Source organism: Bacillus sp. AY3-1, assembly GCF_008368785.1.
Taxonomy (GTDB): Bacteria; Bacillota; Bacilli; order Bacillales; family Bacillaceae_G; genus Bacillus_A; species Bacillus_A wiedmannii.
On the sequence record NZ_QORZ01000019.1, the window covers coordinates 1 to 115,343 of the forward strand.

At 35.3% G+C, this 115,343-nt stretch carries 103 protein-coding genes and 10 pseudogenes (1 of these 113 running past the window's edge); 84 read left to right on the top strand and 29 right to left on the bottom strand.

Features of this window, described 5'->3' with window-relative positions; genetic code table 11:
• Window positions 1–407: 407 nt before the first annotated feature.
• The 13 genes and pseudogenes from DN389_RS28495 (at window position 408) to DN389_RS20090 (ending at window position 13,903) form a co-directional block, all read left to right on the top strand.
• Window positions 408–1,538: pseudogene (locus tag DN389_RS28495) on the top strand (RNA-guided endonuclease InsQ/TnpB family protein).
• Between the two features lie 141 nt (window positions 1,539–1,679).
• Window positions 1,680–2,366 (top strand): annotated as a pseudogene (gene phnE / locus DN389_RS20035) (phosphonate ABC transporter, permease protein PhnE); the annotation flags it as partial.
• 74 nt (window positions 2,367–2,440) lie between these two features.
• Window positions 2,441–2,923, top strand: coding sequence for a hypothetical protein (locus DN389_RS20040; RefSeq protein ID WP_060487430.1), 483 nt, complete (start codon window positions 2,441–2,443; stop codon window positions 2,921–2,923).
• A gap of 223 nt (window positions 2,924–3,146) precedes the next feature.
• Window positions 3,147–5,147, top strand: coding sequence for a transketolase (gene tkt / locus DN389_RS20045; protein ID WP_000019750.1), 2,001 nt, complete (start codon window positions 3,147–3,149; stop codon window positions 5,145–5,147).
• 156 nt (window positions 5,148–5,303) lie between these two features.
• Entirely contained in the window at window positions 5,304–5,744 is a 441-nt protein-coding gene (gene sirA / locus DN389_RS20050; RefSeq protein ID WP_000860645.1) for a sporulation inhibitor of replication protein SirA, read from the top strand.
• Window positions 5,745–5,822: 78 nt separating this feature from the next.
• On the top strand, window positions 5,823–6,044 hold the full coding sequence (locus DN389_RS20055) for a YneF family protein (RefSeq protein WP_001123315.1): 222 nt from the start codon (window positions 5,823–5,825) through the stop codon (window positions 6,042–6,044).
• Window positions 6,045–6,167: 123 nt separating this feature from the next.
• Complete coding sequence (locus tag DN389_RS20060; protein WP_149237509.1) at window positions 6,168–7,919, top strand: ABC transporter ATP-binding protein; 1,752 nt, start codon at window positions 6,168–6,170, stop codon at window positions 7,917–7,919.
• The gene (locus DN389_RS20065; protein WP_046957700.1) at window positions 7,919–9,682 is read left to right on the top strand and encodes an ABC transporter ATP-binding protein; all 1,764 of its coding nucleotides are present in this window, start codon (window positions 7,919–7,921) and stop codon (window positions 9,680–9,682) included. Before DN389_RS20060 ends, DN389_RS20065 begins: the two co-directional genes overlap by 1 nt.
• Before the next feature lie 132 nt (window positions 9,683–9,814).
• A pseudogene (locus DN389_RS20070) lies at window positions 9,815–10,859 on the top strand (GH25 family lysozyme).
• 209 nt (window positions 10,860–11,068) lie between these two features.
• On the top strand, window positions 11,069–12,088 hold the full coding sequence (locus DN389_RS20075; RefSeq protein WP_088122904.1) for a nuclease-related domain-containing protein: 1,020 nt from the start codon (window positions 11,069–11,071) through the stop codon (window positions 12,086–12,088).
• Between the two features lie 6 nt (window positions 12,089–12,094).
• A complete protein-coding gene (locus tag DN389_RS20080) occupies window positions 12,095–12,661 on the top strand; it encodes a hypothetical protein (RefSeq protein ID WP_080345009.1) in 567 nt (188 codons plus the stop codon).
• A 241-nt stretch (window positions 12,662–12,902) separates the two neighbouring features.
• Window positions 12,903–13,049, top strand: a complete 147-nt coding sequence (locus DN389_RS20085) for a BC1881 family protein (protein WP_000644411.1) — start codon at window positions 12,903–12,905, stop codon at window positions 13,047–13,049.
• A gap of 98 nt (window positions 13,050–13,147) precedes the next feature.
• Window positions 13,148–13,903 (top strand): sulfite exporter TauE/SafE family protein, encoded by a 756-nt coding sequence (locus DN389_RS20090; protein WP_000974679.1) that lies wholly within the window; start codon window positions 13,148–13,150, stop codon window positions 13,901–13,903.
• A 309-nt stretch (window positions 13,904–14,212) separates the two neighbouring features.
• Here DN389_RS20090 and DN389_RS20095 read toward each other — a convergent pair whose 3' ends face one another.
• The gene (locus DN389_RS20095) at window positions 14,213–14,419 is read right to left on the bottom strand and encodes a DUF3903 domain-containing protein (RefSeq protein ID WP_000624203.1); all 207 of its coding nucleotides are present in this window, start codon (window positions 14,417–14,419) and stop codon (window positions 14,213–14,215) included.
• Between the two features lie 142 nt (window positions 14,420–14,561).
• Between DN389_RS20095 and DN389_RS20100 the strand changes: the two genes are divergently transcribed.
• Complete coding sequence (locus tag DN389_RS20100; RefSeq protein ID WP_000442959.1) at window positions 14,562–14,975, top strand: NUDIX hydrolase; 414 nt, start codon at window positions 14,562–14,564, stop codon at window positions 14,973–14,975.
• A 12-nt stretch (window positions 14,976–14,987) separates the two neighbouring features.
• Here DN389_RS20100 and DN389_RS20105 read toward each other — a convergent pair whose 3' ends face one another.
• On the bottom strand, window positions 14,988–15,665 hold the full coding sequence (locus DN389_RS20105; RefSeq protein ID WP_098189478.1) for an LrgB family protein: 678 nt from the start codon (window positions 15,663–15,665) through the stop codon (window positions 14,988–14,990).
• A complete protein-coding gene (locus DN389_RS20110) occupies window positions 15,662–16,027 on the bottom strand; it encodes a CidA/LrgA family holin-like protein (RefSeq protein WP_000872362.1) in 366 nt (121 codons plus the stop codon). The genes DN389_RS20105 and DN389_RS20110 overlap by 4 nt, the downstream gene beginning before the upstream one ends.
• A 152-nt stretch (window positions 16,028–16,179) precedes the next feature.
• On the opposite strand from DN389_RS20110, the gene alsR reads away from it, so the two are divergent.
• A complete protein-coding gene (gene alsR / locus DN389_RS20115) occupies window positions 16,180–17,085 on the top strand; it encodes an acetoin biosynthesis transcriptional regulator AlsR (RefSeq protein WP_149237510.1) in 906 nt (301 codons plus the stop codon).
• Window positions 17,086–17,224: 139 nt separating this feature from the next.
• Here the strand turns inward: alsR and DN389_RS20120 are convergent, their stop codons facing one another.
• Window positions 17,225–17,824, bottom strand: coding sequence for a histidine kinase (locus tag DN389_RS20120; protein WP_149237511.1), 600 nt, complete (start codon window positions 17,822–17,824; stop codon window positions 17,225–17,227).
• 174 nt (window positions 17,825–17,998) lie between these two features.
• Between DN389_RS20120 and DN389_RS20125 the strand changes: the two genes are divergently transcribed.
• The 3 genes from DN389_RS20125 (at window position 17,999) to DN389_RS20135 (ending at window position 20,513) form a co-directional block, all read left to right on the top strand.
• Entirely contained in the window at window positions 17,999–18,556 is a 558-nt protein-coding gene (locus DN389_RS20125; RefSeq protein ID WP_149237512.1) for an ABC transporter permease, read from the top strand.
• Between the two features lie 108 nt (window positions 18,557–18,664).
• A complete protein-coding gene (locus DN389_RS20130) occupies window positions 18,665–19,576 on the top strand; it encodes an ABC transporter ATP-binding protein (RefSeq protein ID WP_046954535.1) in 912 nt (303 codons plus the stop codon).
• On the top strand, window positions 19,569–20,513 hold the full coding sequence (locus DN389_RS20135; RefSeq protein WP_149237513.1) for an ABC transporter permease: 945 nt from the start codon (window positions 19,569–19,571) through the stop codon (window positions 20,511–20,513). The genes DN389_RS20130 and DN389_RS20135 overlap by 8 nt, the downstream gene beginning before the upstream one ends.
• A 37-nt stretch (window positions 20,514–20,550) precedes the next feature.
• Here the strand turns inward: DN389_RS20135 and DN389_RS20140 are convergent, their stop codons facing one another.
• Together DN389_RS20140 and DN389_RS20145 are read right to left on the bottom strand one after the other, a co-directional pair.
• On the bottom strand, window positions 20,551–21,696 hold the full coding sequence (locus DN389_RS20140; RefSeq protein ID WP_149237514.1) for a M20 peptidase aminoacylase family protein: 1,146 nt from the start codon (window positions 21,694–21,696) through the stop codon (window positions 20,551–20,553).
• A gap of 88 nt (window positions 21,697–21,784) precedes the next feature.
• A complete protein-coding gene (locus DN389_RS20145) occupies window positions 21,785–22,693 on the bottom strand; it encodes an EamA family transporter (protein ID WP_088122899.1) in 909 nt (302 codons plus the stop codon).
• Window positions 22,694–23,018: 325 nt separating this feature from the next.
• Here DN389_RS20145 and DN389_RS29200 point away from each other — a divergent pair.
• The 3 genes and pseudogenes from DN389_RS29200 to DN389_RS20160 all read left to right on the top strand — a co-directional run bounded on the left by DN389_RS29200 (window position 23,019) and on the right by DN389_RS20160 (window position 24,483).
• Window positions 23,019–23,162, top strand: a pseudogene (locus tag DN389_RS29200) (peptidase T).
• 16 nt (window positions 23,163–23,178) lie between these two features.
• Complete coding sequence (gene ccdA / locus DN389_RS20155; protein WP_001152685.1) at window positions 23,179–23,886, top strand: cytochrome c-type biogenesis protein CcdA; 708 nt, start codon at window positions 23,179–23,181, stop codon at window positions 23,884–23,886.
• Window positions 23,887–23,976: 90 nt separating this feature from the next.
• Window positions 23,977–24,483, top strand: a complete 507-nt coding sequence (locus tag DN389_RS20160) for a CcdC family protein (protein ID WP_001028637.1) — start codon at window positions 23,977–23,979, stop codon at window positions 24,481–24,483.
• A gap of 70 nt (window positions 24,484–24,553) precedes the next feature.
• Here the strand turns inward: DN389_RS20160 and DN389_RS20165 are convergent, their stop codons facing one another.
• Window positions 24,554–24,985, bottom strand: coding sequence for a DUF2621 domain-containing protein (locus tag DN389_RS20165; protein WP_000889390.1), 432 nt, complete (start codon window positions 24,983–24,985; stop codon window positions 24,554–24,556).
• A 103-nt stretch (window positions 24,986–25,088) separates the two neighbouring features.
• Window positions 25,089–25,385 carry a hypothetical protein gene (locus DN389_RS20170; protein WP_000262405.1) on the bottom strand — a complete coding sequence of 99 codons (297 nt, stop codon included), beginning with the start codon at window positions 25,383–25,385 and terminating at the stop codon, window positions 25,089–25,091.
• Window positions 25,386–25,629: 244 nt separating this feature from the next.
• Here DN389_RS20170 and DN389_RS20180 point away from each other — a divergent pair, with 244 nt between their 5' ends.
• Together DN389_RS20180 and DN389_RS20185 are read left to right on the top strand one after the other, a co-directional pair.
• Window positions 25,630–26,217, top strand: a complete 588-nt coding sequence (locus tag DN389_RS20180; RefSeq protein ID WP_098189474.1) for an AAA family ATPase — start codon at window positions 25,630–25,632, stop codon at window positions 26,215–26,217.
• A complete protein-coding gene (locus DN389_RS20185; protein ID WP_088122896.1) occupies window positions 26,214–26,786 on the top strand; it encodes a DJ-1/PfpI family protein in 573 nt (190 codons plus the stop codon). The genes DN389_RS20180 and DN389_RS20185 overlap by 4 nt, the downstream gene beginning before the upstream one ends.
• A 13-nt stretch (window positions 26,787–26,799) precedes the next feature.
• Here DN389_RS20185 and DN389_RS20190 read toward each other — a convergent pair whose 3' ends face one another.
• Complete coding sequence (locus tag DN389_RS20190) at window positions 26,800–27,747, bottom strand: class I SAM-dependent methyltransferase (RefSeq protein WP_060487412.1); 948 nt, start codon at window positions 27,745–27,747, stop codon at window positions 26,800–26,802.
• A 194-nt stretch (window positions 27,748–27,941) separates the two neighbouring features.
• Between DN389_RS20190 and hutP the strand changes: the two genes are divergently transcribed.
• From hutP to DN389_RS20245, 11 genes are all read left to right on the top strand, one after another.
• Complete coding sequence (hutP, locus tag DN389_RS20195) at window positions 27,942–28,382, top strand: hut operon transcriptional regulator HutP (RefSeq protein ID WP_000926520.1); 441 nt, start codon at window positions 27,942–27,944, stop codon at window positions 28,380–28,382.
• A gap of 103 nt (window positions 28,383–28,485) precedes the next feature.
• Window positions 28,486–30,003, top strand: a complete 1,518-nt coding sequence (gene hutH / locus DN389_RS20200) for a histidine ammonia-lyase (protein WP_000631835.1) — start codon at window positions 28,486–28,488, stop codon at window positions 30,001–30,003.
• Between the two features lie 23 nt (window positions 30,004–30,026).
• Complete coding sequence (hutU, locus tag DN389_RS20205) at window positions 30,027–31,685, top strand: urocanate hydratase (protein WP_000416702.1); 1,659 nt, start codon at window positions 30,027–30,029, stop codon at window positions 31,683–31,685.
• A 12-nt stretch (window positions 31,686–31,697) separates the two neighbouring features.
• Window positions 31,698–32,969, top strand: a complete 1,272-nt coding sequence (gene hutI / locus DN389_RS20210; RefSeq protein ID WP_098189471.1) for an imidazolonepropionase — start codon at window positions 31,698–31,700, stop codon at window positions 32,967–32,969.
• A complete protein-coding gene (gene hutG, locus DN389_RS20215; RefSeq protein WP_149237515.1) occupies window positions 32,948–33,919 on the top strand; it encodes a formimidoylglutamase in 972 nt (323 codons plus the stop codon). Before hutI ends, hutG begins: the two co-directional genes overlap by 22 nt.
• Window positions 33,920–34,200: 281 nt before the next feature.
• Window positions 34,201–34,662, top strand: a complete 462-nt coding sequence (locus DN389_RS20220; protein ID WP_170771247.1) for a CarD family transcriptional regulator — start codon at window positions 34,201–34,203, stop codon at window positions 34,660–34,662.
• Between the two features lie 918 nt (window positions 34,663–35,580).
• Window positions 35,581–36,708 carry an alkene reductase gene (locus tag DN389_RS20225; RefSeq protein ID WP_149237516.1) on the top strand — a complete coding sequence of 376 codons (1,128 nt, stop codon included), beginning with the start codon at window positions 35,581–35,583 and terminating at the stop codon, window positions 36,706–36,708.
• Between the two features lie 67 nt (window positions 36,709–36,775).
• Window positions 36,776–38,344, top strand: a complete 1,569-nt coding sequence (locus DN389_RS20230) for an FMN-binding glutamate synthase family protein (RefSeq protein ID WP_149237517.1) — start codon at window positions 36,776–36,778, stop codon at window positions 38,342–38,344.
• A gap of 325 nt (window positions 38,345–38,669) precedes the next feature.
• Window positions 38,670–40,148, top strand: coding sequence for a sodium/proline symporter PutP (gene putP / locus DN389_RS20235; RefSeq protein ID WP_142343676.1), 1,479 nt, complete (start codon window positions 38,670–38,672; stop codon window positions 40,146–40,148).
• A gap of 341 nt (window positions 40,149–40,489) precedes the next feature.
• The gene (locus DN389_RS20240) at window positions 40,490–41,434 is read left to right on the top strand and encodes a ring-cleaving dioxygenase (RefSeq protein ID WP_149237518.1); all 945 of its coding nucleotides are present in this window, start codon (window positions 40,490–40,492) and stop codon (window positions 41,432–41,434) included.
• Window positions 41,435–41,453: 19 nt separating this feature from the next.
• Window positions 41,454–42,065: an alpha/beta hydrolase gene (locus tag DN389_RS20245; protein ID WP_098189464.1), complete on the top strand. Its 612-nt coding sequence runs from the start codon at window positions 41,454–41,456 to the stop codon at window positions 42,063–42,065.
• A gap of 143 nt (window positions 42,066–42,208) precedes the next feature.
• On the opposite strand, the gene DN389_RS20250 is transcribed toward DN389_RS20245, so the two are convergent.
• Window positions 42,209–43,741 (bottom strand): BA3702 family sensor histidine kinase, encoded by a 1,533-nt coding sequence (locus DN389_RS20250; protein ID WP_098189463.1) that lies wholly within the window; start codon window positions 43,739–43,741, stop codon window positions 42,209–42,211.
• 235 nt (window positions 43,742–43,976) lie between these two features.
• On the opposite strand from DN389_RS20250, the gene DN389_RS20255 reads away from it, so the two are divergent.
• Entirely contained in the window at window positions 43,977–44,348 is a 372-nt protein-coding gene (locus DN389_RS20255) for a VOC family protein (protein ID WP_000800762.1), read from the top strand.
• Between the two features lie 20 nt (window positions 44,349–44,368).
• On the opposite strand, the gene DN389_RS20260 is transcribed toward DN389_RS20255, so the two are convergent.
• A complete protein-coding gene (locus DN389_RS20260; protein ID WP_000251342.1) occupies window positions 44,369–45,178 on the bottom strand; it encodes a YitT family protein in 810 nt (269 codons plus the stop codon).
• Window positions 45,179–45,322: 144 nt separating this feature from the next.
• Between DN389_RS20260 and DN389_RS20265 the strand changes: the two genes are divergently transcribed.
• Genes DN389_RS20265 through DN389_RS20275 form a run of 3 tightly spaced genes read left to right on the top strand, consistent with a single transcriptional unit; the run spans window position 45,323 to window position 46,863 of the window.
• Window positions 45,323–46,126, top strand: a complete 804-nt coding sequence (locus tag DN389_RS20265) for a protein phosphatase 2C domain-containing protein (protein WP_098189462.1) — start codon at window positions 45,323–45,325, stop codon at window positions 46,124–46,126.
• A 15-nt stretch (window positions 46,127–46,141) separates the two neighbouring features.
• Entirely contained in the window at window positions 46,142–46,594 is a 453-nt protein-coding gene (locus DN389_RS20270; protein WP_098189461.1) for a peptidoglycan recognition protein family protein, read from the top strand.
• Between the two features lie 17 nt (window positions 46,595–46,611).
• Entirely contained in the window at window positions 46,612–46,863 is a 252-nt protein-coding gene (locus tag DN389_RS20275) for a DUF2164 domain-containing protein (protein WP_001994665.1), read from the top strand.
• A 130-nt stretch (window positions 46,864–46,993) separates the two neighbouring features.
• Here the strand turns inward: DN389_RS20275 and DN389_RS20280 are convergent, their stop codons facing one another.
• Entirely contained in the window at window positions 46,994–47,422 is a 429-nt protein-coding gene (locus tag DN389_RS20280; RefSeq protein WP_001019669.1) for a cytidine deaminase, read from the bottom strand.
• 212 nt (window positions 47,423–47,634) lie between these two features.
• Between DN389_RS20280 and DN389_RS20285 the strand changes: the two are divergent.
• Window positions 47,635–48,777 (top strand): annotated as a pseudogene (locus DN389_RS20285) (DUF4822 domain-containing protein); the annotation flags it as partial.
• A gap of 150 nt (window positions 48,778–48,927) precedes the next feature.
• Here DN389_RS20285 and DN389_RS20290 read toward each other — a convergent pair.
• The gene (locus DN389_RS20290) at window positions 48,928–49,140 is read right to left on the bottom strand and encodes a CsbD family protein (RefSeq protein ID WP_016077378.1); all 213 of its coding nucleotides are present in this window, start codon (window positions 49,138–49,140) and stop codon (window positions 48,928–48,930) included.
• A 171-nt stretch (window positions 49,141–49,311) separates the two neighbouring features.
• Window positions 49,312–50,124 (bottom strand): GNAT family N-acetyltransferase, encoded by an 813-nt coding sequence (locus DN389_RS20295; protein WP_087982102.1) that lies wholly within the window; start codon window positions 50,122–50,124, stop codon window positions 49,312–49,314.
• Window positions 50,125–50,225: 101 nt separating this feature from the next.
• On the opposite strand from DN389_RS20295, the gene DN389_RS20300 reads away from it, so the two are divergent.
• From DN389_RS20300 to DN389_RS20325, 6 genes and pseudogenes are all read left to right on the top strand, one after another.
• Complete coding sequence (locus DN389_RS20300) at window positions 50,226–50,480, top strand: hypothetical protein (RefSeq protein ID WP_370512819.1); 255 nt, start codon at window positions 50,226–50,228, stop codon at window positions 50,478–50,480.
• Window positions 50,481–50,940: 460 nt separating this feature from the next.
• Window positions 50,941–51,490, top strand: a pseudogene (locus DN389_RS20305) (helix-turn-helix domain-containing protein).
• Window positions 51,491–51,656: 166 nt separating this feature from the next.
• On the top strand, window positions 51,657–53,270 hold the full coding sequence (locus DN389_RS20310; protein ID WP_098189460.1) for a long-chain fatty acid--CoA ligase: 1,614 nt from the start codon (window positions 51,657–51,659) through the stop codon (window positions 53,268–53,270).
• 123 nt (window positions 53,271–53,393) lie between these two features.
• Entirely contained in the window at window positions 53,394–53,969 is a 576-nt protein-coding gene (locus tag DN389_RS20315; RefSeq protein ID WP_098189459.1) for a biotin transporter BioY, read from the top strand.
• Window positions 53,970–54,034: 65 nt separating this feature from the next.
• Window positions 54,035–55,498, top strand: a complete 1,464-nt coding sequence (locus DN389_RS20320; RefSeq protein WP_149237519.1) for an acyl-CoA synthetase — start codon at window positions 54,035–54,037, stop codon at window positions 55,496–55,498.
• Complete coding sequence (locus DN389_RS20325) at window positions 55,491–56,582, top strand: acetyl-CoA C-acyltransferase (RefSeq protein ID WP_149237520.1); 1,092 nt, start codon at window positions 55,491–55,493, stop codon at window positions 56,580–56,582. The genes DN389_RS20320 and DN389_RS20325 overlap by 8 nt, the downstream gene beginning before the upstream one ends.
• 7 nt (window positions 56,583–56,589) lie before the next feature.
• On the opposite strand, the gene DN389_RS20330 is transcribed toward DN389_RS20325, so the two are convergent.
• Entirely contained in the window at window positions 56,590–57,171 is a 582-nt protein-coding gene (locus tag DN389_RS20330) for a DUF6434 domain-containing protein (RefSeq protein WP_149237521.1), read from the bottom strand.
• A gap of 366 nt (window positions 57,172–57,537) precedes the next feature.
• Between DN389_RS20330 and DN389_RS20340 the strand changes: the two are divergent.
• Window positions 57,538–57,870 (top strand): annotated as a pseudogene (locus tag DN389_RS20340) (NUDIX domain-containing protein); the annotation flags it as partial.
• 44 nt (window positions 57,871–57,914) lie between these two features.
• On the opposite strand, the gene DN389_RS20345 reads toward DN389_RS20340, so the two are convergent.
• Window positions 57,915–59,117, bottom strand: coding sequence for an alanyl-tRNA editing protein (locus DN389_RS20345; RefSeq protein WP_149237522.1), 1,203 nt, complete (start codon window positions 59,115–59,117; stop codon window positions 57,915–57,917).
• Between the two features lie 134 nt (window positions 59,118–59,251).
• Here DN389_RS20345 and DN389_RS20350 point away from each other — a divergent pair, with 134 nt between their 5' ends.
• Window positions 59,252–59,659 carry a hypothetical protein gene (locus DN389_RS20350; protein ID WP_149237523.1) on the top strand — a complete coding sequence of 136 codons (408 nt, stop codon included), beginning with the start codon at window positions 59,252–59,254 and terminating at the stop codon, window positions 59,657–59,659.
• Window positions 59,660–59,727: 68 nt separating this feature from the next.
• On the top strand, window positions 59,728–60,966 hold the full coding sequence (locus DN389_RS20355) for an MDR family MFS transporter (RefSeq protein ID WP_098189455.1): 1,239 nt from the start codon (window positions 59,728–59,730) through the stop codon (window positions 60,964–60,966).
• A 311-nt stretch (window positions 60,967–61,277) separates the two neighbouring features.
• Here the strand turns inward: DN389_RS20355 and DN389_RS20360 are convergent, their stop codons facing one another.
• The gene (locus DN389_RS20360) at window positions 61,278–61,664 is read right to left on the bottom strand and encodes an Hsp20/alpha crystallin family protein (protein ID WP_140160325.1); all 387 of its coding nucleotides are present in this window, start codon (window positions 61,662–61,664) and stop codon (window positions 61,278–61,280) included.
• Window positions 61,665–61,788: 124 nt separating this feature from the next.
• The gene (locus DN389_RS20365) at window positions 61,789–61,911 is read right to left on the bottom strand and encodes a small acid-soluble spore protein P (RefSeq protein WP_000517650.1); all 123 of its coding nucleotides are present in this window, start codon (window positions 61,909–61,911) and stop codon (window positions 61,789–61,791) included.
• Between the two features lie 121 nt (window positions 61,912–62,032).
• Here DN389_RS20365 and DN389_RS20370 point away from each other — a divergent pair, with 121 nt between their 5' ends.
• Window positions 62,033–62,296 (top strand): hypothetical protein, encoded by a 264-nt coding sequence (locus DN389_RS20370; RefSeq protein ID WP_097858285.1) that lies wholly within the window; start codon window positions 62,033–62,035, stop codon window positions 62,294–62,296.
• Window positions 62,297–62,341: 45 nt separating this feature from the next.
• Window positions 62,342–63,067, top strand: coding sequence for a polysaccharide deacetylase family sporulation protein PdaB (gene pdaB, locus DN389_RS20375; protein WP_074650989.1), 726 nt, complete (start codon window positions 62,342–62,344; stop codon window positions 63,065–63,067).
• Window positions 63,068–63,108: 41 nt separating this feature from the next.
• Here the strand turns inward: pdaB and sspO are convergent, their stop codons facing one another.
• Window positions 63,109–63,258, bottom strand: a complete 150-nt coding sequence (gene sspO / locus DN389_RS20380; RefSeq protein WP_098189454.1) for a small acid-soluble spore protein O — start codon at window positions 63,256–63,258, stop codon at window positions 63,109–63,111.
• Between the two features lie 291 nt (window positions 63,259–63,549).
• Between sspO and acnA the strand changes: the two genes are divergently transcribed.
• The gene (gene acnA / locus DN389_RS20385; RefSeq protein WP_097994583.1) at window positions 63,550–66,273 is read left to right on the top strand and encodes an aconitate hydratase AcnA; all 2,724 of its coding nucleotides are present in this window, start codon (window positions 63,550–63,552) and stop codon (window positions 66,271–66,273) included.
• 116 nt (window positions 66,274–66,389) lie between these two features.
• Window positions 66,390–68,039 (top strand): ABC transporter ATP-binding protein, encoded by a 1,650-nt coding sequence (locus DN389_RS20390; protein ID WP_147786377.1) that lies wholly within the window; start codon window positions 66,390–66,392, stop codon window positions 68,037–68,039.
• Between the two features lie 23 nt (window positions 68,040–68,062).
• On the opposite strand, the gene DN389_RS20395 is transcribed toward DN389_RS20390, so the two are convergent.
• Window positions 68,063–68,320: a hypothetical protein gene (locus tag DN389_RS20395; protein WP_046954569.1), complete on the bottom strand. Its 258-nt coding sequence runs from the start codon at window positions 68,318–68,320 to the stop codon at window positions 68,063–68,065.
• 251 nt (window positions 68,321–68,571) lie between these two features.
• On the opposite strand from DN389_RS20395, the gene DN389_RS20400 reads away from it, so the two are divergent.
• The 4 genes from DN389_RS20400 to sspN all read left to right on the top strand — a co-directional run bounded on the left by DN389_RS20400 (window position 68,572) and on the right by sspN (window position 70,673).
• Window positions 68,572–69,147 (top strand): TlpA family protein disulfide reductase, encoded by a 576-nt coding sequence (locus tag DN389_RS20400; RefSeq protein ID WP_000269060.1) that lies wholly within the window; start codon window positions 68,572–68,574, stop codon window positions 69,145–69,147.
• A gap of 115 nt (window positions 69,148–69,262) precedes the next feature.
• Window positions 69,263–70,210, top strand: coding sequence for a 3'-5' exonuclease (locus DN389_RS20405; RefSeq protein ID WP_088122827.1), 948 nt, complete (start codon window positions 69,263–69,265; stop codon window positions 70,208–70,210).
• A gap of 141 nt (window positions 70,211–70,351) precedes the next feature.
• Entirely contained in the window at window positions 70,352–70,495 is a 144-nt protein-coding gene (locus DN389_RS20410) for an FbpB family small basic protein (protein WP_001254698.1), read from the top strand.
• A gap of 43 nt (window positions 70,496–70,538) precedes the next feature.
• A complete protein-coding gene (gene sspN, locus DN389_RS20415) occupies window positions 70,539–70,673 on the top strand; it encodes an acid-soluble spore protein SspN (protein ID WP_000527987.1) in 135 nt (44 codons plus the stop codon).
• A gap of 68 nt (window positions 70,674–70,741) precedes the next feature.
• On the opposite strand, the gene DN389_RS20420 is transcribed toward sspN, so the two are convergent.
• A complete protein-coding gene (locus DN389_RS20420; protein WP_046957740.1) occupies window positions 70,742–72,034 on the bottom strand; it encodes a glycoside hydrolase family 18 protein in 1,293 nt (430 codons plus the stop codon).
• A 109-nt stretch (window positions 72,035–72,143) separates the two neighbouring features.
• Between DN389_RS20420 and DN389_RS20425 the strand changes: the two genes are divergently transcribed.
• The gene (locus DN389_RS20425; protein WP_000495804.1) at window positions 72,144–72,563 is read left to right on the top strand and encodes an acyl-CoA thioesterase; all 420 of its coding nucleotides are present in this window, start codon (window positions 72,144–72,146) and stop codon (window positions 72,561–72,563) included.
• Between the two features lie 26 nt (window positions 72,564–72,589).
• Here the strand turns inward: DN389_RS20425 and DN389_RS20430 are convergent, their stop codons facing one another.
• The gene (locus DN389_RS20430) at window positions 72,590–72,880 is read right to left on the bottom strand and encodes a HesB/YadR/YfhF family protein (protein ID WP_001054448.1); all 291 of its coding nucleotides are present in this window, start codon (window positions 72,878–72,880) and stop codon (window positions 72,590–72,592) included.
• A gap of 108 nt (window positions 72,881–72,988) precedes the next feature.
• Entirely contained in the window at window positions 72,989–73,585 is a 597-nt protein-coding gene (gene plsY / locus DN389_RS20435) for a glycerol-3-phosphate 1-O-acyltransferase PlsY (protein WP_000237189.1), read from the bottom strand.
• A 225-nt stretch (window positions 73,586–73,810) separates the two neighbouring features.
• Between plsY and DN389_RS20440 the strand changes: the two genes are divergently transcribed.
• From DN389_RS20440 to DN389_RS20475, 8 genes are all read left to right on the top strand, one after another.
• Window positions 73,811–75,667 (top strand): anaerobic ribonucleoside triphosphate reductase, encoded by a 1,857-nt coding sequence (locus DN389_RS20440; protein WP_149237524.1) that lies wholly within the window; start codon window positions 73,811–73,813, stop codon window positions 75,665–75,667.
• Complete coding sequence (gene nrdG / locus DN389_RS20445) at window positions 75,664–76,116, top strand: anaerobic ribonucleoside-triphosphate reductase activating protein (RefSeq protein ID WP_000867068.1); 453 nt, start codon at window positions 75,664–75,666, stop codon at window positions 76,114–76,116. The genes DN389_RS20440 and nrdG overlap by 4 nt, the downstream gene beginning before the upstream one ends.
• A gap of 18 nt (window positions 76,117–76,134) precedes the next feature.
• Window positions 76,135–76,812, top strand: a complete 678-nt coding sequence (locus DN389_RS20450) for a response regulator transcription factor (protein ID WP_001044675.1) — start codon at window positions 76,135–76,137, stop codon at window positions 76,810–76,812.
• A gap of 202 nt (window positions 76,813–77,014) precedes the next feature.
• On the top strand, window positions 77,015–78,256 hold the full coding sequence (locus tag DN389_RS20455; RefSeq protein ID WP_046957742.1) for a S1C family serine protease: 1,242 nt from the start codon (window positions 77,015–77,017) through the stop codon (window positions 78,254–78,256).
• 79 nt (window positions 78,257–78,335) lie between these two features.
• A complete protein-coding gene (locus tag DN389_RS20460) occupies window positions 78,336–78,749 on the top strand; it encodes a CoA-binding protein (RefSeq protein ID WP_048565897.1) in 414 nt (137 codons plus the stop codon).
• A gap of 374 nt (window positions 78,750–79,123) precedes the next feature.
• Window positions 79,124–81,088, top strand: coding sequence for a DNA topoisomerase IV subunit B (gene parE / locus DN389_RS20465; protein ID WP_001062189.1), 1,965 nt, complete (start codon window positions 79,124–79,126; stop codon window positions 81,086–81,088).
• 1 nt (window position 81,089) lies between these two features.
• The gene (parC, locus tag DN389_RS20470; RefSeq protein ID WP_060487386.1) at window positions 81,090–83,513 is read left to right on the top strand and encodes a DNA topoisomerase IV subunit A; all 2,424 of its coding nucleotides are present in this window, start codon (window positions 81,090–81,092) and stop codon (window positions 83,511–83,513) included.
• Window positions 83,514–83,741: 228 nt separating this feature from the next.
• Window positions 83,742–84,773 (top strand): oxidoreductase, encoded by a 1,032-nt coding sequence (locus DN389_RS20475; protein WP_097908437.1) that lies wholly within the window; start codon window positions 83,742–83,744, stop codon window positions 84,771–84,773.
• Window positions 84,774–84,829: 56 nt separating this feature from the next.
• Here the strand turns inward: DN389_RS20475 and DN389_RS20480 are convergent, their stop codons facing one another.
• Window positions 84,830–85,273: a VOC family protein gene (locus tag DN389_RS20480; RefSeq protein WP_097889910.1), complete on the bottom strand. Its 444-nt coding sequence runs from the start codon at window positions 85,271–85,273 to the stop codon at window positions 84,830–84,832.
• 59 nt (window positions 85,274–85,332) lie between these two features.
• Between DN389_RS20480 and DN389_RS20485 the strand changes: the two genes are divergently transcribed.
• Window positions 85,333–86,301, top strand: a complete 969-nt coding sequence (locus tag DN389_RS20485) for a helix-turn-helix transcriptional regulator (RefSeq protein ID WP_098189451.1) — start codon at window positions 85,333–85,335, stop codon at window positions 86,299–86,301.
• Between the two features lie 94 nt (window positions 86,302–86,395).
• Here DN389_RS20485 and DN389_RS20490 read toward each other — a convergent pair whose 3' ends face one another.
• Window positions 86,396–87,016: a TetR/AcrR family transcriptional regulator gene (locus DN389_RS20490; protein ID WP_116300162.1), complete on the bottom strand. Its 621-nt coding sequence runs from the start codon at window positions 87,014–87,016 to the stop codon at window positions 86,396–86,398.
• 137 nt (window positions 87,017–87,153) lie between these two features.
• Between DN389_RS20490 and DN389_RS20495 the strand changes: the two genes are divergently transcribed.
• From DN389_RS20495 to DN389_RS20545, 11 genes and pseudogenes are all read left to right on the top strand, one after another.
• Complete coding sequence (locus DN389_RS20495) at window positions 87,154–88,047, top strand: ABC transporter ATP-binding protein (protein ID WP_060487381.1); 894 nt, start codon at window positions 87,154–87,156, stop codon at window positions 88,045–88,047.
• Window positions 88,040–88,846, top strand: a complete 807-nt coding sequence (locus DN389_RS20500) for an ABC transporter permease subunit (RefSeq protein WP_060487380.1) — start codon at window positions 88,040–88,042, stop codon at window positions 88,844–88,846. Before DN389_RS20495 ends, DN389_RS20500 begins: the two co-directional genes overlap by 8 nt.
• A 50-nt stretch (window positions 88,847–88,896) precedes the next feature.
• Entirely contained in the window at window positions 88,897–89,268 is a 372-nt protein-coding gene (locus tag DN389_RS20505) for a VOC family protein (RefSeq protein ID WP_048544029.1), read from the top strand.
• A 126-nt stretch (window positions 89,269–89,394) separates the two neighbouring features.
• Window positions 89,395–89,928 (top strand): RNA polymerase sigma factor, encoded by a 534-nt coding sequence (locus DN389_RS20510; RefSeq protein WP_098189449.1) that lies wholly within the window; start codon window positions 89,395–89,397, stop codon window positions 89,926–89,928.
• A gap of 12 nt (window positions 89,929–89,940) precedes the next feature.
• Window positions 89,941–90,939 (top strand): anti-sigma factor, encoded by a 999-nt coding sequence (locus tag DN389_RS20515; protein ID WP_088122820.1) that lies wholly within the window; start codon window positions 89,941–89,943, stop codon window positions 90,937–90,939.
• Between the two features lie 17 nt (window positions 90,940–90,956).
• Window positions 90,957–91,994: an LCP family protein gene (locus DN389_RS20520; RefSeq protein WP_098189448.1), complete on the top strand. Its 1,038-nt coding sequence runs from the start codon at window positions 90,957–90,959 to the stop codon at window positions 91,992–91,994.
• A 205-nt stretch (window positions 91,995–92,199) separates the two neighbouring features.
• Window positions 92,200–93,450, top strand: a pseudogene (locus DN389_RS20525) (dicarboxylate/amino acid:cation symporter); the annotation flags it as partial.
• A 324-nt stretch (window positions 93,451–93,774) separates the two neighbouring features.
• Entirely contained in the window at window positions 93,775–95,487 is a 1,713-nt protein-coding gene (locus DN389_RS20530) for a peptide ABC transporter substrate-binding protein (protein WP_098189447.1), read from the top strand.
• Window positions 95,488–95,826: 339 nt separating this feature from the next.
• A complete protein-coding gene (locus DN389_RS20535; protein WP_088122817.1) occupies window positions 95,827–97,533 on the top strand; it encodes a peptide ABC transporter substrate-binding protein in 1,707 nt (568 codons plus the stop codon).
• A gap of 305 nt (window positions 97,534–97,838) precedes the next feature.
• Window positions 97,839–99,545 (top strand): peptide ABC transporter substrate-binding protein, encoded by a 1,707-nt coding sequence (locus DN389_RS20540; protein ID WP_048565906.1) that lies wholly within the window; start codon window positions 97,839–97,841, stop codon window positions 99,543–99,545.
• A 113-nt stretch (window positions 99,546–99,658) separates the two neighbouring features.
• Window positions 99,659–100,378 carry a class I SAM-dependent methyltransferase gene (locus DN389_RS20545; RefSeq protein ID WP_048565907.1) on the top strand — a complete coding sequence of 240 codons (720 nt, stop codon included), beginning with the start codon at window positions 99,659–99,661 and terminating at the stop codon, window positions 100,376–100,378.
• A 40-nt stretch (window positions 100,379–100,418) separates the two neighbouring features.
• Here the strand turns inward: DN389_RS20545 and DN389_RS20550 are convergent, their stop codons facing one another.
• Complete coding sequence (locus DN389_RS20550; RefSeq protein ID WP_048544012.1) at window positions 100,419–100,802, bottom strand: hypothetical protein; 384 nt, start codon at window positions 100,800–100,802, stop codon at window positions 100,419–100,421.
• Window positions 100,803–100,937: 135 nt separating this feature from the next.
• On the opposite strand from DN389_RS20550, the gene DN389_RS20555 reads away from it, so the two are divergent.
• The 6 genes from DN389_RS20555 to DN389_RS20580 all read left to right on the top strand — a co-directional run bounded on the left by DN389_RS20555 (window position 100,938) and on the right by DN389_RS20580 (window position 109,553).
• Window positions 100,938–101,273 (top strand): hypothetical protein, encoded by a 336-nt coding sequence (locus DN389_RS20555; RefSeq protein WP_048565908.1) that lies wholly within the window; start codon window positions 100,938–100,940, stop codon window positions 101,271–101,273.
• Between the two features lie 71 nt (window positions 101,274–101,344).
• Window positions 101,345–101,683, top strand: a complete 339-nt coding sequence (locus DN389_RS20560; protein ID WP_048565909.1) for a VOC family protein — start codon at window positions 101,345–101,347, stop codon at window positions 101,681–101,683.
• A gap of 256 nt (window positions 101,684–101,939) precedes the next feature.
• Window positions 101,940–104,039 (top strand): vWA domain-containing protein, encoded by a 2,100-nt coding sequence (locus DN389_RS20565; RefSeq protein WP_149237525.1) that lies wholly within the window; start codon window positions 101,940–101,942, stop codon window positions 104,037–104,039.
• A gap of 73 nt (window positions 104,040–104,112) precedes the next feature.
• Window positions 104,113–107,475, top strand: coding sequence for a tubulin-like doman-containing protein (locus DN389_RS20570; RefSeq protein WP_149237526.1), 3,363 nt, complete (start codon window positions 104,113–104,115; stop codon window positions 107,473–107,475).
• Window positions 107,476–107,532: 57 nt separating this feature from the next.
• Window positions 107,533–107,673, top strand: coding sequence for a phosphonate ABC transporter permease (locus DN389_RS20575; protein WP_098189443.1), 141 nt, complete (start codon window positions 107,533–107,535; stop codon window positions 107,671–107,673).
• A gap of 497 nt (window positions 107,674–108,170) precedes the next feature.
• Entirely contained in the window at window positions 108,171–109,553 is a 1,383-nt protein-coding gene (locus tag DN389_RS20580; RefSeq protein ID WP_098189442.1) for an APC family permease, read from the top strand.
• A 183-nt stretch (window positions 109,554–109,736) separates the two neighbouring features.
• On the opposite strand, the gene DN389_RS20585 is transcribed toward DN389_RS20580, so the two are convergent.
• The 3 genes and pseudogenes from DN389_RS20585 to DN389_RS20595 form a co-directional block, all read right to left on the bottom strand.
• The gene (locus DN389_RS20585; RefSeq protein ID WP_149237527.1) at window positions 109,737–110,873 is read right to left on the bottom strand and encodes a Ger(x)C family spore germination protein; all 1,137 of its coding nucleotides are present in this window, start codon (window positions 110,871–110,873) and stop codon (window positions 109,737–109,739) included.
• Window positions 110,874–111,972: pseudogene (locus DN389_RS20590) on the bottom strand (endospore germination permease).
• Window positions 111,969–113,528 (bottom strand): annotated as a pseudogene (locus tag DN389_RS20595) (spore germination protein). Before DN389_RS20595 ends, DN389_RS20590 begins: the two co-directional pseudogenes overlap by 4 nt.
• Before the next feature lie 296 nt (window positions 113,529–113,824).
• On the opposite strand from DN389_RS20595, the gene fdhF reads away from it, so the two are divergent.
• On the top strand, window positions 113,825–115,343 hold the 5' portion of the coding sequence (gene fdhF, locus DN389_RS20600; RefSeq protein ID WP_098191196.1) for a formate dehydrogenase subunit alpha. The gene runs 1,421 nt beyond the window's last position; the window shows 1,519 of its 2,940 coding nt (coding positions 1–1,519); the start codon lies at window positions 113,825–113,827; the stop codon falls past the right edge of the window.

A 115,343-nucleotide genomic window follows, 5' to 3' on the forward strand; every position in this document is an offset into this window, starting at 1 on the left:
TCGAATCATCTAAGTCAAAATGGATAAGATGAACGTTCAACGACTATCTCGTATAACTGACGAGAGTACATCACAAGCCTATGGTGATGGAAAAATCCTCTATCTCTAAAGAGATAAACATATAGTCTGCGCTCATGTGAAAACATGAGAAGTTCATAAGAGAACTGGCTAAGGAATTGCGCCCCTAGTTGAACGAGATAAATTTAATTAAATCTATCAAGTCTCATTGAATCTACCGAATCTATGCATTATGGTAAATTCAATGAGGTGAGAATAATAATGAAATTTTCACGAGTTAGTCAAGTATCGGAATTAACAGGTTTGTATCCTAGTAGTCTTAGGAGAATGCTGGTGGAACACGCTACGATTCAGAAGAACAAATCTTCCATTAAAGGAGTTACATTCTGATGATATTGGCGAAGAAAGTCAGACTGATTCCAACGCCTGAACAAGAAAAAATGCTTAGAAACCATGCTGGTGCTGCAAGATTCGCTTATAACTATTGTAAAAGAATGAGTGATAGATACTATAAGCTATTTGGAAAACCTGTTTCACAGTTAGCTTTACAGAAACGATTTACAAAGATCAAGAAGCGAAAGAGATATGAGTGGTTAAATGACATTAATGCACAAGTTCCCAAACAGGCTTCAAAAGATTTTGACAAGGCGAGGAAAAATTCGTTTGAAAAGTACCAAAATGGTTATCACACTTCTTATAAATCCAAAAAAGATTTAATCCAAGGATTTTATGCCAATTATGAAAGACTGATTATAAGAGAGAAAGTAGTTCATATTCAGTCCATTGGAGAAGCGAAAACAAGCCAATAACTACCAAGAAACAAAAAAACATCAAATCCAAGAGTTACCTTTGATGGTCGTCACTGGTGGATTAGTGTAGGGTTCAAAGAATCCTTTGAAGCACAAGAATTAACCGATGAGTCGATTGGTGTGGATGTTGGTTTAAAAGAGCTGTTTGTGGCTTCTAATGGTACGAAAGAACGAAATATAAACAAAGATGCCAAGGTTAAAAAACTTTTGAAAAGGAAAAAGTCAGCACAAAGAGATATGTCTAGAAGATTTAAAAAAGGTGTAAAAATTCAATCTGCCGGATATGAAAAAGCTAAAACTGAGCACCTGCGGTTATCTAGGAAAATTATGAATATCCGAAATAACCATATCCATCAAGCAACAGCTAAATTAGTGAAAACCAAACCAATGAGGATTGTTGTGGAAGACTTATCTATCTCAAACCTGTTAAAAAACAAAAAACTATCGAAAGCATTTTCATTTCAAAAATTAAACTTCTTCTTTCAATGTTTATCATACAAGTGCGAGAAGTATGGCATTGCGTATGTAAAAGCTGATAAATGGTTCGCCTCAAGCCAGATTTGCTCATGTTGCGGAGTTAAATACGACCATTCAGTTCAACCAGAAGGACAGTGGAGTTTAAAAATACGTGAGTGGCGTTGTGTTCCATGCAATAGCCATCACGATAGGGATGTAAATGCTGCGATAAATTTATCAAGATGGGTAAAATAAAAGCTTGATAATAGGAGGTAACGATACTGCCTCGTGTGGAGTGTTATACCCCTCGTCCCTTCGGGGTTGCGAGAACACGATGAAGCACTAACTTGTGTAAATTTGATTGAATTGTATAGATTTAGTTAAGTTTATCGTATCGGAATAAAGGATACGGCAGGAGAAATTACAAAAGCAATTATGACAGGTGTATTGAATCCAGATTGGTCGTATGTATCTTTGTCAGATGGTGAAGATTTATTACATGGCTTAATTGATACGTTGGCAATTGCGATATTAGGTACATTTATTTCTGCCTTTTTATCTGTTCCATTCGCTTTTTGGGCGGCAACGAATATGAGCAGTAGAAAATTAACGGCAGGAACTGGGAAATTTGTACTTAGTTTTGTTCGTACATTTCCTGAATTAGTTATGGCTCTTTTATTTATAAAAGCTGTTGGACCAGGCTCCTTTGCCGGAGTTCTAGCTTTAGGATTACACTCTATCGGAATGTTAGGGAAATTATATTCAGAAGGAATTGAAAATATAGATAAAGGACCGACGGAAGCGTTAATAGCTACAGGTGCGAATCGCTTTCAAATACTTTGGTATGCAGTATTGCCACAAGTATTACCGGATTTTCTATCGTATACGTTATACAGGTTCGAAATTAATGTACGATCCGCTGCTATTTTAGGTGTTATTGGAGCAGGTGGGATTGGTACGCCTCTAATTTTTGCACTGAGTTCACGCAATTGGTCTCGTGTGGGGATTATTTTATTGGGTATTATTTTAATGGTAATTATCATTGATTTTATTTCAAGTTCGATACGGAAGAAAATTGTATAATTTATTTTAAGCACCTATAAAAGGTGCTTTTTTATATAATAAGAATAATAAATGTGAGCAATAGGGGGAATAATTTGGCTTTACAGCACGAGTTTGTATTTGTTTCGAATGAAGAAAAAAGGTTGGATTTTATAGGTATAGATTGGATTGAACTTTGTTTTCTATATAAAGAAGAGGCAACGATAGATGAGTGTGTTGTATTAAGTGATGAGCTAATCGTATATCTATTAGATTTTACCCATTGGATTCCGACCTATTATCCAGCGAAAAGAGCAGAAGGATTTGGAATTCACTATTATGGTATTACGAAAATAGAACAGCAAGGGGCAGTGATAGCAGAACAGTTATTTTGTTCGCTAGTTAACATGTTTTCTCTAGCGCCAGAAACAATCGAACTGACAGGGCAGTTTCAATGGGAAAATGATAATAATACTGATGGAGAATATGAAAGATACGTATTTGATCGAGATAAATTATGCCAAGATTTAAATTCTTTTATTCGTTTGCTTTGCAGAGTGAAAAATGGGGAAGGATATATTTTGCATTATGGAATTTGAAAATGATGAATAAATATACAGATAATTCCCTTTCTTTTTAAAATAAAAATAATGAAAAAGTATGTCATATTGAATACCCATACATTCCCGAAATCATTGATTTTTTTATGAAAAACCAAAAAAATATCAACATATTTGTCGATACATGTTGTATAATCTTGCGTGGGAAGCTATCATATAAATGTATAAAACGTTTACTAATATAAGCGAAGGGAAGAATAGCATGTCACATTCAATCGAACAACTTTCTATCAACACGATTCGCACATTATCCATCGATGCGATTGAAAAAGCAAACTCTGGTCACCCAGGAATGCCAATGGGTGCAGCACCAATGGCTTATACATTATGGACTCAATTTATGAAACACAATCCAAATAACCCAACGTGGTTTAACCGTGATCGTTTCGTATTATCTGCAGGTCATGGTTCAATGTTACTATACAGCCTACTTCACCTATCTGGTTATGATCTAACAATGGATGACTTAAAGAACTTCCGTCAATGGGGAAGCAAAACTCCAGGACATCCTGAGTACGGTCATACAGCAGGTGTAGACGCAACTACTGGTCCACTTGGACAAGGTATTGCAACTGCTGTAGGTATGGCAATGGCTGAAAGACATTTAGCGGCTAAATATAACCGTGATGCGTATAATGTAGTAGATCATCATACATACGCTATTTGTGGTGATGGAGATTTAATGGAAGGCGTTTCTGCTGAAGCATCTTCATTAGCTGCTCATTTACAATTAGGTCGTCTTGTTGTGCTTTATGATTCAAACGATATTTCATTAGATGGCGATTTAAATCGTTCATTCTCTGAAAGTGTAGAAGATCGTTACAAAGCATACGGATGGCAAGTAATCCGTGTTGAGGATGGAAACGATATTGAAGCTATCGCGAAAGCAATCGAAGAAGCGAAAGCTGACGAAAAACGCCCAACGCTAATTGAAGTAAGAACGACAATTGGTTTCGGTTCTCCAAACAAATCAGGAAAATCAGCTTCACATGGTTCTCCACTTGGTGTAGACGAAACAAAATTAACGAAAGAAGCATATGCTTGGACTGCTGAGCAAGACTTCCATGTAGCAGAAGAAGTATATGACAACTTCCGTAAAACTGTACAAGATGTTGGTGAAACTGCGCAAGCAGCCTGGAACACTATGCTAGGTGAATATGCACAAGCATACCCAGAATTAGCAAACGAATTACAAGCGGCAATGAATGGTCTTCTTCCAGAAGGTTGGGAGCAAAACTTACCAACTTATGAATTAGGATCAAAAGCAGCAACTCGTAATTCTTCAGGTGCTGTAATTAATGCAATTGCAGAGTCTGTACCATCATTCTTCGGTGGATCTGCTGACCTTGCTGGTTCTAACAAAACATACATGAATAACGAAAAAGACTTTACAAGAGATGATTACAGCGGAAAAAACATTTGGTACGGTGTACGTGAGTTCGCAATGGGTGCAGCAATGAACGGTATTGCACTACATGGCGGTTTAAAAACTTACGGTGGTACGTTCTTCGTATTCTCTGACTACTTACGTCCAGCAATTCGTCTTGCAGCATTAATGCAATTGCCAGTAACGTATGTATTCACACACGACAGTATCGCTGTTGGTGAAGATGGTCCAACACATGAACCAATCGAGCAATTAGCAGCGCTACGTGCAATGCCAAATGTATCTGTTATTCGTCCAGCTGATGGTAACGAATCTGTTGCAGCTTGGAGACTAGCTCTAGAATCTACAAACAAACCAACTGCTTTAGTATTAACTCGTCAAGACCTTCCAACATTAGAAGGTGCAAAAGAAGATACGTATGAAAAAGTAGCAAAAGGTGCATATGTAGTTTCTGCAAGCAAGAAAGAAACAGCTGATGTAATCTTACTTGCATCTGGATCTGAAGTAAGTCTAGCTGTTGAAGCGCAAAAAGCGTTAGCAGTAGACGGCGTTGACGCAGCTGTTGTCAGCATGCCATCTATGGATCGCTTTGAAGCTCAAACAGCTGAGTACAAAGAATCTGTATTACCAAAAGCAGTAACAAAACGTTTCGCAATCGAAATGGGTGCTACATTCGGATGGCACCGTTACGTAGGTCTTGACGGAGATGTGTTAGGTATCGATACATTCGGTGCTTCTGCTCCTGGTGAGAAGATTATGGAAGAGTATGGATTTACTGTAGAGAACGTTGTTCGTAAAGTAAAAGAAATGCTTTAATGATTTTAGAAAAATCTCTCCGGCATGGAGAGATTTTTCTATGTAAATGAGTTTTTTCGACAGAAAAAGTTTTTTATCTCTCCGCAGTCAGACAATCATTGCAAAATTTCTTCTATATAATGAAGGGAAAAGGTTGTCCAGATTGGGAGGCGAAAGATGAAAACGTATGAATTGTATTTAATTCAAGAGGATATTGCGAAAGCTTACTTTGGTCGTGAATATTTGTTTTTTGATTTATTTGCTAGATTTTCAGAATCTGGGTCCCTTTCGGAGAAAAAAGTGTTATATAAACAAATGATGTATATAACGATGCCATTACAAGTAATGAAAATTCACCATAAATTAGAACAAGCTTTGCGTGTTCTTGGTAAATATGATCGAACACATCATACACATACACTTTATACAGGAGCGGAATACGGCGAAATAATGGTGAAACCGCACTATATTCGCATGAACACCTCTGGAAACGTTTCTATGGAAACGACTTTCTTTGAGGTGTTAAGAAAGTGTGAATTAACATTTTTAGCTATGGATTATGAAAATACAAAGTACGGATGGCTGAATCCTCTAAAACAAGTACGAACATATGTGTAAAAAATGTCGAATTGTATCTTGTCTTATTGAAAAGGTTTTAGTACACTGTAAGGTAGACAACATGAAGGAGGAAAATATATGCCAATTTGGTTAGGTATTCTAGTGGGCGTAGTAGCACTAGTAGCAGGCGTGGCGTTAGGATTTTTCATTGCCCGCAAATACATGATGAACTACTTAGAAAAAAATCCACCAATTAATGAACAAATGTTAAAAATGATGATGATGCAAATGGGACAAAAACCTTCCCAAAAGAAAATCAATCAAATGATGAGCGCGATGAATAAGCAACAAACGAAATAAGCGCTAAAAGACACTCGCTAAGAGTGTCTTTTCTTTTTGTTAGTTATGCAGTTTAAAACTTTTAAAAATTCAGTATTTTTGGTAAACTGAAAACATCGCTCATTTTAAGGGAGGAGGATAAAAATGAAGGTATTTATTAATTTAGCGTGGTTTTTTAAACAAGAAAAACGAGCGTACATAATCGGAATTATTATGTTATTTGGTGTCGCGCTTCTTGAACTTGTAGCTCCGAAAGTACTAGGTATTGTAGTAGATGAAATTAATAATGGAACATTAACATCTGAAAAATTGTTGAAGTGGGTTATTCTGTTAGTAGTTGTAGGGATTACTATGTACATATTACGTTATTTATGGCGTATTATGATTTTTGGATCTTCGTTAAAACTAGCCCGTCAATTACGAAAGAATTTATATGAACATTTTACAAGGATGAGCCCATCTTTCTATCAATCACGTCGTACGGGTGATTTGATGGCGCATGCGACTAATGATATTCAGGCGATTCAACAAACTGCTGGATCGGGTGTTTTAACACTTGTTGACTCATTAGCGGTTGGGGGATGTGTACTCGTAGCGATGGGTTTTACAATTAGTTGGAAGTTAACATTGTTAAGCTTAATTCCAATGCCGATTGTAGCGATTTCGACAAATTATTATGGAACGTTATTACATAAAAGATTTCATAAAGCGCAGCAATCGTTTTCAGAAATCAATGATAAAGTGCAAGAGAGTATGAGTGGAATGAAGGTAATTCGATCACTTGGACAAGAGAAAGAAGATTTACAAGCATTTCGAAAAAAATCAGAAGATGTTGTACATAAAAATATGTTAGTCGCACGTATTGATTCGTTGTTTGATCCAACAATCTCTCTTATCGTTGGATTTTCTTTTTTAATTGCAGTGTGTTACGGGTCATTATTAGTTGTGAGAGGTGAATTAACTGTAGGTGATCTCGTTACATTTACAACGTATTTAGGTACCCTCGTTTGGCCAATGTTAGCCTTTGGATGGTTGTTTAATATTATGGAGCGTGGGCGTGCTTCGTATGACCGTGTAGAAAAAATTCTCTCACAAAAATCAGATGTAGTAAATAGAGAAGATGCTGTACATAAAGTAGCAAGCGGTGATGTTACATTTGCGGTCGATTCATTTTCATATAAGAAAAATGAACGGTTACAGCTAATAGAGGTTCACTTTGATTTGAAGAAGGGTGAGACACTAGGCGTTGTCGGACGTACAGGAGCAGGGAAAACGACTTTATTAAAATGTTTAATCCGTGAGTATGATCATTTTAGTGGTGAATTAAAAGTTGGGGAGCGGGATATTCGCGATGTAACACTTTACGGTGTCCGTTCTGCCATTTCATACGTGCCGCAAGATCATTTTTTATTTTCAGCGAGTATTGGGGAGAATATTGCCTTCGGAAAGGCGGATGCTACATATAATGAAATAACCCGCGCTGCAGAGATTGCTTGTATTCATGATGATATCCTTCAATTTTCAGAAGGGTATGAAACAGTAGTAGGAGAAAGAGGCGTTTCGTTATCTGGAGGCCAAAAACAGAGAATCTCTATTGCACGTGCTTTATTAACGAATGCGGAAATTTTAATTTTAGATGATTGTTTATCAGCGGTAGATGCAAAAACAGAAGAAACGATTTTAAATGCATTAAAGAGGGAAAGAGCAGGAAAAACAACGATTATTACTGCTCATCGTTTAAGTGCAATTCAACATGCCAATCTTATACTTGTTGTGGATGAAGGCAGAATTGTACAACGAGGTACACATGAACAATTAATGGAAGAAAACGGTTGGTATAAAGAAATGTACGAGAGCCAGCAGTTAGAAGCATTAGTCGAGAAAGGAGGCGTATGATGACCGGGAAGAAGCGGAGTGATTTAAGTAGATTACTTTCTTATATGAAGCCATATAAAAGGTTGCTATCTTTAGCATTTATCTTTTTAGTTGGTGCAACTGTAACTGAAATGATGGGTCCTTTTTTAATTAAACAATTTCTTGATGAACATTTAGTACCACGTAACTTTGATCAATCAGCACTTGTTACTCTATTTGTAGTGTATCTTATTGCTCACTTATTAAAAGTATTATTTACTTATTTAGACTTATTGTATTTTCAAAATATCGCTTTTAAAATTGTTCAAGATATGCGTGTTGAAGTATATGATCATGTTCAAAAGTTGTCATTAAGTTTCTTTGATCGTACGCCGATTGGTACGCTTGTATCGCGCATAACGAATGATACGGAAGCAATTAAAGATTTTTATGTCAGTGTATTATCCACATTTGTCAAAAATGTAGTCTTTTTAATAGGTATTTTAGTAGCAATGTTTTTATTAAATGTAAAACTAGCTCTATTTTCTCTCGTATTAATTCCGATAATGTTTGCAATTATGGTGCTATATCGCCGGAAGAGTGCAGCCTTTTATTTAGAAGTACGTAATCAATTAAGCGTGTTAAATGCGAAGTTAAATGAGTCCATTCAAGGAATGAATATTGTTCAAGTGTTCAGACAAGAAAAGCGTATGAGAAAAGAGTTTGAAGAAGTGAATAATAAACATTATAGTGCAGGGCGGCGGACGTTAAAATTAGACGCGTTACTTTTACGTCCAGCAACTGATTTAGTTCATATTGTGGCTATTGCGTTAGTACTTGGTTTATTTGGAATTGATGCTTTGAAGAGTCCTGTTGAAGTAGGTGTCTTATATGCGTTTGTTAACTATATACATCGTTTCTTCCAGCCTGTAAATGAGATGATGATGAAATTATCATTTTTCCAACAGGCACTTGTTTCATCATCACGTGTATTTCATTTAATGGATGAGAAAGATTTAGCGCCAGTTCAAAAAGGAGATGGAAATCCTCAAGTCGTTAATGGAGAAATTGAATTTAAAAATGTTACTTTTTCGTATGATGGAAAACGTGATGTTTTAAAAAATGTATCTTTTCACGTGAAACAAGGGCAAACAGTGGCTTTCGTTGGGCACACTGGTAGCGGAAAAAGTACTATTATGAATTTGTTAATGCGATTTTATAATATTAAGTCTGGAAATATTGTAATAGATGGTGTAGATTTAGAGAAATTTGAAGAAAGAGAAATTAGAAAGAAAATAGGACTCGTATTGCAAGATGCATTTTTATTTGCGGGAAATGTAAAACAAAATATTCGTATGTACAATGAAGAAATTACGGATGAAGAAGTAAAAGAAGCGGCACAATTTGTGCAAGCGAATACGTTTATTGAAAAATTACCAGAACAGTATGAAACGGAAGTAGTAGAAAGAGGAGCTGCATTTTCTAGTGGTCAACGACAATTAATTGCTTTTGCTAGAACGATAGCAACGAATCCGAAAGTATTAGTATTAGATGAAGCAACAGCTAATATTGATACAGAAACAGAAGATGCGATCCAAACAGCATTACAGCAAATGCGAAAAGGGAGAACGACTATAGCAATTGCACACAGATTATCTACAATTCAAGATGCAGATCAAATTTTTGTTATGCATGATGGAGAAATAGTAGAAAGAGGAACACATCAAGAATTACTGAGTGAGCAAGGGTTGTATTATAATATGTATTTACTACAAAATAAAGGGAATTTACAAAAGGCCTTGTAATTACAAGGCCTTTTTACTTTGTTTATAAAATATGTTTGCTCTCAATGTCGATAGTATAAACGTCGAGACTCTTTATTAAAGTTGTACATATTGTATGTATACGAAATGAAAAAAATTGATATGAGCTTTTATATGCAAGATAGATCTAGTTCAAATATTACGTTTATCGATGTGTCTCATTGGGAAGGGAACATTGATTGGAATGCAGTGAAGGGATCGGGTATTTCAGCGGCGTATGCAAAAGCGACAGAAGGTGTGAATAATCTTGATCCTACTTTGGTTCAAAATGTACAAGCAGCGCGAAATGCGAATGTATTAATCGGTGCATACCATTTTGCACATCCAGAACTAAATGATGCAATTTCAGAAGCGAAACATTTTGTGAACATATTACAAAGCAATCAGACAGACTTAATACCAGTTTTAGATTTAGAATCACCGATAGATCCGAGTAATAGTAATTTAACTGGTACTGCTATATTTAATTGGGCAAGAAGTTTCATAAATTATGTGAAACAGGCTACTGGAAAAGATGTCATGTTATATACAGGAGTTTGGTATATTAATGAGTTTGGAATTAACGGATTAAGTGATATTCCACTTTGGATTTCTAAATACTCTAGTACGCCGCCTGCTGATGCTGGTGGATGGACAGAGTGGACAGCAATACACAGATTCTGGTCAAATTTCAGGTGTAGTAGGAAACTGTGACGTATCAGCAGCGGTTTCATTAGAAGCTTTGCAAGGAAATGAAACAAATGGTGATGGAAATGTTTCTCCACCTAGTACTGCTACTGCAGTCTACGGCGTTGCTGTAATTAAAGGCGATAATGTAAATTTACGGAGTGGACCATCTTTACAATCTAGTGTAATTCGCCAGCTAAATAGAGGAGAATCGTATGAAGTTTTGAGTGAACAAAATGGTTGGCTTGCTTTAGGTGGAAACGAATGGATATACTATGATCCAAGTTACATTCAGTATAAACATTATGTGGCGACTATTACTGGTGATAATGTCAATCTGCGGGATGCTCCATCATTAAATGGAAATGTTATAAGACAGTTACATCGCGGTGAGGCTTATAGAGTATGGTGTAAGCAAGATGGTTGGCTTGGTTTAGGTGGAAATGGCTGGATATACTATGATTCAAGTTATATTCAGTATGGTGTACAATAAAATGCACGTAAAAGGTATCTCGCCTGAGATTCCTTTTATGCTGCTATTTGCGGGCAACATGAAACAATCAGTGGAGAATGAGAAAAATCGCTTATTAAAGTCTCTCTTCATTAAAAATATGTAATTTTTACAAAGTGTATATTGAAAGCATAGTATAATATAATGGATGTTTATAAAAATAAATGAAAATGGAATAAAGGAGTAAGGATATGGATTATGTGCTAATAGGTGTGATTTTATTATTATTAGCTGTAGTATTCGTGCTGTTCTATAAAAATAAACAGCTAGAATCAGAGAGTCAGCAAGTAGAATTTGAAAAGAAACAAGCAATTGAAACGTATGAAACTGAAATTGCAGCTACGGTTACAGAGCATAAAGAACAACAAAATACATTAAAAAATATGGAACAGAAGAAATACAATGATTTACAAATAAGTGCAGCTAGAGAACTTGAAAATATGCGTATGATGAAAAATCAATTAGCTATGCAACATAGTAAAGAACGAAGTGAAATACAAGAGAAACATAGTAACGAAATACACATGTTTCAAAAGTTAATTGCAAATTTGCGAGAGTATACGAAAAATGGAGCTGAAGTGAATACACACGAAACATTACATTATATGAAGCGTGGATTCGTAGAACAAGGCATAATACTAGACAATGAATTTCATATTATGCCGAATGTTTTTATTAAAAGTCAGCACGGAGGAAATGATTTTCGCATTCATCATCTTGTCTTAAGTAAAACGGGTATGTATGTACTTGAGACGAAAGAATGGACAGGGAAATTAATTCATGGCTTAACGAAAGAAAATGCTAGTATATATTCATTTATGATTGATGAAATTGGCAAGTATCAACAAGAAGTAGAGAAAGAAGAGACGTTTGAATGTATTACAGGTGAAGATTCATTAACGATACAAGTGAAAAATGAAGGGAATCCAGTATATAGAGCGAAGAAACTATCCCATATTCTATACAATTGTTTGAAAGAAATACAAGTTGATATTGTAAAGGAAAACGTAAAACCGATTGTATATTTTTATAATGAGAGTGGGAAAGAAGTGCTAGATCTGTCTGAAGAAAAAACGCCGAGATTAAAAGATAGAGAGCAAATTGTAATGTTCTTTAGAAATGAGATCTTAACAGGGAAAGTAATATATACAGATCAAGAGTTAGAAAAACTTCGAGAAACCATTAATCGAATAAATTATATAATGAATTAAAAAGAGGTGGGCTTTCTGAGTACTATATTAAGGGGTATTTTGTATGTTTATATTTGTTTGTATATACTAATGTATCTTGCTTTTATGTTTATTATTGGTATGGCTCATACGTCATTAAGTGTAACGAGCGTTTTTGTAATAGTCGTGCCATTTGTTTTATTAGTTATGATTCAAAAGTGGATCTTATATGTTGCTAAAAATCGTAATGAAGAAAAGAAGCAAATGTCGGGAGTGTTAATAGTAGCACTTATTCCGTTAATAGTATGTACTGCACAATTAAGTATGAATACATACACTTCAAAGTTTAATCAAGATCGATGGTTACATGCTGAAGATAAACGGGTACATATGGTAGATGATCTAATACAAAAATATAAATTAACAGGAAAATCAAATGAAGAAATTACACAATTATTAGGAACGCCTACTGAAACGAGAAATGGAGAAAACGGGGTTATCACTTCGTACTATCTTGGAACTGAACGTGGCTTTATCCCTATAGATAGTGAACATCTTGTTTTACAATTTGATAAAGATAGTAGAGTTTTGAAATATAAGGTGCAGAGAGATTAAATAAAAAAGAAGCTATATGTTATAGCTTCTTTTTTATTTTTCAATACGTTACGGAAGGGAGAGAAGGGTTTTGAAGGGAATAAGGAATGAAAGTGGAGGTGATGCATATATATAGATGCATTGGGTTATTTTTATCGTGCATAAACGAGCAGCCCGATTATAATCAGTGCGGAATGGACCAAATCGCAACTGATTAAAGTTTCACTGTATCATATTGTATAAATGAAAAGGAGGTAAGACGGTGAAAGCAATCCCGACTGATGTCCTGAGTAAAGAATTAATGGAAAGAGAAGGAGTTATATCTATTACAGTAAAGGAATTTGAAAAGATAGAAGTAGCTGGAGTAGTAGTCGCTGGCCCTGCAGTTATTTTGATTAATCAAGATTAAGTACATATTATTGAAATAAAAAGCATCCATCTAGGATGCTTTTTATTTGTATACAAGGAAGAATATGATGGATAATTGCTTTACTGGAGGGAAAGTCTGTGGCAATTATTATAACGATGTTAGTAATGGGAGTTTTATTAGGATTTGTTGGAGCAGGGGGAGCTGGTTTTATTATCGCAATACTCACTTTAGTATTCCGCATTCCTATTCATGTTGCGCTTGCAACGTCTTTAACTGCAATGGCATTTACGACATTATCTGGGGTTATAAGTCATTATCGTGAAGGAAATGTTGTAGTTACTATAGGAGGGATTGTTGGTGGATGTGGAGCACTTGGTTCTTATATTGGTGCAAAGCTTGGTTCACTTATACCACCGCATCTTCTTCATTGGTTTACAGCTGGGATGTTATTTTTATCTGCAATTTTTATGTTTGTTAAATTAATTAAGTTTCAAAATAGGGAAGAACTACTTTTAGCAGAAATTAAAGATTTTTCGAAAGACAATATAATGAAATGTATATGTCTCGGATTAGTCACTGGAATGATGGCTGGTTCATTTGGGATTGGTTCTGCACCATTTATTCAACTTGGATTAATGGTTCTATTAGGATTAACAATCCAGCAATCTGTAGGAACAACCATGCTTGTCATATTGCCGATTGCGATTGGAGGTGGGCTAGGATATAGTTCAGAAGGCTACCTAGATTATATACTGTTATTGCAAGTATTAATTGGCACGATGTTAGGAGCGTATATCGGGGCGAAGTTTACAAATTATGCACCACGTATGCTTTTGAAGCTTTCAATGATTATGACACCAGTTGTAGCTGGATGTATGTTATTGATGGAATAAAAATAATATAGCAAACTAATATGTTTTACGAATGAATTATGTAAGTAATTCATATTTCCCATATAAAAGGATTTGCTTTAATATAATGAGTGTAAAGTTCGAGTATTCGAAGTACTACTTGAATTATATCCCTATCCCTTTTCTAAAAATGCGAACAAGTTTTGCCCTATTCTATTCAATAATTAATTGCATAGAAATATATTGTTCGATGACCATTATGGAACGTACATAATGGGAAAATCCCGATCCTTAAAGAGGATGCCCCTAATCTTCATGTGAAAATATGATCGGATAAGAAAGCTGACCAATTTATGGTCGGCTTTCTTTTTGTTCAAAAGTTATTTCTTCTTTAATTTCTGTTTGCAATAATAAAGCTTTTCCGAAACGACGTTTACATTCCGCACGAACTTTTTCAATGGCTAGTAGCTGAGTAGTGGCGGGAACTGTTACGATAGCTTGGCGTGGTTTTCGATTTTCTTCACAAAAGACACATTCCACAACATATTTAGAAATCATATTTTCATCCTTCCGTTTTTAATTTCTAAGAAGGGATTGTCTATGAAGTTAATGTGATTTTTCGTCATTAGTTTACTTTTTTCCTCTTTTTTCAAGGAGAAAATGATAAAGAAGGTGAATTTTTGTAGGGGGAGGGATGTATATGGAAAGATGGATAGGTTGTGCAGCAGTATGTATAAATGAAAAAAATGAAGTTTTAATGGTGTTGCAAGGGCAAAAGGGTGAAGAAAAAAGGTGGTCTGTTCCAAGTGGAGGGCTTGAAAAGGGAGAGACACTAGAAGAATGTTGTATTCGAGAAGTTTGGGAAGAAACAGGTTACAATGTGGAAGTTGTAAATAAAATATACGAAAAAGAGGGTATTACATACGGGGTTCCTGTATACGTTCATTATTATGTCGTTAAAAAAATAGGCGGTAGTATGAAAATCCAAGATCCTGATGAGTTAATACATGAAATTGCTTGGAAGAGGATAGATGAAATGAAGGAATTAACGCTATCTTTCCCGGAGGATTATGAGGTTTTAAATAAATATATAAATAAAAAAGCGAGTGTTTAAACACTTGCTTTTTCAATGTATCCACGACAAGAAAAGCGGAACAATAACTAAACTAGCTCCTGCTGTTAAAAGCATAGATAAACTTGCAATGGTTCCTTCTACAGGGCCGATTTCGAATGCTTTTGATGTACCGGTTCCATTTGCGCTAGTGCCTAACATAATGCCTTTTGCGAGCGCTGTTTTAATACGGCATATACGTATGAGAGCAGGTCCGAGCAATGCTCCTGTTAACGCAGTTAAAACAACAAATACAGCTGTTAATTGTGACATACCACCGATCATTTCTGAAATGGCCATTGCAATTGGTGTCGTTACAATATGAGGCGCTAAACTATGTTCTAACGATGAATCAATTTGAAAATAATTAGCTAGTAGTGCTGAAGTAATAACTGATAAAAATGAACCGACAATGACATTAAGTAAAATAGCTATTCCATGTTTCTTGAGTAAATCAAAGTATTTATAGATTGGCCATGCGAAAGCAACTGTTGCAGGCTTTAATAATTCTGTTAACCATTGACCACCTGTTTCATAGGTTTTATAAGGTGTGTCTAGTCCGAGTAATAAAGCAATTAAAATAATAGGGCAGACGAGAAGAGGAGAAAGTAAGCTCCAATTCCAGCGTTGATACATTTTCTTCGATATCCAATATGTGAATAGTGTTAATAGTAAACAAAGAAAACCGATCATTGTGTTGATCCTTTCCGCTTTAGTAGCAATTCTGTTAGGAGTCCTGTAGCGAGAGTGACACAAAGTGTACTAATCATAATAATTAAAATGAGATCGATTCCATATTGTGATAGTGTATCTTTGTAGCGTATGACAGCGACTGCAGAAGGAATGAAAAATAAAATAAGTTCTTTTAATAAAAAGTCTGCTCCGTCCTGTATCCACTCTTTTTTCACTAGGTTAAATTTTAATGAAATTAACAATAAAAAAATACCGATTATACTTCCTGGAACTGGGAGGTGTGCCTGTTTTGCAATCCATTCACCTGTCCAAGCGAAACAAAATAATAATAAAATTTGTCCGCTTAATTTCCACCATTTCATACAGTACCCACCTCTTTCTTTTTTTACATAAAAATTGTAAAAAAGAATTAACAATTTCTACTATACGTTCATTCGAAAAATTTGTCTAATATATAAATTATATGTTATTAATATATTAGATGTATTAATTGAAAGTGAAAAGGGTGTCCAAAATGGAATTACGGCATTTGCAATATTTTGTTGTAGTGGCAGAGGAGTTACACTTTGGACGAGCAGCTGCTCGTTTACAAATGACACAACCACCGCTTAGTCAACAAATTCAGCAATTAGAAAAAGAAATGGGAGTTATGTTATTTTCAAGAACGAAGAGAAAAGTTGAATTAACAGAAGCTGGAGAAATGTTTTTAAAAGAAGTAAAAAAAGCGTTCGAACAAATTGATAAAGCAGTAGAAGTTGCACAAAGTGCCCAAAGGGGAGAAGTGGGCGCACTTTCAATTGGTTTTGTAGGTGCGGCGATATATGATATTTTACCATCTATCGTAAGGGAGTATAGAAAGAAATTTCCGAGAGTGTCTGTTGCATTACATGAACTGTCAACACCGGATCAGGTGCATGCACTTCACGATAACCGTATTGATATTGGCTTTTTGCGTCCGCCAATTCCAACGCAATTACTAGAGTTAGAACCAATTCAAAAGCTTTCTTGTACGTTATGTTTACCGAAGGCACATCCACTTGCTGAAAAGGATGAAATACATATTGAAGATTTAAGAGACGAACCGTTCGTATTTATTACGAGACCGGTATGGCCAGCGTTATACGATACAATTTTATCACTTTGCCGCGACGTAGGATTTAGTCCACACATTGTACAAGAAGCAACGGAATATCAAACAGTTATGGGACTTGTAGCGGCAGGAATCGGAATTACGGTAATACCTGTATCGGCGAATAAATTGTATAAAACCGAAGTCGTATATAAAGAGTTATGTGATTCTAATTTTGTTGCAGAAATGTCAGTAGCGTACAAAAAAATGAATACTAATCCAGAACTTTTAGAGTTTTTGAAAATTGCAAGAGAGAAGAAAAGAATAGAAGTTGAGGATGAGATTAATTAATTTGTTAAAAAGTACACCTCGTTAAACACTAAAGCGGAAATGCATGCATTTCCGCTTTAGTGTTCTTTTTTTAGTTCTTTACTAAAAGTACACCTCGTTAAACACTAAAGCGGAAATGCAATATAATTGCATTTCCGCTTTAGTGTTCTTTTTTTAGTTCTATACTAAAGAGATAAACATGTTCGTTTTCTTGTAATAATTGTTCAATAGCAGTTTTTTCCTCAAGCATTGGAATTCTTACGGTTTCTTTATTCGTTTTTATTATAGCCGCTAAAGTCGTCTTTTGATTGTATGTTAAGTTTATAGCAGATTGAAGAGTAGTAGAGGTAGAGCTATTTATGATTGGAGGTGCTTCTTCAGGAGCGAGCATGGAACTACCTTCAATATTAACATACCAATGTTTTTGCACTTGTACATCTTTATCGAGTTGGGATTGAGGTGGTAAAAAAGAAAGCTTTACTTTCTTTTTTTGAAAATGGGAGGTAGCTATATTCGCAATTACGTTTGTTATTTTACCATTTTGATAATAATCAATTGTAGCATGTATTTCATCTTTTTCATTTTTTAGGGTAACGTTATAAAACATGCTGTCTCCTTCTTGAAAAGGAGTCATTTGTAAAATAGAAGATTGCTCTTCTGTTAATTTGTATGGCTCAACAATGGCGATCTCATTGTTTTTAAGTGAGCTACAACTTGTGAGAAATAATAAAAATAAGATTGATAGTAATTTTATGCGCATGCAACCCCCTCCTTTTTACAATTATATTCTGAATATGATTTATTTTCCATTTTATTTTCTAGGACTAAAGACTTAGAAAAAATTCAGATTGTAGTGCGATGTTTAAAATGTCATATTTTTATACACTAGTAGTATAGAATGAGTATGGTATGAAGTAAGGTAGGGGAAGAACATATGTCTTTATGTCAGTTAGTGAGAAAAAATATAAGAATATTTGCTGCCAAAAGGATGAAGCAATTCATGTGGGTTGCTATGAGTACTATGATTTTATTTTTTATGATATCGCTCCAATTTAATGAAGGAGCTATTGGGAAATTAGAGACTACACTTTTATTTCAAATGAGCTTTTACATGCTGTTTATTGTATTCATTTTTATTTGTATTTTTACTACATATAAAATAACGTTTTCTCTTCTGCAAGTGAGGAAAGAGGAAATTAAATCTTATGTAGCAGAGAGTAGGAAGAGAAATGACGTACTATGTTTATTATGTCAGGAGCAATTATTTATTTATGGAGCAGCGTTTGTTTTTGGATTAGTGAATGGGATGTTATTTTTGAAATTATTTACGATTATCTTTATGAAAATAGCAGGAATACAAGGGATAAATAGTGCACCGATTACAATATATGCAATAGTAGTTGTTAGTATAATTATGATTGGGATCGTCCTATTATCGATGATGCAATGTTTTCGATTTGTTCAAAGTTTACAAGATGAAAATTCGTTTTAATTCAAGGAAAAGGCATGAGAAATCATGCCTTTTCCTATTTTACACATAAAAATAATCATGTTACAGTGTAAAGACCTGACAAAGAATGGGAAGGAAAGGTTGTATAGTATGACAAATGAACAATCAATTGTAAAGGTTGAGCGGTTAACGAAGCGAATCGGTTCAAAGACACTTGTAGAAAATATTAGTTTCGAAGTTAAAAAGGGTGAAGTAGTTGGCTTGCTCGGACCAAATGGTGCTGGAAAAACGACTTTAATGAGAATGATGGTCGGCATGATTCGTATGACAGAGGGTGAAGTTTGGATTGACGGTCAATCTGTAAAACAGCAATTTGAAAGTACTGCTGCGAAAATTGGAGCGGTAATTGAGACACCGGAATTTTATCCTTTTTTGAGCGGCTATGAAAATTTAACATATTTCGGACGAATGAATGGTAACGTGACGGAAGAACGTATCGATGAAGTAGTGAAATTGTTAGGGATGGGACAAGTAATTGACCGAAAAGTAAAAGCATATTCACTCGGCATGAGACAACGTTTAGGAATTGCTCAAGCGCTTATTCACGATCCAGATGTATTAATATTAGATGAACCAACGAATGGATTAGATCCTAGTGGAATACATGAAATGAGAATGTACATAAAGAAAATTGCACATGAACAAGGAAAAGCGGTACTTGTATCTAGTCACTTACTTTCAGAAGTTGAATTAATGTGTGATAGAGTTATCATTATTCAGCATGGAGAATATGTGGCGACGCAAAATATTCAGCATAATCAAAGCGAAGAGATGGAGACAATCCGTATACGTGTAGATGATGCAAATAAAGCAGCAGAAATGTTAGACCAAGATGTTTTAATAAAAGGTAATGATCTACTTATTCATGTAAAAGATGAAGAAATCCCAAATGTTATTCGTATATTGCTTGAGAAAAATATTCAAGTGTATCGTGTATATGAAGAAAGAAAAACGTTAGAAGAGCAATTTTTAGAATTAACAGGGGGAAAAGATATTGTTTAATTTAGTGTATAACGAACTGTATAAAATATTTAAGCGAAAGCGAACGATTATTCCCTTTGCAGTTATTGCAGTATTAATAATTGGATTAGGATGGGTCACGGTAAAGTATTTAGAACCGGAAACAAAAGGATGGAAAGCCGATTATACAGAACGAACTGTAGAAATAGAGAAAAAGCTAGGTATGAAAAAAGAATCTATATTAGCAGAACGATCTGGGGACGAGCTTGTAAAGGAATATCAGCTTAAGATGAAGCATTTAGATACAGATACAGCACCGGCAAGCAGTTCTCCGCTTTCTTTCATGAGAGATACAGGTTTTATCGTATTTCCAATATTGCTCCCATTTATCCTCGTGTATGCAAGTACAATTTTTGCGAATGAATATAGCTGGGGAACATATAAATTTTTAACGATACGACCAGCGAGTCGATTTAAAATTTTGACAGCTAAATTTTTAGCAATTGTGATATTTGCAGCGTTATTGTTTATATTTAATATGATTTTCTCCACTTTATGTGGACTTGTTATTTATAAATTCCAACAGCCTGCATGGAGCGAGCTTATTTTCCAAGATGGAAATATTATAAAACAAAATATTTTTGTGGAAGCTAGTAAGTATTATATTTTATCGTGGTTGCCGACCATTGTGTACGCAGCGTTTGCATTTATGATTTCTGTATTAACAAGATCTAGTGGGGGCGCGATTGGTATTTCAATATTTCTTGCTTTATCAGGAAATATTGCATTACTAGCAGCAACTAGATATGATTGGGCGAAATATTTATTGCCAGCAAACACAGATTTATACAGTATTTCAAAGAATGGAAGTTTTATTGATGGAGTAACATTCCAGTTTGCTTCATGTATGTTATTACTATATGTATTTGTATTTTTAAGCATTTCCTATATAGTATTTTTAAAACGTGATTTAACTTAAAAAAAGGAGCCGTTAAGTATTTCTTAACGGCTCTTTTTTATGCAAAGTGTTTAAGTGCTTTTTCAGCTAACAAAGCGAAGTATTCTGCACTTATAGGTAATGCTTGCTCATCTACTGTAAAAGCTGGATGATGCCATTCATGTGTACCACTCGTTCCCATAAAAACGAATGAACCAGGTATTTCTTGTTGATAAAAAGAAAAATCTTCTCCGGCCATTGACGGGGTAGGAGAGATGATATTTAAATTCATTTTTTCAGCAACTTGAGAGGATAAGTTTGTTAAAGATGTATCGTTATGAACAGCAGGAGGACCTGCATAAAAACGAAATTCTGTTTTTACACCTAATGCATCAGAAACCCCTTGAATAATACGTTTCATTAGTGCAGGAATCTTTTCACGTGTTTCAATTTGGAATGTACGTACAGTTCCTTCCAGCGTTGCTTTTTCAGGAATTACGTTCCACGTATTTCCTGAATGGATGTTTGTGACACTGACGACGGCATTATGTGAAGAGCTTATATTTCGGCTTACAATTGTTTGGAGTGCCATCACGATTTGAGAGGACGCGACAATAGGGTCTACCCCAGCATCTGGTACAGCTGCATGTGTACCAACTCCGTGAATTTCAATTTCAAATCGATCGACCCCAGCCATCAGTGGACCATCTTTAATACCGATTGTACCTACTGGTAAATCAGGTTTATTATGCATACCGAAAATAGCTTGCACGCCATGTAAATGCCCGGCTTCAATTACTTTGCAAGCACCATTGCTACTTTCTTCAGCTGGCTGGAATATAAAGCGTACAGTTCCACCAAGAGAAGATTCTTTTTCTTTTAATAAATAAGCGGCACCTATAATAGCAGCTGTATGAAAATCATGCCCACAAGCATGCATTTTACCGGGAATTTTTGAAGCATACGGTAAATTTGTTTCTTCTTGAATAGGAAGGGCATCAATATCAGCACGGAGTGCTATAATTGGTCCGCTATTATTCCCTGAAATTTCAGCAATAACGCCTGTTTCTAAACTAGAATTTATAATCGTAATGTTTTTCTTTTCTAACCAATTTTTTATAGTCTTCGTCGTTTCAAATTCTACGTATGATAATTCTGGATGCTCATGTAAATTTCGAAGAATAGAAATTAGCATCTCAGTTAATTGCTCTAGATTTGCTGCCACGTATAATGCCTTCTTTCTTAATTAATGTATTTACATTAATTATACAATAAGAAAAGAGAGGATTCTCAAATGAAAATCCTCTCTCGTTTTATGCTGCCAATTTTTTGTGTGTATGATGTTTACGATAACGTCCACGCATTGCATAGGCAATTTGCGGGATTGCAATACCGATTAAAATAAGTGATACACCGATCCATTGTGATGATAGCACCGCTTCTTTTAAAACGAATACAGACATAATTGTTGTAACTGGTAGTTCTGCTGCACCAAGAATAGTCGCTAAGCCAGAACCGATCTTTGGAATACCGATTGTAAAGGCGATAGAAGGAATAACGATACTAAATGTTCCTAATCCTAAACCGTATTTCCAAAGTCCTTCAGAAATTGCACCGCTAAAAATAAATGTTGGCGGGAATACGATCATTACTAAAGTTAAAGCGCCAGTCATTAAGAGAACACCGCGCGGTAATGAAGGCACTTCAACAGCAACTTTTCCGCTCACGAAAATGTATGTTGCGAATGTAACAGCAGATAATAAACCTAGTATGATTCCAGTCATATCGAAATCACCTGCTGACTTTTCTAGTAAACCACTTGATAAAAATGTACCTGCAAGTAAGAAAATAACGGAAATAACCTTTTCTCTTGAAGGGAATGTTTTTGTTGCGACTGCTTCAATAATAATTCCGACCCAAACGAATTGGAATAAAAGTATAATTGCAATAGATGCCGGTACAGTTTTTAATGAAGCATAATAAAAAATTCCAGTAAAACTTGCAGATGTACCTGCAACGAATAAAATTAATGCTTGTTTTAATGGAACACGATGTCTAGAAAATAGAAGTGTAATAGCAAGCAAAATAATCCAACCGAACAAATATTGGCTGCCAATTACCTCTCCAAGTGAAAACCCTTCTGCATAGGCAAGTTTAACGAAAATAGCTAAAATCCCATAACTACACGCTCCTAATAAAACTAAAAGAGAATAACGAAGCATGAAAAATTCCTCCCATCTATATGAAATTGTTCCTAACGGACATATATAACTAGAGGGAAGTATACAAAATTAAAAATAAAGGGTCAAATAAAAGAAAAGTGTGACATTTTATAGAATAATAATAAAAGTATGATATTTATGCATAATCTTGAAATTAGTAATAATAAAAGTATTGTAAAATTAGCTTCGTATTGTATAAAGACAGCATTTGAAAAAAATATTTTTTAGGGAGATAGAAGGGTAGTCCATTATAGTGTGCTAATCATTTGAGAAACTATGTTACCTTTGTTATGTTAATAACAATTAGAGAAGTTTCATAGTCCAATTGAGATTGTTCTATATAATAGAAGGTAATGAAAACGTTTTATTAGAAACTGTTTGTAAGGGTAGTTTTTCTTAATATCACGTTGTTAAAGTGAGTTCACGAATTGTTCATAGTATTTTTATGTGTTTTTGCTACAATATGTAAGGAGAGGAGTGGAATCATGCAAGATATTAGTATTTTTTTAGCGTTTGGCGCTGGATTTTTATCATTTATTTCCCCATGTTGCTTACCGCTTTATCCGGCATTTTTATCGTACATAACAGGTATGTCGGTTTCTGAGTTGAAAGAAGAAAATGCAATGCTTCGCAAAAGAAGTATGATACATACAGCGTTTTTCTTACTTGGATTTTCAATTATATTTATTGCAATTGGATTTGGTACAAGTTTTATTGGAGGCATCTTTACAAATTATAAAGATTTAATTAGACAGTTAGGTGGTATATTTATCATCGTGTTCGGTCTTATTATTGTCGGTGTGTTTAAGCCAAAGTTTTTAATGCAAGACCGTAAATTTACGTTTAAAAATCGTCCGAGTGGCTATTTGGGATCCGTTCTAATTGGGTTGGCCTTTGCTGCAGGGTGGACGCCTTGTACTGGACCTATTTTAGTGTCTGTCATTGGATTAGCAGCAACAAATCCAGAATCAGCAATGATTTATATGATAGCATACATACTTGGGTTTGCTATCCCATTTTTCGTACTATCATTCTTTATTACGAAAATGTCTTGGATTAAAAGAAATAGTATGAAATTCATGAAGATTGGAGGATACGTTATGATTGTCATGGGTATCTTCCTATATTTCAACTGGATGACGAAAATTATCGTATATTTCTCAAGTTTATTTGGTGGTTTTACCGGTTTTTAGTATTATTCTGTGAAAATGTTGGAAATACTAACGGAAAAGCATATAATGAAAGTATATTTTGCATATAGCCACAAAAAAGGATGAGAAAATATGAACATAGTTGTTTTATCCAGTATCGTTGCTGTTTGTATGGCTGTTGGTGCGATGTTTATTCGTTTAAAAGCAGCTAAGAAACCGGCAACATTGAAAAAAATTATACTTCCACCATTTTTTATGAGCACGGGAGCGTTGATGTTTGTTTTTCCTGAATTTCGATTAACTCCAGCAGAAATGTTAGAAGCAATTGGCGTCGGTTTGTTTTTCTCTATTTTTCTTATTAAAACATCTAAATTTGAAATTAGAGGACAAGAGATTTATTTGAAGCGTTCAAAAGCATTTGTTTTTATATTAATTGGATTACTTGTCGTGCGGATTGTATTTAAAACATACTTAAGTCAATCTCTTGATTTAGGGCAACTTAGTGGCATGTTCTTCTTACTGGCGTTCGCGATGATTGTGTCATGGAGAATTGCTATGTACCGTTCCTTTACGAAATTACAGAAGGAAATGGAAAAAGAAGATGGTTTTTATAATGAAAAAGATATGAAATTAACTTAAAAACTGTATATGTATAAAATAAAAAGACAGCGTCAAAGGCGCTGTCTTTTTTATTGAAAATAATGTGAAGTTATTTTGCGAGTAAAGACTTATAGTTTGAATAATCAATCTCTTTTTCTTGTAGTTTTTTTACTAAAAATTTATGATCACGCTTCGGTGTAGCAATAATATATCCTTTGATAATTAAATCTTGTGTAATTTGAGAGGCTTTTTCTTGTAATGCCAGTTCTCCAATTTTGCCAGCAATTTTTGATTTAGCGACATCGCGAAATAGTTCTGGAACAGGACTTACGAGCTCTTCTAACAATTGTTTTTGTTCTTCATCCCATAAATGTCTAGTTTTATTAATATAGTGCTCTTCCCAATCTAAAATGGACATACCATCTTCTTTAGGTAATCGTTTTAGGAATTTTCTGAACATAAAGTATCCACCGATAGACATAAGTCCTAATAAAATAACAGTCCATAGCACTATGAACCAACTGAACCATCCTTCGAGCAAGCTTATCCCCCCTTAATGATTGCGGTTTTCTTTTATTCATATTATAAACAGTGAGATTCATAGAAAGCAAGAACGCTTGGTCATTTTGACCAAGCGTTATCATTTAAACAAAGTATAGTTGTTCAACACATAAATTATTATTATCATCTTCTACATATTCAATGATTAATGTGCCAACTTTACGATCTTTATCTTCAGTTGTGAAAATAGAGTAAGAAGTAAAACGTACTGTTGATAGGCCGCTTATATGTGTAGGTAAAGAAATGTAGTCGTTATCGCGGAAGAATTCCATCAGTTCAATATCTTCAAATTCTTTTCGATCAACTTGTTTGTTTGTATAGCGGCGTTGAAGTTGTTTTAAAGACTCATTCCAAGAAATTGCTTTAGTGTCGTATACCATTGTTCTATCTCCTTACTGTATGTAATCATTAAGAACATACGTTCTAAACTAGTATACTCTTTTTATTAGAAAAGGGAAAGCAAAAAATAATGTAAGCTTGGATTTCCAAGCTTACATTATTGATGCGTCCGTCATAATCTCTATTTTTATTATAAGTTAGATAAGAATAAGAAACAAGATGATATATATTCTGTTGATGGTTTTTAAAATTCTGTATATTATAGATATACTAAAATGCAAGGGAATGAGAGGAATGGCATATGTAATTTCACTCCAAGGATCGATGGCAAGCGGAAAAACAACATTGACTAAAAGGTTAGAGAGATGTGGGCTTTCAGTTATATATGAAAATCCATATCCAATTGTAGAAAAGCGAAAACAATTAAATTTGGATATGAATTCAAAAGAAGGATTTATTATAAATCAAAAAATGTTTATTGAAGCAAAAATAAAGGAGTTTCAAAATGTGAAAGATTCAGTCGTGATTTTTGATCGCGGACCAGAAGATATTGAATTTTATACACTCTTTTATCCGAAAGTGATAGGGAAAGAGTGGGATATAGAAACAGAATTAAAAGATGAATTGTATAAATTAAGAGAATGCTGTTCGGATGCAATTTTTTATTTAGATGTTTCGAAAGAAAATTTATATGATAGAAAAAATAATGACGGGGCAAGAAATCGAAGTACATTCGAAGAACAATTTAAATTAGTAGAAACTGAAAAAGAATGGTATAAACAATTTCCTGTAACTTATGTGGACACGAATACATTAACAGTGGATGAGTTAGAAGTATATTTTATGGGCTGGTTAAAGGAGAAAGGACTATGAAAAAAATATTATTATTCGTATACCCAACATTTGCGGAGTTTGAAATTACAGTAGCAACAGCATTGCTGAAAAAGAAATATGAAATCATTACTGCGGGCTTAACAAAAGGGTTGATTATAAGTGAAACAGGCTTGCAAGTACAACCGCATATAGAATTAAGTGAAGTGCGTGTAGATGAATATGAGGGGATTATCATTCCAGGGGGAGACGAAGTACATATGAAAGACGCAGATATTCTCTTTTCAGTCATTCGCCAATTTTCTGAAAAAGAAAAATTAGTAGCTGCGATTTGTGCTGGACCGTATGCGTTAGCAAGAGCAGGTTTATTTAAAGGGATTTCTTATACAGCGACTATAGATTATCAAAAGTTAGATTGTTTTCCAGTAGAAAATTTTGTATATAAAGAAGTTGTACAACACTCAAATATTATTACTGCACAAGGACATGCTTTCGTACCATTCGGAATAGCAGTTGCTTCTTATTTTGGAGTAGCGAACGAACATAATATAAATTTTTATGGTGGAAAGGGCAATATGATGATGGACAAACTTTTACATGAGAATGTATAAAAGCTAGCATTTGCTAGCTTTTTTCTTTTTGACATCGATAAATGGCTAACGTTTTCGGGTCGCGCCATATACCGTTATGAAGTGACAATTCATTTTCTACTTCTTTTTTTAGCCATTCCTTCATTTCGGCGTGAAGATATGTACTATCAGGTATATTTAGCGATGGAAACATGCTAGAAATATAGCTTACAATCGGAGTAGCATGATGAAAAACGAGAGCATTATGAATAACTGTTTCTTCAACAGTTGGAAAAACAGACTGTAATATCTCTTTACCATTTTCTAAACAAAATGGAGTGACTGATGATGTTGTTTTCGGTAAATCAAATGCGTCTAACATGCGGTTACACATTTCAACTATATGAGGTAATGTAACGTCAGAATTTGTTGTAGCTAAAAGTGAGCCTCCGGGACGAATTACTTTATGGAATCCTTGAACTGTTTTTTCGACATCTTTCATGTGATATAACATATGTCTTGCGATGACCCAGTCATAGCAATTAGCTTCAAAAGGGAGTTTACCAGCATCACCTAGTTTCCATTCAATTATGCTATTCTTTATTGCAGCTTCAGAAAGCATCGTTTTTGATTGATCAAAACCGGTTAGTTGGCCTTTATGACCGTTAGTTTGTAAAAGGGAAAGAAAATTTCCATTAGCACACCCAACCTCTAATATTTTTTCTTCTCCTTGAAGTTGTAAATGTTCCATGACGAGTTCATCTAAATTTACTTGTTTTTCTTCGTAATGTTTATGCGTATCGATACGTGTTTGTAAATGGTTGCTTACGTTGTATTGGCGCTTTACATCATTCATCTTTTCGCATTCCACTTTCGTACAAAATTGCTGAATCGCGTGTGTTAATACGTCGGTTTTCTTTAAACCTTCGTAATGGAGTGCAGATTCAAACCTTTCAAGTAATTTTTCTTCAATTCGAAAATGAATATCTTTTCGCTTCGTCATTGAAATATCGCCCCTTTGCATCTGTAAGTGAGACTATAGCACGCCTGAAAAATTCGTGTAAATAATTTGTGTACACAAATGGAGGGGATGAAAAAATTGTTCGAATGTGAGTTTAAACTATTGACGATTTAACCGTTTTCATATATTCTTAAATTAAGAAATATTCAAATAATTAAAAGAAATGAGAGAGTCACATGCTTCTTCAAGGAACACATCGAATTGGTCGTATGGCCATGTTGTTGGCACTTGCGGATGAGAATGAAAGCCCTGTATTATCTATTCCAAAAGGTTGGAAGTATTGTACGGGGAAAGTGGGTTCGATGAATTCGCAAAAAGTTGTAGCAGCAATGGAAACAGCGGCTAAGAGCACCCAAGTTATTGAAACAGATGTTTACAGAGAAACACATGCACTTTATCATGCGATTATGGAAGCTTTGTACGGAGTGACGAGAGGTCAAATTCAGTTAGCAGACGTTCTTCGTACAGTAGGACTTCGCTTTGCAATTGTGCGCGGTAGACCATACGACGGAAAAAAAGAAGGCGAATGGGTTGCTGTTGCATTATATGGAACGATTGGTGCACCTGTAAAAGGATCTGAGCATGAGGCGATTGGTTTAGGAATTAATCACATATGATTTGCCCATAGTCTATTAGTTAGAAGGGGGCCTTACTTTTTTAGGACAGAAGTCTGTCTTAAAAAGATAAGGTCCCCTTTTGCCTTTTTAAGGAGGAAAAAGAATGATTACGTTAACAGGACACACATTGACAATTGAAGAAATGAAGAGGTTGTTACTTGAAGGGGAAGGTGTAACAGCTTGTCCAAATAGTATGCAAAAGGTGGCGGAGTGCCGCGAAGTTGTTGAGAAAATTGTAGAGGACGGAAAAGTCGTTTACGGTATTACAACTGGATTTGGAAAGTTCAGTGATGTGCTTATTCAAAAAGATGATGTAAAGGCACTTCAACACAATTTAATTCAGTCACATGCATGCGGTATAGGTGATCCATTCCCTGAAGAAGTATCACGCGGTATGTTAATTTTACGAGCGAACACGATGCTTAAAGGAGTATCTGGTGTTAGACCACTTGTTGTAAATATGCTTCTTGAGTTTGTAAATCGTAAAATTCACCCAGTTGTTCCGCAACAAGGGTCACTTGGTGCGAGTGGCGATTTAGCACCTTTATCTCATCTTGCGCTTGTATTATTAGGCGAAGGTGAAGTGTTCTATAAGGGGAAACGCGTTCATGCGATGGTTGCTCTTACAGAAGAAGGGCTTGAACCGATTGAACTTGAAGCGAAAGAAGGGCTTGCATTAATCAATGGTACGCAGGCGATGACAGCGCAAGGAGTTCTTTCTTATATAGAAGCAGAAGCAATGGCGTATCAAGCTGAATTCATTGCTTCGATGACAATTGAAGGATTACAAGGCATTATTGATGCATTTGATGAAAATGTTCATAAAGCACGTGGTTATAAAGAGCAAGTGGAAGTAGCGAGCAGAATTCGTGACATCCTTCATGATAGTAAATTAACAACAAAACAAGGAGAACTACGAGTACAGGATGCATATTCACTTCGTTGTATCCCGCAAGTACACGGTGCTTCTTGGCAAGTTTTAAATTATGTGAAAGAAAAATTAGAAATTGAAATGAATGCAGCAACAGATAATCCGCTAATCTTTGATGGCGGAGAAAAAGTAATTTCGGGTGGGAATTTTCATGGTCAACCGATTGCGTTTGCGATGGACTTCTTAAAAGTAGGAATGGCGGAACTTGCAAATATTTCAGAGCGTCGTATCGAGCGTTTAGTAAATCCGCAATTAAATGATTTACCTCCATTTTTAAGTCCAGAACCAGGACTTCAGTCTGGTGCAATGATTATGCAATACGCTGCAGCGTCACTTGTTTCTGAAAATAAAACGTTAGCACATCCAGCGAGTGTTGATTCAATCCCGTCATCAGCTAACCAAGAAGATCACGTAAGTATGGGAACAATCGCTTCACGCCATGCACATCAAATTATTCAAAATGTAAGACGTGTTCTTTCAATTGAGATGATTTGTGCGATGCAAGCAGCAGAATATCGCGGTATTGAAAACATGAGTACAGTGACGAAGAGCTTCTACCATCAAGGCCGTCAACAAGTACCTTCTATTACAAATGATCGCATATTCTCAACGGATATTGAAAATATTACGCACTGGTTAAAAACGAATTATTCGATAAAAGAAAGATTAGATGTAAACGCGGCACTATAAAATGAGAAAAGGGAGAGATTGAAATGGAAAAAGTTAAACAAACAATTCGCGCGCCAAGAGGTACTGAATTACAAACGAAAGGGTGGGTTCAAGAAGCTGCACTTCGTATGTTAATGAACAATTTAGATCCTGAAGTTGCTGAAAAACCAGAAGAATTAGTTGTATATGGCGGAATTGGCCGTGCAGCTCGTAACTGGGAAAGCTACCATGCGATTGTAGATTCATTAAAAACGTTAGAAAGCGATGAAACATTACTTGTTCAATCAGGAAAACCAGTTGCAATCTTTAAATCGCATGAAGATGCACCTCGCGTTCTTTTAGCGAACTCAAACCTAGTACCGAAGTGGGCGAACTGGGATCACTTCCGTGAACTAGAGAAAAAAGGTCTTATGATGTACGGCCAAATGACAGCTGGTAGCTGGATTTACATTGGAACACAAGGGATTTTACAAGGAACATATGAAACGTTTGGCGAAGCGGCACGTCAACATTTCGATGGATCATTAAAAGGTACAGTAACACTTACTGCCGGCTTAGGTGGTATGGGTGGTGCACAACCTCTTGCTGTAACGATGAACGGCGGTGTTGTCATTGCTATTGATGTTGATAAGCGCAGCATCGATCGTCGTATTGAAAAGAGATATTGTGATCTGTATACAGAGTCTTTAGAAGAAGCATTAACTATTGCGAACGAGTATAAAGAGAAGAAAGAACCGATTTCAATCGGATTGTTAGGAAATGCAGCGGAGATTTTACCAGAACTAGTGAAGCGTAATATCACGCCAGATTTAGTTACGGATCAAACATCTGCTCATGATCCACTAAACGGTTACATTCCAGTAGGTTACACATTAGAAGAAGCAGCGAAACTTCGTGAAGAAGATCCAGAACGTTACGTACAATTATCAAAAGAAAGCATGACAAAACATGTAGAAGCAATGCTTGCTATGCAAGAAAAAGGCGCAATTACATTTGATTATGGAAATAACATTCGCCAAGTTGCTTTCGATGAAGGTTTGAAAAATGCATTCGATTTCCCAGGATTCGTTCCAGCATTTATCCGTCCATTATTCTGCGAAGGAAAAGGACCATTCCGCTGGGTAGCACTTTCTGGTGATCCAGAAGATATTTATAAAACAGATGAAGTAATATTACGTGAGTTTGCGGATAATGAGCATTTATGTAACTGGATTCGTATGGCTCGTCAGCAAGTTGAGTTCCAAGGTCTTCCATCTCGTATTTGTTGGTTAGGTTACGGTGAGCGCGCGAAATTTGGTCGCATTATTAATGAAATGGTGGCAAATGGTGAATTATCAGCACCAATCGTTATTGGTCGTGACCATTTAGATTGTGGATCAGTAGCATCTCCAAACCGTGAAACAGAAGCGATGAAAGACGGTAGTGATGCAGTAGCCGATTGGCCAATTTTAAATGCATTAATTAATAGTGTAAACGGTGCGAGCTGGGTATCTGTTCACCACGGTGGTGGCGTTGGTATGGGTTATTCACTTCACGCTGGAATGGTTATCGTTGCAGATGGAACAGAAGCAGCAGCAAAACGTATTGAGCGTGTATTAACTTCTGACCCTGGTATGGGTGTTGTTCGTCACGTTGATGCAGGATATGACTTAGCTGTGGAAACTGCGAAAGAAAAAGGCGTTAACATTCCGATGATGAAATAAGGAGGAGAAAACATGCTGGACACTTTACTAATAAATATCGGTCAATTACTAACAATGGATCAAGAAGATGGCTTGTTAAGACGGGCAGCGATGAACACGCTTCCTGTTATCGAAAATGGTGTGGTTGGAATTGAAAAGGGCGTAATTACTTTCGTTGGAACAGTGGAAGAAGCTAAAGGATTACAAGCGAAAGAAGTTATTGATTGCGGCGGGAAAATGGTTTCTCCTGGTCTTGTCGATCCGCATACTCACCTTGTATTTGGTGGATCTCGTGAAAATGAAATCGCACTAAAATTACAAGGGGTTCCGTACTTAGAAATTTTAGAACAAGGAGGAGGAATTCTTTCAACTGTAAATGCAACGAAACAGGCGTCGAAAGAAGAACTTGTTCAAAAAGCGAAATTCCATTTAGACCGTATGCTATCTTTCGGAGTTACAACTGTAGAAGCGAAGAGTGGTTACGGATTAGATGATGAGACGGAATGGAAACAATTAGAGGCAACTGCACAATTACAAAAAGAGCACTCGATTGATTTAGTTTCCACATTTTTAGGTGCTCATGCAGTTCCGAAAGAGTATAAAGGTAGATCGAAAGAATTTTTACAATGGATGTTAGACCTACTACCAGAAATGAAAGAGAAGCAATTAGCTGAATTCGTTGATATTTTCTGTGAAACAGGTGTGTTCTCTGTTGAAGAGTCAAAAGAGTTTTTATTAAAAGCGAAAGAGCTTGGGTTTGATGTGAAAATTCATGCAGATGAAATTGACCCTCTTGGTGGCGCGGAAGCAGCGGCTGAAATTGGTGCAGCATCAGCGGACCATTTAGTTGGCGCTTCTGATAAAGGAATTGAAATGCTTGCAAACTCTAATACAGTAGCGACTTTATTACCAGGAACAACTTTCTATTTAAATAAAGAAAGCTTTGCTCGTGGACGTAAAATGATTGATGAAGGTGTTGCAGTTGCTTTGGCTACAGACTTTAACCCAGGTAGTTGTCCAACTGAGAACATTCAGCTTATTATGAGCATTGCAATGCTCAAGCTGAAAATGACACCAGAAGAAGTTTGGAATGCAGTAACAGTTAACTCTTCTTACGCAATTAATCGTGGTGATGTAGCTGGGAAAATTAGAGTTGGTCGCAAGGCAGATTTAGTTCTATGGGATGCTTACAATTATGCTTACGTACCGTATCATTACGGCGTAAGTCATGTAAATACAGTATGGAAGAATGGTAATATCGCATATACAAGAGGTGAACAATCGTGGAGCACGGCCACTATTTAAAGAAAAATGCAAAGTTTATCGATCGTGAAGTGACGAAATGGAGTGAGATGATTAAAGATTGGGAGGAAGGTTTGGAAATATTCGGTGCGGCCTTAATTGGAGCACCCCTTTCTAAACCATCTATTAGTCATTCAGGAGCAAGTTTTGCGCCAAAAACAATTCGTGCAATGTTAGATGCATATAGTACGTACGCAATTACGGAAGAACATGATATGAAAGAAAGTGTCTTATATGATTGCGGCGATATTACGATGCATGTGACGGATATAAAAGAAAGTCATAAGCGAATTGCGAAAACAGTTGGTCATGTAACGAAAGTAAATCCAAACATGATACCAATCGTTCTTGGCGGGGATCACTCGATTAGCTTTCCGAGTATAACAGGATTTGCAAATAGTAAAGGGAAGGTCGGTATTATTCAATTTGATGCCCATCATGATTTACGTAATTTAGATGATGGTGGCCCATCAAATGGTACACCGTTCCGTAGTCTACTAGAAAATGATGTCATTACAGGAAAACAACTCGTTCAAATCGGAATTCGTAATTTTTCAAATGCACGAGCGTACCATGAATATGCAAAAGAACATGGCGTGACAGTGTATACAATGAAAGATGTACGAGAGCGACAAATCAAAGATATTATCACAGAAAGTATTGAAGTATTAAGAAAGCAAGGCGTGACTTCTATTTACATTTCTCTTGATATGGATGTACTAGATCAAGCATTTGCACCAGGTTGTCCAGCAATTGGTCCTGGCGGTATGGATAGTACGACTTTACTTGATGCGATTGAATTTCTTGGTAAAGAACCGCTCGTTCAAGGGATGGATATAGTAGAAATTGATCCAACCCTTGATTTCAGAGATATGACGAGTCGAGTAGCTGCGCAAGTGATTATGAGTTTTCTTTTAGCGAGAGAGACAGTACGTAAGCAGGTAAGTGTATAGGCGTGAAATTAATAGGGAATGTTTAACGATTCCGTATAAAAAACACATTACTATTTATATGTAGTAATGTGTTTTTATGTAAAAAGAGAAGGTGAAATTAGAATGTATATATGTGCGGAAAAGTTAATAAGATTGCGGGTTTTTAATGATATTCTATGAAATTATTTTCTTAGTTCGAAAGGATTGACATTAAAAATAATTTTATGATAAAATAAAAATTTTGCTAAAAAATTGATTGTGTGTTAAGATTGAGAAGGTTACCATATATGGAGGTGGATTATTTGTTTCAAATTGGCGATAACATTGTTTATCCAATGCAGGGAGCAGGTATAATTAAAGCCATAGAAGAGAAGGAAATCACAGGAGAAAAACAACAATATTATGTTATAAAAATGTCGGGTAGTAATATGGAAGTAATGATTCCGGCAGGGAGAATATTGAGCTCAAATATACGACCAGTCACGGATATAACGGCAATAGCACACATATTGGATATTTTTCAACATGGAGAATCTGATAGATTACTTACGTGGAAACAAAGGTATAAATTGAACACTGATAAAATAAAGACGGGTAAAATACAAGAAGGTGCTGAAGTTGTACGTGATTTATTACGTATGCAGAAAGAAAAAGCACTTAATGCAAGCGAAAAGAAAATGTTAGATAACGCACACGAATTTTTGATTAGTGAACTGGGATTAATTGAAGGTATCACAGAAAGTCAAATAAAAAGCTTTTGTTAAGATTCATTACAAATAATGTATTAGATCCCAAAAAAGGTTTTGAATTTTTTGGGAACAAAATTATAGAGAATTAATCATTTCAAAGACATTCAATTCTTTCAAACCACTTTTAGAGCATTAACCTCTTTTGTTATTACTACAATCAAATCCATTTTTATTTTTTAAATTCTTTACGAATATTCGAAGTTTAATTAAACACTTCGATAGAATAGTTACTTGATTTTTGCAATCCTGATTCACACTGGCACGGACGAGGAGCCGTAAGGATGAAAGAGAGGTAGGGCTTTCATTGTTTTAGGTTTATAAGTTATTATTTTTAGAAGAATACTGAACCACTCTCACTTCTACTGCTAAGGAATTTTTTATATGTGAAGAGATAATGATTGTTTATATTCTTTATATTAAAGAGATAAATGAATTTTTAGCCATATACGGTCAACTAAAAAGGAGTGTCATATAGTCGATAATTCGACTATGTGACAGCTCCTTTTTTCATGGGGACTAGGAAGGGATGAATAGAAAAAATATGTTCAACTATGTAGGAGTCTTTTATTCGTTCCTAAAATTTTGTTTGTATAATAAAAAACAAATGAATGATTTAAACCTTGTTACTGTAAGTTTGAATATAGTACAGTGGAAATCGTTTATTTTGTTAGTAAACAGTTTGAAAAATAATTACCAATATATTCTACATTAATAAAATTAGAAGAAAAGAAAACATCCGCTTAACAAGTATTTTCCTCATCCACTTACTGAATATAAGAATAGACAGTAGAGATTTGAATTCTAGAACCCTTCTAGTAATAAAACGGTTCGTTTTATTATACGAATATTCCTACATAAGAGCGTATAAATTGACGTTACTATCTAAAAGTAAGTATGATGCGATTATAGTAAGAATTTTTAGGGGGAAGAAAAATGACAAGTTCAAATAATAAAGCAGCAAGTATTTATGAAGGAACAAATATAAATGATTGGGGATCTTTTGAAAATATTGAAGAAACGAAGTTATTTGACTCGATTCAAATTGGATCTTGGTCTCTTCGTAATCGCATAGCAATGGCACCGATGACGAGATGTTTCGCGAATCATGAAACAGGAGTCGTTGGTATTGATGTAGTCGAGTACTATAGAAAACGTGCAGCTGATGGAGTTGGCTTAATTATTACAGAGGGAATCGTCATTAGCCCAAGAGCAAAAGGAAATCCAGGAGTACCAGGGATTTATACACAAGAACAAATTGATTCGTGGAAGCCTGTTACAGAGGCGGTACATAAAGAAGGCGGAACGATTATTGCTCAAATATGGCATGTTGGACGTATGAGTCATCACGAAATAATTGGTGGGCAAATGCCGCAAGCACCGTCTGCTATCGCTGCAGAGGGAAATGTTCCGCGTTTTCGTAAACCGTTCGACACGCCAGAAGCAATGACGTTAGCAGAAATACAAGAGGTGATTGGTCAATACGCACAAGCTGCGAAAAACGCGATCGAAGCTGGATTTGATGGAGTAGAAATACACGGTGCACACGGATATTTAATCGATCAATTTACTTATGAGTTCGCAAATAAGCGTACTGATAAATACGGCGGAGATTTAAAGCAAAGGCTAACGTTTATGAAAGAAGTAACGGAGGCTGTAATAGAAGCTGTTGGGGCTGATAAAACACTTCTTCGCTTTTCTGCTTTCAAAGGTGATAATCCAACTTATATGTGGGAAAACCCTGAGCTTGCAATTGAAATGTTTGTAAATATGTTCAACGAAGTTGGATTAACGATGATTCACCCTTCAACGATGAATTATACGGCAGTTATTGCTGACGGAAAGAATTTTCATCAATTAGTAAGAAAATATTGGGAGGGTACGATTGTAGGAGTAGGGAATTTAAATCCGAAAGAGGCGGAAGAAGCGTTGCAAGAAGGAACGATTGATGTAGCGGCATTTGGAAGACCTTTAATTGCTAATCCAGATTTTGTTCATCGAATTCAAAATGCTGAAAGTTTAGTTGAATATGATGCGAAAGAGCATCTTGCTACGTTAATTTGAATAAAGATAAAAGGAGAACACATCAGGTGTTCTCCTTTTATTATGGATTTTCATAGGAGGAAGCGGGATGAGTGAAACGCTACTCGTTATTATTAGTATATTGCTCTTATTGATGTTACTATTAATCATTTTTTTTATTATTACATTTTTTATTAAAAAACGGACGCATCATTCTATATTAAAGCTGCATCCATACTTAGGAAGGATGCGTTATTTACTTGAAAAGATAGGACCGGAATTTAGGCAATATTGGTTTGATCATGATACGGATGGAAAGCCCTTTTCACGTTATGATTTTCAAAGTGTAATGTTTCTAGCGAAATACCGTTCAGAAATACTCGGTTTTGGATCAAAACGAGATTTTGATGCATCTGGATATTATATTGCTAATACATTATTTCCGATATTAACAGATGAATTAAGTGTGAATGTAACGCAAGAACGTGAAGGGAAAAAGTATGTGATTCATAAAGAAGGGTTATTTTCACGAAGAGAAAAATTGACAGCGGATACAACGAATCTTTGGTTATATGAAGAAGACGATGCAATTATCGTCGGTGAAAACCGCAAATATCCGTGGAAACTACATGGCATGTTTGGGGCATCTGCGACTTCTTACGGTGCGATTGGCGAAAATTATATTTTAGCGAGCGGATTTGGTGCGAAGATGGCTGGCGGATCGTGGATTAATACTGGCGAAGGTGGCGTTATTCCAGAACATTTACATACAGGTGCGAATATCGTTGCGCAAATTGGTCCGGGTTTATTTGGGTACCGTGATGAGGATGGTAATTTTTCAATGGAGAAATTTATGGAGAAAGCAAAAGAAAGCAATATTAAAGCATTTGAATTGAAATTTGGGCAAGGTGCGAAAATACGTGGTGGCCATCTAGAAGGACAAAAAGTAAATGAGAAAATTGCTTCTGTTCGGAATGTGCGAGAAGGGGAGACAATTAATTCACCGAATCGATTTCCATTTTTAAGGAATGTAGCAGATACACTTTATTTTATTCAACGTTTGCAAGAAAACGGCGGTAAACCAGTCGGTATGAAAATTGTAATTGGACAGCAGGAGCCGTTGGAAAATTTATTTAAAACGATGAAAGAGTTAAATATCTATCCAGATTTTATTACAATTGATGGTTCAGAAGGTGGATCAGGAGCAACGTATAAATCGATGGCAGATAGTATGGGAATGCCGCTTATTCCAGCGTTACTGACATGTATTGATACAGCGAATCATTATGGTGTTCGGGACAAATTCAAAGTTTTTGCCTCGGGGAAATTAATTACACCAGATAAGGTGGCAATTGCTTTAGCTATTGGTGCAAATGCTGTAAATTCAGCACGCGGATTTATGATGGCAAGTGGCTGCATAATGGCACTTCAATGTAATTCCGGACAATGTCCATCTGGGGTTGCCACGACGAATCCGCACTATCAAAAAGCGCTAGATCCGTATGAGAAGAAATGGCGAGTAATGAATTATGTTGTTAGCATGAGATATAGTTTGTTCTCACTTGCGGCCGCAGCGGGAGTAAAGAGTCCGCGTCATTTAACGAGAGAGCATATTGTGTTTAAAGATGAGGTGGGGCGGATAGTTCCTCTTTCAGAATTGTTTCCTACTAGTAAATAGAAGATAAGCTATGTTTAATAGATTAAAAGTCATACATTCGTATGGCTTTTTTTCTTTTAAAATTTGTCTGATAAGTGAATGAAAATAAGGTGTGAAAAAACGGTATTATATTTTCTGAATATTTTTACTTTAATTTATTTTAAACCGGGGTAATCCACTGGGATAAAGGCGTTTATAAAGGTTTTCACATGTAGTGAAAAGGGCTTATTCACTTGAAAGAACAAAAAATATTTGTTAAGGTAGGGAACCATAAGCGAAAACAAGAAAATAGAAAAAGTCATTTTTCGAAATTTTGAATGGCTTATGTTACTAAGGGAGAGATTTGGTGAAGATTGAGATTATGGTTTCGCTTGCTATTTATATGGCAGGCATGTTGTATATCGGTTATTGGTCTTATAAGAAGACATCCGATTTATCAGATTATATGTTAGGCGGAAGGGGACTCGGTCCAGCAGTTACAGCTTTATCAGCTGGTGCTTCTGACATGAGTGGTTGGATGCTAATGGGATTACCTGGTGCGATGTATGCAACAGGATTATCTAGTGTATGGATTGCGATAGGGTTATTAATAGGTGCTTATGCAAACTATTTAATTCTTGCCCCGCGTTTGCGAACGTATACAGAAGTGGCAAATGATTCAATTACGATTCCAGACTTTTTAGAGAATCGATTTAAAGATCGTACGAAAATACTTCGTTTTGTCTCCGCTATCGTCATTTTAGTATTTTTCACATTTTATGCGTCGGCTGGTTTAGTATCAGGTGGGCGTTTGTTTGAAAACTCTTTCAACCTTGATTACAAAATTGGTTTATTTGTAACTGTCGGTGTCGTAGTTGCTTATACACTATTCGGTGGCTTTTTAGCAGTAAGTTGGACCGACTTTGTGCAAGGATGTATTATGTTTATTGCGCTTGTATTAGTACCAATTGTTGCTTTTACAGATGTGGGCGGTGTAACAGAAACATTCAATACAATTAAGCAAGTTGATGCATCGCGTTTAGATATGTTTAAAGGGACTACAATTCTTGGTATTATTTCATTTTTAGCATGGGGTCTTGGGTATTTTGGGCAACCGCATATTATTGTTCGCTTTATGGCAATTACCTCTATTAAAGATTTAAAAACTTCTCGTAGAATCGGTATCGGTTGGATGACGATTTCAATTATAGGTGCAATGCTTACTGGTCTAATTGGTATTGCTTATTACGCTAAAAATAATGCGACATTGCAAGACCCGGAAATGGTCTTTGTAACATTCTCAAATATTTTATTCCACCCATACATTACTGGGTTTTTATTATCAGCTATTTTGGCTTCGATTATGAGTAGTATTTCCTCGCAATTACTTGTTATTTCAAGTGCAGTAACGGAAGATTTCTACAAAACATTTTTCCGTCGGGACGCAAGTGATAAAGAACTTGTATTTATCGGTAGATTGTCAGTATTAGTAGTAGCTATGATTGCAGTTGTTTTAGCATATTATCCAAGTGATACAATTTTAACACTTGTCGGTTACGCTTGGGCAGGATTTGGTTCAGCATTCGGACCCGCTATTTTATTAAGTTTATATTGGAAGAGAACGAACAAATGGGGCGTTCTTGCTGGGATGATTGTAGGTGCAGTAGTTGTTATTACTTGGGTACAAATTCCAAGTTTAAAAGCCACTATGTATGAAATGGTACCTGGATTCTTCTGTAGCTTATTAGCTGTTATTGTTGTAAGTTTATTAACGAAAGAACCAGTGAAAGCAATTCATCGTGAATTTAATGAGATGGAAGCAGTGTTGGAAGAGGAAACGAAATAATTAGCGAAGAGAGTAAATGATAACTAGCATTTACTCTCTTTTGATTTAAAATGAAAATAAGTAACTTGTTGACAACTAAAAGTAAGTAACTTATAATAAATCTTAAGTTCAAGATAATTTATTTCCGAATAAAGATTTCAGATGGAGTAAATATTTTTTGGGAATTATCTCGAATTCGAGATGAATTCAGTGATATAGAAGATAATGCGTAATTTCACAGCTTATATCTCGAATTAAAGATAAAATCATAACGATGGATTTTACTTTGCAGTATGGACAAAATGAATAATGAATTTTAATGTATACAAGTTTTTAAAATGAAATAAAAAGGGGCGGAGAAAATGGAAAAGAAAATGATGGGAATTCATCACATTACAGCAATCGTAGGACACCCACAAGAAAATGTAGATTTTTATGCTGGTGTGTTAGGTTTACGTTTAGTGAAACAAACAGTGAATTTTGATGTTCCAGGCACGTACCATCTTTATTTTGGTAATGAAGGAGGAAAGCCTGGAACAATTATTACGTTTTTCCCATGGGCAGGTGCTCGTCAAGGAATTATTGGTGACGGTCAAGTAGGCATTACGTCTTATGTCGTACCAAAGGGCGCAATGGAGTTTTGGGAAAATAGATTAGAAAAATTCGATATTTCGTATACAAAAATGACTCGATTTGGAGAGCAGTATTTAGAATTTGATGATCCACATGGTTTGCATATAGAATTAGTAGAAAGAGAAGAAGGCGAATTAAATAATTGGACTTTTGGAGAAGTTACGCCAGAAGTAGCAATTAAAGGATTTGGCGGTGCTGTTCTTTTATCTGCACAACCTCAAAAAACAGCTGAATTGTTAGAGCATGTTATGGGTCTTGAGAAAATTGGAGAAGAAGGTGAATTCGTTCGATTCCGTTCTTCTGCTGATATTGGGAATATTATCGACTTGAGGCTATCGACAATCGGGCGTGGCCAAATGGGTGTTGGTACAGTCCACCATATTGCTTGGAGAGCGACTAACGATGATGATCAACTAGACTGGAAAGAGCATGTGTCTCGTTTTGGATATCACGTAACTCCTGTACAAGATCGAAATTATTTTAACGCAATTTATTTTAGAGAACACGGGGAAATTTTATTTGAAATTGCAACAGACCCTCCTGGTTTCGCTCATGACGAATCGTTAGAGACGATGGGTGAGGAATTAAAGTTACCGGAGCAATATGAACCACATAGAAAACAAATTGAACAAAGACTTTTACCATTTGAAGTGAGAAATTTAGACGAAAAGTGATTGAAAGGGGAAAAGGATTATGGTGAAACATATTTTTCAAAAAGGAAAAGATACATCAAAACCAGTGTTGTTATTACTTCATGGTACAGGTGGTAATGAATTAGATTTATTACCACTTGCAGAAATAATTGATCCGGAAGCATCTGTATTAAGTGTTAGGGGAAATGTATTAGAAAATGGCATGCCACGTTTCTTCCGTAGATTGGCAGAAGGCATTTTTGATGAAGAGGATTTAATTTTCCGTACGAAGGAATTAAATGAATTTTTAGATGAAGCTGCAAAAACATATGAATTTGATAGAAATAATATTGTAGCTATCGGTTATTCAAATGGAGCAAACATTGCTGCAAGCTTATTATTCCATTATGAAAATGCATTAAAAGGTGCTGTCCTTCATCACCCAATGGTACCTAGAAGAGAAACACAATTGCCTAATTTAGCAGGGAAATTAGTATTTATCGCTGCTGGGACAAATGACCCGATTTGTTCATCAGCGGAGTCAGAGGAATTGAAGGTACTATTAGAGAATGCAAACGCTACTGTTACAATGCATTGGGAAAATAGAGGACATCAATTAACGATGGTTGAAGTAGAAAAAGCAAAAGAATGGTATGTCAATACAGTATTATAAAAGTAAAAAAAAGAAGCATCTGCTAACAATTACAGATGCTTATTTTTTTACGACTGAATTACAAAATGGGATGATGTGTCAATACAGTATTATAAAAGTAAAAAAAAGAAGCATCTGCTAACAATTAGCAGATGCTTCTTTTTTTACGACTGAATTGCAAGATGAGACGAAGAAAGTGGTAGCTGAATATCAACGATCGTCCCTTTATTTAATTCGCTTGAAATGTGTAATTTACCATGATGTTCTTCAATTATTTTGTAACACATCATTAATCCTAGTCCTGTTCCTTTTTCTTTTAAACTATAAAATGGCTCGCCTAAACGAGAGATACGATCTTCTGGGATACCGCAACCTTCATCGATAATACGTATTAAGATGAAAGTATTCTCTAATGGCTTTGTTTGGATGAAAATATTTCCGCCATTTGGCATCGCTTCGATTGCATTTTTTAATATATTTATAAAAACTTGTTTTAATTGGTTGCCGTCACATTGAATGTCATATACGTAATCAAAATGATCCATAATGATGTGAACGCTATGCATAATAGCAGTTGGTAAAATAAATGTTACTACCTCTTCAATTAAAGCTTGTATGTTACAAGTTTGGATAGATAACACTTGTGGTTTAGACATCGCCATAAATTGACTTGTGATAGATTCCATCTGTGAAATCTCACTTAACATAACATCGATATACCATTTCTGCTCCGCATTTATTTCAGGGAGTAGCAATGTTAAAAAACCTTTTAGAGAAGTGAGTGGATTTCGAATTTCATGGGCAATTCCAGCTGTCAGTTGTCCGACTACTGCGAGCTTTTCTGATTTTCGTAATAACTTTTCCGTTTCTTTTAGCTCGGTAACATCTCTTCCCATTACGATAAGACCTTTACGGGAGCCGTCAGAATGATAAAGTGGAACTTTCGATATACTTAAGATTAGATCGAAATCATCTCTATGAATAATAAATTCCTCGCCATGAAGAATTTGTCTTTGTTGCCATGCTAGTTCGTCGACTTCTTCACAATGTAAAAAAGCCTCTCGGTACGCTTCGTTATATTGAATGAGTTCACTATCTTTTTTCCCGTGGTAAGGTACATGATGGAAATTGAAACAAGAAAGTGCGTAGTCATTTGCCTCAAGCCAGCGCCCCTCATGATCCTTAAATATAACAAACGCAGGCATGGAGTTCACTAATGTACGTAACCTCTTCTCACTTTCTTTTAGCATATTCTCAATTCTTTCTGATTTTTCAAGAGGCTTCATAATGGCATATACGCCAGTTAGACGATTTTGGACAAAAATAGGAACTAGTTTTGTCACGACGTCTAATAAGAATCCATTTTTATGATAAATTGATAAGATATACTCTTGTTGATTATCCACTCCAGTATTCTTTATATTTTGTAATACTTGCTCAGAAATATGAGCTTCTAAAATAGAGGTAATATTTTTCTGTTCTAATTCTAAAGAATTGTAACCTAATATTTTTTCGGCAGAAGGATTTATATGTAGAATAACTCCCTCTAAATTTAATGAAATAATACTATCAGGATTGTGTTTGAACAGAGATGCGTACATTTCTGTTAATGAACGATCTTGTATATGGTTTCGCAAACGTCTAGAAATGTTCGGATGACGTTTTCTTTGAGTTGATGAATATTTTTTACGACTCATAATAGTTCCTCCGTACAAATAGCATCTAAAAAGATTTATCTATCCATAACTATAATATAGATGTAATGTGTATTTCTATAAAAAATGGAAGTTATATAATAAATTTTGTTTTCTTTATTTTGGAAAAGTGAGTGTAAGGTGTTAATAAGGGGATCTTATATTACTTTATAAATCTTTTGTAAGTTACAGGAGTAGGTTTTTCTTATAACATTAGGATAGAGGAGGGGGAGAGAAAATGAAAAATTATATTCAAGGGATCGATCATATACAAGTAGCTGCGCCTGTAGGGTGTGAAGAAGAAGCACGAGAGTTTTACGGTAATAAAATTGGTATGGAGGAAATACCGAAGCCAGAGGAATTAAAGAAGCGTGGTGGGTGCTGGTTTAAGTGTGGAAATCAAGAGATTCATATCGGAGTTGAGCAAAACTTCAACCCAGCTAAAAAGGCGCATCCAGCTTTTTATGTTTTAAAAATTGATGAATTTAAACAAGAATTAATAAAACAAGGCATTGAAGTAATAGATGATCATGCACGGCCAGATGTAATTAGATTTTATGTGTCAGATCCGTTCGGAAATCGAATTGAATTTATGGAAAATAAAAACTAGGTGGAAATCCACCTAGTTTTTTAACCTTTTCTAAACAATCCTAATACTTCAACCGTTTCGGTAATGTTAACGAATGCATGAGGGTCAATTTCGGAAATTGTTAATTTCATACTTGCTAATTCTTCACGAGAAACGACGGTCATAAGTACACGTTTTTTTTCGCTGGAATAAGCACCTTCGCCATCAAGTAATGTAATTCCACGTACAACAGTTGAAAGGAGTTGTTTTTTCATTTTTTCTGCTTCATTTGTTACAATCATAAGTGTAACCTTTCGATGTTTCGTATGAATAGCATCGATCACTTTACCAGTTACATAAATTGAAAGTAAGCTTGTAAGAGCAACATCCCAAGTGAAGAAGAATCCTGCAATTATTACAACGACTGCATTTAAAATAATAAGGAATCCACCAAGTTTAATGTCTCTTTTTCGAGACAATAGCATACCGATAATATCAAATCCACCAGTTGATCCATTACAGTTAAAAACAAGGCCGATACCAGCTCCGGCAATGACACCACCAAAGATAGATGATAAAAGTGGGTCTGTTGCTACGACTTTTACTGGAACGTAGTATAATGCAACAGATAATACAATAACAGAGATAACAGTGTTAAAAATCACTTTTTTTCCAAGACCTATGTAACCTAAAATAAGGATAGGTAAGTTTAATACAAAGTTAATAATACCCGTGTTTACAGGAGTTACAATCCCTAAAATAATAGCAATTCCGCCAATTCCACTACTTAAAATTTTGTGGGGGATAAGGAAAAGATTAAATGCAATCGCAATAATAATAGAACCGATAATAACACCAAGAAATCTGACCATCTCTTTCCCGTCCTTCACTAAAAAATTCACATTATTTCAAGATTATATATGATATTGAAAGTTTTGGGTAAAAACAGTTTATTTCGGAAAATTAGATTAATCGAAAGAATTCGAGTGTTTTTTCATTTGAAAGGGGATACAGATATGAGGATAAAAACGTATCAACAGAAAAGCCCGTTGAAGCAAGAATGTGAGGATTCTTATTTTTGTAATGAAGAAAAAAAGATGTATGGTGTATGTGATGGTGCAACACCGCTCGTCCCGTTTCGTGATGAAAAGGGACATAATGGAGCATACATCGCTTCGCATTTATTTGCAAGTTATTTTGCTTCATTACGTGAAAATCATAGTTTGCAAGTTACTGTTGCAAAAGCAAATGAAGCATTGCAAAGCAAAATGTTAGAATATGAAGTAGACACGAGAAAGAAAGAGGATTTGTGGTGTACATGTATTGCGGCAGTTCAAATAGATGGTGAGAAAATTGAATACGCACAGTTAGGGGACTGTATGATTGTCGCAATACTTCAAAATGGAACGATGCAAGTATTAACGCAAGACACGGTTGAAGGAATTAGTAAACGAGCAAAAAAGAAGAGAGAAGAAGATCGTAAAAAAGGGTTATCTGTACCAGAAGAATATGTTTTTCAAGATGTGCGAGAACAGTTAAAATATAATCGTTATCTTGCTAATATGCAGGGCGGGTATTCCGTTGCAAATGGAATGAAAGAAGCGATACATTATTTACAACATGGTGAACTACATATAGATGAAGTGAGCGGGATTTTTATTTGTTCAGACGGAGTATTCCACCCAGATTGGCCACTTGAACAAACTGTTGCATATATAAGAAAGAATAGTATAAGTGAATATGTAGCAATCATTGAAGAGCTAGAAGGGGAAAAGAGAATAAGACCAGATGATAAAACAATTATGATCATTGATTTGTAAGGGGAGGATGTTCAAATGGAAATTAAATGTGTTAATTTAACATTTCAAGATGAATTAGTTCCTTTAGAGAAAGTTAATAAACTGATTATCCACCATACATCCGAAGATGGATGGGATGTGTATAAAACACATGAATTTCATCAAAAAGTAAGAGGGTGGAGCGGGATCGGTTACAATTATTTTATTGAAGAAGATGGAACTGTAGTCGAAGGGCGAGGTTTACATATTGGAGCACATGCGAAAGATAATAATAGGAATACAATTGGAATATGTATGACGGGTAATTTTGATAAATATGATCCAACTACCGCACAAATGAATGCATTATATTCTTTATGTAAAATGTTTATGAAGCAGTTTGCTATAAAGAAAGAAAATATACTCGGTCATAGGGAGCTAGAAGGCGTTACAAAAAGTTGTCCTGGAAAGCATTTTTCTATGGTAGAGTTAAGAAACGGACTAACTTAAATATAGAGGAGTAACAAATGATGATGAATATAAAAATACCTAATGATAAAAAAGAAGAGCTTGTGGCACAAATTCAGCAATTTTTCGTTGAAGAAGATTTAGATGAAATTGGACGTTTCCAAGCAGAGCGATTAATAGAAGAAATGATTAAATTAGTAGGACCGTTTGCATACAATCAAGCAATTGGAGATGCTAGAAAGCTCGTAACAGAGAAACTATCTAATATTGAAGAAGATTTGTATGTGTTAGAGAAGAATGAAGGGAAGTAAAAAGAGCCATTTTGGCCGTATTCCGTCAATTATAAAATAAGTATTATGCCACGGCTTTTTCCGATGTTCTGTTTGGAAAAGGCCGTGAAGTTGTTTCGTTTTCAGCAGGCAAATAATTAAACTTAGCCCCCTATCTCGTACTCCATTCTTTTGCCATTTCATCATGATATGCTTCTGTCCAATGATATGGTTGCAACTCTTTTAAAGGTTTAAAAATAATATCTTGTTTAGCATTTGTAATCGCACACTGTACTTCTGGTCCCCAATAAAATAAACGTTCTTGGCATACACCGCAAGGCGAGAGTACCTTTAATTCAGAATGCTCATTTTCTCTAGCAAGACAAATAGAGTGTGTAACTTTCTTTTGAAATTTATGTGCTTCTAAAATTGCACCTGTTTCCATACAAAGTTCTGTTGAAGCGTTTATTACGCCCGGAGCAACACTTGTATAAATTGTTCCATCTTCTACACGAATCGCTGCGGCTCCACCCCAATCATTTGGGTATCTTTGTTCAATTAAATGTTTCACCACATCATATAATTGTTGCTCAATATTCAATTTCTTTTCCTCATTTCTGCCCAAATTCCGATTTTTTATTTCGAAATATTCTTTCTTTTATCATAATAACATAAACAAAAAAATGGAATGAACATTTAATTTCAAACCATCTTTTTGCCAAAAGGAACGCTAGAATTAAAAAACGTTATTCTTTCTTAACAAGCTAGATGAGAAAGAATAACGTTTTTTTATAAAAAGATTGAGATTAAAAATATATTATCTTAATTTTATCTTTAATAGAAATGGGTGTTTTTAAGGGGGATGAGCATGGAAACTTTAGACCGAAGGCATCCTTAACACGCGCAGAAATGGCACAGGTTCTTACAAATGCTTTTCATTTAAAGGCAAAGAGTGATCATACTTTTAATGACGTTGCAACGAACTCATGGGCAAGAAATGCAATTAGTGCTGTTCAAACAAATAATATTGCAAAAGGAGTAGGAGGAGGGAAATTTGCTCCAAGTATGGATGTGACGCGTGAACAGTACGCACAATTTTTATACAATGCAATACAAGAAACAGAGCAAATTCAACAAACGAAAGGGCAACTACTAGCTAGCATACTTGGTGAAACAAACTGGAAAGGGACAAAAGTCTATGACAAAGATCATAATGATGTAACGAAAGAAAATCAAAATTTCATCGGGCTTGCAAAATATGATGCTAAAACTGCAAGGTATGAATTTTTTAATGCAAGTACAGGAGAGAGTCGTAATGATAGCGGTACCTTTTTTATAACGAATGATGGAAAGAAAAGGGTGTTAATTTCTGAAACGCAAAATTATCAAGCAGTTGTTGAATTAACGCAATTAGACAAGGAGAAATTTACATATAAAAGAATGGGGAAAGATGCAAAAGGGAACGATGTAGAAGTGTTTGTTGAACATGTTCCTTACCATGGAAAAGAACTTTCTTTCACGCGACCTGATAAAAAGTTGGAAAGCTCGACGGGGAAAATAGTTACAGACGTTGATGGAGATGAAATTTTATCTAGTACACTATGGAATGGAACGGTGGTATTAGACGAACAGGGTAATGATGTAACAAAATACAACTCAAACTTAATCAGTCTAGCAAAATACGATAAAAATACAAATAAATACGAGTTTTTCAATGCGAATACAGGAGAAAGTCGTGGAGACTATGGTTTCTTTGATGTTGTACATGGTAATAAAATAAGGGCTCACGTTTCGTTAGGAAATAATAAATATGGTGCGGTCCTTGAACTGACTGAGCTAAATAAAGAGAAATTTACGTATACAAGAATCGGGAAAGATGCGAATGGAAAAGATATAAAAATCTTTGTTGAGCATGAACCGTATACAGGTGACCTAAAACCAAATTTCACAAAGTAGGATGTAAAATAGTTGTTTATAGACAAAAAGATGCCTTGAGGCATCTTTTTGTCGTTTTAAAATGATTTTATAGGTAAATATAAAATACAAATTCTCTTTTCTCAAATCTAGTAACTTACTACTTGCACAACCATACATCCTAGTTCTTTTTTATTTATTCTCTTTATGCTCTTTATATTCATGTACTTTTTCTTTCACATTACCAACCGTATCTTTAGCAGTGCCTTTCACTTTATCCCATTTTCCTTCAGCTTGTAATTTCTTATTGTCAGTTACTTTCCCGACAACTTCTTTTACTTCACCTTTTACTTTATCAATGGCACCTTCTACTTTTTCCTTTAAACCATGATCATTCTTAGTCATACATTTCTCCTCCTTGTAGTTTGATTAGAATTCTCTTTTCATGTTGCAAGTTGAATGATGTATCTAGTAATAGCGTAACAAATCTAGTTTGAATATTCAAATGATTAATAGGATAGAAAAGGAATTGTCATGAAATGTATAAAATTGTAATGAGAAGAGAAAGCATGTAAATTACATGTCTTTTGCAGTCCATATTGATTTTGTATAAGCAATTTTCATATGGGCACGTTCCATATTATTTTGACTTCCGGTACCGAACCTTGCTTGTCCGACTATTAAATGACAGTTTTTCGCTAGGGCTTTTTCTATTCGTTTTTGAATTAAGGCAGTATGACAGCCTTTACGCTGAAATTCTGGCAAAGTAGCAGAAGCAGCTAATGAAGCAATCCCATTATTTATATACAGGACACCAATGCCTGCAGGAGTATTTTGAACTTCGGCTATGAAAAAATGCCAGCCAGGTTTATTGTAGAGAATTTCGTTATTTTGGCGTACGCCATCTTTTGTAAAGGGTGGCATGTTAAATCCACGTACATATATGTCTGCAAAAATATGAAATTCATTTTCTTTTAGTTGGCGTACTGAAATGTTAGAAGTAAGTAGGGATGGATCTTCTCTCGGTATACTATATAAAGCGGTATGAAAGCTGGATTGGTAAAATCCTTTTTGAGATAAGTATTGAAATAATTCAGCTGTACCTTGAGCGGGTGTAATTTCAAAACGACAAGGAATTTGTAGCGATTGATAATAAGAGATGATTTCATCTATCTCATCTGTATTTGTAAAGGTAACGCCTTTTACTGTGTTAAAAGCAGGACCAAAAATTATTTTTGATGAAAAGGCAGTGGCATTCCCGAACTTTTTCATTTGTATTTGCATTGGATTTTCAGCTAACGCTTGTAGTGCTTGTAGTCTAGAAGAGAGCATATGTATTTCTGCGTTTTCAATTTCTTGAGCTGCATTGAGTGTCATAATTGTACTCATAATATTCCTCCGTCAATAAATATATTTCATAGTACATATACGATGTTTGTTCGGAGATTCCTGTTGAAATGTAAGAGAATAAGAGGTTTTTTGGAAGGGAAATGGAAGTGAACTGTCGAAGGGAGTGGAAACAGATTAAAGGTGGTGCTCTCATGAAACAGGAAGACGTGCAGACATGCTCTAATTGTGGTTCTCATAACATAGGAGAAGGGGAGTTTGTCGGTTATGCACAAATACGGAAAAAGGAGACGATGTTCACATCTTCACCAGTAGATGCTTATATTTGTACAGATTGTGGGAATATCCTTTTATTAAAAGTACGAAATTATGAAAAGTTTAAGCAGAAGCCGTTATAATTATGGAGAAGTGTTTTTATTAGGGAAGTTAGAGGAGTAATATTTTACATATATATATGAGTATGTCCTTATATAAAGAGATGACAACATATACTGTGTGGGATGCTTATTAATCGTTGCACGACATACAAAAATGTATAGAAGAAATTGTGAATCAATATGGGGAAGACAAATTAACCCTTATTGGAATACTTCATATCGAAAACTCCTTTAAATGAATAAGGGAGTTTTTGTTTTTTTTTTTTTTTTGACAGTAATTACCTTTAATTGTTATAATTGGTTATTGGGAGAGGGTATTTTATTAACGCCATAATCATAGAAGAAAACTAGCTAAATCGTATAGAAAACGGCTATATAACACAATCGCAACCATAAGTTTACAAAGTGCAACTGCAGGAAGATAGAGATAAGGGTAATGTTTACATGCAATTTAGTTAAGAAAACAAAGGGGGACACACATATGGGATTTGGTGAAAAGCTTTTTAAATTAAGAAAGGAAAAGGGCCTTTCTCAAGAAGCATTAGCTGAAAAATTAAACACAACAAGGCAAGCGGTTAGTAAATGGGAAAACGGTCAAGGTTTTCCTGAAACTGAAAAGTTAATAATGATTGGAAATGTATTTGAAGTATCACTCGACTATTTATTAAAAGAAACTGCTGAGCAAAGTAATGAAAAAAGAAGAACTACTATTTGATCAAAACTTTCTAAAAGAATTGACAAAAAGATATGAAGTAATTAAGAAGAAGTATGCTGCAGTAATGATCGTTGGATTTTGTTTTATAGCAGCAAGAGCGATACCATTTTTATTTGAGAAAAAGCATATCACTTCAGGAGAATTAGTGCAGTATTATCCGTACTGTGTTGTACTTATTGCTATTGGAGTCTATCTTTTTGTTCGTATTGTAGGAGTGTGGGAGATGTATCGAATTTTAGTAGAAAATAAGGAATATAGTAATCGTTTTATTTTTAAAATGAAAAAGAAGGTAAGAAAAAAGGTAGATAGTTTATAAAAAATAAAAAACATGTTTCGAATCAATGTATTCAAAACATGTTTTTTATCGTTCTGAATTATTTCCAAAGAAATAATTCAGAAAATACAGAAAAATGTCGTAATCACTTGTAGAAGTCTGTTATAATGAACGAAATGAAAACGCTTTAAAGGGGGATATAACCAATATGATGATGAATGTACCGTTAACAATTAGTTCTATGATGGAAAGAGCAGAAAAACTGTTTTCAAAGAAAGAAATTGTTTCACGGACACATGATACAGTTACGACGTTAACGTATAAGCAGTTAGGTGAAAGGACGAGAAGGCTTTCTAGTGCGTTACAAAAGCTTGGGATTAAAGAAGGCGAGCGTATAGGAACGTTAGCGTGGAATCATCATCGACATGTGGAAGCGTATTTTGCTATTCCTGGTATTGCTTCCGTTTTACACACAATTAATATTCGTTTATCTCCTCAACATATTTCATACATTATTCAGCACGCAGAAGATCGAATTCTACTTATAGATGAAGATCTCGTACCACTTGTTGAAAATATTCAATCACAATTATCAACTGTACAAGCCTACATTATTATGACTGATAAAGATGAACTTCCCAATACTACGCTAGAACCTGTATATCATTATGAAAAGCTATTAGAAGAAGGCAATCCAACTTTCCGATTTATAAAAGATATTGATGAAAATACACCTGCTGGTATGTGTTATACGTCAGCGACTACAGGAAACCCAAAAGGTGTTGTATATACGCATCGTAGTACTGTATTGCATTGTATGGCACTCGGTTTAGCGGATACAGCTGCTTTATCGGAAAGTGATGCGGCGATGGCAATTGTACCGATGTTCCATGTGAACGCTTGGGGGCTTCCTTTTGCAGCTACTTGGTTTGGAACTAAACAAGTACTGCCAGGACCAATGTTTACTCCAAAAATTTTATTAGAGATGATTCAAGCTGAAAAAGTAACGATAGCAGCAGGTGTGCCGACAATTTGGCTCGGTGTATTACAAGAGTTAGAAAATAATAGTTACGATTTATCTAGTATAACGAGAATATTATGCGGTGGTGCTGCTGCACCGAAAAGCGTTATTAAAGCATTTGAGCAAAAATATAATGTTCCTTTCGTACATGCATATGGTATGACTGAAACAAGCCCACTCGTAACACTTGCACGTTTAAAAAGTTATGAAACAGAATTATCATATGAAGAGCAATTAGAAATCCGCTCAAAACAAGGGTATCTTGTCCCTGGTGTAGAGATGAAAGTAGTCGGTACAAATGGTGAAGTGAAGTGGGATGGTACGGAAATGGGAGAACTATGTTTACGAGCACCATGGATCGCTGAAAGTTATTATAACGATGAACGTACTGTCGAAGGTTTTCGTGATGGTTGGTTATATACAGGAGATGTCGTTACGGTTGACGAGGAAGGCTGCGTGAAAATTGTTGACCGTACGAAAGATGTTATTAAAAGCGGAGGTGAGTGGATTTCTTCAGTTGACCTTGAAAATGCATTAATGGCACATGATGCTATATTTGAAGCAGCTGTCGTTGCCGTTCCTCATCCGCAGTGGCAAGAGCGACCAATTGCCTGCGTCGTTCAAAAGAAAAATAGTACAGTAACAAAAGAAGAAATATATGAGTTTTTAAAACCACAGTTTGCGAAGTGGTGGTTACCAGATGATATTGTATTTATGGAAGAAATACCGAAAACATCTGTTGGGAAGTTTTTAAAACAGGCGCTTCGGAAAGAACTTGAGCATTTGCATAAAGAGAAATAATTGAAAAAATATTTGTAAACCTATATTTAAAACAAGTTGACAAAGACTAAATAGAAAGATAATATAACTCCTATAATATGTTATCTGAAAATCATTTTAAGTTTACAAATAGGAGAAGCAAATATGAATACAAAAAACTTAGTTTTCGTCGCTTTATTTAGTTCTATTATGGGAGTGTTAGGGTTAATACCTCCAATTGCTCTTGCTATTACACCAGTTCCGATTACATTACAATCACTCGGTGTTATGCTTGCTGGTGGATTGTTAGGATCACGTCTTGGTGCGTTAAGTCAGCTTATTTTCTTACTTATAGTTGGAGTTGGAGCACCATTACTTGCTGGTGGACGCGGTGGTCCAGGCGTATTTGTTGGGCCAAGTGCAGGATATTTACTTGGTTATATCGTTGGAGCGTTTGTCATTGGTTATTTAATTGAGCGTTTACGTGAAGTTTCTATAATAAAGGTATTATGTATTAATATAATTGGTGGTATTTTCGTAGTTTATGTATTTGGTATTATTGTACAAGCTTTCTTTATGGATGTTTCTATATGGCAGACGATGAAAGTAAGTGCCGTATTTTTACCAGGTGATTGCATAAAAGCGATTATAGCAGCAATTCTTGTAACGAAATTATATCGTTCATTGAAACATATTATTACGCCTGCTCTCAAGAGTGGGAAATATACAAATGCGGGATAAGAAAGAGAAGAAACACGTTCATTGCGTGTTTCTTTTTATTATTTTGTAAAGAAAGGACGTCTCAAATGGGGATTACAAAAGAATATAAAAAGTATGCCTCTTTACAAACAAATAAAATAGCAATAAAGGAAAATGATCGAGTATTAACATTTAAAGAATGGTTTGAGTCAGTATGTAAAGTAGCAAACTGGTTGAATGAAAAAGAATCGCAGAATAAAACAATAGCAATTCTATTAGAAAATAGTATGGAGTTTTTACAACTATTTGCTGGTGCTGCTATGGCCGGATGGGTTTGTGTGCCGTTAGATATAAAGTGGAAACAGGATGAGCTCAAAGAAAGAATTGCGATCAGTAATCCGGCTATGATTGTGACAGAGCGATATAAGGTAAAGGATTTACCGGATGAAGAAGGAAGAGTAATTGAAATTGATGAGTGGAAAAGAATGATAGAGAACTCTCTGCCTGCATATGCCCCTGTAAAAGATGTACAACATGCTCCGTTTTATATGGGATTTACATCAGGATCGACTGGGAAGGCAAAAGCATTTTTACGTGCACAACAATCGTGGGTTCATAGTTTTGATTGCAATATACATGACTTTCATATGAAAAAAGAAGATTCTATTTTAATAGCTGGGACGCTCGTTCATTCTCTTTTTTTATACGGCGCAATAAGTGCATTATATGTAGGGCAAACGGTGCATATTATGAGAAAGTTTATTCCAAATCAAATACTGGAAAAGTTAGAAACAGAAAATATTTCGGTCATGTATACAGTTCCGACAATGCTAGAATCTTTATATAAAGAAAAGAGAGTAATAGAAAATGGGATAAAAATTATTTCGTCAGGAGCGAAATGGGAAGCTGAAGCGAAAGAAAAAATAAAGAGTATATTTCCTTATGCGCAAAAATATGAATTTTACGGTGCATCGGAACTAAGTTTTGTAACAGCACTAGTTGATGAAGAGAGCGATAGAAGGCCGAATTCAGTAGGGAAACCTTGTCACAATGTGCAAGTTCGAATATGTAATGAAGCAGGAGAAGAAGTGCAGAAAGGTGAGATAGGAACTGTTTATGTGAAAAGTGATCAGTTTTTTATGGGGTACATATTGGATAAGGTTTTCGCTCCAGAGTTGACTGCAGATGGCTGGATGACAGTGCGAGATGTAGGTTATGAAGATGAAGAAGGCTTTATTTATATTGTCGGTAGAGAGAAGAATATGATTTTATTTGGAGGAATTAATATTTTCCCAGAAGAAATAGAAAGTGTATTACATGAACACCCAGCTGTTGATGAAATAGTTGTAATTGGTGTGAAAGATAGTTACTGGGGTGAAAAACCTGTCGCCATTGTAAAAGGAAGTGCTACGAGGCAACAATTAAAAAGTTTTTGCTTACAACGATTATCCTCGTTTAAAATACCGAAAGAATGGCATTTTGTAGATGAAATACCGTATACAGATAGTGGGAAAATCGCTCGTATTGCAGCAAAAAATATGATTGAAAACCGGGAGAAGATATATGAATAGAGCGGTTATTGTAGAAGCGAAAAGGACACCTATTGGTAAGAAAAATGGGATGTTGAAAGATTATGAAGTTCAGCAATTAGTAACGCCGCTTCTTACGTTTTTAAGTAAAGGGATTGAGAGAGAAATAGACGATGTCATATTAGGGAATATTGTGGGGCCGGGAGGGAATGTTGCAAGATTATCTGCTTTAGCGGCAGGACTTGGTTATCATATTCCTGGTGTAACGATTGATCGGCAATGTGGTGCCGGATTGGAAGCGATTCGCACCGCATGTCATTTCATTCAAGGCGGCGCAGGTCATTGTTATATTGCAGGAGGAGTAGAGAGTACAAGTACATCAACTTTTCAAAATAGAGAACGATTTTCACCAGAAACAATTGGTGATCCTAATATGGGAGTGGCGGCTGAATATGTTGCAGAGCGTTATAATGTAACGAGAGAAATGCAAGACGAGTATGCTTGCCTTAGTTATAAACGGACACTGCAAGCATTAGAAAATGGATATTTACAAGATGAAATACTTTCTTTTAATGGACCTTTAGATGAGGCTATAAAACGAGAAATGAATTATGAAAGAATGATTAAAAGAACTAAGCCCGCATTTTTACAAAATGGTACAGTAACGGCAGGTAATTCGTGCGGTGTAAATGACGGAGCATGTGCTGTTCTTGTAATGGAAGAGGGGCAAGCCCGAAAACTAGGATACAAGCCTGTTCTTCGTTTCGTCCGCAGTGCTGTAGTTGGAGTGGATCCAAATCTTCCGGGGACTGGTCCGATATTTGCGGTGAACAAATTATTAAACGAAATGAATATGAAAGTAGAGGACATCGATTATTTTGAAATAAATGAAGCATTTGCTTCAAAGGTTGTTGCTTGTGCAAAGGAGTTACAAATTCCTTTCGGAAAATTAAATGTAAATGGTGGTGCAATTGCGCTCGGTCATCCGTACGGTGCATCTGGAGCTATGCTTGTGACACGTTTGTTTTATCAAGCGAAAAGAGAGCATATGAAATATGGAATTGCGACGTTAGGAATTGGTGGTGGAATAGGGCTTGCGCTATTATTTGAGAAAGTAGAAAACTAGAAAGGGACTAGTTTTCTACTTTTTGAGGAACATAAGCATTGCTACCAGGTTTTGCTTTTATTTCATTCCAAGCAGCGATAGCATCAGCTTTTGATTTCCCTTTGTTATTTGGATTTTCGAAAAAGTCGCGAGTGAAACGATTGTATTCAAACTGCGCGCTAATAGTTGTTTTGTATGTAGGATCTTTTTTTCGTTCGTTTTCTTCATACCAAAACGTTAGCACGTCTTCATATGTTTTTCCGACATTCTCTTTAAAAAACTTTTGAAGAGCTACTGTAAAGCGGAAGTTTGCTCCGATTTTTTCTTTGAAAAAAGCACGAACTTCTTCGCTGCAGCGGTAATTGTTAGTAATAATCGTTTGAAGAGAAAGTTCTTTATAAGAGAGGGAAGCTTTACTCACCTTTTGACGAGAGTTGTTTTTTAATATTTTACCAGTATGTAAATAATGTGAGATACGCTCGGTTATTTCAATCTTAGAGCCACTAGCTGGCAAACCATGCTCACGACAAAATGTTTGGAGTTCTGCTTTTAACCAATAAAAGTTTTGGAAATCTTCAAGTGATATAGACTTTGTTAAAGGTGGACGCATAGATGTAACAACTTCTTTCTTCCATAATTTTCTTTAATTATAAAACGTATGTTCTTTTTGTGGAAGGATTAATTTGTAAATATAACGGGAAGAGGAGATTACATATGGAAAGTGTAATGCAAGTTCGTGTTACGGGAATTTTAATTGAAGATGAAAAAGTATTGCTAGTAAAGCAAAAAGTTGCTAATCGCAATTGGTCTTTACCTGGGGGATGGGTAAAATAAATGCTTGATAATATGGGGTAACGATACTGCCTCGTGTGGAGTGTTATACCCCTCGTCCCTTCGGGGTTGCGAGAACACGATGAAGCACTAACTTGTGTAAATTTGATTGAATTGTATAGATTTAGTTAAGTTTATCGTATCGGTAGAGAATGGTGAAACGTTAGAAGAAGCGATGATTCGAGAAATGAGAGAAGAAACAGGATTAGAAGTTAAAATTAAGAAGCTACTCTATGTTTGTGATAAACCAGATGCTAGTCCATCTTTATTACATATTACGTTTCTGCTTGAAAGGATTGAAGGTGAAATTACGCTACCTTCTAATGAGTTTGATCATAATCCAATTCAAGATGTGCAAATGGTACCGATTAAAGATTTAAGTCAATATGGTTTTTCGGAAACTTTTATAACTCTTATAAGTGAAGGTTTTGCAAGTGCAGGGAGTTATCAAGGCTTGAAACAAAATATAGGCTTGTAAATATAGTTGAAGGATAGCAGTTAGCTATCCTTCATAAACATGTTTTACACTTCTGACTGCAAAGAAGAAACAAGTTGATTTAAAAATTCGTCCCCGGTCATAACCGCTTTTCCGCCGCCGCGAGCACTCTTTTTATTTCCGCCACCTTTTCCTTCAATTGTAGGAAGTGCCTCTTTTAAAAGAGCATTCATATCGAGCGTGACTGTTTTTCCACAAGCGAGGATGCATTGTAGTTTGTCCTCATTTTCAATAACGAAATATGTAATGGCATGCTCTTGTTGTTCTGTAATAATGGCAGAAAGCTTTGCGATTTCTTGCATAGAACGATTTGTAAATACTTTAGAAATAAGTATGCCGGCATGTATTTCCGTAGGCTGTTGAAGTAGTTCATTTGCCTTTGCAAATAATAATTTTTCATTCATTGTTTGTATTGCTTTTTCATTTTCTTTTTGAGAAGTAAGAAGTTGTGCTACTTTTGCTGGGATATCACTCTCGCTACTGTTTAATTGTTTAGAAACATCTTTCATAATTTGTAGTTGTTGGCCCATTAAATTTAGTGTGCGCCAACCAGCGATAAACGTTAATCGTATGCCACCTTTATTGCGCTCCCACCCTAGTACTTGAATAGGACCTACTTCACCTGTACATTTCGGATGCGTTCCGCCACAGCCGTTGTAGTCGAAGTTCTCAATTATAACAACACGTATATTTTCTGTTATAGTCGGTTCTTTACGAAGAGGTAACGTTTTCGCTTCTTCTAAATTCATCCACAGGGTACGGATTGGATGGTTTTCAAAAACAATTTTGTTTGCAATTTGTATTGCCTTTTCAACTATTTCTGCATGAAGATTTTCTGTTTCTAAATCAATTGTTACCGTTTCTTTACCAAGGTGGAATCCAATCGTAGGTATGTTAAAATGGTCCCAAAAAGCAGCAGATAAAATGTGTTGAGCCGCATGTTGCTGCATATGATCAAAACGGCGCTCCCAATTAATTTTACCTTCTACTTCTTCTGTATGTAATTGTTCGGTAATGAAGTGGCGGATTTCGTCATTGACTTCTTTAACATCGAGTACAGCAATTCCATTTAAAGTTCCAGTATCATGGGGCTGCCCGCCACCTGTCGGATAAAATGCTGTTTCATTTAAAACAACGTATAAGTTACCGTCTTTATCATAATCTTGCTTTATGACTTTCGTAGTAAAGTCTTTTTTATAAGCGTCAGTGTAATATAATTTTTGCTCCAATTTTCTTTCCCCTTTCGTGTTCACTAGTTTCATTGTAAAGCAATCGAAATTAGTTTCCTAATATTTCAGAAGAAAGAAACTATTTTTAGAATTTTCTTGCTATAATAAGAAGAAAATGCGGGGGTGGAATGAATATGTTATATGAAAACGGCGTAGATAAACTGCTTAGTTTAAGCAAAAATATTTCTGAATTGTATCGAGAATTAAATGAAATGACCCGGATTTTAACGGATTGTAATCGAGAAAGTGTGAAGTTTGATCGGTTATATGTAAAAGAGGTACTGTGGAAGAAAGAAGATGTAATAGAGAAATATGATCAGCTGCTTGTGCAACTTTGTATAAATGAATGCTTTGATTTAAAAAGTGTCATTACAGGGGAGTATAAGTATACATATGAAGAAGTAGAAAATATCGTTTTACAATTTAATGAGAACTATAATGTTGCAATTTTAATTAAAGATGTTTGTAAAGAATTACAGTTTACATATGGCATAGATATGGATATAACGAGAACAGCTCGGGTATCAACAGCTCAAGTATAAAAAGGGAAAAGAAAGCAGATCCTTTGCTTTCTATTTTTTTTGTAAGAACAGGGAGAGTAGGTTTAACGATGAAAGGGAAGTTACAAAATATTCATCCGTTAGGAATGACAATTATAATAGGGACTTTATTTGCGAGGTTCGCCACGTCAATGAGTATTCCTTTTTTAGCAATTTATTTAACGACTGTTAAAGGTGTATCAGCTGGAATGACGGGTGCTATTATCGGAACGAGTGCACTTGTTGGAGTGTTTGCTAGTTTTATCGGAGGGAATTTATCGGATCGATTCGGCCGAAACATGATTATAATATGGTCCATGATCGTTTGGGTGTTTGTATTTATAGGTTTTTCATTTGCAAATCATGTTTTAAGTTTCTTTTTATTAAATGCTTTGAATGGATTATGTCGGTCTTTTTTTGAGCCGACGTCAAGAGCATTATTATCAGATTTAACGAAACCAGAGTATCGTTTACTCGTATATAATTTGCGTTACGGTGCAATAAATGTTGGAGTAGCGATTGGCCCACTTGTCGGATTACAGATTGGAAGTGCAAAATCTACAATTCCTTTTTTAGTAGCAGCTGGAGTATATATTCTATATACAGCTATATTAGCATTCCAATTTAAGAAGTATCCAATTGAAAAAAAGAAAGTAAATACAGAAAAGCCTGTCACAATGTTAAATGCAGTTCGTATATTGCGAAAGGATGTCGTATTTTTAGTTGCTTTAGTCGGTATTATTTTGAGTAATTGTGGCTTTTCACACTTAACGACAACAGTATCTCAATATTTTGCGAATTCACATATATTTCAGGATGGAGTGACATTGTTTTCGTATATGTTAGCTTTAAATGCGATTGTTGTAGTCGTAATTCAATACCCTGTTATTCAAATATGTAAAAAGTATACACCGTTAATATCAATTATGGTTGGAACTTTATTTGTGAGCGGGGGGTTGTTTGGATTTGGAATAGCAGAATCTACGCTAGGTGCTGCTATTTGTACAATTATTTTTACAGTTGGAGAAGTTTTAATGTTTTCCATGACGGATGTATTTATTGATGATATAGCTGTTTCACATTTAAAAGGAACATATTTTGGAGCAATGGGATTTTCAGGGATTGGAGCAGTAATTGGTCCATGGTTTGGAGGAGTGCTTCTCGATTACTACGGGTATCAAAATGGGTTTGTAGTATTTTCAGCACTAGCTATATTTTCAACTGTAGCATTTCCTGTACTTGTAGTTACAAAAGGTTTATTGAAAAAAAGATATGATAGAAATTGTAATTTAGAATTAGATGCGAAATAAAATAAGCCCCAGCAGATGACTGGGGCTTATTTTTGTATTTATCCCGCATTAACGGGCAGTAAGAACCCACACCTAAAAATGCAGCGAAAGCAAAGAAGTTAGGGGAATTAACCGCCAGTAACAGCCAGATTGAACCAACACCTAAAAATGCAGCGAAAGCAAAGAAGTTAGGTGGGGGATCAACTGCCCGTAAAAGCCCGATTGGTTCAACTAATAATCAGTGGGGGATGAAGCCCCCACTGATTAAAGTTTCACTTTATCCCGCTATTTGCGGGCAGTAAAACTCCCATTGATTAAAGCTTTACTTTATTTTAATTCTCAATTTGAAAAAGAACTTTTTTTTCATGTTTATTAGCAACTTCATTTTTGGAAATATGAATGGCTAAATATCCATTCTCTAAGCAGGCTAGCATCTTTTTATAAATAATAGTAGCGGGTAAAGGGATGATCCGCTGCAAAGAAATATTTTTATGAAGTATGCAAATATTTAGGCCTGTCTCCATCTTTTTAATAACTACATTTTGTTCGGATACATTTGGTACATCTGTTTCCAAAATGTATTCTTGTTCAGTTTCACAAAGGTCAATATGAATTTGATTTGGGAAACTAAAGTTACTACAAGAATCAGAACAAAATTGATCCATCCATTCTTCGAAACCATCAACATGAAAAAGACAATCCTTCTTTTTCTTGCCCATGTAAGACACCCTCCGTAAAATCTCAATTCATACTATGTTATGCATGAATGAAGTAGGGGTGAAGAATAAATGGAAAAATATAAACATTGTATGTGGCAAAGGTAGCTAGTGTGAGCCTTTTGTTTTACATATCATGATGTGCATGATTTTTTTGGCGTGAATGGTTACGGTTTTTTACTTTATGAGATCCGCTTAATGGTTCAGGTTGTCCCTTTTTTTCTTTCGCTTCACGATTGTTTTTTCCCATTGTATGTGACACCTCCTCTTTCTCTTTAGAATGAGAGAAGTTTGCAAATTTATACGAGAATGTTTTTAGAAAAAAAGGTAAAGATAAATGGGACTAACTATTATGGAAAGGGGATTATATAATGCCATATCATAAAGATAAACAACAAGCTTTTCAAGCAGCGCAGCAAGGAGTTACACAAGCAGAACATGCATTTAACAACATTGTGAAAAATGATCCAAACTACGGTCATGATCTAAAAGAATTACGCCAAGAGGTTCAGGAAGCGTATGAACAGATTCAAAATGCGTTAGAAGTAGCTTCAGAAACACAACGTCCACAACTTGAGAAATACGAAAATAATCTCCAAAACATTATGCGAAATGTAGATCAATTAGAAAAGTAAATGAGGTTGTTGTGTATTCGACAACCTCCTACTTTAATGAACATTATGCTAAAACAGAAAATTTTTTTAGTGGTTTTTTCTTTATTATGCGCAGTACATATATTTCAAGTGGAAAAAGTGGAAGCGAAAATGTTGCTCAGAAAAGAGCTAGAACCAACTGGCTATGTAACATGGGAAGTACCTAATAATGAAAAGATTATTGCCATTACATTTGATGATGGACCAGATCCGACTTATACAACACAAATTTTACATTTATTACGTCAATATAAAGCAGAAGCGACTTTTTTTATGATTGGATTTCGAGTTCAGCGTAATCCATATTTAGTGAAACAAGTGTTAAAAGAGGGACATGAAATTGGAAATCATACGATGAACCATTTGTATGCGAGTAATTCATCAGATGAAAAATTAGAAAATGATATTTTAGATGGAAAGAAATTTTTTGAAAAATGGGTGAAAGAACCTTTACTATTCCGTCCTCCTGGCGGATATATTAACGATGCTGTATTTAAAACAGCGAAAGAAGCTGGTTATCAAACTGTTCTATGGTCGTGGCATCAAGATCCACGTGATTGGGCGAATCCAGGGGTTGAATCCATTGTAAATCATGTAGTGAAAAATGCTAAAAGTGGAGATATTGTATTATTACATGATGGAGGAAATGATCGTAGTCAAACAGTAGCAGCGCTAGCAAAAATTTTACCTGAGCTGAAAAAACAAGGATATCGATTTGTAACGGTTTCGGAATTACTACGTTATAAACATTAGAAAAAATCCCAAAAGGAAAATATGCCTTTTGGGATTTTTCGTTACTGGTTCTTTTTACGTTTTTTATTATTTTGTCGCTCTGCTGGAGTTAAAGGTTCGTTTGCAAATTCTTCATTGTAACCAGTTGCTTGTCCTTGTGCAGATGCTGCATTCGTTCCTGAAATAGTATGATTTGCTTTTCTTTTAACCATTTTATTTCACCTCTATAATATTTTTTGTATGTTGAATGATGAGCAGTTCATAGTATGTATGAACTGTAAGTAAAGCACTAATAGAGCACTTTACTTTATGGTAATAGTATTCATAAGGAGCGTGAACACTATTCAAATTTAGAAACATAAAGAAAACTTATGATAATCTATAAGTTTCTTATTATTTACTTATTTAGAAAGTTGTAATAAGATATTATCGTAAGGTATTGAAAAGTTTGTCTACATTTTATATTCAGACAACTTAGCCACGTTTAACAGGGGGGAAACATAATGGTCAAACATAATCCATTTCAATCACGTGCAACTTTTGAAGTAGATGGAAAAACGTATCATTATTATAATTTGAAAGCGCTTGAAAATACAGGGGTTGGCAACGTATCTCAATTACCATATTCCGTGAAAGTTTTACTTGAATCAGTACTTCGTCAAGTAGACGGACGTGTAATTACAGAAGAACATGTTACAAATTTAGCGAAATGGGGAACGAAAGATGTGCAAGATATCGATGTTCCATTTAAACCATCTCGTGTAATTTTACAAGATTTCACTGGTGTTCCAGCTGTTGTAGATTTGGCTTCGCTTCGTAAAGCAATGGCAGATATGGGCGGGGATCCTGATAAAATTAATCCAGAAATTACTGTAGACCTTGTAATTGACCACTCTGTACAGGTTGATAGAGCGGGTACGGCAGACGCGCTTGCATTCAACATGGACTTAGAGTTTAAACGTAATGAAGAACGTTATAAATTTTTAAGCTGGGCACAAAAATCATTTGATAACTATCGCGCAGTGCCACCAGCTACAGGTATTGTACACCAAGTAAACCTTGAATATTTAGCACCAGTTGTTCATGCTGTGAAAAATGCTGAAGGTGACTTAGTTGCATACCCAGATTCATTAGTTGGAACAGACTCACATACAACAATGATTAACGGTATCGGCGTTCTTGGATGGGGCGTTGGTGGTATTGAAGCGGAAGCAGGAATGCTTGGACAGCCTTCATACTTCCCAGTACCTGAAGTAATCGGTGTGAAATTAACTGGTACACTTCCAAGTGGTACTACAGCAACTGACGTTGCATTAAAAGTAACACAAGTATTACGTCAAAAAGGTGTAGTTGGTAAATTCGTTGAGTTCTTCGGTAATGGACTAAAGAGCATGCCTTTAGCTGACCGTGCAACAATTTCAAACATGGCACCAGAATACGGTGCAACTTGTGGATTCTTCCCAATTGACGATATTTCATTAGAATACTTACGTTTAACAGGTAGAGATGAAGAGCAAATTCGCATTGTTGAAGAATACTGTAAAGCAAATGGTTTATTCTATACAGCAGACAGCAAAGATCCAATTTACACTGATCTTGTTGAAATTGATTTAAATACAATCGAATCTAACCTTTCTGGACCGAAACGCCCACAAGATTTAATTCCACTTTCAGATATGAAAGATGCGTTCCATAAAGCTGTTGTAGCACCAGTTGGAACACAAGGACTTGGATTTAATGAGCAAGAGTTCGATAAAGAAGTGAAGGTTACATTAGAAGATAAAGAAGTAACGATGAAAACAGGTGCAATTGCAATCGCTGCAATTACAAGCTGTACAAATACATCAAACCCATACGTATTAATTGGGGCAGGTTTAGTTGCGAAGAAAGCAATTGAAAAAGGGCTTGTAGTACCTGAGTACGTAAAAACATCATTAGCACCAGGATCTAAAGTTGTTACTGAGTACTTAGATAAATCAGGTTTAACAACATATTTAGATCAATTAGGTTTCCAAACAGTTGGTTACGGTTGTACGACTTGTATCGGTAACTCTGGTCCATTAGCAGAGGAATTAGAAGAAGCAATCGCAGCAAACGATTTATTAGTAACATCTGTTTTATCTGGTAACCGTAACTTTGAAGGTCGTATTCATCCACTTGTAAAAGCAAACTACTTAGCATCACCACCACTTGTTGTGGCATATGCACTTGCAGGTACTGTTGATATTGACCTGAAAAATGATGCAATCGGTAAAGATGCAAATGGCAATGCTGTTTACTTCAAGGACATTTGGCCATCAGCTAAAGAAATTGAAGATGTAGTTCAAAACGTTGTTACATCTGAACTGTTCAAGAAAGAATATGCACAAGTATTTAACAGCAATGAGCGCTGGAATGAAATCCAAACTTCAAATGAAGCTTTATATACTTGGGATAATGATTCAACTTATATTCAAAACCCACCGTTCTTTGAAGGATTATCTAAAGAGCCAGGTGAAGTTGAAACGTTATCAGATTTACGCATAGTTGGTAAATTTGGAGACTCTGTAACGACAGACCATATTTCACCAGCAGGTTCAATTGGTAAGCATACACCAGCAGGACGCTACTTATTAGAAAACGGCGTACAACCTGTTGACTTTAACTCTTACGGTTCTCGTCGTGGTAACCACGAAGTTATGATGCGTGGTACATTTGCGAACATCCGTATTAAAAACCAAATCGCACCAGGAACAGAAGGCGGATACACAACATATTGGCCAACTGGTGAAGTAACATCAATCTATGATGCTGCTATGAAATATAAAGAAGATGGCACAGGCCTTCTAGTTATTGCTGGTAAAGATTACGGTATGGGAAGTTCTCGTGACTGGGCTGCGAAAGGTACAAACTTATTAGGTATTAAAGCGGTAATCGCAGAAAGCTTCGAACGTATTCACCGTAGTAACCTAGTATTAATGGGTGTATTACCACTTCAATTTAAAGATGGCGAAAGCGCTGAAACGTTAGGTCTTGTTGGTAACGAGTCATTTGAAATTCAAATTGACAAAACAGTTAGACCACGCGATCTTGTAAAAGTAGTTGCAACTGATGCAGATGGCAACGAAAAACAATTTGAAGTAGTAGCTCGTTTCGATAGTGAAGTAGAAATTGACTACTACCGTCACGGTGGTATTCTGCAAATGGTTCTTCGTGAGAAAATTGAAGAGTCTAAAGTGTCAAACTAAATAATTGAAATGAACGATAAGGAAGCTAACAACTGTTAGCTTCCTTATTTTATGGAAAGGGATGAAACCATTTGGTTTCATCCCTTTCTTTTTACTATAAAAATGGAGGGAACATCATGAAAGAATATAAAAGAATATTGTTACCGTTACAGAAAGAAAAATTATTAGTAATAGCAGCTGTATGTAGTGGATGCTTTGCTGCTATTTTAAATTTATCTCGTCCACTATTCATGGGATTAATTGTAGATAACCTTATTCAACGAGAGTTAAAGGAGGTGTATCTTTACATTACTTTGTTTGCAGCTAGCCGCTTGTTGATGTGGGTGAACAATCTTTCATTTGATTATGTAAGTTCAAAAGCGAGTCAGCGAATATTACGAGAGAAGCGTATAGATGTATTGCGTCATTTCTTCTCATTACCGTTTGAAGAGAGTGAGAAGATTAAGGGAGGAGAGTTAGAGACATTAGTTGTGTCTGATATTCCGAACTGGGTCAGATTATATGGATCTATATTAATAGAATATATACACGCTATTGCCCAATTTATTGGCGCAATCATAGCACTACAACATATAGATATAAAGTTCATATTGTGGGTAGCTCCGTTTTTATTTTTAAGTGCAACGGTTCCGATGTTGATGGGGAAAAAGGTAAGAAATATCGCCAGCATTGCTCAAAGAAATCAATCAAGTGTTGTAGAGATGGTGTCACAGTTTGTAAAAGGAGCACAAGATTTACGTAGTTTGCAAAAAGAAAAATGGGCCATTTGCTTATTTAAGGGAGTAACGGCACAATCTTATAAAACAGAAGTAAAGAAGACGATGATGCAACATTGCATTGGAGTAGTTGGAACCGTGATTGAAACAGGGGCATATATCGTTGTTCTCATTATAGGCGCGCAGAAAATAATGAAGGGGGAAATGGAAGTTGGTTCAATTGTTGCCGTGTTAGCCACAATTGAAATGCTCTTTTTTCCAGTCCGCTACGTTGGCGATTTATTAATGATGACACAAGTTGCAGTCGCTTCGGCAAATAGAGTTTTTTCCTTTTTAGATAAACGAGTGGCAAATAGTAAGGTAGAAAGAGCGATGGGGATGACGGTAACAAATGTTTCATTTCAGGAGAGTAATGAAGAGAAATGCAGAATTCATAATATTGATTTGCAAATTAATCCTGGTGAACTCGTTATGATTGTAGGAGAAAGTGGTGCAGGAAAGACGACACTTTTAAAATTAATGATAGGGTTGTATAAACCATCTAACGGTAGCGTTGTTTATTTTGGTAATGAGGCTCGTATGACGACAGTGTGGCAAGAACCTCGTTTCTTTCGGACGACAGTAAAAGAGAATATGTATTTCGGGGGAAAGTATCTAGAAAATCAGTTAGAAAAAAATATGGAACTTGTAAATGTGAAACCGATTATTAGTGATTTACCTAGGGGGATTGAAACTGTACTACATAAAAGCGGGGAAGAGTTTTCTGGAGGGGAAAGGAAACGTCTTGCATTATTACGCGCTATTGGTTCAAATCCGAATCTTATTATTTTAGATGAACCGACTGCGGGATTAGATCCGGGCAATCAAGAAACGGTTTGGAATATGATAGAAGGATTAGGAAGAGGGGTCACGAGAATTGTGGCAACACATGATGTAGAGAAAGCGATACTAGCAGATCGTGTTGTTATAATGAGAGAAGGAAGTATTGTTGCATGTGGAAGTCCTGAAAAATTAATAAATAGTCATTCGTTTTTACAGAGATATGAATAAAGATAAGAGCACTGCTCTTATCTTTATTCAGCATCATTTATTTGATACTCGATAGATTCGGAGTGATTCAGATCAACGTTAAAAGTAGCAGTCATAAGGAAAGTTGCAATTCCGAGAATTAAGAAAAGGACGAATGAGACTAGAGAGACGTAGAGACAAATACGCCCTACTTTCTTTTTTTCAAGATCTTTACTAAAGAGTGAAATGATCCATGTAATAATGCCGATTGGGTATAAAAGAAAACTAAGAATATATAATGTTGTTTTTTCGAATGAATTCATAAATAATCCCCCTTTTGTTGAAGGTTATATAACTACGAGAGTAAATAGGTAAGTGGGTCAATAAGAAGATAAAACACCTCATCTGTTTTTCTAATTATATGATAAAAAGGAAAAAACTTCACTTTAAATAAGAATATTCTAATTATTTTGACTGTGAATATTTCCAAGCTTGTCCGTATAAGCTAAAATAAGGTATATAGTATTTGGGTAATTAGGTTAATAAGAAGATAAATACGTTAGGGTGATATAAAATGTGGCGGAAGCTTACGATTATTGTAGTGTTACTTTGTTTAGCGGGATATGCAGCTTATGAACAGTTTGGTAAAAAAGACCAGGCGGTACAAGGGGAGCAAGAAAAAAGTGAAGCTGCTATGAAAGAGATGATTGCAAGTAATGGTATCGAAATAGGGAAGAGTGCGCCAAACTTTGAATTAACGAAGTTAGATGGAACGAATGTAAAGTTATCAGATTTGAAAGGAAAGAAAGTGATTTTAAACTTTTGGGCAACGTGGTGTGGACCTTGCCAGCAAGAAATGCCGGATATGGAGGCTTTCTATAAAGAGCATAAAGAAAATGTAGAAATTTTAGCAATAAATTATACGCCTTCAGAAAAGGGCGGGGGAGTAGAAAAGGTAAGCAATTTTGCAAAAGAAAAAGGAATTACTTTTCCTATTTTATTGGACAAGAACATTGATGTGACAACAGCGTATAAAGTAATTACGATTCCAACTTCGTATTTTATAGATACGAAAGGTGTCATTCAAGATAAGTTTATTGGACCGATGACGCAAAAAGAGATGGAGAAACGGATTGCTAAATTAAAATAATGGTGAAAAGGTAGAGGTGGAAAGTTACCATTTCTGCCTTTTCTTTTTCACGTAGTGATAGCAGCATGTTATGATAAAAGAAATATAAACGTTTAGAGGTAAAGGAGTGTTTGGAGTGGGGAATATATCCTTACCGTTAGATTATGTTGTAATTGATTTTGAAACAACAGGATTTAACCCTTATAATGATAAAATTATTCAAGTAGCAGCAGTGAAATATCGTAATCATGAACTAGTAGATCAATTTGTTTCCTATGTGAATCCAGAGCGTTCAATTCCGGACCGAATAACGAGTTTAACAGGTATTACAAATTATCGTGTTTCAGATGCACCGACGATTGAAGAAGTATTACCTTTATTTTTAGCATTTTTACATACAAATGTTATTGTCGCTCATAATGCATCTTTTGATATGCGTTTTTTAAAAAGTAATGTAAATATGCTTGGGCTGCCTGAACCTCAAAATAAAGTGATTGATACTGTGTTTTTAGCGAAGAAATATATGAAGCACGCACCTAATCATAAACTTGAAACGTTAAAGCGAATGCTTGGCATTCGTTTAAGTTCTCATAATGCATTTGATGATTGTATTACTTGTGCAGCTGTTTATCAAAAATGTGCATCTATTGAAGAAGAAACAAACAGGAAATCGAATACAGAAGTACTTGATGAAACAGTAGTATATGAAGCAGTAAAAAAGATACTTGTACGAAATAAACGTGATATCGAATGGATTCGTTGTATGAATGTAGGAAGCTATTTAGATATAAAAGCTTTTTATCCAGTTATGAGAGTAAAAGTAAAAGGGCGAAAGAAATACGTATTAACAGAGATATTAGAAGATGATGTGAAAGAAATATGTACGAGTTTAAATTGTGAACCCGCGTTAAAAAGTGAAGTTGGTAATACGAGAATTATGCTTAATAGCTTAGAGGATGTCCTGAAATTAGAAAGTTATATTTTAGGACAGTATGATTTCGTACTGCAAGCGCTAAGTGAGTATAAACAAAGTGAAATGAATGCAGATGAAAAGCTAAAAGAATATTTAAATATAATGGTATAAAAAACTCCGTGTACAAGAAGTTGTGCACGGAGTTTTTTTAGGAGTACTAAAACATAAAATTTTCTTACAAATCTGATTAAAGAGTTTTTCATTTGCTCATACTATGTATAGTAAGAATGCGAAGGAGAGAGGGTGAACAGCATGAGAAGAAGTCGCCGTAAATCATTTGACGAACTTGTGAAAGAAAATAAACAACAATTATTAAGTGATCGTGATGCAATCGATCGCATTGAAGAGCGTATTGAAAAACGTTATGAAATGCAACTTTTTAAGCAAGCTGAATAATTCTTAACACTAGTACGATACTAGTGTTAAGGAGGCGATAGTAATGGGTAATCCGAAAAAGAATTCAAAAGACTTTGCACCGAATCATATTGGAACACAATCAAAAAAAGCTGGTGGCAATAAAGGAAAGCAAATGCAAGACCAAACAGGCAAACAACCGATTGTTGATAACGGTTAAAAAAGGGAGAATGTTGTCATTCTTCTTTTTGTGACGGATTTTTAATAATCAAAAAGGGCTGACTTATGTCAGCCCTTTTTCGTAATCGTAAAATTTTCAACGAGTAAACGCCAATTTTGCGGGAATGGTAAGCCAATCTTCCAGTAACTAATACCGCCTATACCTTGTTCTTTCATTAAATTGAATTTGCTTTGAACAGACCGTGAATCTTCAAACCAAACTTCGTGTTGAACACCATTTTCATCAAAATAATTAAAATGAGGAGCTTGAGCTGTGAAATCATAGCGGATGGGGACATTGTATTTACGAGCTAGTGCGACAGCTGCGACAGAGCTAATTGCTTTTGCAGGCGGATTGCCTTGTTTGAACGGAAGTTTCCAATCGAATCCGTATAAGTTTTGCCCCATCATAATTTTTTGGGGAGGCATTTGAGATTTTGCATATTGAAGTACTTCTTTTACAGGACCGATAGGAGAAATAGCCATCGGTGGCCCGCCTTGCCAACCCCAGTCATATGTCATAATGACGACGAAATCAACAATTTGCCCTTGTGCTTTATAATCGTGAGCTTCGAAAAATTTTCCCTTTTGATTTGAACTTGTTTTCGGTACAAGCGTTGTACTCAATGTGTATCCGTTAGGTAAGCGTGTTTTTACATTTCGTAAAAAACGATTATACGCTTCGCGATCTTCAGGTGCTATACTCTCGAAATCAAAATGAATGTCTCGCATACCGTACTTCTCAGCTGTTTGTAAAATGTTAGTAATAAATTTGTTTTGAATCGATGCATCGCGTAAAATAACCGATGTCAGATCGGCACTGAAATTTCCATTTTCAATATTTGTAATAACGAGCATCGGGATGGTTTTGCCTTGCGTTGCAATATTAGCGATTTTAGCTGTTTCAGTTGGTTCTTTTAACGTACCATCTCTTTTTGCCTCGAAACTGAAGTAAGCCAAATATGTTAAAAATGGATTAATGGCACGCGTAGCGTTAACCAAACTTTCTTTTATTGGTATTGTTGAAGGTTGTAAATAAGCGATGGATTCTACTGCGCGTTTTGTCCCTTTTGGTATATATAATTGCTGTCCAACATGGAGAATGGATTTTAAAGATAAGTTATTAACCTTAGCTAAACTAGCGAGAGGTACGTTATATGTTTGAGAGATTCGATATAGGCTATCGCCAGGCTGTACATAATAATTATTCCCTTTCGTATTAACGATCAGTGCCTGACCTACAACGAGTGTTTCAGCTGGATTTAGTCCATTGTCCTTTACTATTTCGTCAGGTGTTGATCCGTACTTTGATGCCAAGCTATATACGCTATCACCGCTACGAACAGTTACAATTTGAATCATATGCTTGCTCCTTTCAGTAAAAGATTCACTGTTTTTATTTTATTTTTGATGTCACTGTATTATGATTAAATGTATGCAAGGTAGCAGAAGTGAAAGAAGGCGAATACATATGTTTGTAGCAGAACATGAAGTTGAAATCCGTTATGCGGAAACAGATCAAATGGGTGTTGTTTACCATTCAAACTATTTGGTGTGGCTTGAACTAGGTCGCACGAAACTTATACAAGATTTAGGATTTTCATATGTTGAAATGGAGAAAGAGGGAATTATTTCTCCTGTGTTAGATTTGCAAATTTCATATCGTAAAGCGATGCGTTACGGAGAAAAAGCAATTGTGAAAACGTGGATTGATACTGTTAGTCCGCTTCGCGTTGTATATGGTTATGAAATATATAACGGTGAAGGTGAACTTTGTATTACTGCAAGTACGACGAATATTTGCGCGAAAAAAGAAGGGTTCAGGCCTGTATCATTTAAAAAGTTATATCCAGAGTGGTATGCGAAATATGAGGAAATTAAGAAAAAATAAAAAAGCGTGGCAGAAGCCACGCTTTTTTATTTTTCATAATTAAATTGCGGGAAATCATCACCGTCGTTAAATGTAACAGCTAAATTATGTCCATCGAAGAACCACTCATCATCGCCTTCAATAAAGAAGTTAATACCTTCTTCTTGAGTTTGAACAGCAGGATGTGCAGGATCATCTTTACGAATACCTAAAGAAAGTCCTTTTTGCACAGTACTGCAACCGCCGTATTGTACGAAAAGGCGTAGTGTTTCACCCGATTGTAAGTTTAATTCGTTTTTATACCATTGTGCTGCTTCTTTTGTTACGGAAAGATTCATGTATAGTTCCTCCAAATTATGTTGCTTTTTCTTTAGTATAAAAAATAACGCAAAAAGACGCTATTAATATGCTTCACGTTTTCTTTTTGCGTTATGTGGGTTACGATCTTATTTTTGCTTTTTTGAAAAGTTTGCTTTCGGTTCAGTTTTATTTATAATTCGTCCGATATTTGCACGGTGTTTATAAATAACCATACCTGCTAATAAACACATCGCAATAATGAAGATTTTATCCCCGCTAACAATGGATGCAATAACAGCAACGACGGCTGTTACCATAGAAGAAAGTGATACGTATCTTGTTGTAAATAAAAGGCTGAAAAAGACAACAGCTAATATTGCAAAAACAACTGGAGAGTAGCATAATAGCACGCCAGCAGAAGTTGCAACAGCTTTACCACCACGGAATTTCGCGAAAATCGGATACACATGTCCAAGAACAGCTGCTAATCCGAACCATAGTGGGTGAACATCTAAACCGAAAATAATCGGTAGACTTGTTGCTAATGTACCTTTTAAAATGTCAGCAATTGTAACGATAAAACCTGCTTTTTTCCCTAGTGTGCGGAATGTATTTGTTCCGCCTAGATTACCGCTTCCGTGCTCACGAATATCGATTCCGTAGCCGATTTTTCCAACGACTAGTGCGAATGGAATCGAGCCAAGTAAGTAGGCAACGATAAATAAAAGATATGTAATAACCATAAGTTCAGTCTCCTTTATTCAAATGTGTTGATAAAGGGTAAAAAGAGTTTTTCCCGTATATTGTACCATACATTTGTAAAGAGCACATTTCTTTTTTGTAAATGAAAAATTCATTATTTCGTGAAAAAAATTTCACAGGAATGTTACATTTCTCACAGAAACACCAAGACTATATGTAGTAACATTTTAATCAAAAGACAACAACATATTGGTGGAGGGTTATAAATGTTACAACGAAATGTACGTGGAGAAGAATTAATGAGAGTGTTTGAGACGATTGTCCACGGTAGTGAGCAAGATTTAATGCAAGAAAATGCAAATGTAGATGGTCGCTCTCCAATGGGAGTAATGGGAACGTTCGCATCAGAGAGTGCGAAATATTATGCAGTTGAAAATTTATTGTCAGATCAAGTGAAAAAAGCGATAAATCAAAATATATTATATCCACATGACTTAGATTTTTATGCGACAGGAACGACGACTTGTTCGCAAATTCCGTTAGCGCAAATGCTTGCGGACGGTTTTCATACCGGACATGGGCATATGAGACAACCGCAGGATATTAAAAGTGCATTGGCTCTTTCGTCTATTATTTTTCAGGCGAATCAAAATATGCAGCACGGTGGTCAATCATTTGCACTCTTTGATATTGATTTAGCTCCATATGTGAGAAAAACAGTAGCGAGACATAAGAAACGATTACAGTCATATCCGCTTACGAAAGAACAAATAGAAGAATTTGCATGGAAAGAAACAGAAAATGATACGTATCAGGCGTGTGAAGCTTTCGTTCATAATTCAAATAGTATGCACAGTAGGGGCGGGGGACAAGTACCGTTTATTTCTATTAATTATGGAACAGACACATCAAAAGAGGGACGGTTATTAGTTAGACAACTTTTAAAAGCGACACAAGCTGGTCTTGGTAAAGGAGAAACACCAATTTTTCCGATTCAAATTTTTAAAATGAAAAAAGGTGTGAACTTTGAAGAATGTGATCCGAACTATGATTTATTTGAATTAGCGTTAGAGACAACGGCTGAACGATTATTCCCTAACTTTTCATTTTTAGATGCGCCATTTAATGCAGTGCATTATGACGGACGACCGGAAAGTGAAGTATGTTATATGGGATGTCGTACCCGTGTCATGTCTAACATACATGGAGAAGAAACAGCGATTGGAAGAGGCAATTTATCATTTACGTCTATCAACTTAGTGAAATTAGCGTTAATTAGTGGTTCAAAAGAAGCATTTTTTGAAGCGTTAAATTATTACTTAGATTTAGGGATTAAGCAATTATTAGAGAGATTTGAGTATCAATGTACGAAGCGAGCAAGAGATTTTCGATTTTTATATTCACAAGGTGTATGGCGCGGTGGAGAGAAGTTACAGCCTGAAGATTCTGTAGCATCCATTTTAAAGCAAGGGACGTTAAGTCTTGGTTTTATCGGTCTTGCGGAGTGTTTAGTAGCTTTAACAGGAAAGCATCATGGAGAAGATGAAGAATCATGGAAACTCGGATATGAAATCATTTCCTTTATGAGAGATAGAATGGATAAAGGAACGGAAGAACATGAACTGAATTTCTCAGTAATTGCAACTCCTGCAGAAGGGTTATCAGGGAAGTTTGTGAAAAAAGATAGAGAAGAATTTGGTGTGATTAGCGGTATAACGAACCATAATTATTATACGAATTCATTCCATATCCCAGTTTACTATAGCATTCAAGCGATAAATAAAATTCGTTTAGAAGGACCTTTCCATGCTCTATGTAACGGGGGACATATTACGTATATTGAGCTAGACGGAGCAGCTATGCATAACAAACAGGCGTTAAAACAAATTGTACGAGCGATGGCAAATCATGGCGTTGGATACGGTTCAATTAATCATCCTGTTGACCGTTGTAAGTGCTGCAGTTATCACGGAGTTATTGGAAATGAATGCCCAAGTTGCGGAAATGAAGACGAAGCTAATATAGAAAGAATTCGCCGTATAACAGGTTATCTTGTAGGAGATATGTCGAAGTGGAATAGTGCGAAACGTAGTGAAGAGATGGATCGGGTGAAGCATAAATGAAAGTGATGAACATCATTCATGATAGTGTAGTAGATGGGGAAGGGTTGCGGACAGTCGTGTTTTTTGCGGGCTGTCCGCATCGTTGTTTCGGTTGCCATAATCCAAAATCGTGGAATATTTGTAATGGAACTGAAATGACAGTAGAAGAAATTGTGAACGAGATTGCAAGTAATTCATTAACTGATGTAACATTTTCAGGTGGAGATCCATTCTTCCAAGCTGCTGAAGTGAAAAAAGTAGCAAAAGCTGTGAAAGACTTGAAAAAAAATCTATGGATGTATACAGGTTATACGTTAGAAGAGATACAGAGTTCTCAAAATAATGATATGATAGAGTTGTTACATTATGGGGATGTTTTAGTCGATGGAAGGTTTGAAATCGAGAAAAAAGATTTAACACTTCCATTTCGCGGAAGCTCCAATCAACGTATTATTCGATTGAAAGAGTAAAAAGGCGGGATAGATGATATGAATAAAACAGTATTACTTGTTGAAGATGAAAGAAGATTACGTGAAATCGTTAGTGATTATTTTCGTAATGAAGGCTTTGAAGTAATCGAAGCAGAAGACGGAAAAATAGCGTTAGAATTATTTGCAGAGCATGAAATTGATTTAATTATGTTAGATATTATGTTACCAGAAATAGATGGATGGTCTGTTTGTAGACGAATTAGAAAAGAATCAGCAGTACCGATCATTATGTTGACAGCACGTTCAGATGAGGATGATACACTACTAGGGTTCGAATTAGGTGCAGATGAGTATGTAACGAAACCTTTCAGCCCGAAAGTGTTAGTAGCTCGTGCGAAGACGTTATTAAAACGCGCGGATGGTGTGGTAGGAGTAGCGGAAGAAAATGCTATGTCTTTAGCTGGAATAGAAGTGAATCGTCTATCTAGAACCGTTTTAGTAGATGGAGAAGAAATTATATTGACACATAAGGAATTTGAACTTCTTGTTTATTTAATGGAGAACAAAGGAATTGTGTTGTCACGTCAACATTTATTAGATCAGTTATGGGGATATGATTACTACGGTGATGACCGAACGGTTGATACTCATATTAAAAAACTACGAAATAAGCTAGGAGATAAAGCGAAGCATATCGGTACTGTTATTCGAGTGGGTTACAAATTTGAAGAATAACCTTTAAATTACTATGCGCTTTGGCTTTGGGATATAGCAAATTTATACTCTCTTTTGTAGGTGGAATGTACAAAAAATACTTTTCTTGTCTACAATGTTAGATAAGAGTATTTTTTTAATTGGATTTCACGATGAGTTCACAAGAAGGACACAAAACGTGACTATACTGAAAATACGAATTCACCAGAGAGGGGAAGTAAACATGGGATATTACGACGGACCAAATTTAAATGAAGAGCATAGTGAAACGAGAGAAGTGAGAAAATCAGGTAGTAAAAAAGGTTATTTTTTCACAGGTTTAGTCGGAGCTGTAGTTGGGGCTGTCACAATTAGTTTTGCGGCACCATATATGCCATGGGCTCAAAATAATGGAGCGGCTGTATCATCATTCAGTTCGGATTCAAAAGTTGAAGGTACTGTAGTTCCTGTTGTCAATAAAGCAAAAAATGAAACTGATTTACCTGGTATGATTGAAGGCGCGAAAGATGTTGTTGTAGGTGTTATTAATATGCAACAAAGTGTTGATCCATTTGCAATGCAACCGACAGGCCAAGAGCAACAAGCTGGCTCAGGATCAGGTGTTATTTATAAAAAAGCAGGAAATAAAGCGTATATTGTAACGAACAACCATGTAGTAGATGGAGCGAATAAACTTGCTGTAAAACTAAGTGATGGTAAAAAGGTAGATGCAAAACTTGTAGGGAAAGACCCTTGGTTAGATTTAGCGGTTGTAGAAATTGATGGATCTAATGTAAATAAAGTTGCCACTTTAGGTGATTCAAGTAAACTTCGTGCGGGTGAAAAAGCGATTGCAATTGGTAACCCACTAGGGTTTGATGGAAGTGTAACGGAAGGTATTATTAGTAGCAAAGAACGTGAAATTCCAGTAGATATCGATGGCGATAAGCGTGCAGATTGGAATGCTCAAGTTATTCAAACAGATGCAGCAATTAACCCAGGTAATAGTGGTGGTGCGTTGTTTAACCAAAATGGTGAAATAATTGGGATTAATTCAAGTAAAATTGCACAACAAGAAGTTGAAGGAATTGGATTTGCTATTCCAATTAATATTGCAAAGCCAGTTATTGAATCACTTGAAAAAGACGGAGTAGTGAAACGTCCAGCTCTTGGAGTAGGTGTCGTTTCATTAGAAGATGTGCAAGCTTATGCAGTAAATCAATTGAAAGTACCGAAAGAAGTAACAAACGGCGTTGTATTAGGTAAAATTTACCCAATATCACCTGCAGAAAAAGCTGGTTTAGAGCAATATGATATTGTAGTATCATTAGATGATCAAAAAGTAGAAAATTCACTTCAATTCCGTAAATATTTATATGAAAAGAAAAAAGTAGGCGAGAAAGTAGAAGTTACATTCTATCGTAACGGTCAAAAAATGACGAAAACAGCTACTTTAGCAGATAATTCAGCTACAAAGAATCAATAATTGAAATAAAAGAAAGTCTCTTTCATATTGAAAGAGACTTTCTTTATCGGCTATACTAAAGGAATAGGAGGGATAAATTATGACAATTGAAAACCCAACTCGTACGGAAATTGGTGAAGTATTAAAGAAAAGCAAAACGATTGCAGTTGTTGGATTATCGGATAAGCCAGAACGTACATCGTATATGGTTTCAAAAGCAATGCAAGATGCTGGGTATCGCATTATTCCAGTAAACCCAACAGTAGATGAGGTGCTTGGAGAAAAAGCAGTTTCTTCACTAAAGGATATTAAGGAACATGTTGATATTGTAAATGTATTCCGTCGTTCAGAATTTTTAATGGATGTTGCGAAAGAGTTTGTAGAGATTGATGCAGATGTTTTTTGGGCACAATTAGGAGTACAAGATGAAGATACATATAAACTTTTGCAAGAAAAAGGCTATACTGTAATAATGGATCGTTGCATTAAAGTAGAACATGCGATGACAAAATAGTATAGGTTTTAAAGAGAGAAAGATTGATTCAGCCCTCTTTATAAATAAGTAGGGCCGATGAACGAGGTGTTCATCATGAGATTTTTTAAAGGCTGTTTTTGGGGAATGTTACTTGTTATCCCATTTTGGATATTGATCATTTGGATCATGATAAAGGTTTGGAATGTATAATCTTGGCATACATATCCATTTCTCGTTGACAAACGATTATTTTTCTGAAATAGTAGCCTAGAGGAATCCTTGTGAAAAAACAAGGATTTTTCTATTGAAAATGGTATATAAAAGAGATAAGATAACTTGCCAAAACTATAGTCGAGGCGTTATTCTATAATAGAAACATATGTTCTGATTTGATTAGGAAAGGGGCAAGGAGTTTGGCAAAGCATCAGTTCCAATATAATGAAGATGCAATTCAAGTGCTAGAAGGACTTGAAGCCGTTCGAAAACGCCCGGGTATGTATATCGGGAGTACGGATAGCCGTGGATTGCATCATTTAGTATATGAAATAGTAGATAACTCCGTTGATGAAGCGTTAGCGGGATTTGGCGACGAAATTTCTGTCGTAATACATAAAGATAATAGTATTAGCGTTATTGATAAAGGGCGAGGAATGCCTACGGGAATGCATAAACTTGGGAAACCTACACCTGAAGTTATTTTAACTGTACTTCATGCCGGTGGTAAGTTTGGTCAAGGTGGCTATAAAACAAGTGGTGGTTTACACGGTGTTGGGGCATCAGTTGTAAATGCCTTGTCAGAATGGTTAGTAGTGACGATTAAACGTGACGGAAATATTTATGAACAACGCTTTGAAAATGGTGGTATTCCTGCAACGACACTGGAAAAGATCGGGAAGACGAAAGAGTCTGGTACGACAATACATTTTAAACCAGATACAACGATTTTCAGCACAACAAATTACAATTACGAAACATTATGTGAAAGATTACGTGAATCTGCATTCTTATTAAAAGGGATGAAAATCTCAATAAAAGATGAGCGAAATGATTTAGAAGATGTCTTTCATTATGAAACAGGAATCGAAGCTTTCGTTTCATACTTAAATGAAGAAAAAGATTCAATCCATCCGGTTGTATATTTTACTGGTGAACAAAATGGAATTGAGGCAGAGCTAGCTTTTCAATTTAACGATGGCTACTCAGAAAATATTCTTTCGTTTGTAAATAATGTACGTACAAAAGATGGTGGAACACACGAAGCTGGGTTTAAGACAGCAATGACTCGTGTGTTCAATGAGTATGCTCGTAAAGTATCGTTATTAAAAGAAAAAGATAAAAACTTAGAAGGTACAGATATTCGTGAAGGTGTAGCGGCTATCGTTTCTGTACGTGTACCAGAAGAAGTACTTCAGTTTGAAGGGCAAACGAAAGGGAAACTTGGTACAAGTGAAGCTCGTTCTTCAATTGATGCAATTGTATCTGAGCATTTAGCTTACTTTTTAGAAGAAAACCCGGATGTTGCTACACTTCTTGTGAGAAAGGCAGTTAAAGCAGCGCAGGCACGTGAGGCTGCTCGTAAAGCGAGAGAAGAAGCGCGTACTGGTAAAAAGAAAAAGAAATCAGAAGGTACATTAAGTGGTAAGTTAACACCAGCACAATCACGTAACCCGCAAAAAAATGAACTGTACCTAGTAGAGGGTGACTCTGCGGGTGGTTCCGCGAAACAAGGTCGAGACCGACGTTTCCAAGCGGTATTACCGTTACGTGGTAAAGTAATCAATACAGAAAAAGCAAAACTTGCTGATATCTTTAAAAATGAAGAGATTAATACAATTATTTACGCTATTGGCGGTGGTGTAGGGAATGAATTCGCTGTTGAAGATATTAACTACGATAAAATTGTAATTATGACCGATGCTGATACAGATGGTGCGCACATTCAAGTATTGTTACTAACGTTCTTCTACAGATATATGAAACCACTTATCGAAGCTGGCAAAGTATTTATTGCACTTCCTCCTTTATACAAAGTAAGTAAAGGAAAAGGTAAGAGTGAAGTGATTGAGTATGCATGGTCTGATGAAGAATTAGATGGTGTAACAAAAAAGGTCGGTAAAGGCTACATGCTGCAGCGCTATAAAGGACTTGGTGAAATGAATGCAGACCAATTATGGGAAACGACGATGAATCCTGAAACACGTACGTTGATTCGTGTGAAAATTGACGATGCATCAAGAGCGGAGCGCCGAGTTACGACATTGATGGGTGATAAAGTAGAACCTCGCCGTAAATGGATCGAACGAAATGTACAATTTGGTATGCAAGAAGAAGGAAATATTTTAGAAAATGAAATGATTATGGAGACGGAGGTGGAATAACATGCAGGCAGAGAAGTTTCATGACCTCCCGCTTGAAGACGTGTTAGGTGACCGCTTTGCACGTTATAGTAAATATATTATTCAAGATCGCGCGCTTCCAGATGCGCGTGACGGTTTAAAACCGGTGCAAAGACGTATTTTATATTCTATGTATGTAGAAGGAAATGTACATGATAAAGCATTTCGTAAATCAGCTAAAACAGTTGGTAATGTTATTGGTAACTACCATCCACACGGTGATTCCTCTGTATATGAGGCGATGGTACGTTTAAGTCAAACTTGGAAAGTACGTAATGTTTTAGTTGAAATGCATGGTAATAATGGTAGTGTGGATGGCGATCCAGCAGCGGCAATGCGTTATACGGAAGCACGATTATCACCAATCGCATCTGAGTTATTGCGTGATCTCGATAAAGAAACAGTAGAATTCGTGTCAAATTTCGATGATACGAGTGAAGAACCTGTTGTACTTCCAGCGATGTTCCCGAACTTACTAGTGAACGGATCGACAGGAATTTCAGCTGGTTATGCAACAGAAATTCCTCCGCATCACCTTGGGGAAGTAATTGATGCGACGATGATGCGTATTGATAAGCCGAATAGTACTGTTGATGATTTATTAACAGTTATGAAAGGACCAGATTTCCCGACAGGTGGTATTATTCAGGGGATTGATGGTATCAAAAAAGCGTATGAAACAGGAAAAGGTAAAATTATTATTCGCGGAAAAGCTGAAGTTGAAACAATCCGTGGTGGGAAGCAACAAATCGTTATTACAGAAATTCCGTATGAAGTAAATAAAGCGAACCTTGTTAAAAAAATGGATGAATTACGTCTAGATAAAAAACTAGATGGAATTGCTGAAGTACGTGATGAGACAGATCGTACAGGTCTTCGCATCGTTGTAGAGTTAAAAAAAGAAGTAAATGCTGAAGGTATTTTAAATTATTTATATAAGAACACAGATTTACAAATTCCATATAACTTTAATATGGTAGCGATAAATAATCGTCGTCCGACACTTATGACATTACCTAAGATTTTGGATGCGTATATTGGGCATCAAAAAGAAGTTGTTACGAGACGCTCACAATATGAATTAAGAAAAGCAGAAAACCGTCAACATATTGTAGAAGGTTTAAAGAAAGCATTATCGATTTTAGATGAAGTGATTGAAACAATCCGTGCTTCTAAGGATAAACGTAATGCAAAAGATAATTTAAGTACGAAATTTGGATTTACAGAAGCGCAATCAGAAGCAATTGTTTCGCTGCAACTATATCGTTTAACGAATACAGATATTACGGCGCTAGAACAAGAAGCAGACGAGCTTAATAAGAAGATTATAGAGTTACAGTCAATTTTACAAAGTGAAAAAAGACTTCTTCAAGTTATTAAAACAGATTTGAAGAGAGTCAAGAAAACATATAGTGATGATCGCCGTGCTATTATTGAAGAACAAATTGAGGAAATTAAAATCGATGTGGAAGTTATGATTCCGCAGGAAGATGTCATCGTTACTGTAACGAAAGAAGGATATGTGAAACGAACAGGTTGGCGTTCACATAATGCATCGAACGGAAAAGACTTCGGTATGAAAGAGGGTGACATCTTACTGGAGCGATTCGATACGAATACGACAGAGACAGTCCTCTTATTTACGAATAAAGGAAACTATATATATCTGCCAGTATATGAAATGCCAGAAATTCGTTGGAAAGATTTAGGTCAACACGTTGCGAATCTCGTTTCACTCGAGCGGGATGAAATGATTATTTGGGCGACCGTCGTACCGAATTTTGAAGAAGAAAAACGATTTATCGTATTTGTTACACGAAATGGTATGATTAAGAAAACAGAATTAAACCAATATAAAGTTCAGCGTTATTCAAGAGCGTTCGTCGCTGTGAATTTGAAAAAAGATGATTATGTTGTAGATATATTTGCAACAGATGGAACGAGTGATATTGTTCTTGCAACCTATGGTGCATATGCACTTATTTTCCATGAAGATGAAGTAAGTCCAGTCGGTGTAAGGGCCGCTGGTGTAAAAGCAATTAACTTAAAAGAAGATGATTATGTCGCTTCGGGTAAACCGTTACATGGTGACAAAGATCAACTTATTCTTGTTACGCAGCGAGGTGCTGTAAAACGTCTAAAAGCATCAGAAATTGAGAAATCAACGAGAGCGAAGCGAGGTCTTGTTATTTTTAAAGAGTTAAAACGTAATCCATACCGTATTGTCGGTATTGAAATTGTTCGAGATGATGAACTAGTATATATGAAGACTGAGAAACATATTGTAGAAGAAATTGATCCGAAAGCGTATCGAAATAAAGACCGGTATAGTAACGGTAGTTTAGTACTAGATGTTAATGATACTGGTGAAGTTATTGAAACGTGGACAAAAAAACGACCGGAGTAAAAAAGCATCTTGCTATGAATAATGGCAAGATGCTTTTTTCTAGGCAAATTATTATGTAAATAATAATAATCTTGTTATAATAACTGAATGAAATCGTTCTCATAAAGTGGAACTTTAATCAATCGGACTTTTACGAGCAGTTGATTCCTCAACTAATTTCTTTGCTTTCGCTGAATTTTGAGGTAGGAATCTTACTGTCCGTTAAAGCGGGACAGATGGAGGGGCAACATGGAAAAAATAGGTGTAGGCATTGTAGGATTTGGATTTTCTAGTACAACATTTCACATCCCATTATTACAAACGATAGAAGAATATGATATTCGTGCTATTTTATCTTCAAAAGAAGAACTAGTGAAGCAAGCATTACCAAATGCTGAAGTTGTTGGCACAATTGAGGAATTAGTAAATCGTGCTGATATTGACTTAGTGGTCATTACTTCACCGAATACAACTCATTTTCCATATGTAAAAGAAGCAATTTTACATGGTAAGCATGTAGTTGTGGAGAAGCCATTCGTTGTTTCAATTGAAGAAGGCGAAGAACTAATTTCATTAGCAAAACAGCATAATGTGGTGTTAAGCGTGTATCATAATCGCCGTTTTGATAATGATTTCTTAACGATAAAGAAATTGTTAGAAGAAAATAGAGTAGGGAATCTATACGCATATGAAGCGCATTTCGATCGTTTTCGCCCGAATGTACGTGATCGCTGGAGAGAAAAGAATTTACCAGGATCAGGTATACTGTATGATTTAGGATCGCATTTAATTGACCAAGCATTATCATTATTTGGGAAACCAGATGCGATAAGTGCAGATGTAATCAAACAACGACCAGGTGCAGAAATTGATGATTACTTCCATGTTATACTTCACTACGGTGTTAAACGTGTCACTTTACATAGTAGCAGTTACGTAAAGCAAGAAGGTCCACACTTTACACTGCATGGAGATAAAGGTTCTATCGTGAAATACGGTATGGATTCACAGGAAGAACAATTAAAAAATGGAATGAAGCCAGGCGATAACGGTTATGGATTAGATGCTGAAGAGAATTTTGCTACTTTACATACGGAAGAAAAGCTAGAGCGTATTCCAACAGAAGTTGGCTGTTATGACATGTATTATAAAGGTGTAAGAGATAGTATAGTAAATGGTGAGAAACCACCTGTAACAGCACAAGAAGGCTTAGAAGTTATTCGACTTATTCAATTAGCGATTGAAAGTAGTGAAACCGGTAGAGTCATCACTATAAAGTAAAAAAGACACGAATTTCGTGTCTTTTTTATTAGGAATATGTGAATATGGATAATTATTTAGTTTAATCGTTTGTCATACATTAACTGGATTTGTATGCCGTAAGGATCTTCAATAATCCCATATGCTTCACTAAATATATTTTTTTCTAGCGGAGAGATTATCTTCACATGCTTATCGGAAATTAAATTATTATAAAACCTTTGTATTTCTTCTAAATTAGCGCTTTGAATGCAAAGTGACATGTTATTTCCAACGTTATAACGTTCATTAGGTTTCATTGTATCTTCTGCTATCATTAGCTTTGTATTCCCAATTTGTAAAACAGAGTGAGCAATATGATCTTTATTTTCACTTGTAATTTTAAAAGAACTATCTCTTTTGGCCATTTCTCCATACGTAACAATCATTAACTGCGTAGCTTCTAAATTACGTGTGTAAAAATTAATTGCCTCCTTTGCTTGCCCATTCATTGAAAGAAAAATAGCTATTTCTAATGTCATAAATATATAACTCCTTTATTAGTTAATAATTATAATATAGACTAAAAAGGTTCCAATATATGACACCTTTTTGGGAGGGAAATATGAAAAAAACGGAACGAATAAATGATATGCTTATTTTCTTAAATAATAAAAGATATTTTAATTTAAAAGATTTAATGGCTAGATATGATATTTCTAAAAGTACCGCGTTGCGAGATATTCAATCATTAGAAGAAATAGGTGTACCAATATATTCTGAACTGGGTAGAAATGGAAGTTATAAAATTATAGAAAATAGTGTGTTATCGCCAATTTATTTTAGTGTGGATGAAATGTATGCGTTATACTTTTCAATTCTTATGCTAAATGGATACAAGACAAAACCATTTAATGTAGAAAGTATTGCGCTTGAAAATAAATTTAAACATGTATTACCTGATAATGTGAGTGAAAATATTTCAATCATGGAAAGAACGCTTTCTTTTGAAGTAACAAATCATAGTAATTTTAGTCCGTTCTTAAAAGAAATTTTACAGGGGATTTTTGCTGAGCGAGTTTATCATTTAACATATTTAAAAAAAGATGAGGAAAAAGTATTGGTCGCCCAATTTATTCGAATAGAATCTAAATTTGGCCAGTGGTATGCTAAAATCTTTAATTTTGAGACAAATAATGTTCAAATAATTAGATGTGATAAAATTCTTTCTATTGAGGAAACAAGCAATACGAATCCAAAAAATCTTGAAGAGTTGTTAAGTTATCTTACAACTTTTCACAGAAAGCCGGATGCAATTGATTTTCGTGTCATTGTTAATCAAAAAGGAAAAGATATTTTTGATAAAGAGAATTATCCTTCCATGAGGATACAAAAAGAAAATGAAAATTATAGTATAACAGGCTATTTTAACAAACAAGAAGTTGAGTTTATTTCAAGTTACTTTCTGAATTTCGGTGAAACAATTATCTCAATTCAGCCAGTTATGCTAAAAGAGTTAATCTATAATAAGGTATTATCTATAAAGCAGCATTTAACTGCTTTAAGATAAAGTTAGTTTTAATCATTTTATTGACATGAAAAAGCCCTTGAGATTTAAATATCCAAAGGGCTTTTTTTGTGATGGTATTTGTTCTTTAGAAACATTATTTTTCTGGGACGGACAGTCCATAAAAGAACATCGTAACGATATCTTGTATATGTTTTTCGCGATCTCCTTCAAGAAGCTGAGCCCCGAAATCATCACCTAGTTTAGTGAACATTTGAATGTATAGTAACATCATTTCTTTAGTAAGGTGAGGGTTAATTTCATTTTTTTGCTGTGCTTGTTCTAGTATTTCTAAATACCAAGGCAGGATTTTTTCGTTTTGATAACTATAAATAAACTCTCGGAGCTCTTCATCTCTTTGCATCATTTGTAGTAACATATCCGGCTGAAATAACCCACCAGTATTCATTTTTCTTACAATCATTTTTTGCATCATCTCATGAAAAGGTAATTTTTCCTCTGCAAGATCTTTATAATATTGAAATTCAGATATGATAAATTCTTGTATAAGCTCTCTAAATAATGCATCTTTACTTCCGAAATGATTATAAATGGTAACTTGAGAAACATTTGCTTCTTTTGCAATATGTTCTATTTTCACTTCATTAAATCCACGTTCTGAAAATAATAAGAAGGCTGCCTCTTTAATGGCACGTTTTTTCTTTTCTTTCACTTTTTCAAAGCCGTTCAATGCAATCACCTCAATTAAAATATACAAGAAAAAATAATGGAAAACAATAATTTTGAAATATGGACATATAAATATTTCAAAAAGTTGTTGCGAATATGAAAGATGAGGAGTACAATAATTTTGAAATATCACATATTAAATATTTCAAAAAATGAGGTGGAATTATGATTTCAGTTCAAAATGTCACAAAACAGTTTTCAAATGGAAAAGGTTTGTTTCATATTACATTTGATGTAAAAGAAGGGGAAGTATTTGGTTACTTAGGACCAAATGGTGCTGGGAAATCCACAACAATTCGTAATTTAATGGGATTTATAAAACCGACAGCTGGTAAAGCGACAATTTTTGGATTAGATTGTTGGAATGAAGCGGCGAAAATCCAAAGGAAAGTTGGGTATCTGCCAGGTGAAATTTCTTTTATTGAAGGAATGAACGGATTAGATTTTTTAAAGTTAATGCAAGGAATGCGCGGGTTAAAGGATACGAAAAGACGAGATGAATTAATAGAACGTCTACAATTTGATGTGAAAACACCGATTCGAAAAATGTCTAAAGGAATGAAGCAAAAAGTAGGAATTGTTGCTGCTTTTATGCATGATCCGGAAGTGTTAATTTTAGATGAACCAACATCAGGACTCGATCCACTTATGCAGCAAGTGTTTATCGATTTAATATTAGAAGAAAAGCAAAGAGGGAAAACAATCCTTATGTCATCGCACATTTTTACTGAGATTGAGAGAACTTGTGACAGAGTGGCTATAATTAAAGATGGTCGCCTTGTAACGGTTGAAAATATTCATGATTTACAAAGCTTGAGACGACAGGTAATAGATGTAACCGTATCATCGCAAGAAGAGATTGAATCTCTTACACAATGTAATTTGCAATTTGAAGCGGTGAAAGGTAGAGAAGCATCGATTATTGTGCAAGGAAACTATCAAACTGTTTTACAAACACTTTCAAACTATAATGTAACGGCGCTTCAAACGAGAGCAATGGATTTAGAACATTTATTTATGCATTATTACGATAAGAAAGAAGGGGTAAAGCATGAATAAGCAATTGTTTTTAGCTAGTTTGAAAGAAACACAAAAAAGTATTTTGAGTTATGCAACTGGTGCAGCTCTATATTTATGGTTATTAATTTGGATCTTCCCTTCAATGGTATCAGCGAAAGGGTTAAATGAATTAATAAGTGCTATGCCTGATAGTGTGAAAAAAATTGTTGGAATGGAAAGTCCGATTCAAAACGTAATGGATTTTTTAGCTGGCGAATATTATAGTCTATTGTTTATTATCATATTAACAATTTTTTGTGTAACAGTTGCAACGCATTTAATTGCTCGTCATGTAGATAAAGGAGCGATGGCATACTTGCTAACAACACCTGTATCTAGAGTGCAAATTGCAATCACGCAAGCGGCTATTCTCGTATTAGGGCTACTAATCATAGTAACTGTTACGTATGTAGCGGGTATAGTAGGTGCAGAGTGGTTTCTACAAGATAATAACTTAAATAAAGAATTATTCCTGAAGATAAATATAGTCGGTGGGTTAATATTTTTAGTCGTTAGTGCGTATTCATTTTTCTTTTCTTGTATATGTAATGACGAAAGAAAGGCACTTAGCTACTCAGCAAGTTTAACTATTTTATTTTTCGTAACGGACATGGTAGGTAAATTAAGCGATAAGTTAGAGTGGATGAGAAATATATCATTATTTACGCTATTTCGTCCGAAAGAAATTGCTGAGGGAACATATAATATATGGCCAGTGAGTATAGGTTTAACTGCTGGAGCACTTTGTATTTTCATAGTAGCAATTGTAGTGTTTAGGAAAAGGGATTTACCGTTGTAAAGTAGAAAGTCCACTGAGAAAGTGGGCTTTTTTTGATGAGGAGGAAACGAATGAATCATTTGTTCCGGGTTAAACTATATGTAAATGATATTGAGAAGTCATTATTGTTTTATGAAGAAGTAATTGGTTTACAGTTGTATAAAAGAAGTATGCATGCAGCACGCTTTAATCACGATCAGTTTTCTCTGTTACTAGCTACTGATTCAACATTGAGTGAAAATCACTATTTTTACAATCGAAAAGACATGAAGGGGAATGGCTTTGAACTAATTATTGTTGTCAATCGGATTGAAGAAGTATATGAACGTTGTAAAGAGAAGCGATGCACAATACAAGAAGAAATTCAAACTTATCCGTGGGAGATGCGGGGATTTAAAGTTGTCGATCCAGATGGATATTTCCTTAGAATTACATCTGAGTAAAGGTAAACATGAAGAATGTTTACCTTTTTTATGGAAATATTCAAAAAAATGAACCTTTTTCTAGGCTCATCCGTCTAATACATGTAAAGTTAAATTTGAAGTGAGGATGAAACAGGAGGAGCAATTGTGAAAGTAATCCCTTTATATAAAATGATTGTAAAAGAAGAAACGGATGTTTCTTTAGCGAAAAAAGGTGATCATGAAGCGTTTATGGCGCTTATACATACAGAAAAAGTGAAGATGTATCGTATTGCAAAGGCGATGTTACGTGATGAGACAAATATAGAGGATGCGATACAGGCAACAATTTTAAAAGCCTATGAAAATATAAAAAAATTAAAGAAAGAAGAGTTTTTTCAAACTTGGTTAATTCGAATTTTGATAAATGAGTGTAACAATATTATTAGATCATACAAAAAAATAATGGTAATAGAAGAAAGTGATTACAATATGAGTGCTTATGATCAGTATGAAGATATAGATTTGTGTAATGCGATTCAATCGTTACATGAAGAATTAAGAGCTGTTACGGTTCTTTATTATTATGAAGATATGAATCAAGAGAGTATAGCGAAGCTTTTAGAAGTGCCAAAAGGAACAGTGAAATCGAGATTGTCACGCGCGAGGGAACAATTGCAAAAGCGATTAAAGATGGAATAGGAGGTGTAAAGAGTGGATAATGAAAAATTATTTGATGAGAAATTAAAAAAGAGAATAAAAGAAGAGAATGTTATAGTACCACCAGAGTTAAATGAAAAGATTAATCGTACACTTCATAATCTCCCTGTAAAAAAGAAAGGTTACAAAGTTTATATGATGGCTATAAGTGCTGCGGTTCTAACACTTTCAATTGTGTCTATGTCGGAGTTTTCGGATCAAATTTTCGCTCAAAATGGTGGAGTATTTGAATATGTAAAGAAAAAGGCGTTTTCTGATTATGAAAATGAAGAAGAAATAAAATCGAACGTAAATTATCCAGATAAAGAAAAAATTCATGAAAAGATGCTGGATTCTATTGATCATTTTAAAAATATTTCAGGACAATTTGAGGAATATTCTAGCTCGTCAAGAATTGCTACAACATACAAATATGCGATTGATACGGAGCAACAAAGAGGTATCTCTTCGAAAGAAGATAAGCTAACGAAAAAACGAACAATTATATATAACGAGGGCAAGAAAAAAGAATTTGATGATGAGAAGTATACATATAGAGAGACAAAATGGAGCCCGAAGGAAAGAAACTATGAACTATTAAAATTAAATCCTACGGAAAGATTATTGAGAAAATCAGGTGAAAAGAAACGATATGATGACGAATATGTGGGATTTGCGAAGTATAGTATGCAATCAGAATTTGCTGAGCTATTAATCCGATATAAAGATTGGAATTATAAAGAAACGAAGTATCTTGGACTTGATTGCTACAAAATAGAAGGGACAATAAACATAGAAATGCCTGTAAGTACATCTGAAGATTTAAGAGGGAAATTTGAAATGGTTGTAGAGAAAAATACGGGGATTATGCTAAAGTTCCTTAGTTTCCACGAAGGTATGATTCAATATTCGATTACAACTGAATGGATACAAATAAACAAAGGGTTGAAAGAGAATGTATTTCAAAAGGATAGTACTAATTATGAAAAATTGAAAAATATATTAGATGAATAGAAAACGGAGGGAACGATATGGAGAATACCTCTTCTTCAAGAGAAAAGAAAAATAAAAGAAAATATAAAAAGACAACAATAATAAGTGTCTTGTTAGTAGTATTACTATTTGGCGGAGTTGGATATGGTACTTATGTATATATGAAAACTTCTAATCTCGTACAAAAGTCTAGTTTAAATTTAGCGCGTGGTGAAAAATCAAATTTACGTGAGAACGCCGTAAAACCAATTGCAAATAATGTTTCACTTTTAATTATGGGAATTGATGAAAATCAAGAACGACAAAAGGAGTATAATGGTGCTTTTCATACAGATGCACTACTGTTAGCTACTTTTAATAAAGATGATAAGACAGTGAAATTAACGAGCATACCACGTGATACATATACATATGTTCCAGTTGAAAAGAAAAAAGATAAAATAACGCATGCATATGGAAGTGGTTTCGTTAAAAATGGTAAAGATGGAGGACCGCAAGCTTCAGTGGAAGCGGTAGAAAAATTGTTACAAGTGCCTGTTGATTATTTTGTGAAGTTTAATTTTAATTCATTTACTAAAATTGTTGATGGGTTAGATGGGATTGAAGTAAATGTCCCAGTTGAATTTACGGAGCAAAATAGTAAAGATGAACCTGACGCAATCCATTTGAAAAAAGGACTACAAAAATTAACAGGGGAAGAAGCACTTGCACTGGCAAGAACGCGTCATATTGATAGTGATGCAATGAGAGGTCAGCGTCAACAGCTTGTTATGGAAGCGATGTTAAGTAAATTAAAAAGTGTAGGTTCGATTACGAAACTAGAAAAAATGGTTGAGGCGGTTGATGGTGATTTTAAAACAAACTTAGTAATGGATGATATTTTATCATTTTATAAATACGGATTAAACGGTTCAGTTGAAAAAATACAATTGGCTGGTGATGATTTATATTTACCTAACGGTCCAAATGGGCAACGTGTATATTATTATAATCCTAATAAAAAAGATTTGCAGAGTTTAAGTAATACGCTTAGAACACATCTAGGATTAAGTGAAAAGCAGATTGAGGAGAATTGAAGCAGGCATAATGTCTGCTTTTTTATTATATTTAATAGTATGGCATTTAAAATTAAATGTTATATACTATTTTCAAGTTATGGATAATAGTGTAACATAATTATGTGATTTAAGTTAAATAGCAGGGGGGATATTACACAGAATACATCATTAGCAATTATTGAAATAGTATGGGAGAAATGAAAGAAACAGGGGAGTATTAAAAATGAGAATTGTAAAGAATTTAACATTCCAAGTTATTCTGGCAATTATTTGTGGTATTGCAGTGGGGGCAATTTGGCCTAGTGTTGGACAAGAGATGAAGCCAATTGGTGAGACGTTCATCAATATGATTAAAATGGTTATTGCACCGATAATCTTTTTAACAATTGTGCTTGGTATTGCAAGTATGGGAAGTATGAAAAAGGTAGGTCGTGTTGGTGGGAAGGCACTATTATATTTTGAAATTGTTACAACAGCGGCTTTACTTATTGGTATCATCGTAGCGAATGTTGTACGTCCAGGAGATGGATTAGATCCTTCAAAACTAAAGGGCGGAGATGTTTCACAATATGTACAAAGCGGGCAAGAGATGCAATGGATGGATTTCTTTTTACATATTGTACCGTCTAATATGTTTGAAGCATTTGCAAAAGGTGATATTTTACAAGTTCTGTTCTTCTCCATTTTATTCGGTGCAGGGTTAACGATGCTGGGGGAAAATGGACAACCGGTTATCGACTTTTTCGAAAGATTATCGAAAGTATTTTTTAATATTTTATCGATTGTTATGAAGTTAGCGCCGGTTGGAGCATTCGGCGGGATGGCATTTACAATTGGTAAATATGGTTTAAGCACACTCATACCACTTGGTAAATTAATGATTTGTGTATATGCAACAATGGCATTATTTGTTTTTATTGTTTTAAATTTTATTTGTAAATTGTACAAATTTAGTTTGTGGAAATATTTAGCGCATATTAAAGAAGAATTACTCATTGTTCTCGGGACATCATCATCAGAATCAGTACTGCCGCGAATGATGACAAAGATGGAAGACTTCGGGTGTTCGAAGCCGGTAGTAGGTTTAGTCATTCCAACAGGCTATTCTTTTAACTTAGATGGAACAACAATTTATTTATCAATGGCTACTATATTTTTAGCTCAAGTCTTTCACGTTGATCTTTCACTAGGTCAACAATTAACCATAATAGCTATTTTGTTAGTTACATCTAAAGGAGCAGCGGCAGTAACAGGTGGAGGTTTTATTGTACTAGCATCTACTCTATCTGCAATGAATGTTATTCCATTAGAAGGATTAGCGCTATTACTTGGTGTAGATCGTTTCATGTCAGAAGCACGTGCTATCGTCAATTTAATTGGTAACGGTATTGCGACTGTAGTTGTTGCAAAAAGTGAAAATGAATTTGATGAAGAGAAGTATACGAGAGTAATAGAGGAAATGAAAAAAAGAAAATGGCCGGATAAAAAAGAGGTTTGTTACGATATACATTATTTATTAACAATAATTTACAAGTATTTTATAGTGTAGGGAGATAAAGACTATTAAATCAATACATAGAATTCAATGAGATATAGTGTTTCGAAAGAGTATGGAATTTTTATGAATATTACTGTAAAAAAATAATTTTTTAAAAATTTTCAATAATAACACTTTACAAAACTCGAAAAATTAGTAGAATAATAGTTAATAAGAATCTTCTGATAAATATATAAAGAAAAACAGAATTATCAGAAAATTCTTAAATGAGAGCGTTAAGAATTAGGGAGGGTACAGAAAGTGAAAAAGAAAAAAATGAAAAAACTAACAGCGGTTGTAGCACCAGTTTTAGCAATGAGTATGGCATTAACAGCATGTTCTACATCAGGTGGAGATAAGAAGACAAGCACAAATTCTAGCTCTGGCGGAGATAGCAAATCAGAAGAAAAATTAGCAGCGAAACAAGTGCTAAATCGTACAGAAACAAATGAGATTCCAACAATGGATACTTCTAAAAATACTGATACATTAGGTTCTCAAATTTTAGGGAACACAATGGAAGGTTTATATCGATTAGATAAAGATAACAAACCAATCCCAGCTGCGGCAGAGTCAAGCACGAAGAGTGAGGATGGTAAAAAATATACATTCAAATTACGTAAAGATGCAAAATGGTCAAATGGTGATCCAGTAACAGCAAAAGATTTCGTATTTGCATGGCAACGTCTATTAGATCCAAAAACAGCTGCTGAGTATGCATTCATTGCATTCCCAATTAAAAATGCAGAAGCGGTTAATAAAGGTGAAAAACCTGTAACAGAACTAGGAGTAAAAGCAGTAGATGATAATACTCTTGAAGTTGAATTAGAACAAGCAGTGCCATACTTCTTAAACTTAGTAGCATTCCCATCATACTATCCGTTAAATGAGAAGTTCGTAAAAGAAAAAGGGGATAAATACGGTTTAGAGTCTGATACAACAGTATATAACGGACCGTTCGTTCTTACTGATTGGAAACATGAGCAAGGCTGGAAACTAAAGAAAAACGATCAATATTGGGATAAAAAGACTGTAAAACTAGATGAAATCAATTATAGTGTAGTAAAAGAAGTAGCTACAAGAGTAAACTTATATGATACAAATGCAATTGATTTCGCGCTATTAACAGGTGAATTCGTTGATAAGTATAGAAACAATAAAGAAGAGTTTGGTTCATACTCACAAGTAAGTACTTACTTCTTACGTATGAATCAAAAACGTGGTGGACAAGATACACCGTTAAAGAGCCAAAAATTACGTGAAGCAATCGCATTATCAATCGATAAAAAGAATTTATCAAACGTTATTTTAAATGATGGATCTAAGCCTGCGGACTTCTTAGTACCGAAAGGATTAGCAACTGGACCAGACGGTAAAGACTTCCAAGAAACATTTAAAAATGGTATTAAACCAGATGCGAAAAAAGCAGCAGCTGCATGGAATGAAGCGAAAAAAGAGCTTGGGAAAGACCAAGTTACAATTGAGCTATTAAACTATGACACTGGTAATGCGAAAAAAGTTGGGGAATATGTAAAAGATCAAATTGAGAAAAACTTAAAAGGTGTAACTGTTAATATTAAACTTCAGCCATTCAAACAAAAGCTGAAATTAGAAACAGAGCAAGACTATGATATATCATTTGCTGGTTGGGGACCTGACTACGCTGACCCAATGACATTCTTAGATATGTTCCAGTCTAATCATTCTCATAACCAAATGGGCTTCGCAGATCCGAAGTATGATGATATGATCAAAAAAGCTGGCGGAGAATTAATGGGTGACGCGAAGAAACGTTGGGAAGAGCTAGGAAAAGCTGAGAAATTACTTCTTGAGCAAGATGTAGCACTTGTACCTTTATACCAACGTGGTGATGCATACGTTCAAAAGCCAAATGCAAAAGGCATCGTTCACCATAATATTAGCCCAGAGTATAGCTTCAAGTGGGCATATATGACTGAAAAAGAAGGAAAATAATTTTTAAATAGTGGTTTTATCTTTAAGTGGATATATGCAAGTTCCTTATCTTATTCTTGCATTGAGAATCTCGCTGTCCACAATAGAAGGATAAAATAATAGAGCATTCCAAAGGTAGATTCTTTACTTTTGGAATGCTTTTTATTATGAGATTAAATGTAAAAAGTAATGGATATAAGGTTTCTATTGTGAAAGGGATAATTTTTAGAATATTTTAAAAATAACTTTACAAAAACAGAAAAATCAGTAGAATATTAATTAATAAGAATTTTCTGATAACTAGTTATTAGAGAATCTATCAAAATTAGTTTCGTACATATAATTGGGGAGGGTACAAAAATGAAGAAAAAGATGAAAAAGTTCACGGCGGTTGTAGCGCCAGTTTTAGCGATGAGTATGGCGTTAACAGCGTGTTCTGGATCTGGTGGGGAGAAGAAATCAACTACGACGTCTAGTGGTGGTGGGGAAGAGAACAAATCCGAAATTAAATACGCAGCAAAACAAGTATTAAATCGTACAGAGAATCAAGAGATTCCGACGATGGATACGTCTAAATCTACTGATACGTTAGGGGCACAAATTTTAGGAAACACGATGGAAGGATTATATCGTTTGGATAAAGATAATAAGCCGATCCCAGCTGCAGCAGAATCTAGTACGAAAAGCGAGGATGGCAAAAAATATACATTTAAATTACGTAAAGATGCAAAATGGTCAAATGGTGATCCAGTAACAGCGAAAGATTTCGTATACGCATGGCAGCGCTTACTTGATAAAAATACAGCGGCAGAATATGCATTTATTGCCTACTATATTAAAAACGCAGAGGCAATTAATAAAGGTGAAAAACCTGTAACAGAATTAGGAGCAAAAGCGGTAGATGATTATACACTAGAAGTAGAACTAGAAAAACCAGTACCGTACTTCTTAAACTTATTAGCATTTCCGTCATACTATCCGTTAAATGAAAAATTCGTAAAAGAAAAAGGAGATAAGTACGGTTTAGAAGCTGATACAACGGTGTATAACGGACCATTCGTTATGGCTTCATGGAAACATGAACAAGGATGGCAGCTAAAGAAAAATGATAAATATTGGGATAATAAGACTGTGAAATTAGAAGAAATTAACTATAGTGTAGTAAAAGAAGTTGCGACGAAAGTAAACTTATATGATACAGGATCAATTGATTTTACATTACTATCAGGAGAATTTGTAGATAAATATAAATCGAACAAAGATGAGTACGGTGAGTATTCAGAAGCAAGTACATTCTTCTTACGTTTAAATCAAAAGCGTAACGGACAAGATACGCCGTTAAAGAGTAAAAAACTTCGTGAAGCAATCGCATTATCGGTTGATAAAAAAGGATTGGCAAACGTTATTTTAAATAACGGTTCAAAAGCAACGGATCAATTGGTTCCAAAAGGGCTTGCGACAGGACCAGACGGTAAAGATTATCAAGATACATTTAAAAATGGTCTGAAATATGATCCGAAAAAAGGTGCAGCAGCGTGGGAAGCAGCGAAAAAAGAACTTGGAAAAGATCAAGTTACAATTGAATTACTAAGTTATGATGATGGAACTGCGAAAAAGATTGCTGATTATGTTAAAGATCAAATTGAGAAAAATTTAAAAGGTGTAACGATTAATACAAAAATTCAGCCGTTCAAACAAAAATTAAAATTAGAGACTGCACAAGATTATGAAATTTCTTATGCAGGTTGGAGTCCAGACTATGCGGATCCAATGACATTTATTGATATGTTTGAATCGAAGAGCCCATATAACCAAATGAGTTATTCAAATGCAAAATACGACGAAATGGTACAAAAAGCAGGGAATGAATTAATGGGTGATGCGAAGAAACGTTGGGAGACGTTAGGGAAAGCAGAAAAATTATTCCTTGAAGAAGATGCTGGGTTAGTTCCTTTATATCAAACAGGAAGAGCGTATGTAATGAAACCGAATGTAAAAGGAATTGTGAAACATAACATTAGTCCAGAATATAGCTTTAAGTGGGCTTATGTAACGGAAGGAAAATAGGAAAAAAGAGCGTTTAAAAAATATATTATTTATTTTTTAAACGCTCTTTTACTATTCAATTAAATTTAAATAAATAGAGAAGAATAAGAAAAGTGGTACTTACATATAGTAGATGGGGGAGAATTCGTATAGTAGTAATAGATTGTTATTGTTTTAAATAAATTAATTATTATGAATATTCTTTAAAAATACTTTACAAATCGCGAAAAATTAGTAGAATGATAATTAGTAATAATTTTCTGGTAATTTAAATTAGAAATCTCTCAAAGTTAGTTTCGTACATATAAATTGGGGAGGGTACAAGAATGAAGAAAAAGATGAAAAAGTTTACGGCGGTTGTAGTGCCAGTTTTAGCGATGAGTATGGCGTTAACAGCATGTTCTGGATCTTCTGGTGGGGAGAAGAAAACGACAACGACATCTAATAATGGTGGAGAAGAGAAGAAATCTGATATTAAATATGCGGCAAAGCAAGTGTTAAATCGTACAGAAACGAATGAAATTCCGACGATGGACACTTCAAAAAGTACGGATACACTTGGGGCACAAATTTTAGGGAATACAATGGAAGGTTTATATCGCCTTGATAAAGATAATAAGCCAATCCCTGCTGTGGCAGAATCTAGCACAAAAAGCGAGGATGGTAAAAAATATACATTTAAATTACGGAAAGATGCAAAATGGTCGAACGGTGATCCTGTAACAGCGAAAGATTTCGTATTTGCATGGCAACGTCTAGTAGATCCAAAAACAGCTGCTGAGTATGCATTTATTGCTTACTATCTTAAAAATGCAGAAACAATTAATCAAGGAAAAGCAGAAGTAGCTACATTAGGTGTAAAAGCGGTAGATGATCATACGCTTGAAGTTGAACTAGAAAGACCAGTACCATATTTCTTGAATTTAATGGCATTTGCGTCATACTATCCATTAAATGAAAAATTCGTAAAAGAAAAAGGAAATAAATTTGGTTTAGAGTCTGATACAACAGTATATAACGGACCTTTTGTTCTTACTGATTGGAAGCATGAGCAAGGTTGGAAATTGAAGAAGAATGAGCAGTATTGGGATAAAAAGACTGTAAAACTAGATGAAATTAACTATAGTGTAGTAAAAGAACCAGCTACTAGAGTGAATTTATATGATACAGGTGCAATTGATTTCGCAATTTTATCAGGAGAATTTGTTGATAAGTATAGAAATAATAAAGAGGAATTTGGAGCATATTCAGAAACAAGTACGTTTTACTTGCGTCTAAATCAAAAGCGTGGTGGGCAAGATACACCGTTAAAGAGCAAAAAGCTACGTGAAGCAATCGCATTATCCATTGATAAGAAAGCTTTAACGAATGTTATTTTAAATGATGGTTCAAAACCAGTGGATTACTTAGTACCAAAAGGTTTAGCGAGTGGACCAGACGGTAAAGATTTCGCAGAAACGTTCAAGAATGGTTTAAAACAAGATTCTAAAAAGGCAGCAGCAGCATGGGAAGAAGCGAAAAAAGAGCTTGGAAAAGATCAAGTAACAATTGAATTGTTAAATTATGATACTGGTAATGCGAAAAAAGTTGGGGAGTATGTAAAAGATCAAGTTGAAAAGAATTTAAAAGGCGTGACAGTAAATATTAAACTGCAACCATTTAAGCAAAAACTAAAATTAGAATCAGACCAAGATTATGATTTTTCATATGGTGGCTGGAATCCAGATTATGCGGATCCAATGACGTACCTTGATATGTTTGAAACGAAAAATTCTCAAAACCAGATGAGCTACTCAAATTCAAAATATGATGATATTATTACTAAAGGTAAGACAGAATGGATGGCTGATGCAAAAAAACGTTGGACAGAGCTAGGGAAGGCAGAGAAATTGTTACTTGAGGAAGATGTAGCACTTGTACCTTTATATCAAAGTGCTAAATCATATGTTATGAAACCGAATGTAAAGGGAATTGTGAAACATAATATTAGTCCGGAATATAGTTTCAAATGGGCGTATGTAGAAGAGAAATAAAAAAGAGAAGAGCATTTTCAAGTTGCGGTATAGCACTTGGAAATGCTTTTTTTATGTGCACGATTTATTGATAGGTGAATATATGTATTATAGAAAATTTAAAGGAGAATTCTATGAAACGAAATACTTACATCGATTTCCTAGCTTATTACGGAATAGGAAGTGCTCATCCTGGTGGTTTTACGTTAACGAAACAATTGTTAGCACAATTGCCTTTTAGATATGGAGCAAATGTCCTTGAAATAGGCTGTGGTACGGGGAAAACAGCGGCATATATGAAGAAAGAATATGGTTATAAAGTAACGGCGGTTGAAAAGAATGAGATTATGATTCAAAAGGCGAAAGATAGATGGTCGTTTGAAGGAATAGACATTCAATTAATTGAAGGAAATGTAGAGCAATTACCTTGTTTGCATGACTCATTTGAGTTCGTACTCGGAGAATCGATACTCGCTTTTACAGAGAAAGAAAGGGTTATCCCGGAGTGCTATCGTGTACTACAGAAAGACGGTAAACTTGTTGTCATTGAAATGATTATTGATAGGCACATTGAGAAGAGTGAGGAAGGAAAAATTGCCCGACTATACGGGATGAAAGAACTATTAACTGAGAGTGAATGGGTACAATTATTTCAGAAAGCAAATTTTAAAAGAATTACAATTGCTGGCGGTGGTACAATTGCAGAAACAATCTCGGGCTATATAGAAGAGCCAGAATGGAATGTATCCTCGCATATTCCAAATGAATTATATGAGGCATGGGTACAGCATGAAAATGTACGACTTATGTACCAACATATTTTAGGACATCGTATTTTTATATGTGAAAAATAAAGAAAGAGAGTTGACTAAAGCTAGTCAACTCTTTACTATGTTAAATGAAAAATAATGCAGCTAATGTAATTCCGAAGATGAAACCAAATCCGAGTTCAACGCCCCAGCCGCCGCCACCCCAGCCACCACAACTACCGCAACCACGACCGCCACATCCACAGCCGCTGAATCCACCACCACAACCAAATCCGCAACTATCACATCTGCTAAGGCCCCCACAAAGGTCACAGCCACCGTTTGCATATGCGTCATAGTATCCAAATCCTGTATCAAAAGATGAGCGCTGTTGCACTGGTTCAATCCATACAGAGCTGTTTGTCACATCAATTATTTTGCCTAAATGAATGCGACCATCACGATCTTCAATTCGAACGACTTTACCGAAATAACGTTGGCACGTATCGTAACATTTTTGTCTATGCATGTTCTTTCCTCCTTCCCCATTACAGTAATACGATATGTAATGGGGACAAGTGCGGCTTGTACGAATGCCCTATCTATCATAATTGTTATAGGAAAGGGGAAATATAGGAAGAGGATATATAAGGAGGCAAAAGGCATGAAATCTACAGATCAGTTTCAGATATACGAAGTACCGTGGGAAGAGTTTATTGAAGCTTTGCGAGAGGAAATGAAGAAGCAAGTTGGGGCAGATATTATTGATACAATAGTTTGCAATTTAGAAGATGGTTTTGAAGTGTATACATATGTGCAAGGAGATTTGGATTTTGAATATAAGGAAGCGCTTGAAAGGAAATACGGGAGCGATGCAAAAACTCCTAACGTGTTAACAATTATGTTATTAGCTAGCATTTATAGTACAAGTGAAGAGAATTTACGCTTACATGCGGATCATAAAGATAATCCGATTGTTGAAGTGTATGTGAAGAAATGAAACACGCTGTGAAAGGCGTGTTTTTTAATTGTATGATAAAATGTTAGAAAATTAAGAAAGAAGGTGATAGGTTGGGAATTAAACATCTTAATTTAACAGTTGCAGATGTAGAAGCTGCGAGAGAGTTTTTAGCAAAGTATTTTGGTTTAACTTGTAGCGGAACAAGGGGAAATGGCTTTGCAGTTATGCGTGATAATGATGGGTTTATATTAACGTTAATGAAAGGGAAAGACGTACATTATCCAAAAACATTTCATGTAGGATTTCCACAAGAAAGTGAAGAACAAGTAGATAAGATAAATCAAAGATTGAAGGAAGATGGATTTTTGGTTGAGGCTCCTAAACGTGCACATGCGTATACGTTTTATGTGGAAGCACCTGGTGGATTTGCAATTGAAGTGATGTGTTAATTTAAAATCAAACTTTTTGTTAAGTGTTTTCAATATGAAAAGTAGGAAAAGTCTGTTTTAAGTGTAGAGCTTAAACAGGCTTTTTTACTTATAGTATCGGATGGAAAACGCTAGAAGGAATAATATTCAGTTTTTATAACTGTTTACATAATAAAGTTATGATGCGCTAGTTGTCCTAAAATACAAGTCATATATCTTGTATCCTCTCATAAATTTAAACATAGGAATTTGTCTACAAAGGTGGCGAAGCCTCATCATGAAAATTCGAATTTGTGCCACATTCATGTTGTTTCTATTTATATGGTTACATCCTTTTTGGACTTTTGCAAAAGGAGAGGAGGCAAAGGAAAGGGTCGTTTCACTTGTATATGATGATTCGGGCAGCATGAGAAATAACGATCGCTGGAAATATGCCAATTACGCTTTGCAAAGTTTAGTTGCGCTATTAGATGAAAAAGATAAATTTTCTTACGTTCCAATGAGCAAGCCGAATGATCCATTAAACATTTCGTTAACGAAGGATAAGAGACAAACAGAAATTGAGGGAATTGGAGCATGGAAAACGCATTTAAATACTCCGTTTAGCGCAGTAGAGACGGCGATGCAATCTATAAAAAAGGAAGCAGATATAGATGGAAAACGTGAATTTTGGCTTATTGTCTTAACTGACGGGGCATTTAATGATTTAGAGAAAGATAAGGTTGGCGGAAAAGAACAAATTACACAGAAGCTAGCACAGTTTAAGAAAGAAATGGATGCAAAAAAGATATCGTTACATCCAATTTTAATTACGATGGAAGAGGATTTAGGGCAGCAAGAAAAGGCACAACTAAATACGTTTAAAGAAATATGGAAGAAAGAGATAAATGGCGTTACGATGCCATCTAGTGGAGAGGATGGTATTGTAAAAAGCGTCAATCAAGTGGCAGCATTAGTTGCAAATCGTGATCCGTTCTCCTCGGTTGAATCGATTGTAAAAACGAAAGTAGTAGGAAAGAAAGTAGAGATTACAACACCATTCCCGTTAAAGCGTATGACGCTTGTACGGCAATCGCCTTCTTTGTCTAATTATCAGGTCACACAAATTTCTAAACCATTACAATTACAATCTTCTTATTCCATACATGCACCAGGAGAAGCGAAATTATTCGGAAATATAGTTCATATAAGTACGGAAAATCACGAAGTTATTAAACCAGGAACGTATACGATAGAAGTGGATCGAGATATTGAGAAAGAAGGATTACAAGTACTAGTTGAACCGGCGCTTAACTATACTGTTTCTACTTATGACAAAGACGATAGTAGTCAAAAAAATGTGGAGAAAATGTACGAAGGTGTTACTGCTGTTATTGAAGCGAAGCCTACGGAATTACCAATTCAGTCTTCATATTTTCAGTCAGAAGTAGAAATAGACGGAAAACAGTACCCGATGAAGTGGGACGATAAAAAACATGTATTTTACTACGAAACGAAGATCGATAAAGGGTTAGTGCGCGGGAAAGTTCATATGAACATAAAGGGGTTTTACAGACAGACGAAGGAATTTAAAATTGAAGTAACTGAAAAACCAAAATTATCATTGCAAACTATTACGAAAGATTATGAGGAAAAAGTAACGAATTTAGAGAATAGTAAACCGTTTATTATACAACCACAGTTAGATGGTAAGCCGATGACAGAAGAAGCTGTAAAGAAACTATTAAAATCTACTGGTGTCACATCTAAACAATCAATCAACTATGAAATAAAACAACAGGATAATCAAATTTATATTTATCCTCGCCCTCATTACTCCGACACATTCAATTTTACAGATACCGGCACCGTAGAAGCTACCATCGTAGTGCAAGATTCAAAATTACAAGAAGTAAAGAAAAATATATCACTTCATATTCAAAATGCACCGTTCTATGAAAAATATGCGCTTATTTTTAAGTTTGTTATTCCTATCACTTTATTATTGTTAGTAGTAGGAATAATCGTTTTAGGATGGATTGTTCGTCCAAGATTTCACCGAAAAGCACTATTGTATTACGAATGGGATCAAGAGGTAGCGAAAGATTGGTTATATCAATCTGAGCCAGAATTACTTAAAAATAAATGGTGGAAACACTATTTTGGCATTCCATTCCGAGCAGAAAGAAAGACTGTGCAATCCGTTACGTTTATAGCAAAGAAAGGATCGAAATCAATATTTGTAGCGAAAGAGTCACAAGTAGTAGGAATGATTATTGATGGGATGTTTATAACAGAAGATGAGGTTGGAATGGAACATAAGACGCTATATCCAAATGAACTTTTAGTAATTGATAGAGGGTATGGTAAAGAAATTTACAAATATGAGTGTGAATAGTAGATAGGGAAAAGGAGGGAGTCTTATCTTTCTCCCCTCTTTTCAAACAAGCAAGAATAGGAAGGTGGTTCACATGACGTTACAAGTTCCAACGATATTAATTGGTTTAGGTGGAATCGGTAGTACTGTAACACATCAAATATATGAAAGGCTACCTGAGGAGCGCCGAAAAAAGGTAGCAATGCACGTATTTGATACAGATGTGAATACATTGAGTAAATTTGATCATATTCGAAAGTTTAAGACGCAAACGAGTTCTAGTAAAACGCCAAGAGAGTATATTGCAGGAGATCCAACGATTCCAGAGTGGTTTCCGATGGACCCGACTATACTTGATAAACCACTGACAGAAGGGGCAGGACAGTTACGCGTCATTTCCCGTTTAGCGTTACTTGCTGCGATGAAAGAAGATAAATTGACATCCTTTTGGCAAGAAATCGAGAAGATTTTTCCGGTTACAAGCGATCAAACGGAATATGGAGTGCGTGTCATTATCGTAACATCACTAGCGGGCGGAACAGGTTCAGGGATGTTTCTACAAATTGCATTATATTTACGTGAAATGCTTCGGAAAAAACTGCAGCATCACAACATTTTAATACGTGGTGCGTTTTTAATGCCGGATGTTTTAGTTAAGACGAGAACGGTTAGTGCGAAAGAGTTTGAAACGGTGCAAGCAAACGGCTATGCCTCGTTAAAAGAATTACATGCCATTACACTCGGTTCCACTGGAGAATTATCAAAACGTGGCGGTGTGACGATTGAATTAGAATATCGACCTGATCAAGTAGATGAAGACGGAAGAACGAATCATACGATTAAACAACATCATTTACCATACAATTATTGTTTCCTATACGATTACGAAAATCTACATGGACACCATCTGCACAATTTATCAGATTATATGGAGCAAATGGCAAATACGATTTATTTACAGTTATTTAGTCCGATGTCTGCAAATCATTTTGCACAGGAAGATAATCAAATTCAGCAATTAGCAGAATCAAGTGGGAAAGGACGATATTGCGGGGCAGGAACGGCAAAGATTATTTATCCGTATGAGCACGTGTTAAAATATTGTGCTTTAAAATGGGCTGTGCAAGGTTTAGATGAGTCTTGGCTGCATTTAGATCAACTGTTTCAAGAGAAGAAGCAAAGATATGACCAAGACGTCAAACGCGGGATGCAACGTGAAAAGCCAGAGCGTGGGAAAAGTTATTTAGAAGACTTAGAACATCTTGCTACCCGTCCAGAACAGGCTCATATTTTTTATAGACAAATGTACAATGAAACGCGTGAAGGAGCAGAGGGCGGTAAGGTCGGTGTTGCGAAATCTAAACTGTTTTTAGAGGCTGTAGAAAGTTATGTACAGCGTACGGTGCAAAAAGATGAGGAATTAAACCGACTGCAGCACGAGTGTAAAATTTCGGCTGCGAAACTGAAAATGATGGAGCAAATGAAAGGTGAAGTAGCAAGGGTGGATCATGCGGTTCGTTTATATGCGTATGCGATTCCGAGCCGCGTACATGAGCATGTAACGACACTATTGTATGACATGATTGAATCAGACCGTTTTGCACCAAGTGGTTCTGAAGGGCAGTCCTATCAATTAAATACATGGTTTTTAAAGAAAACGGATCCTGTTCATCCAGTATCAGCTCGTTTTATGTTGTATGAAATTCGAAAGCAGTTAGTCGAGAAAATGAATCGACTACATGAAAATAATGAACAAAAGCGTAATTTAATTCAAAACTACGATAAGAAATTTAATGTAAGTAATATTGATGGAACGGTAACAGCTGTTCGCCGAGTAGAAATCGCGCAGCAACAAGGCTGGTTTGGAAAAATGATTAATAATCAGCAGCGTTTGTTTAAAAAAGAATTTGAAGATATTGTAACGCAGTATGTACACAAATTAAACGAGTATCGCAAAGAAATGCTATTAGAACTCGTTTATCAATCGCTTTATCAAGCAGTTAATAAAATGATTCAATATTGGGAAAGGTTTTTTGATAATTTACACGAAACGCGTGAAAATTTATTGTTTGAAATTCAAAAACGAAGCAAGGAATTTGAAGGGAAAACAAACCCAACGAATGTATACGTATTAGCTGAAGAGAAGTTGCAAGAAAAAATATGGCAAGATATGCAGCAACATTTAAATTTGGGAGTATTACCGAAAGATATATCTGCGGAAATTTATATGAGTTTATACGGGGAATATTGCCGGGATGCAAAAACAGAAGAGATTCAATCGAAAAAAGTAGAAGATTTTTATCGTGAGCACATACTAAGTTATTGCTACGATGAATTACAAATACGCTATCGTGATAAATTAGAGCTGAATATCGTTGAGGCGTTACGAAAAGAGGCGGATTATAAGAAGCGTGATCGTAATGAATACGTCCGTGAAAAAATTGAAGACTTGTTCCATTTAGCAAGTCCATTCGTTCCGAAAGTTTCCCATCATAGGGAATTACAATATTGGGGTATACATCCATCTTTAAAGAAAGAATTGCAAGAAGAATTAATTCAAGAAATGTTTAAAGAAAAAGATACAGTACATGAAGCTTTTTCGCCATTTGAAGTCATTTGTTATCGTGCGCATTATGGTTTATCATTACAAGACTTTCCTAAGCTGTCGTCTGGCCATATTGCAAATGGATTTATGAATGATAAAGGTGATTATTTTCAGTCATACTATCGCCGTGTGAACAAGTTGAATAGTAAAAAATCTAGTTTAACGCCGCATTTAGATAAGTATTGGCACTTACCAGCATTCATGCCAGACTTAAATGCAACGCAAACGAAACTGGATTACGATAAATGTAATCGCGCTCTTCTATACGCGTATATGTATCGCTGGATTAGTTTAGTTGCTGTTGATGGTCAGTTCGTGTATCAATATAACGGCGTTGGACGTAGCTTCTTAATTCAGTCGATGGGAAAAAATATTTCAAGTGAAAGTTACAAATTACACAGAGCATTGCTTCATAATCCGTTTATTTATGAAAACATCTTGTCCAGATTTGAAGAAGAACAAGAAAAAGCTATGATACAGGGCGGACATTTATATACACATCCGTTCGTATTAGGTGCTCAAGATATTAGATGGCTTCGTAAAGAGCATGTCCATAATATTTTAGATATGATTTTAATGTATGACCGTGAAGCAAAATATGACCCAACGCTAGAAGAAACTTCTGATGAATTATTAAGGCTATTCCTTGATGAAATTGAGTTGTATTTCCAAAATTATTACGGTACAGGTGCTGATATGGTTGCAAAGAAAGAGAAAGAAATGTTTATTAAACAATTGTGGGATCGTTCGTACGCGAAAGGTTATGTAGATCCAAATAGTGCTCCTTATAAAAAGTGGCAAAATTTATTAAGCGTTCATGATGAAGAGGAAACGCCAAAAACGAATGTATAATGAATGAAAAGGGAATCCTTAAAAGTGGCAATACAACTTTAGAAAAGAGGGATTCCGATGCCGTTTTTAGGAAGTGTATATCAAATATTTGGATTGTATCCAGAAATTTATTATGGAATGATTTCAGCTGAGATAGAAGAAGAAGCTCAGAAAGAGAATCTTGAAAATAGTAGTGCAGAAGCTGAAGTGAAAGAATAAAAAAAGTGCAGATGAAAATCTGCACTTTTTTATTCGCTTAAAAAGGTTGCATAACTTCAAATGAATTATTATTTAAAGATAGCATTTTGATTAAAGGTATGATGATTTCATTTGAATTTTATGTAATGTAAATTGTATAAAAATCAGTGAGGGGAAATGAATATGAACATGAAAGTAGAAAGAAACAATGTTTTCGAGAAAATAATTATGTTTAAAAATAACATTTGATACATAATTAACCGTATTTGTTTAATTAATTTTATTGTTGACAATATAATTAATTGTATGATAAATTCAATCAGCATTCTTAGAGATGTGTTTTCAGAATAATTATTTTTTGGATTTAATACGAATTAAAAAGATTGATTTTTCTGTTTTTAAGATTGCTAAGTCTATAAGAGAAAAGGAGTAAAGTTTGTATAATTTTATTTTCTAAACAGAACAGTAATAAAGATTGTAATTAGTAAGAGATAAACTTGAAAAAGAGGTTTCAATGAATGAGTCTTTTAATAAAGAAAACAATGGATGAAGAAAAGAAAAAAGTATTGAATCAAACTTTAGGAGCGATTGATTTAACTCTTTTAGGAATTGGAGCGATTATTGGTACAGGGATTTTTGTATTAACTGGTATCGTAGCGGCGAAACATGCTGGTCCAGCGATTGTATTATCATTTATATTAGCGGCCATTGTATGTGCATGTGTAGCTTTCTGTTATGCTGAATTTGCATCTGCAGTTCCAGTTTCAGGAAGTGTATATTCGTATACATATATGACATTAGGTGAGATTTTTGCATTTATTGTTGGTTGGTGTGTGATGTTGGAGTACTTATTAGCAACTTCTGCGGTGGCAGCAGGATGGTCAGCTTATTTTCAGTCATTGCTACTAGGGTTTAATATTCACCTCCCTACAACCTTTGCATCAGCACCTGGCATGGGGAAGGGTGGAATTATTGATTTACCAGCGGTTCTGATTATTTTAGTTGTCACATTTTTATTAAGTCGTGGTGCAAAAGAAAGTGCCCGAATTAATAATATAATGGTTATTATTAAACTGGCTGTTATTGTAGGATTTATTATTGTAGGGACACAATATGTAAAACCAGAAAATTGGCAACCATTTCTACCGTTTGGTTTTCACGGTGTGGTAGGAGGAGCAGCCACTGTATTCTTTGCTTTTTTAGGATTTGATGCAGTTGCAACAGCTGCAGAGGAAGTGAAGCGTCCACAGCGTAACGTACCGATTGGGCTACTTGTTTCTTTATTCATTTGTACCGTTCTATATGTAGGAGTTTCATTCGTGTTGACTGGAATGGTTCCGTTTACGGAGTTGAATGTTGCTGATCCAGTTGCATATGCGTTGCGCACTGTAGGAGAAGATAGAATTGCTGGCTTGTTATCGGTGGGGGCAATAGCGGGGCTAACGACAGTTCTGTTAGTAGCTATGTTTGCATTTGTTCGTGTATCTTACTCGATGAGTCGAGATGGGTTGTTACCAAAAAGACTTTCCAGTGTTCATAAACGTTTACAAACGCCATTTTTTAATACATGGGTTACAGGTATACTAGCAGCTTTATTAGCGGGATTAGTGGATTTGAATTTATTGGCTAATTTAGTGAATATGGGAACGATAACAGCATTTGTTTTTGTATCTATAGCTGTCATTGTATTAAGGAAGACACATCCTAATATGAAAAGACCATTCCGTGCGCCCCTAGTACCTTTTTTACCTATCGTTGCAATAGTAAGTTGTATATATTTAGCTTTGAACCTTTCTAAGCTTACTTTAATTAGTTTTGTGGCATGGATTATAATTGGTGTTTTTATATATTTTATATACGCAAAAAAACATAGTAATGTTAGAAACAGAAATAGAGTATAGTCTGTTGAAATAATACTTGTAATGTAAAGGAAAACACGCTATCTGTTCTTTAAGAACAGATAGCGTGTTTTTATTATTTATTAATCACATAATAAGAGTATAGTCTGTTGAAATAATACTTGTAATGTAAAGGAAAACACGCTATCTGTTCTTATAAGTATAAGAACAGATAGCGTGTTTTTATTATTTAATAATCCCGTTCTCTAAAATTTTAATAGTAGGTGCTACTTTCACATTAGCCTTTGAAAAGGCACTCGGCCAATCGTCTTCAACCGTTTTCCATTCTTTATATTGAAATGCTCTCGCATAATCACCAAATCCGAATGGATCGAGTTGTTGTTTTTGAATTTTTTGGATTAAATCGTTTAAGTCTTTGTTTAGTTGTTTTGTAATAAGTGAAGTTAATTTCTTTCTATCTTTATCTATATCCATGTTGAATGTAAGTTCAGATACGGAAATTTTAAAATCCATTACAATATTAAATTTGAAGTGATTGTCGCTATAGCCTGTGTGAATGTCACGATTCATGCTAAGAACATTTATTGTTACGAAATCGTCACCTTCTGTATCTTTTCGATGACTATTACTTTCAACTGAATGAGAAGGGATTTTCAGTGTAAGTGAAACAGGTATATTCGCTTTTTTTTGCAACATAAGAAGAAGGGCACTTTCATAGCGATTTAAAGACATTTTATAGATTCCACGAGAAGTTAATAATGCAGAGCCGGTAACGAGAATATCTTTTTTACCTTTTTTTATTTCTGAGATAGCAGGTGTTATACCTTTATTAAAAGTTTGCCTATGAAATTCATGGAATGTCGTAAACACGGTTCGATTGTATAGTTTGTTCGTATTAATTAAATCTGTTAAATACTCGGGAAGGGCAGGTTTATCTTTGAAATTATTATATATAACTGAAGAGATTGGACCGTCTACTGCAACCATGCGCATATTTCCAGTATTTTTAGGGTCGCGATACCAAACATCAAGGTAAGGCATAGCTCCTTCTTGTTTTAAAAATTTCGTGCTAAATAAAATGAGTTGTAACTTTTCTGTAGATACTAAACCGCTACTTGAACTATTAAATGTTGCTTTTGCTTCTCGAGGGGTATGTACTGTCGCTTCATGAGTTTCGTATTTTTTCTCCACATCTTCATTAAAAATAGGGTTTACGTGGTATACAATTAATTTTCCTTTTGCTTTTGCGTCAAACCCGTAAATTAATGAAATGGATTGTTTTTCTAGGTCGAGCCGATCTCCTCCACATCCTGTTAAAGAGGTTATGAGAAAGCAAAATATAGTGAAAATAAAGCGTCTCATTTAAATTTTTCTCCTTTTCCAATGCTGATAAAGTGTCATGTATAAGAGAAATACGACTGGGAATAGAAAAACGATAAAATAACTTGCAGTTCCCCAAAATTTCCGCAATGCACTTATTTGATACGAGGATGGGATATAAAAAAATAAAACGAAAACACACCCGAATAATAAAAACCAAACAGGTAATGAACTCCCTTTTTGGTTAAGTAACTGATTGATTCCATCTGAAGCAGTGAAAATATAAGGAATGCAAGAATCAAAAATAATGAAGAGATAAAATGACAAAAAGATAATTTCAAACCGTTCCAGAAATGAAAAGTGAAATGGTGTAACAAGAGAAAGAGTGGGCCATAAAAACTTAGTTATACCATCTGGGCTAAAATAAACGAAAGAAACGAACGTAACTTGCAGGTAAACGAATAAAGTAATCATATTTGCAATAACGATTCCTTTTTTTGCAGATGATTTATTACTGAGATAAGGATAAAGGACAAATGCAAACTCAAATCCGAGAAAGGCAATAATAGTTGATTTTACTGTGTTGAAAACTGGTAGCCATCCCTCTTTAAGGAGAGGAAGAAGATAAACCCAATGCCCGTCTTTAAGTGGGATAAATAATAGCAATGGCATCCAGAGTGTAAATAAGACAGTAAAAACAGCATAGCGGCTAATAATAAGAACACCTTTACATGCGAGCATAACCATTGGGATAGATAATAACATCATGATTAAAAACATTGGAGATCTAGGTAAAATCCAAATGTGAATAACGTATAAGAGGGAAAAAATTAAGGATACAGCTGCAAGAACAGCATATAAAATCCAAAAAATCATTCCTACTCTTCCTAGCCACTTCCCAAGATAACGAGTTAGCACATCAAGTAAAGTATAACTGGGATTTTTTTTCCATAATTTTTACAATACATAGACTGACTAAAGTAGTGATAGCGCATCCTATTATAATAGACATCCAGCCATCTGTATTCGCCCCTTGCGCAACTTCACGTGGCAGTGTAAGTACACCGAACCCTACTTGAACACCACTAATCGTTAAAATGTATTGAAATAAACTAATCTCCCTCTTTGCACGCTTTGTCACTTATCTTCTTCCGTTTCTTCTATATCGCGTTGTCGATTCTCTTGTTTTAAGTTAAGGGATAGTGGTCGTTTCTTCATTAGTTTCCATGGTAAACGTACAAGAATGTCTTTTAAATCTGAAGCAAATGACGGAGAAAAAGGACTACCATAAGGAACACCAAGTGATTCCATAGAAAGAATATGGATGATGATAACTGCCATCCCGACCATAATTCCAATGATCCCAAACAAAGAAGCGGTTATCATCATTGGAAAGCGAAGAAGCTGAATTCCTGCTGACATTTCCATGTTAGGGATGATAAAAGAAGCGACTGCAGTAATAGATACGACGATAACCATAACATTACTTACTATTCCTGCTTGGACAGCAGCTTGTCCAATGACAATCCCTCCTACGACTCCAATCGTTTGTCCAACGGGACCAGGAAGCCGAACCGCAGCTTCGCGGAGCATTTCAAGTACTAGTTCCATCAAAAGTGCTTCTAATATAGGGGGGGAAAGGAATTTTAGCTCGAGATTCTCCAATTGTTAACAATAATTTAAGTGGAATCACTTCATAATGAAAGGAAATCATAGCAATATAAAGAGCTGGAGCAAATATTGCAATAAATAGTCCGGTAAAACGAAGTAGTCGTATGAAAGATGGAATCATTGGCCGGAAGCTGTAATCATCTATCGTCTGAAAAAAAGATGAAAAGGTCATAGGTCCAATTAATACGCCGGGTGAGCGGTCTACAACAACAGCAATTCGTCCATCCAAAATGTGATGGGCCGTTGTATCAGGACGTTTGGTTATTGATAATTGCGGAAAGAGAGTATAGGAATTATCTTCAACAAACCCTTCTAATTCTCCGGTAGTAATAATGGCATCCACTTTCATTGATTCGATACGGCATGCCATTTCTTGTACAACGTCTTCGTTTGCAACGTCTGCTAAGTACAGCAAAAAAACCTTTGAAGTAGCTCGTTCACCAACAGTGAATTCCTTCACTTTCAATTCGCGATTTGGAATATATCGACGAATAAGTGCAAGACTGTCGCTCGCTACTTCATTAAATCCTTCGTGGGAGCTTTTTATAGCAGTTTCTGTTGTAGGTTCTTCAATACTTCTTTTTGGCGCCGATTGCGTATCTAGTTCTAATGCTGTAAGTTGTCCATTTATAAATAAAATGCTTTTACCATGTAAAAGGGAATGTTCAATGTCGGACCACTGCTGAACTTTCTTTATATTCCCGACTGTAACTGAGGATTCCCAACAATCAACTTCATTCCACTCTTTAAATAGGAGAGGTCGAAGAATATCAATGTTAATAACGGTTTTGTCTACAAGTCCTTCCATATATATAATTGCAGCTTCTTATATATAATTGCAGCTTCTTTTCCGTTTTTTAACGGAAAAGTACGTGTAATTAATTCTGGAATACCGCTAAAAAGTTTGGACAAGTGCTTTAGATTAAGGGAAAGAGAGGAAGAGATAGATTTATTTAAAAGGTGATCAGCTTGTTCTTGTGCAGAGAAAGATTTTTCACCACGTATCCATTTATTAAAAGACCCCATTTGTTCGCTTACTCCTTGTTATGTTTTATATGGGTTATTATGGATAGTTCCGTGCTGACATATGCGTAGTTTAAATTTTATATTGTATATTTCCATCTTTAACGCTATAATTATAGTGTTAAAGATGGAATCGTGATATGACCTGTTATGAATCTATCGTTTTATTTATGAATAAATGGATTGGTATTTTAGCAAGATGTGCTAATAAACTACTCCACCATGATAATAACGTGCCGAAATGTGGTGCGTATATTTTCGTGGTGGAGTTTTTTTATTCTCAAAAAGGGGGAAAGACCATGAATAACAACATGGTTCATATTACAATTGACGGAAAAAAGTATACAGCGGAGCCTGGTTCAACGATATTGGGTGTTATTAATGAGAACGGGATTGAACATCCGCAAATTTGTTACGTGCCAGAAGTAGATCCTATTCAAACATGTGACACTTGTATTGTAGAGGTTAACGGAAAGTTAGTGCGCTCTTGTTCGGCAGTAGTGACAGAAGGTATGAACATTGAACGTAATTCTGCTCATGCCAAAGAAGCACAAACAGAGGCAATGGATAGGTTACTAGAAAATCATTTATTATACTGTACAGTATGTGACAACAACAATGGGAACTGTAAACTGCATAATACAGCAGAATTAATGGAGATTGAACATCAAAAATATCCTTATGAACCAAAAGTAGATGCAAGTGAAGTTGATATGACGCATCCGTTTTATCGCTACGATCCTAATCAATGTATTGCATGCGGTCAATGTGTTGAGGTTTGTCAAAACTTACAAGTAAATGAAACGTTATCAATAGACTGGGAAGCGGAACGTCCACGAGTTATTTGGGATGAAGGAGTAAATATTAATGATTCTTCATGCGTGAGCTGTGGTCAATGTGTAACCATTTGTCCTTGTAATGCTTTAATGGAGAAAACGATGCTCGGTGAAGCTGGATTTATGACGGGATTAAAAACAGATATTCTTGAACCGATGGTAGATTTAATTAAAGAAGTTGAGCCTGGATATAGCGGCATTTTTGCGGTATCAGAAGTGGAAGCGGCTATGCGTGATACTCGTACGAAGAAAACGAAAACAGTATGTACATTTTGTGGTGTAGGTTGTTCATTTGAAGTGTGGACGAAAGGGCGTAAAATCCTTAAAGTACAACCTTCTTCTGATGCGCCAGTTAACGCAATTTCTACTTGTGTAAAAGGAAAATTCGGTTGGGATTTCGTAAATTCTAAAGAAAGAATTACGAAACCTTTAATTCGTAAAAATGGAACGTTTGTTGAATCTACATGGGAAGAAGCACTAAATGTAGTTGCAAGTAAATTAGGATCTATTAAAGAAGAATACGGTAAAGATGCTGTCGGCTTTATTTCTTCATCTAAAATTACGAATGAAGACAATTATGTAATTCAGAAATTAGCTCGACAAGTATTTGAAACGAATAATATTGATAACTGCTCACGTTATTGTCAATCGCCAGCGACAGACGGATTATTCCGTACAATTGGTATGGGCGGAGATGCTGGAACGATTAAAGATATCGCAAAATCCGGTCTTGTTATTATTGTAGGTTGTAATCCGACAGAAGGTCATCCTGTTTTAGCTACACGTATTAAACGTGCGCATAAATTACACGGACAAAAATTAATTGTGGCTGATCTTCGTAAAACAGAAATGGCAGAGCGTTCAGACGTTTTTATTAGTCCAAAACAAGGAACAGATCAAGTATGGTTAATGGCTGTTACGAAATATATGATTGACCAAGGCTGGCACGATCAACGATTTATTGATGAGAATGTAAACTTCT

Excerpts from the sequence above, each read along its gene's own strand:
- DN389_RS20160 (WP_001028637.1), top strand. The coding sequence starts at position 23,977 with ATGAACATAGTTGTTTTATCCAGTATCGTTGCTGTTTGTATGGCTGTT.
- DN389_RS20570 (WP_149237526.1), top strand. The coding sequence starts at position 104,113 with ATGACGTTACAAGTTCCAACGATATTAATTGGTTTAGGTGGAATCGGT.
- DN389_RS20300 (WP_370512819.1), top strand. The coding sequence starts at position 50,226 with ATGGAAGTGAACTGTCGAAGGGAGTGGAAACAGATTAAAGGTGGTGCT.
- DN389_RS20240 (WP_149237518.1), top strand. The coding sequence starts at position 40,490 with ATGGAAAAGAAAATGATGGGAATTCATCACATTACAGCAATCGTAGGA.
- DN389_RS20075 (WP_088122904.1), top strand. The coding sequence starts at position 11,069 with ATGGATTATGTGCTAATAGGTGTGATTTTATTATTATTAGCTGTAGTA.
- DN389_RS20495 (WP_060487381.1), top strand. The coding sequence starts at position 87,154 with ATGATTTCAGTTCAAAATGTCACAAAACAGTTTTCAAATGGAAAAGGT.
- plsY (WP_000237189.1), bottom strand. The coding sequence starts at position 73,585 with ATGGTTATTACATATCTTTTATTTATCGTTGCCTACTTACTTGGCTCG.
- DN389_RS20225 (WP_149237516.1), top strand. The coding sequence starts at position 35,581 with ATGACAAGTTCAAATAATAAAGCAGCAAGTATTTATGAAGGAACAAAT.
- DN389_RS20060 (WP_149237509.1), top strand. The coding sequence starts at position 6,168 with ATGAAGGTATTTATTAATTTAGCGTGGTTTTTTAAACAAGAAAAACGA.
- DN389_RS20275 (WP_001994665.1), top strand. The coding sequence starts at position 46,612 with ATGATGATGAATATAAAAATACCTAATGATAAAAAAGAAGAGCTTGTG.
- hutI (WP_098189471.1), top strand. The coding sequence starts at position 31,698 with ATGCTGGACACTTTACTAATAAATATCGGTCAATTACTAACAATGGAT.
- sspO (WP_098189454.1), bottom strand. The coding sequence starts at position 63,258 with ATGGTTAAAAGAAAAGCAAATCATACTATTTCAGGAACGAATGCAGCA.
- DN389_RS20555 (WP_048565908.1), top strand. The coding sequence starts at position 100,938 with ATGAAATCTACAGATCAGTTTCAGATATACGAAGTACCGTGGGAAGAG.
- DN389_RS20390 (WP_147786377.1), top strand. The coding sequence starts at position 66,390 with ATGAAAGAATATAAAAGAATATTGTTACCGTTACAGAAAGAAAAATTA.
- nrdG (WP_000867068.1), top strand. The coding sequence starts at position 75,664 with ATGAAAGTGATGAACATCATTCATGATAGTGTAGTAGATGGGGAAGGG.
- DN389_RS20520 (WP_098189448.1), top strand. The coding sequence starts at position 90,957 with ATGGAGAATACCTCTTCTTCAAGAGAAAAGAAAAATAAAAGAAAATAT.
- tkt (WP_000019750.1), top strand. The coding sequence starts at position 3,147 with ATGTCACATTCAATCGAACAACTTTCTATCAACACGATTCGCACATTA.
- DN389_RS20480 (WP_097889910.1), bottom strand. The coding sequence starts at position 85,273 with ATGACATTAGAAATAGCTATTTTTCTTTCAATGAATGGGCAAGCAAAG.
- DN389_RS20310 (WP_098189460.1), top strand. The coding sequence starts at position 51,657 with ATGATGATGAATGTACCGTTAACAATTAGTTCTATGATGGAAAGAGCA.
- DN389_RS20485 (WP_098189451.1), top strand. The coding sequence starts at position 85,333 with ATGACACCTTTTTGGGAGGGAAATATGAAAAAAACGGAACGAATAAAT.
- hutU (WP_000416702.1), top strand. The coding sequence starts at position 30,027 with ATGGAAAAAGTTAAACAAACAATTCGCGCGCCAAGAGGTACTGAATTA.
- DN389_RS20400 (WP_000269060.1), top strand. The coding sequence starts at position 68,572 with ATGTGGCGGAAGCTTACGATTATTGTAGTGTTACTTTGTTTAGCGGGA.
- DN389_RS20430 (WP_001054448.1), bottom strand. The coding sequence starts at position 72,880 with ATGAATCTTTCCGTAACAAAAGAAGCAGCACAATGGTATAAAAACGAA.
- DN389_RS20055 (WP_001123315.1), top strand. The coding sequence starts at position 5,823 with ATGCCAATTTGGTTAGGTATTCTAGTGGGCGTAGTAGCACTAGTAGCA.
- DN389_RS20355 (WP_098189455.1), top strand. The coding sequence starts at position 59,728 with ATGAAAGGGAAGTTACAAAATATTCATCCGTTAGGAATGACAATTATA.
- DN389_RS20325 (WP_149237520.1), top strand. The coding sequence starts at position 55,491 with ATGAATAGAGCGGTTATTGTAGAAGCGAAAAGGACACCTATTGGTAAG.
- DN389_RS20185 (WP_088122896.1), top strand. The coding sequence starts at position 26,214 with ATGAAAAAAATATTATTATTCGTATACCCAACATTTGCGGAGTTTGAA.
- DN389_RS20330 (WP_149237521.1), bottom strand. The coding sequence starts at position 57,171 with ATGCGTCCACCTTTAACAAAGTCTATATCACTTGAAGATTTCCAAAAC.
- acnA (WP_097994583.1), top strand. The coding sequence starts at position 63,550 with ATGGTCAAACATAATCCATTTCAATCACGTGCAACTTTTGAAGTAGAT.
- DN389_RS20290 (WP_016077378.1), bottom strand. The coding sequence starts at position 49,140 with ATGACTAAGAATGATCATGGTTTAAAGGAAAAAGTAGAAGGTGCCATT.
- DN389_RS20450 (WP_001044675.1), top strand. The coding sequence starts at position 76,135 with ATGAATAAAACAGTATTACTTGTTGAAGATGAAAGAAGATTACGTGAA.
- DN389_RS20585 (WP_149237527.1), bottom strand. The coding sequence starts at position 110,873 with ATGAGACGCTTTATTTTCACTATATTTTGCTTTCTCATAACCTCTTTA.
- DN389_RS20500 (WP_060487380.1), top strand. The coding sequence starts at position 88,040 with ATGAATAAGCAATTGTTTTTAGCTAGTTTGAAAGAAACACAAAAAAGT.
- DN389_RS20105 (WP_098189478.1), bottom strand. The coding sequence starts at position 15,665 with ATGATCGGTTTTCTTTGTTTACTATTAACACTATTCACATATTGGATA.
- DN389_RS20565 (WP_149237525.1), top strand. The coding sequence starts at position 101,940 with ATGAAAATTCGAATTTGTGCCACATTCATGTTGTTTCTATTTATATGG.
- DN389_RS20265 (WP_098189462.1), top strand. The coding sequence starts at position 45,323 with ATGAGGATAAAAACGTATCAACAGAAAAGCCCGTTGAAGCAAGAATGT.
- parC (WP_060487386.1), top strand. The coding sequence starts at position 81,090 with ATGCAGGCAGAGAAGTTTCATGACCTCCCGCTTGAAGACGTGTTAGGT.
- DN389_RS20365 (WP_000517650.1), bottom strand. The coding sequence starts at position 61,911 with ATGGGAAAAAACAATCGTGAAGCGAAAGAAAAAAAGGGACAACCTGAA.
- DN389_RS20370 (WP_097858285.1), top strand. The coding sequence starts at position 62,033 with ATGCCATATCATAAAGATAAACAACAAGCTTTTCAAGCAGCGCAGCAA.
- DN389_RS20110 (WP_000872362.1), bottom strand. The coding sequence starts at position 16,027 with ATGAAATGGTGGAAATTAAGCGGACAAATTTTATTATTATTTTGTTTC.
- DN389_RS20230 (WP_149237517.1), top strand. The coding sequence starts at position 36,776 with ATGAGTGAAACGCTACTCGTTATTATTAGTATATTGCTCTTATTGATG.
- DN389_RS20350 (WP_149237523.1), top strand. The coding sequence starts at position 59,252 with ATGTTATATGAAAACGGCGTAGATAAACTGCTTAGTTTAAGCAAAAAT.
- hutH (WP_000631835.1), top strand. The coding sequence starts at position 28,486 with ATGATTACGTTAACAGGACACACATTGACAATTGAAGAAATGAAGAGG.
- ccdA (WP_001152685.1), top strand. The coding sequence starts at position 23,179 with ATGCAAGATATTAGTATTTTTTTAGCGTTTGGCGCTGGATTTTTATCA.
- DN389_RS20420 (WP_046957740.1), bottom strand. The coding sequence starts at position 72,034 with ATGATTCAAATTGTAACTGTTCGTAGCGGTGATAGCGTATATAGCTTG.
- DN389_RS20455 (WP_046957742.1), top strand. The coding sequence starts at position 77,015 with ATGGGATATTACGACGGACCAAATTTAAATGAAGAGCATAGTGAAACG.
- DN389_RS20145 (WP_088122899.1), bottom strand. The coding sequence starts at position 22,693 with ATGCTTCGTTATTCTCTTTTAGTTTTATTAGGAGCGTGTAGTTATGGG.
- DN389_RS20545 (WP_048565907.1), top strand. The coding sequence starts at position 99,659 with ATGAAACGAAATACTTACATCGATTTCCTAGCTTATTACGGAATAGGA.
- DN389_RS20100 (WP_000442959.1), top strand. The coding sequence starts at position 14,562 with ATGGAAAGATGGATAGGTTGTGCAGCAGTATGTATAAATGAAAAAAAT.
- DN389_RS20410 (WP_001254698.1), top strand. The coding sequence starts at position 70,352 with ATGAGAAGAAGTCGCCGTAAATCATTTGACGAACTTGTGAAAGAAAAT.
- pdaB (WP_074650989.1), top strand. The coding sequence starts at position 62,342 with ATGCTAAAACAGAAAATTTTTTTAGTGGTTTTTTCTTTATTATGCGCA.
- hutP (WP_000926520.1), top strand. The coding sequence starts at position 27,942 with ATGCTTCTTCAAGGAACACATCGAATTGGTCGTATGGCCATGTTGTTG.
- DN389_RS20540 (WP_048565906.1), top strand. The coding sequence starts at position 97,839 with ATGAAGAAAAAGATGAAAAAGTTTACGGCGGTTGTAGTGCCAGTTTTA.
- sspN (WP_000527987.1), top strand. The coding sequence starts at position 70,539 with ATGGGTAATCCGAAAAAGAATTCAAAAGACTTTGCACCGAATCATATT.
- DN389_RS20475 (WP_097908437.1), top strand. The coding sequence starts at position 83,742 with ATGGAAAAAATAGGTGTAGGCATTGTAGGATTTGGATTTTCTAGTACA.
- DN389_RS20170 (WP_000262405.1), bottom strand. The coding sequence starts at position 25,385 with ATGGTATACGACACTAAAGCAATTTCTTGGAATGAGTCTTTAAAACAA.
- sirA (WP_000860645.1), top strand. The coding sequence starts at position 5,304 with ATGAAAACGTATGAATTGTATTTAATTCAAGAGGATATTGCGAAAGCT.
- DN389_RS20270 (WP_098189461.1), top strand. The coding sequence starts at position 46,142 with ATGGAAATTAAATGTGTTAATTTAACATTTCAAGATGAATTAGTTCCT.
- DN389_RS20535 (WP_088122817.1), top strand. The coding sequence starts at position 95,827 with ATGAAGAAAAAGATGAAAAAGTTCACGGCGGTTGTAGCGCCAGTTTTA.
- DN389_RS20245 (WP_098189464.1), top strand. The coding sequence starts at position 41,454 with ATGGTGAAACATATTTTTCAAAAAGGAAAAGATACATCAAAACCAGTG.
- DN389_RS20460 (WP_048565897.1), top strand. The coding sequence starts at position 78,336 with ATGACAATTGAAAACCCAACTCGTACGGAAATTGGTGAAGTATTAAAG.
- DN389_RS20505 (WP_048544029.1), top strand. The coding sequence starts at position 88,897 with ATGAATCATTTGTTCCGGGTTAAACTATATGTAAATGATATTGAGAAG.
- DN389_RS20125 (WP_149237512.1), top strand. The coding sequence starts at position 17,999 with ATGTCTTTATGTCAGTTAGTGAGAAAAAATATAAGAATATTTGCTGCC.
- DN389_RS20065 (WP_046957700.1), top strand. The coding sequence starts at position 7,919 with ATGACCGGGAAGAAGCGGAGTGATTTAAGTAGATTACTTTCTTATATG.
- DN389_RS20190 (WP_060487412.1), bottom strand. The coding sequence starts at position 27,747 with ATGACGAAGCGAAAAGATATTCATTTTCGAATTGAAGAAAAATTACTT.
- DN389_RS20320 (WP_149237519.1), top strand. The coding sequence starts at position 54,035 with ATGGGGATTACAAAAGAATATAAAAAGTATGCCTCTTTACAAACAAAT.
- DN389_RS20250 (WP_098189463.1), bottom strand. The coding sequence starts at position 43,741 with ATGAGTCGTAAAAAATATTCATCAACTCAAAGAAAACGTCATCCGAAC.
- DN389_RS20130 (WP_046954535.1), top strand. The coding sequence starts at position 18,665 with ATGACAAATGAACAATCAATTGTAAAGGTTGAGCGGTTAACGAAGCGA.
- DN389_RS20395 (WP_046954569.1), bottom strand. The coding sequence starts at position 68,320 with ATGAATTCATTCGAAAAAACAACATTATATATTCTTAGTTTTCTTTTA.
- DN389_RS20295 (WP_087982102.1), bottom strand. The coding sequence starts at position 50,124 with ATGAGTACAATTATGACACTCAATGCAGCTCAAGAAATTGAAAACGCA.
- DN389_RS20360 (WP_140160325.1), bottom strand. The coding sequence starts at position 61,664 with ATGGGCAAGAAAAAGAAGGATTGTCTTTTTCATGTTGATGGTTTCGAA.
- DN389_RS20255 (WP_000800762.1), top strand. The coding sequence starts at position 43,977 with ATGAAAAATTATATTCAAGGGATCGATCATATACAAGTAGCTGCGCCT.
- DN389_RS20315 (WP_098189459.1), top strand. The coding sequence starts at position 53,394 with ATGAATACAAAAAACTTAGTTTTCGTCGCTTTATTTAGTTCTATTATG.
- DN389_RS20180 (WP_098189474.1), top strand. The coding sequence starts at position 25,630 with ATGAGAGGAATGGCATATGTAATTTCACTCCAAGGATCGATGGCAAGC.
- DN389_RS20550 (WP_048544012.1), bottom strand. The coding sequence starts at position 100,802 with ATGCATAGACAAAAATGTTACGATACGTGCCAACGTTATTTCGGTAAA.
- DN389_RS20260 (WP_000251342.1), bottom strand. The coding sequence starts at position 45,178 with ATGGTCAGATTTCTTGGTGTTATTATCGGTTCTATTATTATTGCGATT.
- DN389_RS20425 (WP_000495804.1), top strand. The coding sequence starts at position 72,144 with ATGTTTGTAGCAGAACATGAAGTTGAAATCCGTTATGCGGAAACAGAT.
- DN389_RS20120 (WP_149237511.1), bottom strand. The coding sequence starts at position 17,824 with ATGCGCATAAAATTACTATCAATCTTATTTTTATTATTTCTCACAAGT.
- DN389_RS20575 (WP_098189443.1), top strand. The coding sequence starts at position 107,533 with ATGCCGTTTTTAGGAAGTGTATATCAAATATTTGGATTGTATCCAGAA.
- DN389_RS20095 (WP_000624203.1), bottom strand. The coding sequence starts at position 14,419 with ATGATTTCTAAATATGTTGTGGAATGTGTCTTTTGTGAAGAAAATCGA.
- DN389_RS20440 (WP_149237524.1), top strand. The coding sequence starts at position 73,811 with ATGTTACAACGAAATGTACGTGGAGAAGAATTAATGAGAGTGTTTGAG.
- DN389_RS20580 (WP_098189442.1), top strand. The coding sequence starts at position 108,171 with ATGAGTCTTTTAATAAAGAAAACAATGGATGAAGAAAAGAAAAAAGTA.
- alsR (WP_149237510.1), top strand. The coding sequence starts at position 16,180 with ATGGAATTACGGCATTTGCAATATTTTGTTGTAGTGGCAGAGGAGTTA.